The 113,981-nt window shown below is 68.8% G+C and carries 111 protein-coding genes and 6 pseudogenes (1 of these 117 running past the window's edge); 85 read left to right on the plus strand and 32 right to left on the minus strand.

Annotated elements, in window-relative coordinates; genetic code table 11:
- Window positions 1–300, minus strand: a pseudogene (locus AC1DWT_RS03235) (RNA degradosome polyphosphate kinase); the annotation flags it as partial.
- Window positions 301–368: 68 nt separating this feature from the next.
- A complete protein-coding gene (cofC, locus tag AC1DWT_RS03240; RefSeq protein WP_306454235.1) occupies window positions 369–1,070 on the minus strand; it encodes a 2-phospho-L-lactate guanylyltransferase in 702 nt (233 codons plus the stop codon).
- Window positions 1,071–1,240: 170 nt separating this feature from the next.
- On the opposite strand from cofC, the gene AC1DWT_RS03245 reads away from it, so the two are divergent.
- From AC1DWT_RS03245 to AC1DWT_RS03255, 3 genes are all read left to right on the plus strand, one after another.
- Entirely contained in the window at window positions 1,241–2,239 is a 999-nt protein-coding gene (locus AC1DWT_RS03245) for an NAD(P)H-dependent glycerol-3-phosphate dehydrogenase (protein ID WP_072937764.1), read from the plus strand.
- A 4-nt stretch (window positions 2,240–2,243) separates the two neighbouring features.
- Window positions 2,244–3,368, plus strand: coding sequence for a cystathionine gamma-lyase (locus AC1DWT_RS03250; RefSeq protein ID WP_072937765.1), 1,125 nt, complete (start codon window positions 2,244–2,246; stop codon window positions 3,366–3,368).
- Between the two features lie 95 nt (window positions 3,369–3,463).
- Complete coding sequence (locus AC1DWT_RS03255; RefSeq protein WP_072937766.1) at window positions 3,464–4,570, plus strand: D-alanine--D-alanine ligase family protein; 1,107 nt, start codon at window positions 3,464–3,466, stop codon at window positions 4,568–4,570.
- Between the two features lie 19 nt (window positions 4,571–4,589).
- Here the strand turns inward: AC1DWT_RS03255 and AC1DWT_RS03260 are convergent, their stop codons facing one another.
- On the minus strand, window positions 4,590–5,186 hold the full coding sequence (locus AC1DWT_RS03260; RefSeq protein WP_095860783.1) for a DUF3515 domain-containing protein: 597 nt from the start codon (window positions 5,184–5,186) through the stop codon (window positions 4,590–4,592).
- 2 nt (window positions 5,187–5,188) lie between these two features.
- Window positions 5,189–5,422, minus strand: a complete 234-nt coding sequence (locus tag AC1DWT_RS03265; protein WP_072937768.1) for an Lrp/AsnC ligand binding domain-containing protein — start codon at window positions 5,420–5,422, stop codon at window positions 5,189–5,191.
- Window positions 5,423–5,614: 192 nt separating this feature from the next.
- Between AC1DWT_RS03265 and AC1DWT_RS03270 the strand changes: the two genes are divergently transcribed.
- The 3 genes from AC1DWT_RS03270 to AC1DWT_RS03280 are packed head-to-tail and all read left to right on the plus strand — an operon-like array spanning window position 5,615 to window position 7,797.
- Window positions 5,615–6,592: a thiamine-phosphate kinase gene (locus tag AC1DWT_RS03270; RefSeq protein WP_072937769.1), complete on the plus strand. Its 978-nt coding sequence runs from the start codon at window positions 5,615–5,617 to the stop codon at window positions 6,590–6,592.
- A 9-nt stretch (window positions 6,593–6,601) separates the two neighbouring features.
- Complete coding sequence (locus AC1DWT_RS03275) at window positions 6,602–7,123, plus strand: gamma carbonic anhydrase family protein (RefSeq protein WP_072937770.1); 522 nt, start codon at window positions 6,602–6,604, stop codon at window positions 7,121–7,123.
- On the plus strand, window positions 7,120–7,797 hold the full coding sequence (locus AC1DWT_RS03280; protein WP_179377535.1) for a uracil-DNA glycosylase: 678 nt from the start codon (window positions 7,120–7,122) through the stop codon (window positions 7,795–7,797). Before AC1DWT_RS03275 ends, AC1DWT_RS03280 begins: the two co-directional genes overlap by 4 nt.
- Window positions 7,798–7,883: 86 nt before the next feature.
- On the opposite strand, the gene AC1DWT_RS03285 is transcribed toward AC1DWT_RS03280, so the two are convergent.
- Both AC1DWT_RS03285 and rpmB read right to left on the minus strand, forming a co-directional pair.
- Complete coding sequence (locus tag AC1DWT_RS03285) at window positions 7,884–8,672, minus strand: enoyl-CoA hydratase/isomerase family protein (protein ID WP_072937771.1); 789 nt, start codon at window positions 8,670–8,672, stop codon at window positions 7,884–7,886.
- 149 nt (window positions 8,673–8,821) lie between these two features.
- Complete coding sequence (gene rpmB / locus AC1DWT_RS03290; RefSeq protein ID WP_005240429.1) at window positions 8,822–9,013, minus strand: 50S ribosomal protein L28; 192 nt, start codon at window positions 9,011–9,013, stop codon at window positions 8,822–8,824.
- 236 nt (window positions 9,014–9,249) lie between these two features.
- Here rpmB and AC1DWT_RS03295 point away from each other — a divergent pair, with 236 nt between their 5' ends.
- The 10 genes from AC1DWT_RS03295 to mutM all read left to right on the plus strand — a co-directional run bounded on the left by AC1DWT_RS03295 (window position 9,250) and on the right by mutM (window position 21,212).
- Complete coding sequence (locus AC1DWT_RS03295; protein ID WP_072937772.1) at window positions 9,250–10,935, plus strand: DAK2 domain-containing protein; 1,686 nt, start codon at window positions 9,250–9,252, stop codon at window positions 10,933–10,935.
- Between the two features lie 8 nt (window positions 10,936–10,943).
- Window positions 10,944–13,202 carry an ATP-dependent DNA helicase RecG gene (gene recG, locus AC1DWT_RS03300; RefSeq protein ID WP_477919722.1) on the plus strand — a complete coding sequence of 753 codons (2,259 nt, stop codon included), beginning with the start codon at window positions 10,944–10,946 and terminating at the stop codon, window positions 13,200–13,202.
- A 134-nt stretch (window positions 13,203–13,336) separates the two neighbouring features.
- Window positions 13,337–16,741, plus strand: a complete 3,405-nt coding sequence (locus tag AC1DWT_RS03305; RefSeq protein WP_477919724.1) for a pyruvate carboxylase — start codon at window positions 13,337–13,339, stop codon at window positions 16,739–16,741.
- Complete coding sequence (gene rsmD / locus AC1DWT_RS03310; RefSeq protein WP_072937775.1) at window positions 16,738–17,304, plus strand: 16S rRNA (guanine(966)-N(2))-methyltransferase RsmD; 567 nt, start codon at window positions 16,738–16,740, stop codon at window positions 17,302–17,304. Before AC1DWT_RS03305 ends, rsmD begins: the two co-directional genes overlap by 4 nt.
- The gene (gene coaD / locus AC1DWT_RS03315) at window positions 17,301–17,795 is read left to right on the plus strand and encodes a pantetheine-phosphate adenylyltransferase (protein ID WP_015890262.1); all 495 of its coding nucleotides are present in this window, start codon (window positions 17,301–17,303) and stop codon (window positions 17,793–17,795) included. Before rsmD ends, coaD begins: the two co-directional genes overlap by 4 nt.
- Window positions 17,796–17,903: 108 nt before the next feature.
- Window positions 17,904–18,677: a DivIVA domain-containing protein gene (locus AC1DWT_RS03320; protein WP_072937776.1), complete on the plus strand. Its 774-nt coding sequence runs from the start codon at window positions 17,904–17,906 to the stop codon at window positions 18,675–18,677.
- Between the two features lie 149 nt (window positions 18,678–18,826).
- Window positions 18,827–19,387, plus strand: a complete 561-nt coding sequence (locus AC1DWT_RS03325) for a YceD family protein (RefSeq protein WP_072937777.1) — start codon at window positions 18,827–18,829, stop codon at window positions 19,385–19,387.
- A 2-nt stretch (window positions 19,388–19,389) separates the two neighbouring features.
- Entirely contained in the window at window positions 19,390–19,572 is a 183-nt protein-coding gene (rpmF, locus tag AC1DWT_RS03330; protein ID WP_005240446.1) for a 50S ribosomal protein L32, read from the plus strand.
- 19 nt (window positions 19,573–19,591) lie between these two features.
- Window positions 19,592–20,350 (plus strand): ribonuclease III, encoded by a 759-nt coding sequence (rnc, locus tag AC1DWT_RS03335; RefSeq protein WP_072937778.1) that lies wholly within the window; start codon window positions 19,592–19,594, stop codon window positions 20,348–20,350.
- The gene (gene mutM / locus AC1DWT_RS03340) at window positions 20,343–21,212 is read left to right on the plus strand and encodes a bifunctional DNA-formamidopyrimidine glycosylase/DNA-(apurinic or apyrimidinic site) lyase (RefSeq protein ID WP_072937779.1); all 870 of its coding nucleotides are present in this window, start codon (window positions 20,343–20,345) and stop codon (window positions 21,210–21,212) included. Before rnc ends, mutM begins: the two co-directional genes overlap by 8 nt.
- Here the strand turns inward: mutM and AC1DWT_RS03345 are convergent.
- Entirely contained in the window at window positions 21,163–21,867 is a 705-nt protein-coding gene (locus AC1DWT_RS03345) for a pyridoxamine 5'-phosphate oxidase family protein (protein ID WP_477919729.1), read from the minus strand. The genes mutM and AC1DWT_RS03345 overlap by 50 nt on opposite strands.
- 147 nt (window positions 21,868–22,014) lie before the next feature.
- On the opposite strand from AC1DWT_RS03345, the gene AC1DWT_RS03350 reads away from it, so the two are divergent.
- The 14 genes from AC1DWT_RS03350 to trmD all read left to right on the plus strand — a co-directional run bounded on the left by AC1DWT_RS03350 (window position 22,015) and on the right by trmD (window position 38,111).
- Window positions 22,015–22,455 (plus strand): OsmC family protein, encoded by a 441-nt coding sequence (locus tag AC1DWT_RS03350; protein ID WP_072937781.1) that lies wholly within the window; start codon window positions 22,015–22,017, stop codon window positions 22,453–22,455.
- Entirely contained in the window at window positions 22,455–23,384 is a 930-nt protein-coding gene (locus tag AC1DWT_RS03355; protein WP_477919814.1) for an SMP-30/gluconolactonase/LRE family protein, read from the plus strand. Before AC1DWT_RS03350 ends, AC1DWT_RS03355 begins: the two co-directional genes overlap by 1 nt.
- A 5-nt stretch (window positions 23,385–23,389) precedes the next feature.
- Window positions 23,390–23,659, plus strand: coding sequence for an acylphosphatase (locus AC1DWT_RS03360; protein ID WP_255314957.1), 270 nt, complete (start codon window positions 23,390–23,392; stop codon window positions 23,657–23,659).
- A gap of 22 nt (window positions 23,660–23,681) precedes the next feature.
- On the plus strand, window positions 23,682–27,287 hold the full coding sequence (gene smc, locus AC1DWT_RS03365; RefSeq protein ID WP_477919731.1) for a chromosome segregation protein SMC: 3,606 nt from the start codon (window positions 23,682–23,684) through the stop codon (window positions 27,285–27,287).
- A 66-nt stretch (window positions 27,288–27,353) separates the two neighbouring features.
- Entirely contained in the window at window positions 27,354–28,760 is a 1,407-nt protein-coding gene (gene ftsY / locus AC1DWT_RS03370) for a signal recognition particle-docking protein FtsY (protein WP_477919733.1), read from the plus strand.
- A 258-nt stretch (window positions 28,761–29,018) separates the two neighbouring features.
- Window positions 29,019–30,338: an ammonium transporter gene (locus tag AC1DWT_RS03375; protein WP_477919816.1), complete on the plus strand. Its 1,320-nt coding sequence runs from the start codon at window positions 29,019–29,021 to the stop codon at window positions 30,336–30,338.
- 4 nt (window positions 30,339–30,342) lie between these two features.
- Window positions 30,343–30,681: a P-II family nitrogen regulator gene (locus tag AC1DWT_RS03380; protein WP_005240467.1), complete on the plus strand. Its 339-nt coding sequence runs from the start codon at window positions 30,343–30,345 to the stop codon at window positions 30,679–30,681.
- Complete coding sequence (locus tag AC1DWT_RS03385) at window positions 30,671–33,223, plus strand: [protein-PII] uridylyltransferase (RefSeq protein WP_477919735.1); 2,553 nt, start codon at window positions 30,671–30,673, stop codon at window positions 33,221–33,223. Before AC1DWT_RS03380 ends, AC1DWT_RS03385 begins: the two co-directional genes overlap by 11 nt.
- Window positions 33,224–33,299: 76 nt before the next feature.
- Entirely contained in the window at window positions 33,300–34,886 is a 1,587-nt protein-coding gene (gene ffh / locus AC1DWT_RS03390) for a signal recognition particle protein (RefSeq protein WP_072937804.1), read from the plus strand.
- A 3-nt stretch (window positions 34,887–34,889) separates the two neighbouring features.
- Window positions 34,890–35,975: an amidohydrolase family protein gene (locus AC1DWT_RS03395; RefSeq protein ID WP_477919737.1), complete on the plus strand. Its 1,086-nt coding sequence runs from the start codon at window positions 34,890–34,892 to the stop codon at window positions 35,973–35,975.
- 179 nt (window positions 35,976–36,154) lie between these two features.
- Window positions 36,155–36,604 (plus strand): 30S ribosomal protein S16, encoded by a 450-nt coding sequence (gene rpsP / locus AC1DWT_RS03400; RefSeq protein ID WP_072937806.1) that lies wholly within the window; start codon window positions 36,155–36,157, stop codon window positions 36,602–36,604.
- Window positions 36,601–36,843 carry an RNA-binding protein gene (locus AC1DWT_RS03405; RefSeq protein ID WP_005240479.1) on the plus strand — a complete coding sequence of 81 codons (243 nt, stop codon included), beginning with the start codon at window positions 36,601–36,603 and terminating at the stop codon, window positions 36,841–36,843. The genes rpsP and AC1DWT_RS03405 overlap by 4 nt, the downstream gene beginning before the upstream one ends.
- A 13-nt stretch (window positions 36,844–36,856) precedes the next feature.
- Window positions 36,857–37,408: a ribosome maturation factor RimM gene (rimM, locus tag AC1DWT_RS03410; protein ID WP_072937807.1), complete on the plus strand. Its 552-nt coding sequence runs from the start codon at window positions 36,857–36,859 to the stop codon at window positions 37,406–37,408.
- 10 nt (window positions 37,409–37,418) lie between these two features.
- Entirely contained in the window at window positions 37,419–38,111 is a 693-nt protein-coding gene (gene trmD, locus AC1DWT_RS03415) for a tRNA (guanosine(37)-N1)-methyltransferase TrmD (protein ID WP_072937808.1), read from the plus strand.
- A 21-nt stretch (window positions 38,112–38,132) separates the two neighbouring features.
- On the opposite strand, the gene AC1DWT_RS03420 is transcribed toward trmD, so the two are convergent.
- Window positions 38,133–39,167, minus strand: a complete 1,035-nt coding sequence (locus tag AC1DWT_RS03420) for a serine hydrolase (protein WP_378686069.1) — start codon at window positions 39,165–39,167, stop codon at window positions 38,133–38,135.
- 75 nt (window positions 39,168–39,242) lie between these two features.
- Between AC1DWT_RS03420 and AC1DWT_RS03425 the strand changes: the two genes are divergently transcribed.
- The 7 genes from AC1DWT_RS03425 to AC1DWT_RS03455 all read left to right on the plus strand — a co-directional run bounded on the left by AC1DWT_RS03425 (window position 39,243) and on the right by AC1DWT_RS03455 (window position 45,971).
- Complete coding sequence (locus AC1DWT_RS03425; protein ID WP_179377526.1) at window positions 39,243–41,582, plus strand: Tex family protein; 2,340 nt, start codon at window positions 39,243–39,245, stop codon at window positions 41,580–41,582.
- Window positions 41,583–41,655: 73 nt separating this feature from the next.
- Complete coding sequence (locus AC1DWT_RS03430) at window positions 41,656–42,561, plus strand: hypothetical protein (protein ID WP_072937973.1); 906 nt, start codon at window positions 41,656–41,658, stop codon at window positions 42,559–42,561.
- Window positions 42,562–42,655: 94 nt separating this feature from the next.
- Window positions 42,656–42,997: a 50S ribosomal protein L19 gene (gene rplS, locus AC1DWT_RS03435; RefSeq protein WP_005240490.1), complete on the plus strand. Its 342-nt coding sequence runs from the start codon at window positions 42,656–42,658 to the stop codon at window positions 42,995–42,997.
- 81 nt (window positions 42,998–43,078) lie between these two features.
- Entirely contained in the window at window positions 43,079–43,861 is a 783-nt protein-coding gene (gene lepB, locus AC1DWT_RS03440) for a signal peptidase I (RefSeq protein ID WP_072937810.1), read from the plus strand.
- Window positions 43,858–44,538, plus strand: a complete 681-nt coding sequence (locus AC1DWT_RS03445; protein ID WP_072937811.1) for a ribonuclease HII — start codon at window positions 43,858–43,860, stop codon at window positions 44,536–44,538. The genes lepB and AC1DWT_RS03445 overlap by 4 nt, the downstream gene beginning before the upstream one ends.
- 37 nt (window positions 44,539–44,575) lie before the next feature.
- Window positions 44,576–44,893 (plus strand): DUF2469 domain-containing protein, encoded by a 318-nt coding sequence (locus AC1DWT_RS03450; protein ID WP_005240496.1) that lies wholly within the window; start codon window positions 44,576–44,578, stop codon window positions 44,891–44,893.
- 34 nt (window positions 44,894–44,927) lie between these two features.
- The gene (locus AC1DWT_RS03455; protein WP_477919743.1) at window positions 44,928–45,971 is read left to right on the plus strand and encodes a patatin-like phospholipase family protein; all 1,044 of its coding nucleotides are present in this window, start codon (window positions 44,928–44,930) and stop codon (window positions 45,969–45,971) included.
- Between the two features lie 51 nt (window positions 45,972–46,022).
- Here the strand turns inward: AC1DWT_RS03455 and AC1DWT_RS03460 are convergent.
- A pseudogene (locus AC1DWT_RS03460) lies at window positions 46,023–46,232 on the minus strand (MFS transporter); the annotation flags it as partial.
- A gap of 6 nt (window positions 46,233–46,238) precedes the next feature.
- Here AC1DWT_RS03460 and AC1DWT_RS03465 point away from each other — a divergent pair.
- The 5 genes and pseudogenes from AC1DWT_RS03465 to dprA all read left to right on the plus strand — a co-directional run.
- Window positions 46,239–46,490 (plus strand): annotated as a pseudogene (locus AC1DWT_RS03465) (Lrp/AsnC family transcriptional regulator); the annotation flags it as partial.
- A 52-nt stretch (window positions 46,491–46,542) separates the two neighbouring features.
- Window positions 46,543–47,415, plus strand: coding sequence for an LLM class F420-dependent oxidoreductase (locus tag AC1DWT_RS03470; protein WP_072937813.1), 873 nt, complete (start codon window positions 46,543–46,545; stop codon window positions 47,413–47,415).
- A 198-nt stretch (window positions 47,416–47,613) separates the two neighbouring features.
- Window positions 47,614–47,970: a YraN family protein gene (locus tag AC1DWT_RS03475; RefSeq protein ID WP_378690376.1), complete on the plus strand. Its 357-nt coding sequence runs from the start codon at window positions 47,614–47,616 to the stop codon at window positions 47,968–47,970.
- Window positions 47,970–49,478: a YifB family Mg chelatase-like AAA ATPase gene (locus AC1DWT_RS03480; RefSeq protein WP_477919746.1), complete on the plus strand. Its 1,509-nt coding sequence runs from the start codon at window positions 47,970–47,972 to the stop codon at window positions 49,476–49,478. Before AC1DWT_RS03475 ends, AC1DWT_RS03480 begins: the two co-directional genes overlap by 1 nt.
- Window positions 49,475–50,629: a DNA-processing protein DprA gene (dprA, locus tag AC1DWT_RS03485; protein WP_072937816.1), complete on the plus strand. Its 1,155-nt coding sequence runs from the start codon at window positions 49,475–49,477 to the stop codon at window positions 50,627–50,629. The genes AC1DWT_RS03480 and dprA overlap by 4 nt, the downstream gene beginning before the upstream one ends.
- 39 nt (window positions 50,630–50,668) lie before the next feature.
- On the opposite strand, the gene AC1DWT_RS03490 is transcribed toward dprA, so the two are convergent.
- Both AC1DWT_RS03490 and AC1DWT_RS03495 read right to left on the minus strand, forming a co-directional pair.
- Complete coding sequence (locus AC1DWT_RS03490) at window positions 50,669–51,277, minus strand: SRPBCC family protein (protein ID WP_083395555.1); 609 nt, start codon at window positions 51,275–51,277, stop codon at window positions 50,669–50,671.
- Window positions 51,274–51,651, minus strand: coding sequence for an ArsR/SmtB family transcription factor (locus tag AC1DWT_RS03495; RefSeq protein WP_072937817.1), 378 nt, complete (start codon window positions 51,649–51,651; stop codon window positions 51,274–51,276). The genes AC1DWT_RS03490 and AC1DWT_RS03495 overlap by 4 nt, the downstream gene beginning before the upstream one ends.
- Window positions 51,652–52,010: 359 nt before the next feature.
- Here AC1DWT_RS03495 and AC1DWT_RS03500 point away from each other — a divergent pair, with 359 nt between their 5' ends.
- Window positions 52,011–52,790 carry a siderophore-interacting protein gene (locus AC1DWT_RS03500; RefSeq protein WP_477919750.1) on the plus strand — a complete coding sequence of 260 codons (780 nt, stop codon included), beginning with the start codon at window positions 52,011–52,013 and terminating at the stop codon, window positions 52,788–52,790.
- A 21-nt stretch (window positions 52,791–52,811) separates the two neighbouring features.
- Here the strand turns inward: AC1DWT_RS03500 and AC1DWT_RS03505 are convergent, their stop codons facing one another.
- Entirely contained in the window at window positions 52,812–53,981 is a 1,170-nt protein-coding gene (locus tag AC1DWT_RS03505; RefSeq protein WP_095860767.1) for a multidrug effflux MFS transporter, read from the minus strand.
- Between the two features lie 109 nt (window positions 53,982–54,090).
- Here AC1DWT_RS03505 and AC1DWT_RS03510 point away from each other — a divergent pair.
- Both AC1DWT_RS03510 and AC1DWT_RS03515 read left to right on the plus strand, forming a co-directional pair.
- Window positions 54,091–54,712, plus strand: a pseudogene (locus tag AC1DWT_RS03510) (site-specific integrase).
- A gap of 124 nt (window positions 54,713–54,836) precedes the next feature.
- Entirely contained in the window at window positions 54,837–55,862 is a 1,026-nt protein-coding gene (locus tag AC1DWT_RS03515) for a MinD/ParA family ATP-binding protein (protein ID WP_477919819.1), read from the plus strand.
- 54 nt (window positions 55,863–55,916) lie between these two features.
- Here AC1DWT_RS03515 and AC1DWT_RS03520 read toward each other — a convergent pair whose 3' ends face one another.
- Window positions 55,917–56,534, minus strand: coding sequence for a M23 family metallopeptidase (locus AC1DWT_RS03520; RefSeq protein WP_477919752.1), 618 nt, complete (start codon window positions 56,532–56,534; stop codon window positions 55,917–55,919).
- A gap of 242 nt (window positions 56,535–56,776) precedes the next feature.
- Between AC1DWT_RS03520 and rpsB the strand changes: the two genes are divergently transcribed.
- The 6 genes from rpsB (at window position 56,777) to AC1DWT_RS03550 (ending at window position 61,811) form a co-directional block, all read left to right on the plus strand.
- Window positions 56,777–57,661, plus strand: a complete 885-nt coding sequence (gene rpsB / locus AC1DWT_RS03525) for a 30S ribosomal protein S2 (RefSeq protein ID WP_005259344.1) — start codon at window positions 56,777–56,779, stop codon at window positions 57,659–57,661.
- A gap of 112 nt (window positions 57,662–57,773) precedes the next feature.
- Entirely contained in the window at window positions 57,774–58,598 is an 825-nt protein-coding gene (gene tsf / locus AC1DWT_RS03530; RefSeq protein ID WP_477919754.1) for a translation elongation factor Ts, read from the plus strand.
- Window positions 58,599–58,776: 178 nt separating this feature from the next.
- Window positions 58,777–59,505, plus strand: coding sequence for a UMP kinase (pyrH, locus tag AC1DWT_RS03535; RefSeq protein ID WP_015890300.1), 729 nt, complete (start codon window positions 58,777–58,779; stop codon window positions 59,503–59,505).
- Between the two features lie 81 nt (window positions 59,506–59,586).
- Window positions 59,587–60,144 (plus strand): ribosome recycling factor, encoded by a 558-nt coding sequence (gene frr, locus AC1DWT_RS03540; protein ID WP_387486688.1) that lies wholly within the window; start codon window positions 59,587–59,589, stop codon window positions 60,142–60,144.
- Between the two features lie 28 nt (window positions 60,145–60,172).
- Window positions 60,173–61,099: a phosphatidate cytidylyltransferase gene (locus AC1DWT_RS03545; RefSeq protein WP_095860764.1), complete on the plus strand. Its 927-nt coding sequence runs from the start codon at window positions 60,173–60,175 to the stop codon at window positions 61,097–61,099.
- Between the two features lie 10 nt (window positions 61,100–61,109).
- Window positions 61,110–61,811: a class I SAM-dependent methyltransferase gene (locus AC1DWT_RS03550; protein WP_072937823.1), complete on the plus strand. Its 702-nt coding sequence runs from the start codon at window positions 61,110–61,112 to the stop codon at window positions 61,809–61,811.
- Between the two features lie 9 nt (window positions 61,812–61,820).
- Here the strand turns inward: AC1DWT_RS03550 and AC1DWT_RS03555 are convergent, their stop codons facing one another.
- Together AC1DWT_RS03555 and AC1DWT_RS03560 are read right to left on the minus strand one after the other, a co-directional pair.
- A complete protein-coding gene (locus AC1DWT_RS03555) occupies window positions 61,821–62,672 on the minus strand; it encodes an HpcH/HpaI aldolase/citrate lyase family protein (RefSeq protein ID WP_174705456.1) in 852 nt (283 codons plus the stop codon).
- Between the two features lie 83 nt (window positions 62,673–62,755).
- The gene (locus AC1DWT_RS03560) at window positions 62,756–63,169 is read right to left on the minus strand and encodes a LapA family protein (RefSeq protein ID WP_072937824.1); all 414 of its coding nucleotides are present in this window, start codon (window positions 63,167–63,169) and stop codon (window positions 62,756–62,758) included.
- A 114-nt stretch (window positions 63,170–63,283) separates the two neighbouring features.
- On the opposite strand from AC1DWT_RS03560, the gene rlmN reads away from it, so the two are divergent.
- The gene (gene rlmN / locus AC1DWT_RS03565; protein ID WP_095860763.1) at window positions 63,284–64,393 is read left to right on the plus strand and encodes a dual-specificity RNA methyltransferase RlmN; all 1,110 of its coding nucleotides are present in this window, start codon (window positions 63,284–63,286) and stop codon (window positions 64,391–64,393) included.
- An 81-nt stretch (window positions 64,394–64,474) separates the two neighbouring features.
- On the opposite strand, the gene AC1DWT_RS03570 is transcribed toward rlmN, so the two are convergent.
- On the minus strand, window positions 64,475–64,744 hold the full coding sequence (locus tag AC1DWT_RS03570; RefSeq protein WP_072937825.1) for a DUF2631 domain-containing protein: 270 nt from the start codon (window positions 64,742–64,744) through the stop codon (window positions 64,475–64,477).
- Between the two features lie 81 nt (window positions 64,745–64,825).
- Between AC1DWT_RS03570 and dxr the strand changes: the two genes are divergently transcribed.
- The 9 genes from dxr (at window position 64,826) to AC1DWT_RS03615 (ending at window position 73,939) form a co-directional block, all read left to right on the plus strand.
- A complete protein-coding gene (dxr, locus tag AC1DWT_RS03575; RefSeq protein ID WP_371851538.1) occupies window positions 64,826–66,022 on the plus strand; it encodes a 1-deoxy-D-xylulose-5-phosphate reductoisomerase in 1,197 nt (398 codons plus the stop codon).
- 6 nt (window positions 66,023–66,028) lie between these two features.
- A complete protein-coding gene (locus AC1DWT_RS03580; RefSeq protein ID WP_095860762.1) occupies window positions 66,029–67,249 on the plus strand; it encodes a M50 family metallopeptidase in 1,221 nt (406 codons plus the stop codon).
- Window positions 67,250–67,336: 87 nt separating this feature from the next.
- On the plus strand, window positions 67,337–68,479 hold the full coding sequence (locus tag AC1DWT_RS03585) for an RNA-guided endonuclease InsQ/TnpB family protein (protein WP_477919761.1): 1,143 nt from the start codon (window positions 67,337–67,339) through the stop codon (window positions 68,477–68,479).
- A 130-nt stretch (window positions 68,480–68,609) separates the two neighbouring features.
- A complete protein-coding gene (gene ispG / locus AC1DWT_RS03590; protein WP_072937829.1) occupies window positions 68,610–69,767 on the plus strand; it encodes a flavodoxin-dependent (E)-4-hydroxy-3-methylbut-2-enyl-diphosphate synthase in 1,158 nt (385 codons plus the stop codon).
- A 94-nt stretch (window positions 69,768–69,861) separates the two neighbouring features.
- Window positions 69,862–70,698 (plus strand): GNAT family N-acetyltransferase, encoded by an 837-nt coding sequence (locus AC1DWT_RS03595; RefSeq protein WP_015890310.1) that lies wholly within the window; start codon window positions 69,862–69,864, stop codon window positions 70,696–70,698.
- Window positions 70,699–70,752: 54 nt separating this feature from the next.
- On the plus strand, window positions 70,753–72,567 hold the full coding sequence (locus AC1DWT_RS03600; RefSeq protein WP_208613738.1) for a penicillin-binding transpeptidase domain-containing protein: 1,815 nt from the start codon (window positions 70,753–70,755) through the stop codon (window positions 72,565–72,567).
- A 157-nt stretch (window positions 72,568–72,724) separates the two neighbouring features.
- Window positions 72,725–73,030, plus strand: a complete 306-nt coding sequence (locus tag AC1DWT_RS03605) for a hypothetical protein (RefSeq protein WP_072937830.1) — start codon at window positions 72,725–72,727, stop codon at window positions 73,028–73,030.
- Between the two features lies 1 nt (window position 73,031).
- Complete coding sequence (locus tag AC1DWT_RS03610) at window positions 73,032–73,511, plus strand: GyrI-like domain-containing protein (protein WP_477919764.1); 480 nt, start codon at window positions 73,032–73,034, stop codon at window positions 73,509–73,511.
- Entirely contained in the window at window positions 73,511–73,939 is a 429-nt protein-coding gene (locus tag AC1DWT_RS03615) for an AraC family transcriptional regulator (RefSeq protein WP_387486703.1), read from the plus strand. The genes AC1DWT_RS03610 and AC1DWT_RS03615 overlap by 1 nt, the downstream gene beginning before the upstream one ends.
- A 43-nt stretch (window positions 73,940–73,982) precedes the next feature.
- Here AC1DWT_RS03615 and AC1DWT_RS03620 read toward each other — a convergent pair whose 3' ends face one another.
- Both AC1DWT_RS03620 and AC1DWT_RS03625 read right to left on the minus strand, forming a co-directional pair.
- Entirely contained in the window at window positions 73,983–75,404 is a 1,422-nt protein-coding gene (locus AC1DWT_RS03620) for an APC family permease (RefSeq protein WP_387486706.1), read from the minus strand.
- A 53-nt stretch (window positions 75,405–75,457) separates the two neighbouring features.
- Window positions 75,458–76,324 (minus strand): helix-turn-helix transcriptional regulator, encoded by an 867-nt coding sequence (locus AC1DWT_RS03625; protein ID WP_072937834.1) that lies wholly within the window; start codon window positions 76,322–76,324, stop codon window positions 75,458–75,460.
- 116 nt (window positions 76,325–76,440) lie between these two features.
- On the opposite strand from AC1DWT_RS03625, the gene AC1DWT_RS03630 reads away from it, so the two are divergent.
- Window positions 76,441–78,060: an AMP-binding protein gene (locus tag AC1DWT_RS03630; RefSeq protein WP_477919767.1), complete on the plus strand. Its 1,620-nt coding sequence runs from the start codon at window positions 76,441–76,443 to the stop codon at window positions 78,058–78,060.
- Between the two features lie 65 nt (window positions 78,061–78,125).
- Here the strand turns inward: AC1DWT_RS03630 and AC1DWT_RS03635 are convergent, their stop codons facing one another.
- The 4 genes from AC1DWT_RS03635 to AC1DWT_RS03650 are packed head-to-tail and all read right to left on the minus strand — an operon-like array spanning window position 78,126 to window position 81,997.
- Window positions 78,126–78,911 (minus strand): ABC transporter permease, encoded by a 786-nt coding sequence (locus AC1DWT_RS03635; protein WP_387486713.1) that lies wholly within the window; start codon window positions 78,909–78,911, stop codon window positions 78,126–78,128.
- Complete coding sequence (locus AC1DWT_RS03640) at window positions 78,886–79,791, minus strand: 2-aminoethylphosphonate ABC transporter permease subunit (RefSeq protein ID WP_477919770.1); 906 nt, start codon at window positions 79,789–79,791, stop codon at window positions 78,886–78,888. Before AC1DWT_RS03640 ends, AC1DWT_RS03635 begins: the two co-directional genes overlap by 26 nt.
- A complete protein-coding gene (locus AC1DWT_RS03645; protein WP_387486719.1) occupies window positions 79,788–80,957 on the minus strand; it encodes an ABC transporter ATP-binding protein in 1,170 nt (389 codons plus the stop codon). Before AC1DWT_RS03645 ends, AC1DWT_RS03640 begins: the two co-directional genes overlap by 4 nt.
- Before the next feature lie 2 nt (window positions 80,958–80,959).
- On the minus strand, window positions 80,960–81,997 hold the full coding sequence (locus AC1DWT_RS03650) for a 2-aminoethylphosphonate ABC transporter substrate-binding protein (protein ID WP_477919772.1): 1,038 nt from the start codon (window positions 81,995–81,997) through the stop codon (window positions 80,960–80,962).
- A 184-nt stretch (window positions 81,998–82,181) separates the two neighbouring features.
- Between AC1DWT_RS03650 and AC1DWT_RS03655 the strand changes: the two genes are divergently transcribed.
- From AC1DWT_RS03655 to AC1DWT_RS03665, 3 genes are read left to right on the plus strand one after another with little or no spacing between them, the layout of a single operon-like run.
- A complete protein-coding gene (locus tag AC1DWT_RS03655; RefSeq protein ID WP_387486725.1) occupies window positions 82,182–82,889 on the plus strand; it encodes a GntR family transcriptional regulator in 708 nt (235 codons plus the stop codon).
- A gap of 58 nt (window positions 82,890–82,947) precedes the next feature.
- Window positions 82,948–83,805 (plus strand): type I methionyl aminopeptidase, encoded by an 858-nt coding sequence (map, locus tag AC1DWT_RS03660; protein WP_072937841.1) that lies wholly within the window; start codon window positions 82,948–82,950, stop codon window positions 83,803–83,805.
- The gene (locus tag AC1DWT_RS03665) at window positions 83,802–85,340 is read left to right on the plus strand and encodes a cobyric acid synthase (RefSeq protein ID WP_387486728.1); all 1,539 of its coding nucleotides are present in this window, start codon (window positions 83,802–83,804) and stop codon (window positions 85,338–85,340) included. Before map ends, AC1DWT_RS03665 begins: the two co-directional genes overlap by 4 nt.
- A gap of 213 nt (window positions 85,341–85,553) precedes the next feature.
- Here AC1DWT_RS03665 and AC1DWT_RS03670 read toward each other — a convergent pair.
- Together AC1DWT_RS03670 and AC1DWT_RS03675 are read right to left on the minus strand one after the other, a co-directional pair.
- A pseudogene (locus AC1DWT_RS03670) lies at window positions 85,554–85,889 on the minus strand (ATP-binding cassette domain-containing protein); the annotation flags it as partial.
- Window positions 85,886–86,276: pseudogene (locus AC1DWT_RS03675) on the minus strand (GntR family transcriptional regulator). The pseudogenes AC1DWT_RS03670 and AC1DWT_RS03675, both read right to left, overlap by 4 nt.
- A 72-nt stretch (window positions 86,277–86,348) precedes the next feature.
- Between AC1DWT_RS03675 and AC1DWT_RS03680 the strand changes: the two are divergent.
- Window positions 86,349–86,915 (plus strand): alpha/beta fold hydrolase, encoded by a 567-nt coding sequence (locus AC1DWT_RS03680; RefSeq protein WP_095860754.1) that lies wholly within the window; start codon window positions 86,349–86,351, stop codon window positions 86,913–86,915.
- A gap of 31 nt (window positions 86,916–86,946) precedes the next feature.
- Here the strand turns inward: AC1DWT_RS03680 and AC1DWT_RS03685 are convergent, their stop codons facing one another.
- From AC1DWT_RS03685 to AC1DWT_RS03695, 3 genes are read right to left on the minus strand one after another with little or no spacing between them, the layout of a single operon-like run.
- Complete coding sequence (locus AC1DWT_RS03685) at window positions 86,947–87,276, minus strand: YnfA family protein (RefSeq protein WP_015890329.1); 330 nt, start codon at window positions 87,274–87,276, stop codon at window positions 86,947–86,949.
- Window positions 87,273–88,658 (minus strand): mycothione reductase, encoded by a 1,386-nt coding sequence (mtr, locus tag AC1DWT_RS03690; RefSeq protein ID WP_477919776.1) that lies wholly within the window; start codon window positions 88,656–88,658, stop codon window positions 87,273–87,275. Before mtr ends, AC1DWT_RS03685 begins: the two co-directional genes overlap by 4 nt.
- Window positions 88,655–89,665, minus strand: coding sequence for an alpha/beta hydrolase (locus tag AC1DWT_RS03695; protein ID WP_477919777.1), 1,011 nt, complete (start codon window positions 89,663–89,665; stop codon window positions 88,655–88,657). The genes mtr and AC1DWT_RS03695 overlap by 4 nt, the downstream gene beginning before the upstream one ends.
- A gap of 121 nt (window positions 89,666–89,786) precedes the next feature.
- Between AC1DWT_RS03695 and mqo the strand changes: the two genes are divergently transcribed.
- The 10 genes from mqo to AC1DWT_RS03745 all read left to right on the plus strand — a co-directional run bounded on the left by mqo (window position 89,787) and on the right by AC1DWT_RS03745 (window position 100,513).
- The gene (mqo, locus tag AC1DWT_RS03700) at window positions 89,787–91,331 is read left to right on the plus strand and encodes a malate dehydrogenase (quinone) (protein ID WP_072937847.1); all 1,545 of its coding nucleotides are present in this window, start codon (window positions 89,787–89,789) and stop codon (window positions 91,329–91,331) included.
- A 64-nt stretch (window positions 91,332–91,395) separates the two neighbouring features.
- On the plus strand, window positions 91,396–91,923 hold the full coding sequence (locus AC1DWT_RS03705) for a GNAT family N-acetyltransferase (protein ID WP_477919779.1): 528 nt from the start codon (window positions 91,396–91,398) through the stop codon (window positions 91,921–91,923).
- 211 nt (window positions 91,924–92,134) lie between these two features.
- Window positions 92,135–94,048 (plus strand): magnesium chelatase subunit D family protein, encoded by a 1,914-nt coding sequence (locus tag AC1DWT_RS03710; protein ID WP_095860751.1) that lies wholly within the window; start codon window positions 92,135–92,137, stop codon window positions 94,046–94,048.
- A 35-nt stretch (window positions 94,049–94,083) separates the two neighbouring features.
- A complete protein-coding gene (gene cobO / locus AC1DWT_RS03715) occupies window positions 94,084–94,698 on the plus strand; it encodes a cob(I)yrinic acid a,c-diamide adenosyltransferase (RefSeq protein ID WP_072937850.1) in 615 nt (204 codons plus the stop codon).
- The gene (locus AC1DWT_RS03720; RefSeq protein ID WP_378677626.1) at window positions 94,692–96,092 is read left to right on the plus strand and encodes a cobyrinic acid a,c-diamide synthase CobB; all 1,401 of its coding nucleotides are present in this window, start codon (window positions 94,692–94,694) and stop codon (window positions 96,090–96,092) included. The genes cobO and AC1DWT_RS03720 overlap by 7 nt, the downstream gene beginning before the upstream one ends.
- Window positions 96,085–96,465, plus strand: a complete 381-nt coding sequence (locus tag AC1DWT_RS03725; RefSeq protein ID WP_477919782.1) for a cobalamin biosynthesis protein — start codon at window positions 96,085–96,087, stop codon at window positions 96,463–96,465. The genes AC1DWT_RS03720 and AC1DWT_RS03725 overlap by 8 nt, the downstream gene beginning before the upstream one ends.
- 47 nt (window positions 96,466–96,512) lie before the next feature.
- Window positions 96,513–97,739: a uroporphyrinogen-III C-methyltransferase gene (gene cobA, locus AC1DWT_RS03730; RefSeq protein WP_477919784.1), complete on the plus strand. Its 1,227-nt coding sequence runs from the start codon at window positions 96,513–96,515 to the stop codon at window positions 97,737–97,739.
- 101 nt (window positions 97,740–97,840) lie between these two features.
- The gene (locus AC1DWT_RS03735) at window positions 97,841–99,274 is read left to right on the plus strand and encodes an MFS transporter (protein ID WP_072937986.1); all 1,434 of its coding nucleotides are present in this window, start codon (window positions 97,841–97,843) and stop codon (window positions 99,272–99,274) included.
- Window positions 99,275–99,317: 43 nt separating this feature from the next.
- A complete protein-coding gene (locus AC1DWT_RS03740; protein WP_072937853.1) occupies window positions 99,318–99,689 on the plus strand; it encodes a glyoxalase superfamily protein in 372 nt (123 codons plus the stop codon).
- 62 nt (window positions 99,690–99,751) lie between these two features.
- Window positions 99,752–100,513, plus strand: coding sequence for a trypsin-like serine peptidase (locus AC1DWT_RS03745; protein ID WP_477919786.1), 762 nt, complete (start codon window positions 99,752–99,754; stop codon window positions 100,511–100,513).
- Between the two features lie 12 nt (window positions 100,514–100,525).
- Here AC1DWT_RS03745 and AC1DWT_RS03750 read toward each other — a convergent pair whose 3' ends face one another.
- Window positions 100,526–101,200 (minus strand): response regulator, encoded by a 675-nt coding sequence (locus AC1DWT_RS03750; RefSeq protein WP_072937855.1) that lies wholly within the window; start codon window positions 101,198–101,200, stop codon window positions 100,526–100,528.
- Window positions 101,201–101,230: 30 nt separating this feature from the next.
- Complete coding sequence (locus tag AC1DWT_RS03755) at window positions 101,231–102,847, minus strand: sensor histidine kinase (RefSeq protein ID WP_095860748.1); 1,617 nt, start codon at window positions 102,845–102,847, stop codon at window positions 101,231–101,233.
- A gap of 67 nt (window positions 102,848–102,914) precedes the next feature.
- Here AC1DWT_RS03755 and AC1DWT_RS03760 point away from each other — a divergent pair, with 67 nt between their 5' ends.
- The 4 genes from AC1DWT_RS03760 to AC1DWT_RS03775 are packed head-to-tail and all read left to right on the plus strand — an operon-like array spanning window position 102,915 to window position 106,384.
- Complete coding sequence (locus AC1DWT_RS03760) at window positions 102,915–103,904, plus strand: Bug family tripartite tricarboxylate transporter substrate binding protein (protein WP_072937987.1); 990 nt, start codon at window positions 102,915–102,917, stop codon at window positions 103,902–103,904.
- Complete coding sequence (locus AC1DWT_RS03765; protein WP_206015301.1) at window positions 103,901–104,434, plus strand: tripartite tricarboxylate transporter TctB family protein; 534 nt, start codon at window positions 103,901–103,903, stop codon at window positions 104,432–104,434. The genes AC1DWT_RS03760 and AC1DWT_RS03765 overlap by 4 nt, the downstream gene beginning before the upstream one ends.
- A gap of 1 nt (window position 104,435) precedes the next feature.
- Window positions 104,436–105,995, plus strand: coding sequence for a tripartite tricarboxylate transporter permease (locus AC1DWT_RS03770; protein WP_072937858.1), 1,560 nt, complete (start codon window positions 104,436–104,438; stop codon window positions 105,993–105,995).
- Window positions 105,992–106,384, plus strand: coding sequence for a universal stress protein (locus AC1DWT_RS03775; RefSeq protein ID WP_072937859.1), 393 nt, complete (start codon window positions 105,992–105,994; stop codon window positions 106,382–106,384). Before AC1DWT_RS03770 ends, AC1DWT_RS03775 begins: the two co-directional genes overlap by 4 nt.
- A 56-nt stretch (window positions 106,385–106,440) precedes the next feature.
- On the opposite strand, the gene yaaA is transcribed toward AC1DWT_RS03775, so the two are convergent.
- Window positions 106,441–107,184 (minus strand): peroxide stress protein YaaA, encoded by a 744-nt coding sequence (gene yaaA, locus AC1DWT_RS03780; RefSeq protein ID WP_095860747.1) that lies wholly within the window; start codon window positions 107,182–107,184, stop codon window positions 106,441–106,443.
- Between the two features lie 56 nt (window positions 107,185–107,240).
- Between yaaA and AC1DWT_RS03785 the strand changes: the two genes are divergently transcribed.
- The 5 genes from AC1DWT_RS03785 to AC1DWT_RS03805 all read left to right on the plus strand — a co-directional run bounded on the left by AC1DWT_RS03785 (window position 107,241) and on the right by AC1DWT_RS03805 (window position 113,094).
- Window positions 107,241–108,986: a proline--tRNA ligase gene (locus tag AC1DWT_RS03785; protein ID WP_095860746.1), complete on the plus strand. Its 1,746-nt coding sequence runs from the start codon at window positions 107,241–107,243 to the stop codon at window positions 108,984–108,986.
- Window positions 108,987–109,054: 68 nt separating this feature from the next.
- Window positions 109,055–110,785 (plus strand): acyl-CoA dehydrogenase family protein, encoded by a 1,731-nt coding sequence (locus AC1DWT_RS03790; RefSeq protein WP_206015302.1) that lies wholly within the window; start codon window positions 109,055–109,057, stop codon window positions 110,783–110,785.
- Between the two features lie 135 nt (window positions 110,786–110,920).
- Entirely contained in the window at window positions 110,921–111,334 is a 414-nt protein-coding gene (locus tag AC1DWT_RS03795; protein ID WP_174705457.1) for a hypothetical protein, read from the plus strand.
- A 125-nt stretch (window positions 111,335–111,459) separates the two neighbouring features.
- Window positions 111,460–111,759: a hypothetical protein gene (locus AC1DWT_RS03800; RefSeq protein WP_072937864.1), complete on the plus strand. Its 300-nt coding sequence runs from the start codon at window positions 111,460–111,462 to the stop codon at window positions 111,757–111,759.
- Window positions 111,760–112,134: 375 nt separating this feature from the next.
- Window positions 112,135–113,094 (plus strand): alpha/beta fold hydrolase, encoded by a 960-nt coding sequence (locus AC1DWT_RS03805; protein ID WP_095860744.1) that lies wholly within the window; start codon window positions 112,135–112,137, stop codon window positions 113,092–113,094.
- On the opposite strand, the gene AC1DWT_RS03810 is transcribed toward AC1DWT_RS03805, so the two are convergent.
- Both AC1DWT_RS03810 and AC1DWT_RS03815 read right to left on the minus strand, forming a co-directional pair.
- Window positions 113,095–113,742 (minus strand): FHA domain-containing protein, encoded by a 648-nt coding sequence (locus AC1DWT_RS03810; protein WP_072937866.1) that lies wholly within the window; start codon window positions 113,740–113,742, stop codon window positions 113,095–113,097.
- Between the two features lie 57 nt (window positions 113,743–113,799).
- On the minus strand, window positions 113,800–113,981 hold the 3' end of the coding sequence (locus AC1DWT_RS03815) for a TetR/AcrR family transcriptional regulator (protein ID WP_072937867.1). Its footprint extends 418 nt past the window's final position; 182 of the gene's 600 nt are visible here — the last part of the coding sequence; its start codon lies beyond the right edge, outside the window; its stop codon occupies window positions 113,800–113,802.

Below are 113,981 nucleotides of genomic sequence, written 5' to 3' on the forward strand. Positions count from 1 at the left end.
GACCATGAAGAACTCGTCCAGGTTGGAGGCGAAGATGGCGAGGAATTTGGCGCGCTCGAGCAGCGGCAGCGACGTGTCCTCGGCGAGTGCAAGTACTCGTGAATTGAAATCGAGCCAACTGAGTTCACGGTTGAGGTAACGATCTTCGGGGAGCCCGTCCGTCAGCGCGCTCGTGAGGGCACTCGTCGCAGCGGGGGGAGCCATCGGAACGTTCGTGGGGCTGGCCGTCACGATGCCGTCGCGGGTTCCGTTCTTTCCGTCGACGTCGGTCGGGTGATCGAGTGCTTCTCGGTTGCTCACTCCACGATCATCCCTCGAGAATTCGGCGGCGGACAATTGATGGGGCAAATTCACTCGGCGTGCGCGGGCTACTCGTTTCCGCAGCGCGAGGGCGCGGTGTGTTCGAGGGCGTCGAGTGCGGCTCGCGTCGCAGGTCCGACGCCGAGCGCCTGCGCGGCATCGAGATCGTCGGCGGTGTCGACGTCGGTCCGCAGCCCCGGCCAGTGGCCGTCGAGGGGACGTGCCCCGGAGTCGAGATGCCGCTTCGCCGATCCCGGTCCGAACCGGGGATCGAGGGGAATCGCCGGGTCGCAGGAGAACAGTGCGGCCGTTCCGGTGCCGTGATGATCGACGACCACCGACCTGCCGCCGGTTCTCGCCGCGGCGAGTGCTTCGCCGAATTCGCCTCCGCGCAGTGACGGCAGGTCTGCCTGCAGTGCGACGACGTCGACTCCGCTCTCGTTGCGGCGGACGTGCTCGGCCGCGGCGGCCAGGGCCGCGTTGAGTCCGTGCTCGGTGCCGCCCTCGTCCGGCAGATTTTCGGCGTCGACGGGGGTGGGGTCGGCGTAGACGTTCGCGCCGACGCTGCGGGCGAGCCGGGCCACCGCGGGATCCGGCGTGACCACGGTGACGCCGACGACCGTCGCGACGTCGCTGACGACGGCCAGGGTGTCGCGCAGCATCGACAGCACCAGTCCGGTGCGGTCGTCCGTGTCGAAGACACCCGACAGTCGCGTCTTGGCCGCGTGGAGTTCCTTCACCGCGACGAGTACGTGCGCGCGCGGCGCCACGGATCGGGTCGCTGTGCTCATGCGGATATCTTGCCAGCCCGCGCGGGGTGGTGCGCCGGACGCCCGGTCGCGGCTGAGCAGCGGACGAGTTCGGTAGCGGAGCGGCGCACGACCTCGGCATCGGCAATACTGTGGGCGACGCATCGGGTAACGAACGACGAGGGGGCTGTGTGAGCAAGGCTGCGGTACTGGGAGCGGGTTCATGGGGGACTGCATTTGCGAAGGTCCTGGCCGACGCCGGGACCGATGTCACCATGTGGGCGCGACGCGCTGAGGTCGCCGAATCGATCGTGTCGCGGCACGAGAACGAGGATTACCTGCCGGGCATCGCCCTGCCTCCGTCGTTGACCGCCACCGACGACGCGCGGGCCGCGCTCGACGGCGCCGACATCGTCGTCCTCGCGGTGCCGTCGCAGTCCCTGCGCGACAACTTGCAGGTCTGGAGTCCGATGATCCCCGCGAACGCGACCATGCTGAGTCTCGCCAAGGGCATCGAGACCGGCACCCTCATGCGGATGAGTCAGGTGATCATTCAGGTCACCGGCGCGGATCCGGGGCGCGTCGCCGTGCTGTCCGGGCCCAATCTGGCCCGGGAGATCGCGATCGGCCAGCCGGCGGCCACGGTCGTCGCGTGCACGGATTCGACGCGGGCGCTCGAATTGCAGAAGGCCTCGGCCACCGGATACTTCCGGCCGTACACGAATTCGGACGTCATCGGCTGCGAGATCGGCGGCGCCTGCAAGAACGTCATCGCCCTCGCCTGCGGTATGGCATCGGGAATCGGTTTGGGAGAGAACACGATTGCGAGCATCATCACTCGCGGTCTCGCCGAGATCATCCGGCTCGGAGTTGCGCTCGGCGCGAAACCCGCCACCCTCGCGGGTCTCGCCGGGGTGGGCGATCTGGTCGCCACGTGCACGTCGCCCCTGTCCCGGAATCGGTCGTTCGGGGAGCGTCTCGGTCAGGGCGGATCGATCGAGAGCGCTCAGGCGGCCACCCACGGTCAGGTCGCCGAGGGCGTCAAATCGTGCTCGTCGGTGCGTGCTCTGGCCGCCAGTTACGACGTCGAGATGCCGCTGACCGATGCCGTGCACCGGGTGTGCCACGAGGGTCTCGTGGTGCAGGACGCGATCGGTCAGTTGCTCGGCCGCCGTACGAAGCCGGAGTGAACACGTGAGTGGTGATTCGACCCGCTGCGTCAAAGCTGTTGCAGCAGAAAAGATTCCCGGTTCGCCGATGCAGAGGGGTCCGGTCTTCGCGGCGCCCTACCAGCTGAGCGCGGACGAGGGGAGTGAATCCGACACCTACGCGCGGGCCTCCAACCCGGGCTGGCGCGACCTCGAGTCGGCACTGGCGGCGCTCGAGGGCGCCGCGGGCGCGCTCGTCGTCGGCTCCGGGATGTCGGCGATCACCGTCGTGCTGCGGAGTCTGCTCACCGCCGGCGACACCGTCGTCGTGCCGTCCGACGGCTACTACCAGGTGCGCGCGTACGCGCGGGAGCGTCTGGAGCCGATGGGCATCACCGTGCACGAACTGCGGACCGCCGACATGGCCGGCGAGGCGGCCGCAGCACTACTGGCCTCCGCCGAGGGGACGACGGTCGTGGTGGCCGAGACCCCGGCCAACCCGTCCCTGGACGTGGTGGATCTGCGGGCCGTGTCCGAGCAGTGCGCGAACGCGGGCGCCGTTCTCGTGGTGGACAACACGACCGCCACCCCGCTCGGCCAGCAACCACTCGAGCTGGGTGCAGACGTGGTAGTCGCCAGCGGCACAAAGACTTTGAGCGGTCACAGCGATCTGCTCATGGGGTACATCGCCGCGTCCGACGCCGACTTCCTGGCCGGCATGGAACGGGAGAGGGCGCTGTCGGGCACGGTGCTGGGCCCCTTCGAGACGTGGCTCGCCCACCGGAGCCTCGGAACGGCGGGGCTGCGATTCGAGCGGCAATGCGCCAACGCCCTGGCGCTCGCGACCCTGCTGGAGACGCACCCGGCGGCCCGCCACGTCCGGTACCCGGGGCTGCCCGGTGACCCCGCGCATGCCGTCGCCGCCGGGCAGATGCGCCGGTTCGGCGGGCTGGTGACGTTCGAGGTGGACTCCGCCGAACAGTTCCACCGGCTGGTGGCCGGCAGCGACCTCCTCGTACCGGCGACGAGTTTCGGCGGTATCCACACCAGCGCCGACCGCCGGGCCCGATGGGGCGACCCCGTGCCCGACGGGTTCGTGCGGCTCTCGTGCGGAATCGAGGACACCGACGACCTCGTCGCCGATCTCGAGAGTGCACTGTCCGCATTGTGACGTGCGTGCCGCCCGTCGTGTCCTGAGGTCGGCGAAGAAAACGTGAGGAGAGGTGGGTGCGGTGAGTCGGTCACGGCGACGGTACGGTTTGTGTCGTGAGTAAACCGCGTACCCGGGTAGCCGTCATCTTCGGTGGCCGCAGCAACGAGCATTCCGTGTCCTGTGTGTCGGCCGGAAGCGTCCTGAAGAATCTCGACCCGGAACGGTACGAGGTGGTGCCGATCGGCATCACCACCGAGGGTTCATGGGTTCTCGGCTCCACCGACCCCGAGACGCTGTCCATCCGCGGCCGGGCGCTGCCCAGCGTCGATGCCGACGGGTCCGCACTGGCGCTCACCGCCGACCCGACGCGATCCGGCGACCTCGTCGCCCTCGACGACGGCGAAGCGGGCAAGATCCTGGCGTCCGTCGACGTCGTCTTCCCGGTCCTGCACGGCGCCTACGGTGAGGACGGCACCATCCAGGGCCTGCTCGAACTCGCCGGAGTCCCGTACGTCGGTCCCGGCGTGCTCGCGAGCGCGGCAGGCATGGACAAGGAATTCACGAAGAAGCTGCTCGCCGCGGAAGGCCTGCCGATCGGGTTCCAGGTCGTCCTGCGTCCCGGCACTGCGACGCTGACCGACGAACAGAAGTCGCGCCTCCACCTCCCGGTGTTCGTGAAACCGGCCCGCGGCGGGTCGTCCATCGGCATCACCCGGGTGGCCGAGTGGGCCGCACTCGACGACGCCATCGCCCATGCCCGCCGGCACGATCCCAAGGTGATCGTCGAATCGGGGATCGCCGGCCGCGAGGTCGAGTGCGGAGTCCTCGAGTTCCCGGACGGCGAGGTGCGGGCCAGCGTCATCGCCGAGATCCGGATGCCGGAAGGCGCCGACGACGACGAGGCGTTCTACGACTTCGACAGCAAATACCTCGACGACGTGTGCGAGTTCGACGTGCCCGCGAAACTCGAGGACTCGGTCAGCGACGAGATCCGCGAACTCGCGGTGCGCGCATTCTCCGCGCTCGACTGCCAGGGACTCGCACGCGTCGACTTCTTCGTCACCGAGGACGGCCCGGTGATCAACGAGATCAACACGATGCCGGGATTCACGTCTATCTCGATGTACCCGCGCATGTGGGACGCGGTGGGCGTCGACTACGGCACCCTCGTCTCGACGCTGGTCGACACCGCCCTCGCGCGCGGCACCGGCCTTCGATAGCGAAACGGCGGTCCGGCGGTCAGGGATTCGCGACCGGCGCCGGATCGAGGGGCTTCTGCGGCAGTGCCTGCGATACCGCGCCGGAGATGTCCTGGAGCGGAGTCGGGCCCACACCGGTGGGAACGGTGAGTCCGACGTACACGCCGCGGTCGACGGCGAAATAGCTGCTCGCGTCGATTCCGGCGCTCGCACCGGAGATCTCGAACCACTGCACCCCGTCGATCACCTGAAGCGCGGACGCCTGATCGAACTCCGCGGGACGGTCCAGGCCGCACCGCAGCACGAGGGGTTCGCCCTCGGCCGGCTGCCACGCGGCGGTCGCCTCGGGTGCGGGTTCGGTGAGTTCCGCCCGGGTGTAGTCGCCGAGCGCGTCGGGGAGGCCCGCCATCAGGGCGGCGCACTCCGCGGACCCGGACGCCGGCGCCGGCACCGGCCCCAGCGACACGGGTTCCTTCGCAGGGTTGCGGCCGGCGAAGACCGCGGCGACGACGATGCCGATGATCAGGGCAACGGGCAGTGCCACGGCCGTCGCGATGAGCGCCGGATTCCGTCGCTCCGCGGGGGCCGGGCCGGGAGTGCCGTCGGATGCATTCTGTTCGGGTTCGAGATCGGACATGCTCAGTTCTTGTTCGCAGACTTTTCGGGGACGTCGCAGGTGAGGGTGCGGGTGATGCCGGCGACCTGACGGATCTCCTTGACGACGGGAGCGACGTCGTCGGCGGACACCCGCACGATGACGTCGTACGGTCCGACCACGTCCTCGGCGGTCCGCACTCCGGTGATCTTCGCGATCTCGGTCGCGATCGCCGCAGCCTTGCCGACTTCGGTCTGGATCAGGATGAACGCTTGCACTCTCGCTCCGGCCCTTCCCTGCTCCGCCCCGCAGGTATCTCGGTAGAGTCGCGGGTGCTTCGGCGCGCTGATCGGTCACGTGCCGAGTAGTCCCGGCAACAGCTTGAAGGTACCGCAGTCGCACATTCCGTCGACCGGACCCACGGCCGTCGCGCGGGTCACCCGACACTACGGCGCGCCTGGAGGCACACCATCACACCGACGGATTCCCCGGACCCGACTCCGCCCCGCACCGTCGCCGACGTCGGCGAATTCGCCGTCATCGGCCGCGCGGTGCAGGGCCGGGTGCAGCCCCCGACCACCCTGATCGGCCCCGGAGACGACGCCGCTCTCGTTCGGGCGGCCGACGGTCGGGTGGCGGTGTCCGCCGACATGCTGGTGCAGGACAGGCATTTTCGACTCGACTGGTCTTCGCCGCGAGACATCGGTCGCAAGGCGGTGGCCCAGAACGCCGCCGACGTCGCGGCGATGGGTGCGCGACCGACAGCTTTCCTGGTGTCCCTCGGCCTGCCGCCGGACACGCCGATCGACGTGGCGGACGGCATCTCCGCGGCGATCGGGGAGAGCGCCGAGGAACTCGGAGCCGGTGTGGTGGGCGGGGATCTGGTGCAGGCCGCCCAGGTCGTGATTTCCGTCACCGTCCTCGGTGATCTCGGCGGCAGGAGCCCGATCCGGCGGTCGGGCGCGCGGCCGGGTGACGTGGTCGCGGTGGCCGGGGAACTCGGCCGATCGGCGGCCGGTCTCGCGTTGCTGCTCGGCGGATCCACGGATTTCCCGGACCTTCTCGCCGCGCACCGGGTCCCCACCCCGCCGTATGCCGCGGCGTGGGCCGCCGCGGCCGGCGGTGTTCACGCGATGACCGACATCTCCGACGGGCTCCTCGCCGATCTCGGCCACATCTGCGAACAGTCCGGAGTCGGGATGTCGCTCAGCCGATCCGACGTGACCGTGTCGCCGGAACTGGTGTCGGCGGCGAAGGGTCTCGGCGCCGACCACTGGGAATGGGTGCTCACCGGGGGAGAGGACCACGGCTTCGCCGCCACCTTCCCCGGCGACGTCCCGCTCCCGGCGGGGTGGACCCGGATCGGTGTCGTCCACGACGGGTCCGGCATCTCGGTCGACGGCGAGACCTGGCCGGGGGCCGGCGGCTGGCAGAGTTTCGCGGTATAGGTTGCACGCATGGCTATCTACGCGCTCGGGGACCGCGAACCCGACATCCATCCGGACGCCTACGTCCACCCCGACGCCGTGGTGATCGGAAACGTGACCCTGGCGGCGGGAACCTCGGTGTGGCCGCAGGCCGTGCTTCGCGCCGACTACGGCACCATCACCGTCGGCGCCGACACCAACATCCAGGACGGCACCGTGATCCACTGCACGGTGTTCGATCCCACCGTCATCGGCTCGGGCTGCGTCGTCGGCCACGCGGCGCACATCGAGGGGTCGACGATCGGCGACCACTGCCTGATCGCGTCCGGTTCGATCGTGCTCAACGGTTCGGTCATCGGCGCAGGGTCGATCGTCGGAGCAGGTGCCGTCGTCCCGTTCAAGTTCGAGGTTCCGCCGCGGAGCATGGCGCTCGGTGTCCCCGCGAAGATCCGGCAGGGCTACGAGGTCCCCGAGGGGCACCTCGACAGGAACGTGAAGATGTACGCCGCGAACGCGGCCTACTACCGCGAGTCGCTGCGCAGGCTCGACTGATGGCGGCGCCGCTGTCGGACCTCGTCGAGGCAGGATGGGCCGAGGCGCTCGAACCGGTGGCCGGGCGGATCACGGAGATGGGCGCGTTTCTGCGCGCGGAGATCGCCGACGGTCGTGAGTACCTGCCCGCCGGGGAGAACGTCCTGAGGGCGTTCACCCACCCGTTCTCCGAGGTCAAGGTCCTGATCGTGGGCCAGGATCCGTACCCCACACCCGGTCACGCCGTCGGTCTCAGCTTCTCGGTGGCTCCGGAGGTGAAACCGGTGCCGCGCAGTCTCGGCAACATCTTCACCGAGTACAGCAAGGACCTCGGTTACCAGACGCCGACCACCGGCGACCTCACCCCGTGGTCCCGTCAGGGCGTGCTCCTGCTGAACAGGGTTCTCACCGTGCAGCCCGGACTCCCGGCCTCGCACCGGAAGAAGGGCTGGGAGGCGGTCACCGAACAGGCCATTCGCGCCCTCGTGGCGCGCCCCGAACCCCTCGTCGCGATTCTGTGGGGCCGGGACGCGTCCACCCTGAAACCGATGCTCGGCGACGTGCCGACGATCGAGTCGGCGCACCCCTCACCGTTGTCGGCGTCGCGCGGATTCTTCGGTTCGCGGCCGTTCAGCCGCGCGAACGAACTCCTCGACGGCCTGGGCGCGGAACCGGTGAACTGGCAGCTGCCGTAAGCCGCCCGCCCGCGGGACGGCGAGGGCGGCGCGGAGGGACCGTCAGCCCTGCGTTTCCTTCACCGATGCGAAATCCGCACGACGCTTCACTTCACTGATGCGAAATCGGCACGCCTCTTCTCCACGAACGCGTCGACGCCCTCGCGTCCCACCGGGCTGTCGGCCGCGGCGGCGATCGACTCGGCCTCCGCGTCGAGTTGCTCGGCGAGCGTGCGTGACCGCGAATCGCGCACGAGTGTCTTGATCCCCGAGTACGACGACGTCGGGCCGGCGGCGAGGGTGCGGGCGAGCCGGAGTGCCTCGTCCTGGACGACGTCGTCGCCGACGAGGCGGCTGAGGATGCCGAGGCGAACGGCCTCGTCACCGCTGAGAACGGCGTCGGTGATCAGGATCTCACGCGCACGGGCGTCGCCGACGATGCGCGGCAGCGTCCAGGACATTCCGCCGTCCGGCGTGTAGCCGATCGACGGGTAGGCGGGGCGCAGCTTGGTGCCGGGGCCGCCTATCGCGACGTCCGTGAGGCAGACGAGGCTCATGCCGGCGCCCGCCGCCCAGCCGTGGACACCGGCGATCACCGGAACGGTCACGGCGTCGAGCGCCCGAACGAAGTCGTGGAAGACGCCCGCCACCTCGGCGACGCACTCGCTGCGCACCGGTGCGGACGCGAAGGCGCGGACGTTGCCGCCCGCGCAGAAGTTCGGGCCCTCCCCGACGAGGAGGACGCTGCCAATCCGGTCACCGACCGCTTCGAGCGCGCGGGCACCCTGCACCAAACCCTCGCCGTCCAGCGAGGTGCCGTTCTCCGCCGTCGCGATCGTGACGCGCAGGACGCCGTCTTCGAGCTGTACTTTGCTGAATCCATCGAGAGAAGTCACCGTTGCACCCTACGTGGGCCCCCTGGCGGTGCCCGTCGTGCCCCGATGCGCTGCGACGATGCCGAATCGGGCTGCAGTCGCGACAGAAAAGAACTGCGCCCCCGACACCGAAGTGTCGGGGGCGCAGTGACATCGCACGCAGCGTCGGGTCAGCCCCGAGCAACCTTTCCAGCCTTCAGGCAGGACGTGCAGACGTTGACCTTCCGGGTGTTTCCGGGGGCAACCTCGGCACGAACAGTCTGGATGTTCGGGTTCCAGCGACGGTTGGTACGCCGGTGCGAGTGCGAGACCGACTTACCGAAGCCGGGCCCCTTGGCGCATACGTCGCAGACGGCAGCCATAGTCGCGAACTCCTTCAAGATAGTGAACTGTGAAATTTGCTGGCCTCGTGGAAACAGGGCACAGCAAGTGCGCCCTTAACGAGGCAACCGTGCAAGAGTAGCCGCTCGAGTGGGGAATGGCCAAACGCGGTCCCGAACGGCTCGGACCGCGGGCCCGATCACCGTCCCCCGACTAGTCTGGCGGCACCTTCACCATTCCCCGGCCGGAGAGGACGACTGTGGCCCCTGAGCTCCCGATGGACGGTCGAGTCCTCGAGTTGTGGGCGCGGACCGCCGTCGCGGGACTGGAACGGCGGTGCGAGGAGATCAACAGCCTCAACGTCTTTCCGATCCCGGACTCGGACACCGGCACCAACCTGCTGTTCACGATGCGCGCGGCGCTGGGTGCGATCGACGAGTACGCGGGCGCCGACGGCGGCACCAAGGACGTCCGCCAGGTGGCGATCGCCCTGGCGCGGGGTGCGGTCGCCGGCGCCCGCGGGAACTCCGGGGTGATCCTGTCGCAGGTGCTGCGGGGGGTCGCGGAAGCGGCCGTCGCGTCCGCCGTCGACACCCGGACGGTCCGGACCGGACTGCTGATGGCCACCAACCTGGTGACGGACGCGGTGAGCTACCTGGTGGAAGGCACCATCGTCACCGTGCTGCGCTGTGCCGCCGACGCGGCGGCGGAGTTCCCGGACGAGGCTCCGGTCGCGGACACCGCCCGCGCGGCCGCCGACGCGGCGGCGGCCGCGCTCACCAGGACGCCGTCGCAACTCGAGGTGCTGGGCACCGCAGGCGTCGTCGATGCGGGCGGACTCGGACTCGTGGTCATCCTCGACGCGCTCGTCACCGCCGTCACGGGCGCGCCGCCGGACCGCCCTCCGATCGCACTCCACGTCCCGCGACGCACCCCGTCCGCGCGCCGCGCCGAACCCGTCGCCGTCGGCGAGGTGCAGGCAGCGCACGCGCATCCGGGACCCGGACCCGACTGCGGCGAGGGCTCGGACCAGGACTTCGAGGTGATGTACCTGGTCGCGGAGTCCGACGAGGCCCGGATGGCCGGGCTGCGCGGCGCGCTGAACGACCTCGGGGACTCGATCGTGATCGTCGGCGACGGCGACGGCGGCTGGTCGGTGCACGTGCACTGCACGGACGCGGGCGCCGCCGTGGAAGCCGGACTCGCGGCGGGACGCATCCACGGAATCCGGGTCAGCAGCTTCCTCGTGGACGCCCGGGACCAGGGGCTGCTCGTTCCGCCGGTCCGGACACGGCCGGATCAGGGCGAGCGGGGAATCGTCGCCGTCGTGGCCGGAGACGGCGCCGCCGAACTGTTCGCGAGCGAGGGCGCGACGATCCTGCGCTGCGACGACGCCCCCGTCACCCGCGCCCAGCTCCTCGGCGTCATCCGGCAGATGGGACGCACAGAGGTGCTCGTCCTCCCCAACGGCGCGTTGACGGCGCAGGAACTCGTCGCGGTCAGCGCCGCGGCGCGCGACGCCCGGCACGAGGTCCTGTTGCTCGCGACGTCCGCGATGGTGCAGGGACTCGCCTCCCTGGCGGTGCACGATCCCGAGCGCGAGGCGGTGGACGACGCGTTCGCGATGTCCGAGGCCGCCGCCGCCACCCGCTGGGGGTCGCTGCGGATCGCCCGCGAACGTGCCCTCACCTACGTGGGCACGTGCGAGCCGGGAGACGGCATCGGACTGATGGGTCACGAGGTGATCGTCATCGAACCGGACGCGGTCGCCGCCGGACGCCGGCTCGTCGACCTCGTCCTCGGCGCTGGTGGAGAACTGGTGACACTCCTGATGGGCTCGGAAGCGCCGGAGGGGCTCGACACCGAACTGGCCGATCACATCTCGCAGCGGCACCCCGGCGTCGAGGTGATGATCTACCACGGAGGACAACCTGGAGATCTGTTGCAACTCGGGGTGGAATGAGGAATTCGATGGCCACATTGTCCGACCGGCTCGATCATCTGCTGGGGAAGAAGACCGCCGACGCGCTCGAGGAGGCGTTCGACATCAGCACGGTCGAGGACCTGCTGCGGCACTACCCGCACCGGTACGCCTCGCAGGGCCGGGAGCTCGCCGAGAAGGACCCGCCGGAGGGCGAGCACATCACGATCATCGCCCGGGTCACGTCCGCGGCCGTCGTGAAGATGAAGAACCGGCCGGGCAGCATGCTCAAGGTGGTCCTGTCGACCGACACCCAGAACGTGGACGTCACCTTCTTCAGTCCGCAGAAGGTCAAGCACGTGATCAAGCCCGGCGTGCGCGCGATGTTCTCGGGAACGGTGAAGTACTTCCGCAGCAAGTGGAGCCTCACCCACCCGAGCTACCTCGTCCTTCCCGAACCCCGCGCGGGCAGCGAGGACCCCGTCGTCAACGTCGGCCGGATACGCGGCGCCGGCGACCTCGCGGGCATCGCCCGGGCGTCGCAGGAAGCCGGAGCCGGGGTCGACATGTCGGTGTTCGACCGCGCGCTGATCCCGCTCTACCCCGCCACCCGGGACGTCGAGAGCTGGACGATCATGAAATGCGTCCGCCAGATCCTGGACCAGCTCGACCACGTCGACGACCCGCTGCCGGAGAACGTCCGGGCCGAACGGGACCTGATCGGACTCGACGAAGCCCTGCGGTCGGTCCACCTGCCCGACACCCGCGAGGACGTCGAGAACGCCCACGACCGGTTGCGGTTCGACGAGGCGACCGCGCTGCAACTGGTGCTCGCCCGTCGCCGCCACGACAACGCCGAGCGGGTCGCACCGGCGTGCTCGCCCGTGCCCGGCGGGATCGCGGACGTGTTCGAGAGCGTGCTCCCGTTCCAGCTCACCGACGGTCAGCATTCGGTCGCCGACGAGATCTCCGCCGATCTGGCGCAACCACACCCGATGAGCAGGCTGCTGCAGGGTGAGGTCGGTTCGGGCAAGACGATCGTGGCCCTGCGCGCCATGCTCCAGGTGGTCGACGCCGGCTACCAGTGCGCGCTGCTCGCGCCCACCGAGGTGCTCGCCACGCAGCACGCCCGGTCGCTGCGGGCGATGCTCGGCGCCCTCGCGACCGCCGGGGAACTCGGCGCGCACGAGAAGGCGACACGGGTGGCGCTGCTGACGGGGTCGATGGGCGTCGCCGCCAAACGAACGGCCATGAACGAGGCGATCACCGGCGACGCCGGAATCGTCATCGGCACGCACGCCCTGATCCAGGACAACGTCGAATTCTTCAACCTCGGGATGGTGGTCGTCGACGAGCAGCACCGGTTCGGTGTCGAGCAGCGCGACCGGCTGCGGTCGAGGGCGCGGGAGGGCCTGAGCCCGCACCTGCTGGTGATGACGGCGACGCCGATTCCCCGCACCATCGCGATGACCGTGCTCGGCGATCTGGAGGTGTCGACGCTGCGCCAGCTGCCGAAGGGGCGTTCCCCGATCAAGAGCAGTGTGGTACCCGCGTCCCAGAAGCCGCAGTGGGTCGCGCGGGCGTGGGAACGGATCCGCGAGGACGTGGCCGACGGGCGGCAGGCGTACGTCGTGTGCTCACGGATCGGCGACGGCGAGAAGGGCGACGGCGAGGACGCGTTCGACGAGAAGGCGTCCGAGACGAAGTCCGCCGTCGACGTGTTCGAGGAACTGAGCGGCGACATCATGCCCGACCTGCGGGTGGGACTGCTGCACGGCAGGCTGCCCGCGGACGAGAAGGACGCGGTGATGCGCGACTTCACGGCCGGCGACATCGACGTCCTCGTGTGCACCACGGTGGTCGAGGTCGGAGTCGACGTCCCGAACGCGACGATCATGGTGATCGTCGACGCGGACCGTTTCGGCGTCAGCCAGCTGCACCAGCTGCGCGGACGCGTCGGCCGTGGCAAACACCAGGGGCTGTGCATTCTCGTCACGGAAATGAACCCGGGCGGCCCCGCCTACGAGCGACTGTCGAACGTGGCGTCGACCAACGACGGCTTCGAACTCGCGCAGCTCGACCTCGCCACCCGTCGCGAGGGCGACATCCTCGGTGCGGCGCAGTCGGGCACGACGTCGACGCTGCGGCTGTTGTCGCTGCTCGGCCACGAGGACGTCATCGCGGCGGCGTCCGAGTTCGCGCGGTCGGTGATCGCGGACGATCCGCGGCTCGAGAATCACCCGGGGCTGTCGGCGATGGTGACGTCGGCGCTCGACGCCGACCGCATCGAATATTTGGAGAAAACGTGAGAACTTCGCACGTCTGTTTCGGGTCTGTTGCAGAATTCGCACACGTCAGGGGGGTCTTTGTGAAGTTTGTGGAGAATCTTGCAATGTGGGATGCCTGTTCTCCACGGCCGTCTTCGACGGGGTAGTTTGCTCCAATGTTCTCCAAAGTCCTGGTCGCCAACCGTGGCGAAATTGCGATCCGCGCTTTCCGTGCCGCCTACGAACTAGGTGCTGGAACGGTTGCGGTGTTCCCGTACGAGGATCGGAACTCGATCCACCGTCTGAAGGCCGACGAGAGTTATCAGATCGGCGAGGAGGGACACCCGGTTCGGGCGTACCTCTCCGTCGACGAGATCGTCTCCGCGGCCAAGCAGGCAGGCGCCGATGCCATCTACCCCGGCTACGGCTTCCTTTCCGAGAACCCGGATCTCGCCGCCGCGTGCGCCGAGGCGGGCATCACGTTCGTCGGTCCCTCCGCCGAGGTGCTCGAGCTCACCGGAAACAAGGCGCGCGCGATCGCCGCGGCGAAGGCGGCCGGTCTGCCGGTGCTGGCGTCGTCGGAGCCGTCCGCCGATGTGGACGAGTTGCTGGCCGCGGCCGAGACCATGCAGTTCCCGCTGTTCGTGAAGGCCGTCGCAGGCGGCGGTGGCCGCGGCATGCGCCGGGTCGCCGAGCGGGCACAGCTCAAGGAGTCCATCGAGGCGGCCGCCCGCGAGGCCGAGTCGGCGTTCGGTGACCCGACGGTGTTCCTCGAGCAGGCGGTCGTCGACCCGCGGCACATCGAGGTCCAGATCCTGGCCGACGGTCAGGGCAACGTCATCCACCTGTTCGAGCGGGACTGCTCGCTGCAGCGCAGGCACCAGAAGGTCATCGAACTCGCGCCGGCCCCGAACCTTCCGGAAGAGCTGCGGGCGAAGATCTGCGCCGACGCCGTCGCGTTCGCGAAGGAGATCAACTACTCCTGTGCGGGCACCGTCGAATTCCTCCTCGACACCCGCGGCAACCACGTGTTCATCGAAATGAACCCGCGCATCCAGGTCGAGCACACCGTCACCGAAGAGGTCACCGACGTCGACCTCGTGCAGTCCCAGCTGCGGATCGCGTCGGGGGAGACCCTCGCCGATCTGGGCCTGAGTCAGGACAAGATCACGCTGCGCGGTGCGGCGTTGCAGTGCCGCATCACCACCGAGGACCCGGCCAACGGGTTCCGTCCGGACACCGGCCGGATCACCGCGTACCGCACACCGGGCGGCGCCGGCATCCGTCTCGACGGCGGTGCCACCCTCGGCGCCGAGGTGGGCGCGTACTTCGACTCGATGCTCGTCAAGCTCACCTGCCGCGGCCGCGACCTCGAAACCGCGGTCGCCCGGGCCCGCCGCGCGGTCACCGAGTTCCGCATCCGCGGCGTGTCGACGAACATCCCGTTCCTGCAGGCCGTGCTCGACGACCCCGATTTCAAGGCGGGCCGGGTCACCACCTCGTTCATCGAGGAACGCCCCGAGCTGCTCACGCTGCGCAGCTCCGCCGACCGTGGCACCAAGATCCTGTCCTACCTCGCCGACGTGACGGTCAACAAGCCGCACGGCGAGCGGCCGTCGGCGGTGTACCCGCGCGACAAGCTGCCCCAGATCGACCTGTCCGCCCCGCCGCAGGACGGCAGCCGCCAGAAGCTCCTCGCCCTCGGGCCGGAGGGATTCGCCAAGGCACTGCGGGAGCAGAAGGCACTCGCGGTCACCGAGACCACGTTCCGCGACGCCCACCAGTCGCTGCTCGCGACCCGTGTGCGCACCAGCGGTCTGCTCGACGTCGCCGGGCACGTCGCCCGGATGACCCCGGAACTGCTCTCGATCGAGGCGTGGGGCGGTGCCACCTACGATGTGGCGCTGCGGTTCCTGCACGAGGACCCCTGGTACCGGCTGTCGGCGCTGCGTGAGGCCGTGCCCAACATCTGCCTGCAGATGCTGCTGCGCGGCCGGAACACCGTCGGGTACACCCCGTACCCGGAGAAGGTGACGCGGGCGTTCGTCGAGGAGGCCACGAACAGCGGCATCGACATCTTCCGCATCTTCGACGCCCTCAATAACGTCGACCAGATGCGGCCGGCCATCGACGCCGTCCGCGAGACCGGCACCTCGGTCGCCGAGGTCGCCCTGTCCTACACCGGCGACCTGTCGAACCCGAACGAGAAGCTGTACACCCTCGACTACTACCTGCGCCTGGCGGAGGAGATCGTCGAGGCCGGTGCGCACATCATCGCGATCAAGGACATGGCCGGACTGCTCCGCGCCCCGGCCGCCACCACGCTGGTGACCGCGCTGCGGAAGAACTTCGACCTGCCCGTGCACGTGCACACCCACGACACCCCGGGCGGACAGCTCGCGACGTACCTGGCCGCGTGGCAGGCGGGCGCGGACGCCGTCGACGGCGCGTCGGCCGCACTGGCGGGCACCACCAGCCAGCCGGCGTTGTCGGCCATCGTGGCCGCGGCGGCGCACTCGGAGCACGACACCGGCCTGGACCTGCAGGCCGTGTGCGACCTCGAGCCGTACTGGGAGGCGCTCCGCAAGGTCTACAAGCCGTTCGAGTCCGGGCTGCCCGCCCCCACCGGGCGTGTCTACACGCACGAGATCCCGGGCGGTCAGCTGTCGAACCTGCGCACACAGGCAGTGGCCCTCGGGCTCGGCGACAAGTTCGAGGAGGTCGAGGCCAAGTACGCGGCCGCCGACCGGATGCTCGGCCGCCTCGTGAAGGTCACCCCGTCGTCGAAGGTGGTCGGCGACCTCGCCCTGCACCTCGTCGGCTCCGGTGCCTCCACCGAGGAGTTCAGGGAGAACCCCGCGAAGTTCGACATCCCCGACTCGGTGGTCGGGTTCCTGCGCGGCGAACTGGGCACCCCGCCCGGTGGCTGGCCGGAACCGTTCCGCACCCGGGCACTCGAAGGCCGTGGCGACGCCAAGCCCGAGGTGCCGCTGTCCGCGGAGGACGAGAAGGCCCTCGCGGGCACGTCCGCGGAGCGCCGCGCGACGCTGAACCGGCTGCTGTTCCCCGGCCCGACGAAGGAGTTCCTCGAGCACCGGGACAAGTACGGCGACACCTCGCAGCTGTCGGCGAACCAGTTCTTCTACGGACTGCGCCGCGGCGACGAGCACCGGGTCCGCCTCGCGCAGGGTGTCGAGCTGCTCATCGGGCTCGAGGCCATTTCCGAACCCGACGAGCGTGGATACCGCACCGTCATGGCCATCCTCAACGGGCAGTTGCGTCCGGTGTCGGTGCGTGACCGGTCGATCTCCAGTGAGATCCCGGCCGCGGAGAAGGCCGACAAGAACAACCCCGGCCACGTGCCGGCGCCGTTCGCCGGTGTGGTGACCCTCGCCGTCACCGAGGGCCAGCATGTCGCCGCCGGCGACACGATCGCCACCATCGAGGCCATGAAGATGGAAGCGGCCATCACCGCACCCCGCGGTGGCACCGTCTCCCGGCTGGCCATCGGTTCGGTTCAGCAGGTGGAGGGCGGCGACCTCCTCGCCGTCGTGGCGACGGGGGAGTCCGCGAGCGAGTGACTCGGATCATCGCGGGACTCGCAGGCGGTCGACGCCTGCGGGTCCCGCCGAGCGGGACCCGGCCCACCTCGGACCGGGTCCGCGAGGCATTGTTCAGCGCCCTGCACAGCAGGATGGACCTCGAGGGCGCGTCCGTCCTCGATCTCTACGCGGGATCGGGGGCGCTCGGCCTCGAGGCGCTGTCCCGGGGTGCGGATCGCGTCGTCCTCGTCGAGTCCGACTCGAAGGCGACAGGCATCATCAAACACAACGTGACGACGGTCGGCCTGCCCGGCGCGGAAGTCCGCGGCGCCCCGGTGGCCGCGGTGCTCGCGGGCACCGCCGACCGGCCGTACGACCTGGTGATGGCGGATCCGCCGTACGCCGTCGACGATGCGGCGGTGCAGACGGTCCTCGGTCACCTGCGGGTGAACGGCTGGGTCGGCGACGGCTCGATCGTGGTGCTCGAGCGGTCGTCGAGGTCACCCGAGACGGCCTGGCCCGACGGCTTCGCGCCCGTCAAGGCGAAGAAGTACGGTGAGGCGAGAATCGAATTGGCGACCTGCTACGGTCTGGACTCATGACTGGCGCTGTCTGCCCCGGATCCTTCGACCCCGTGACCAATGGCCACCTTGACGTGATCGGCAGAGCTGCCGCGCAGTTCGACGAGGTCATCGTGACGGTCATGGTCAACAAGAACAAGCGTGGCCTTTTCACCGTCGAGGAACGCATCGAGATGCTCGAAGACTCGACCGCCGATCTGCCCAACGTGCGGGTCTCCTCCTGGCACGGCCTGCTGGTGGATTACGCCAAGCAGCAAGGGATCACGGCGATCGTCAAGGGCCTGCGCGGTGCCAACGACTTCGACTACGAGCTGCAGATGGCACAGATGAACCAGAAGCTCAGTGGTGTCGACACCCTCTTCATCCCGACCAACCCCACTTACAGCTACCTGTCGAGTTCGCTCGTGAAGGAAGTGGCCACCTTCGGTGGCGACGTCTCCGACATGCTCCCGGAGAAGGTGCACGCCCGCCTTCTCACGAGGATCGCCGAGCGCGCCGCCGAGAGCAGCTGATACCCGACACACCGGCTGCCAGGACCCGCCCGCGGCGTCCGGTCGTGCAGACTTGCACGAGGAAGGCTGCGCCGACCTGCTGAGGGTCACGGACGATTGGGGTTGCTTGTGTACCGGGTTTTCGAGGCGCTCGACGAACTTGTCGCGATTGTCGAAGAGGCACGCGGCGTACCGATGACCGCCGGCTGCGTGGTTCCCCGCGGCGACGTCCTCGAACTGCTGGACGACGTGCGCGATGCGATTCCCGGTGAACTCGACGACGCCCAGGACGTCCTGGACCACAAGGACAAACTGGTGGGGGACGCCCGCGCCAACGCGGAGAAGACCGTCTCCAGCGCCAACGCCGAAGCGAACTCCACCATCGAGAACGCCCGCGACGACGCCGACCGCATCCTGGCGGACGCGAAGGCGCAGGCCGACCGGATGGTCGCCGAGGCCCGCGCGCACGCCGAGCAGTTGGTCGCCGACGCGCGTGCCGAGGCCGAGTCCTCCGTCGCCGAAGGCCAGCGCGAGTACGACACGCTCACGGGTCGGGCGCGGTCCGAGGCCGATCGCATGATCGAGTCGGGCAAGGCGTCCTACGAGAGGTCCGTCGCGGAGGGCACGGCCGAGCAGGCGCGGCTCGTCTCGCAGACGGAGGTCGTCCAGGCCGCCCACGCCGAGTCGGCCCGGGTGATCGACTCCGCGCACGCCGAATCGGATCGTCTCCGCTCGGACTGCGACCTGTACGTCGACACGAAGCTCGCGGAGTTCGAGGACTTCCTCAACGGCACGGTCCGGTCCGTGGGGCGGGGGCGTCAGCAGTTGCGGACGGGTTCGGGTGTTCCCGACTACGCATCCGACTACGACGTCGACGACCGCCGCGCCGAGCGTCGCCGCTGAGCGGCGGAACCCTCGATCGAATTTGGCTCCACCGCGCTCATTGCGTATCGTGGAGTGGTTGCCCTTTGTCGTTTTCCTTTTCTCGAAAGTGAAGCCTGTTGTCATCCCATCGCCACAGCTCATCGCGTTCCCGTCGGGACGCGGACTTCGTGCTGGACACGGTCAAACTCGGCCGTCGTCCCGGTTCGATGCGCACCGTGGACCGGGTGGTGACGGCGCCACAGCGCATCGGTCTCGACCTGATCGCCATCGAGGAAGGATCGGAGATCGATCTGGATCTCCGGTTGGAGGCCGTATCCGAGGGGGTCCTGGTCACCGGTTCCTTGCGAGCCGACACCGTCGGGGAGTGCTCGAGATGTCTCGAGCCGTTCTCCGGCACGGTGGACCTGACCCTCACGGAACTGTTCGCGTACCCGGACAGCACCACGGAAGAGACCACGGAGGAGGGGGAGGTCTATCACGTCGTCGACGACGAGATCGACCTCGAACCCGTCGTGATCGACGCCGTCGGCCTTGCACTGCCATTGCAGCCGCTCTGCAGTGACGACTGCCAAGGATTGTGCCCAGAATGTGGCGTTCGCCTGGCGATTGCCGAATCTGGCCACGGGCATGACATACTTGATCCTCGCTGGGCTGGTCTTGCAGCCAAATTTGGCGTGGATTCGGAACCCAGCAAGAATCTTGTGAACAACGAAGCCGAGGAGAAGTAGAAGTGGCTGTCCCCAAGCGCAGAATGTCGCGATCCAACACGAGGTCGCGTCGCAGCCAGTGGAAGACCACTGTGCCTACCCTCGTCACCTGCCCCAACCGTGGCTGCGGCGAGAAGACGCTGCCCCACGTCGCGTGCCCGTCGTGTGGCACATACAAGGGCCGCCAGGTCACTGCCGCCGTCTAATTCTCCACGGAGAGGCGTTGTGACGAGCGACATCAGTAATACACCCGCCGGCGGCGAGGAGGATCACGCATCCCTCCTCGCCGCCCTCGGCGTAGAAATCGAGCCTTCACTGCTCACCCTGGCGCTGACGCACCGCTCGTATGCGTACGAGAACGGTGGTCTGCCCACCAACGAGCGTCTCGAGTTTCTCGGTGACTCCGTACTCGGAGTCACCGTCACGGAGAAGCTCTACCTCGCGCACCCCGATAAATCCGAGGGCGACCTCGCGAAGATCCGGGCGAGCATCGTGAACATGCACGCGCTCGCGGAAGTGGCGCGCAGCCTCGGTGAGGGCGGTCTCGGTGCCCATCTCCTACTCGGGAAGGGCGAGGAGATGACCGGCGGCCGCGACAAGCCGAGCATCCTGGCCGACGGCATGGAGTCGATTCTCGGCGCCATCCACCTCGAGCACGGAATCGAGACGGCGCGACGCGTCGTACTCGATCTCTTCAGCGACCTCCTCCAGCGAGCCCCCCGCCTCGGCGCGGGCCTGGACTGGAAGACGAGCCTGCAGGAGCTGACCGCGGAGCGTGGCGTCGGAGTTCCCGCGTACGAGATCACCGCGACGGGTCCGGATCACGACAAGGAGTTCACCGCCACCGTGATCGTCGGCGGCAAGCCCCTCGGCGTCGGTATCGGCCGCTCCAAGAAAGAGGCCGAGCAGAAGGCCGCGAGCACGGCGTGGAACGCGTTGTCCGACGCGGGCCCCGACGTGGCGACCGACGACGTCAGTGCCTGAACTACCCGAAGTCGAGGTGGTCCGGCGCGGACTCGAACGCCACATCGTGGGGGCGTCGATCGATTCCGTGGACATCCTGCACCCGCGGGCGATCCGGCGTCACCTGCCCGGCGCGGCCGACCTCGCCGGACAGCTCACCGGCGAACGTATTGCGGGCGCCGACCGCCGCGGAAAGTATCTGTGGCTGGTCCTCGAACCCAGCACGGTCGCACTCGTGGTCCATCTGGGTATGAGTGGTCAAATGCTCGTGCAGCCACCGGAATTGCCGACCGAGAAGCATCTGCGCATCCGGGCCCGGCTCGATTCCGGTCTCGACCTCCGGTTCGTGGACCAACGGACGTTCGGAGGCTGGGCGCTCGCGCCCCTCGTCGAGGTCGACGGTTCACTCGTGCCGGACTCGGTGGCGCACATCGCCCGCGACCCACTGGATCCGCGTTTCGACCTCGCGGCCACCGTGAAGGTGGTGCGCGGCAAGCACACCGAGATCAAACGTGTGCTGCTGGACCAGACCGTCGTCTCCGGCATCGGCAACATCTACGCGGACGAGGCGTTGTGGCGCGCGCAGATCCACGGAAATCGGCTCACCGACAGGCTGACCGGTCCCCGGATTCGTGCTGTGCTCACCGCCGCCCAGCAGGTCATGCGCGAGGCACTCACCCAGGGCGGCACGTCCTTCGACGCGTTGTACGTGAACGTCAACGGCGAGTCGGGCTACTTCGACCGCTCCCTGTCCGCCTACGGTCAGGAGGATCGCCCGTGCCCTCGCTGCGGCACCGCGATCCGGCGGGAGAAGTTCATGAACCGCTCGTCGTTCAGTTGCCCGAAGTGCCAGCCGGCGCCACGGAGAAGCCCGGCGCGATGACCTGGGTGAGTTCGGCGGGCGCGGGTTCCTCGACGACCTGTCCGTCGGAGTCGTGGCGCGGCGTCGCCTTGGCGTCGAAGTAGTCGCCGCCCTTGCGTTTCACGTCGTCGGTTCCCCATTCGCGGTGGCGGGGAACCGGTGCCATCCTCGGAATGTGCTTGCGGCAGTGGATGTATGCCTCTTCCACGTCCACCACCACCCAGCGTTCGGGGATCCGCCCGCCGGAGTGGTCCACCGGCAGGTCCGCGATCTCGGAGCGAAGGACCTCGTCGTCGACGATCCGGGCCGAACCGTTCACGTGCAGTCCGATGAGGTCCTGCACGAAGTCCACGAGAATGATTCCGACGTGCGGGTTTTCCAGGATGTTGCCGAGGCTCGCCATGACGCCGTTGCCGCGGTACTCCGGGTACGCGAGGGTTTTCGAGTCGATGACGTGCATGAATCCCGGTGTCCCGGCACGCAGGCTGTTGTCGCACTCGCCGGACGCGTCGGCGGTGGCGATGAACGCGATCTCCTGGCGTCCGACGAACTCGATCATCGTCGGATTGAGATGGTCCAGCATCTGATCCGAGTAGAACTTGGCGGCACGATCTTCGGTGCCGTACTCGGATTGGAGTCGGCGTTCTCCCGCACTACCGATCTGGCCCATCTGCATTCCCCGCTACGTCTCGGCGTCATTGGTCGGTTCACCCTACGGCCCACCGGTTCCCACTGCTGAGAATCGGCGTTCACAAATCAGTGGAAACCGGTGCCGCCCACCCGCCTACCTGGCGTTGTGCCCGTCGGTGGCAGGATTGAGCGCATGGCAGAACAGACTTCCGACACGACGGCGCCCACCTCACTGTGGGTCGAGCGAACGGGCACCCGGCTGTACACCGGCCGCAGCTCCCGCGGCGCCGAGGTCCTGATCGGCTCCGAGGGCGTGGAGGGCGTGTTCACTCCCGGGGAACTTCTGAAGATCGCGCTCGCCGCGTGCAGCGGAATGAGTTCGGACTTCCCGCTGTCGCGGCGCCTGGGCGACAACTACGAGGCCACCATCCGGGTGTCCGGCGCCGCCGACCGGGAGAACGAGGTGTACCCGCAGCTCGACGAGGTGCTCGAGCTCGATCTCAGCGAACTCGACGCCGACGCGCAGGAGCGTCTGGTCACGCTCGTGGAGCGGTCGGTCGACAAGGTGTGCACGGTCGGGCGGACACTGAAGGCCGGGACGAAAGTGACGTTGACCGTCGAGAAGGAACAATGATGCGGCGTGAGCTCGCCGCACTCGCGGGCGGGTCGGCGCTCTGCGCCGGTCTGCTCGTGGTCGCGCCGGCCGCGGCCGGGCCCGCGTTCTCGCCCCCCGGCGGCGCCTGCACCCCGTGGTCGGTGTCGGAGGTGACGTCCGGCGCGGGCGTGCTCGAGAACCTGGCCTTCGACGGCGCGGGCACCATGCTGGTGTCGCGGACGGGCCTGGTGGGCGGCGGAGCCCTGGACGGCGTCAGCCCCGACGGCACCGTCACGCCGATCGTGCCCGAGGTCGAGTCGCCGGGCGGGATCGCCGTGGACGGCGCCGACGCGTACTTCGCCACGGGGAATTCCTTCGCCTCCGGGGTCACGGGTTCGGCGGGCGGCACCGTCGACGTCGTGAACATCGACACCGGTGACACGAGCACCGTGGCCGAGGGGCTGGTCATGCCGAACGGGCTCGTCCGGCTGAGCAACGGCGACATCCTCACCGCGCGGAATCTCGGCTCCGGCGCCGGACTGACCCGCGTCCCGGCCGAGGATCCCCACACACCGGAGGTCGTGCGCACCGATCTGGGTACGGTCGACGGACTCGCCGTGCACGACGGCAACGTGTACACGGTCACGACGTTCGACACCACGACCACGCTGCGCATCCTCCGCGAGGACGACCTGCGCGGTCCCGTCGTGTCCGTCGAGTTGCCCGGCTCCGGGCCACTCAACGCGGCCGACGACCTCACCGTCGGACCGGACGGGATCGTGTACGTCGCGTACAACGGCGGCGGCAAGGTGGTCCGCGTCGATCCGGCGACGAGGGAGAGCTGCGCTCTGGCGTCCGGACTGCCCCTCGTGTCCTCGGTGCGCTTCGGCGCCGGACCGGGCTGGGACCCGGACGCGCTCTACGCCACCAGCTTCACCGGGAAAATCTACAAGCTCGAACGGTCGTGACGGACATGGAGAGAATGACCGCATGGGTGCACGGGTACGTGCAGGGCGTCGGATTCCGGTGGTGGACCCGCGCCCGCGCACTCGAACTCGGCCTCGTCGGATACGCGGCCAACCAGAAGGACGGCCGGGTACTCGTCATCGCCGAGGGGCCCCGGGACAAGCTGGACACCCTGCTGACGCTGTTGCGGTCGGGAGACACGCCGGGCGCGGTGGATCTCGTCGTGGAGCAATGGGATTCCCCCCGCGGCGACCTCACCGGGTTCGTCGAACGGTGAACCGAAGGTAAAGTTCTCCGTCATGCATCTGAAGAGTCTGACGCTGAAGGGATTCAAATCCTTTGCGTCCGCAACGACTCTGCGATTCGAGCCGGGAATCACCTGTGTCGTAGGGCCCAACGGGTCGGGTAAGTCCAACGTCGTCGACGCCCTCACCTGGGTCATGGGTGAGCAGGGGGCGAAGGCGCTGCGCGGCGGCAAGATGGAAGACGTCATCTTCGCCGGCACCGCCGGGCGGGCGCCCCTCGGGCGCGCCGAGGTGACGCTGACCATCGACAACTCCGACGGCGCCCTGCCGATCGACTACTCCGAGGTATCGATCACCCGGCGCATGTTCCGTGACGGCGCCGGCGAATACGAGATCAACGGCAGCTCGTGCCGGCTGATGGACGTGCAGGAACTGCTCAGCGACTCCGGTATCGGCCGGGAGATGCACGTGATCGTCGGGCAGGGGCGCCTCGCCGCCATCCTCGAATCGCGCCCGGAAGACCGGCGCGCGTTCATCGAAGAGGCCGCCGGGGTGCTCAAGCACCGCAAACGCAAGGAAAAAGCGGTCCGCAAACTCGACGCGATGCAGGCCAACCTGGCGCGCCTGAACGACCTCACGGCGGAACTGCGGCGCCAGCTCAAACCACTCGGGCGGCAGGCCGAGGTGGCGCGCCGCGCGCAGACCGTGCAGGCCGACCTGCGCGACGCGAAGCTGCGGCTCGCGGCCGACGACCTGGTGACGCGGCGTGAGGAGCTGGCTGACCAGGCGCAGGACGAGAAGGTCGCCCGCGAACAGCACGACCAGGTCACCGAGGCGCTCGACGAGGCCAATCTCGAGCTGGGGCGGCACGAGCAGGAACTGTCGAGGCTCACACCGGGTGCCGAAGCGGCCGCGCAGACGTGGTTCCAGCTGTCGGCGCTCGCGGAGCGCGTCAACGCGACCATCCGCATCGCCCGCGAGCGGGCGCGCCACCTCGACTCCGAGCCGTCCGCGAACCGCGGTCAGGATCCGGACGAGATGGAGGCCCGCGCCGACCGGATCGCCGCGGAGGAAATGGAACTCGTCGAAGCCGTCGAAATGGCCCGCGCGGCGTTGGACGCGGCCAAGGAGCAACTGGCGCTGGGGGAGGAGACCGCTGCCGACGCGGAACGGGCCCACATGGCGGCGGTGCGGGCGATCGCCGACCGCCGGGAAGGCCTGGCCCGGCTGTCCGGGCAGGTCGACACCCTGCGCACCCGCGCCGACTCCGTCGACGCCGAAGTGTCCCGGCTGACCGTCGCGATCGAGGAGGCCCGGCAGCGCGGCGACGCCGCGCAGTCCGAGTTCGAGGTCGTCCAGGACGAGATCGGCGACCTCGACGCCGGTGAACTCGGGCTCGACTCCCACCACGAGCGTGCCGTCGAGGCGCTGCGTCTGATCGCCGAACGCGTCACCGAACTCCAGGCCGAAGAACGCGCCGCCGGGCAGGAAGTGGCGTCGCTGCGCGCCCGGATCGACGCGCTGTCGATGGGCCTCGAACGCAAGGACGGCGCCGGCTGGCTCGTCGAGAACCGGGGCGGGCACGGCATCCGGGGACCGATCGGTGGCCTCATCACCGTCGAGAAGGGGTACGAGGGTGCCGTCGCGGCAGCGATGGGTCCCGCCGCGGACGCCGTCGTCGCCGAATCCCTCGACGCCGCCCGCGGCGCGGTCGGTGCGCTGAAGGAGACGGACAGCGGTCGGGCGTCCCTGGTCATCGGCACCGATCAGGCCGTGGCGAACGGCGGGCACCTGGATTCCGGCGCCCGGTGGGCCGTCGACGTCATCGACTGCCCCGCCGAACTGCGGACCGGGCTCGCGGCTCTTCTGGGCGGAGTGGTCGTGGTCGATTCCCTCGACGACGCCGTCGAACACGTCCGGCGTAGACCCGACGTGCGTGCCGTCACCCGCGACGGTGATCTCCTCGGGGCGGGCTGGATGAGCGGCGGCTCGGACCGCCAGCCGAGCACCCTCGAGGTCCAGGCCGCCATCGACAACTCGGTGCAGGACCTCGCCCGCGCCGAACGTCGCGCCGAGGAATTGTCCGCGGCACTGTCCGGCGCCGTCGCGGAACAGGCCGACCGCCAGGAGAACGCCGAGCAGGCACTGGCCGCGCTGAACGAGTCCGACGCCGCGATGTCGGCCATCTACGAACGCCTCGGCCGCCTCGGCCAGGCCGCCCGCGCCGCGCACGCCGAATCCGATCGACTCATGGCGCAGCGGGACAAGGCCGAGAGCGGTCGCGAGGACACGCTCACCGCGCTGGCCGAACTCGAGGAACGGCTGCGGATGGCGGAACAGGACGCCTCGCCCGCCGGCGCCGACACGGGTGGTTCCGATTCGACGAGCGTCGATCGCGAGACGGCGGCCGCGGCCCTGGCGGAAGTGCGGGCCGTGGAGGTCGAAGCCCGGCTGACCGTGCGCACGGCCGAGGAACGGGCCGAGTCCGTGCGCGGCAAGGCCGATTCGCTGCGCCGCGCCGCCCAGGTGGAACGCGACGCGCGTGCCCGCGCGGAACGCGCGATGAAGGCCCGGCAGAACGCCGCCGCCGTCGCAGCGGCGGTCGCCGAGTCCGGACAGCGGGTTGCCGAGCACCTCGGAGAGGTCGTCGACTCCGCGATGGCGCACCGGGACGAACTCGCCCGGGCCCGCACCGAGCGGACGACCCAACTCGAACAGGTGAAGGAGAGGGTGCGTCAGCTGACCGGACAGCTGGCGTCGCTCACCGACGCCGTGCACCGCGACGAGGTGGCCCGCGCCCAGGCCGCACTGCGCATCGAACAACTCGAGGAGGCGATCCTCGACCAGCACGGGATCGGCCTGGACGATCTGATCGCCGAATACGGTCCCGATGTCGCGCTGCCGCCGTCCGCACTCGAGATGGAGGAGTACGAGCAGGCGAAGGAGCGCGGCGAACAGGTCACGATGCCCGCACCGGTTCCGTACGACCGAACCACGCAGGAACGTCGCGCCAAACGTGCCGAGAAGGACCTGGCGACGCTCGGGAAGGTCAACCCGCTGGCGCTCGAGGAGTTCRCCGCGCTCGAGGAGCGCTACAACTTCCTCTCGACACAGCTCGAGGACGTGAAGACCGCCCGCAAGGACCTCCTCGGTGTCGTCGCCGACGTCGATGCCCGTATTCTGCAGGTGTTCACCGAGGCCTACGCGGACGTCGAACGCGAATTCGTCCAGGTCTTCGCGAAACTGTTCCCCGGCGGCGAGGGCAGGCTGGTGCTCACCGACCCGTCCGACATGCTGACAACCGGCATCGAGGTGGAGGCCCGGCCGCCCGGCAAGAAGGTCAAACGGCTGTCGCTGCTCTCCGGTGGTGAGAAATCGCTCACGGCCGTGGCGATGCTCGTGGCGATCTTCCGCGCCAGGCCGTCTCCGTTCTACGTGATGGACGAGGTGGAAGCCGCGCTGGACGACACCAACCTGCGTCGCCTCATCGGGTTGTTCGAGCAGCTGCGGGAGAAGTCCCAGCTGATCGTCATCACCCACCAGAAGCCGACGATGGAGGTGGCCGACGCGTTGTACGGCGTCAGCATGCGCGGCGACGGCATCACCACTGTCATCTCCCAGCGACTCCGTGGCCAGGACATGGCGGCCGCAGACGCCTGATTCCGGCACCGACGGGGACCGTGCGCCCGGCGAGGCAGTGCGCGACGGAATCCGGAGCCTGAAACAATGGGCGGCGTGACTACCGGAGCTTGGATTGCCATCGCGGCCGCACTGGCCGTACTTCTCGTCGTTCTCGTCGTCGGGTCCCTGCTGTATCGGCGTCGCCGAATCTCTCTCAAGGCGCCGGACACCCCGCAGGTCACCACGGCGGAGAAGGACCGTTCGGGCAGTTATCGCGCCGACGGCGGCTTCAACTTCAGCCAGGGGTCGACGGCGACGGCGCMGCCCCGCGAGGTGGTGCCGAAGCCGGTGCTGCCCGAACCGGTGCCGGAACCCGCGGTCACCCCCGAACCGGAGGTCGTGGCGCCTCCGGAGCCGGAGAAGGCCCCCGCGCCGGAGAAGGCACCCGAAAAGGCACCACAGAAGCCGACTGCCCCGCCGGAGCCGGTCACGTACGAACCGGTGGTCTCCCCGGAGGTCGAACCGGAACCCCAGGTCGCGCCCACTCCCGAGCCCGAACCGGCTCCCGCGGCACCCGCGCTCGACGTCATCGCTCCCACCGAAGGCCGCCTCGACCGTCTGCGTGGGCGTCTGTCCCGTTCGCAGTCTGCGGTGGGTAAGAGCCTCCTGGGACTGCTCGGCGGCGGCGACCTCGACGAGGACTCCTGGGAAGAGGTGGAGGACACGCTCCTCATCGCCGACCTCGGTTCGGCGACCACCACGAAGATCGTCACGTCGCTGCGTGAGCAGATGGCATCGCGCAGTGTCCGGACCGAGGCCGATGCCCGTGCACTGCTGCGTGAAGTCCTGGTCTCCGAACTCCGTCCGGAACTCGACCGCTCCATCCGCGCCCTTCCACACGACGACCACCCGGCGGTCCTGCTCGTCGTCGGCGTGAACGGCACTGGCAAGACCACCACCACGGGCAAGCTCGCACGTGTCCTCGTGGCCGACGGCAGGCGCGTCCTGCTGGGCGCTGCCGACACGTTCCGTGCGGCCGCCGCAGACCAGTTGCAGACGTGGGCCGAACGGGTCGGCGCCGAAGTGGTGCGCGGGAAGGAAGCCGCGGATCCGGCGGCCGTCGCGTTCGACGCGGTGGCCAAGGGGATCGACAACGGCGTCGACGTCGTGTTGATCGACACCGCGGGCAGGCTGCACACCAAGACGGGCCTGATGGACGAGCTCGGCAAGGTCAAGCGGGTCATCGAGAAGAAGGCGTCGGTCGACGACGTCCTCCTGGTCCTCGACGCGACCATCGGCCAGAACGGCCTGGCGCAGGCGCGAGTGTTCGCCGAGGTCGTCGACATCACCGGTGTCGTGCTCACCAAGCTCGACGGCACCGCCAAGGGCGGCATCGTGTTCCAGGTTCAGCACGAACTCGGGGTCCCGGTGAAGCTCGTCGGACTCGGTGAAGGTGCCGACGATCTGGCGCCGTTCGAGCCGGGCGCCTTCGTCGACGCGTTGCTCGGTTAGCGGGGATCCCGCGGTCTTCTCGGGGGCACGGACGGCTCCGGGGACCTGAAACCGACTGCAAATCGCCTGGCGAAACGTGTACGCAACAAAATAGGCCAATGCGTTCACGCGCGCGAAACAGTGCAGTGGCACAGCCGAAACACCAACTGAGCACCCTTCTTCTCAGGTCGTCAGCCGCAACCGGCTGGGCAGAGAAGGAGGAGGCTCAAGGTGGATTTCCCCACTATCGGTGCACCGGACACCGGGGACACAGCGTGGATGCTGACCAGCGCCGCGCTCGTGTTGCTCATGACTCCGGGTCTTGCGTTCTTCTACGGCGGCATGGTGCGGGCCAAGAGCGTGCTGAACATGCTCATGATGAGCATCAGCGCGATGGGTGTCGTCGGCATCCTGTGGGTTCTCTACGGCTACTCCATGGCGTTCGGAGAGGACAAGGGGAACCTTGTCGGTGATCCGTTCCAGTACTTCGGCCTCAAAGGACTGATCGGCGGGTCCTACCTCGCCGAGACCGACGACGCCGGTTCGGTCATCGCCGATTCCGCGATCCCGCTCGTCGGCACCATCCCCGCGACGGTGTTCGTCGCGTTCCAGGCCATGTTCGCGATCATCACAGTCGCCCTCATCTCGGGTGCCGTCGCAGATCGCCTGCGGTTCGGTTCCTGGCTGCTGTTCGCCGGGCTCTGGGCGACGGTCGTGTATTTCCCCGTGGCGCACTGGGTCTTCGCCTTCGACGGCGTCACCGCCGAGACCGGCGGGTGGATCGCCAACAAACTCGCCGCGGTCGACTTCGCGGGTGGTACCGCTGTCCACATCAACGCCGGCGCCGCAGGCCTCGTTCTCGCGATCATCCTCGGCAAGCGCAAGGGATGGCCGGGAACCCCGTTCCGTCCGCACAACCTGCCCTTCGTGATGCTCGGCGCAGGCCTGCTGTGGTTCGGCTGGTTCGGCTTCAACGCTGGTTCGGCCGTCGGTTCCAACGGAATCGCGGGCGCAACCTTCATCACGACGGTGATCGCAACGTGCGCGGCGATGCTCGCCTGGCTCCTGGTCGAGCGTATTCGCGACGGCCACGCCACCACGCTCGGCGCGGCTTCCGGAATCGTGGCCGGCCTGGTCGCCATCACGCCTTCCTGCTCTTCGGTGAACGTCCTCGGCGCACTCGCGATCGGCGTCGTGGCCGGCGCACTCTGCGCGCTCGCCGTCGGACTCAAGTTCCGCTTCGGGTTCGACGACTCGCTCGATGTCGTCGGTGTTCACCTGGTCGGTGGCATCGTCGGAACGCTGATGGTCGGCCTGGTCGCGACGGCCGAGGCGCCCGCGGGTGTTGTCGGACTGTTCTATGGTGGAGGCCTCGACCAACTCTGGCGTCAGGCAGTGGGCGCCGGAGCAGTACTGCTTTACTCGCTCGTCGGTACGGCCGTCGTCGCATTGATCGTGAAGTTCACGATCGGGCTGCGGCTCAGCGACGAGGGTGAATCACTTGGAGTGGACGAGTCGGAACACGCAGAAACCGCCTACGATTTCGCCGCTCTCGGCGGAAACTCGGCAGCCGCTCGTGTATCCGGCAAGGAGGGATGAGGAAATGAAGCTGATCACAGCAATTGTCAAGCCGTTCACTCTGGAGGACGTCAAGACGGGACTCGAGCAGGCGGGCGTCCTCGGCATGACTGTCAGTGAGGTTCAGGGGTACGGCCGGCAGAAGGGCCACACCGAGGTCTACCGAGGCGCCGAGTACTCGGTCGATTTCGTACCGAAGGTCCGGGTCGAGGTCGTCGTGGACGACGCTGCTGTGGACAAGGTCGTCGAGGTGATCGTCGAGGCGGCACGCACCGGCAAGATCGGTGACGGCAAGGTGTGGGTCTCACCGGTCGAGTCGGTCATCCGGGTACGCACCGGGGAACGCGGCGCGGATGCGCTCTGACCCCAACGGGTCCGGTAAGACCGGCCCTGGTCCCGTCGCCAAGGCGACGGAACCAGGGCCGGTTGCGTCAGGCGGATCGGACGAAGCGGCGGACCTGGCCCGCGCACGCAGGCAACTGCTCACCGGCGGCCCCGAGACCGGCCCCGGCACAAGGAATCCGGCAGGTCACGGACGTCGGCTCGACGCGGCGGCGCTGCGTCACGCGCTCGTCGACCTGCACGAGTTCTGGTTGACCACAAAGGGTGCCGAACTCGGCATCAAACCGGACAGCGGGTTCGCGCTCGTCGCGGTCGGAGGGCTCGGCAGGCGGGAGATGCTGCCGTACTCGGATCTCGACCTCCTCCTGCTCCACGACGACATGGATCCGGCGGTGGTCTCGCAGGTGGCCGACCAGCTCTGGTATCCGTTGTGGGACGCGCACATCAAGCTCGACCACAGCGTCCGCACCATCCCTCAGGCACTGCAGGTGGCGGACACGGACATCACCGCAGCCCTGGGAATGCTCGAGGCGCGCCACATCGTCGGCGACGTCGAGCTGACCAATCTGCTCATCAGCGGGGTGCGCAGGCAGTGGCGCACCGACATCCGCAACCGCTTCGACGGCCTCATCGAACAGACGCAGGCCCGCTGGGAACGCAGCGGCCAGATCGCCCACCGCGCCGAGCCCGACCTCAAGAGCGGTCGTGGTGGACTGCGGGACGTGCAGTTGCTCAACGCGCTGTCCATCGCGCAGCTCACCGACGGCATGCCCGGACTCGGTCCGGAGTCGCCCGGCGGGGGACTGGCGCTCGCGCATCGGCGGCTCCTCGACGTCCGCACTGAACTGCACCGGGTGGCGGGACGCTCGCGCGATCAGTTGCGGGCGCAGGACGCCGACGAGATCGGCGCCGCACTCCGGATCGGCGATCGGTTCGACCTCGCGCGCATGCTCAGCGACGCCGCGCGCACCATCAGCTACTCCGTCGACGTCGGGGTGCGGACGGCAGGCCATGCACTGCCGCGGCGCGGACTGGCGCGGTTGCGCCGACCACCGGTGCGGCGGCCCCTCGACGAGGGAGTCGTCGAGCACGCCGGTGAAGTGGTGCTGGCCCGCGACGCCCGGCCCACGAAGGATCCCGGCCTCGTGCTGCGGGTCGCGTCCGCGTCGGCGACGACGGGGATGCCGATGTCGGCGTCCACTCTGAATCGCCTGGCCGACAACGCCCCCGAGCTGCGTGAGCCGTGGCCGAAGGAGGCCCTGAACGACCTGCTGGTGATGCTCGGTTCCGGTAGCCGTGCCGTCGCCGCGATCGAGGCCCTCGATCGCACCGGACTGTGGGGGAGGCTGCTTCCCGAGTGGGGTGCCGTCCGGGACCTGCCGCCGCGGGACGCGGTGCACACGTGGACGGTGGATCGCCACCTCGTCGAGACCGCGGCCTACGCGAGTGGGTTCACCACCCGCGTCGCCCGCCCGGATCTGCTGATGCTCGGCGCGCTGCTGCACGACATCGGCAAGGGCCGCGGCGGCGACCACAGTGTGGTCGGCGCGGAACTGGCCACCCAGATCGGCAAGCGGCTCGGTTTGTGGCCGTCCGACGTCGCGCTGCTGACGGCGATCGTGCGCCATCATCTTCTGCTGCCGCACACCGCGACGCGGCGGGACCTCGACGATCCCGAGACGGTCGAGAGGGTGGTGGAGGCGCTCGGTGGTGACGGCGTTCTGCTGGAATTGCTGCACGCGCTGGCGGAGGCGGATTCACTGGCGACCGGTCCCGGGGTGTGGGGCGACTGGAAGTCCTCGCTCATCGGGGAACTCGTGCGCCGCTGCCGTCTGGTCATGGCGGGGGAGGTGCTTCCCGCACCCGATCCGCTCGATCCGGAGCACGTCGCTCTGGCGGCGACGGGGGGTGTGCACGTCGCACTGGTCCCCGCCGACAGTCCGCATACGTTTGTGGTCACGGTCATCGCGCCCGACCAGCGCGGTCTGCTGTCGAAGGCGGCGGGCGTGCTCGCGCTGCATTCCCTGCGGGTCTACTCCGCCTCGCTGGGCGGTGCCGAGGGTTCGGCGGTCAACTCGTTCGTCGTGTCCCCGCGGTTCGGGGCGCCGCCGCAGGCGGGACTGCTGCGGCAGGAGCTGATCCGCGCACTGGCGGGGGAGCTGAACCTCCTGGAGATGCTGACCGCCAAGGAGGAAGAGGCTCGCGAGAGCCAGCGCGTGGCCGCCGTCGAGGAACGGGGCGAGGCCGCGGTTCCGGTGCAGTACGCGCAGGCGCCGCCGCGGGTCATCTGGTTCGACACGGCGTCGCCCGGCGAGGTGATCCTCGAGCTCAGGGCCGAGGACCGGCTGGGGCTGCTGTGCAGGCTGGCCGACGCGTTCGACACGTGCGGCGCGGACGTCCGGTGGGCGCGGGTGACCACTCTGGGTTCGTCGGTGATCGACTCGTTCTGCCTCGATGTCGGCGGCGGGGACACCCGGGCGAGCCGGGAACAGGTCGAGAGCGCGATCCTCGGCGTCGTCCCGCTCACCAAGCCGAAGAAACGGGAGGGCAGCGGGGGAGAATGAACGACCGGACGTGAGCGGCTAGGCTGGTGCCCGAGAATATCCACCGCACACTCGTATGACTTCAGGAGCGCACTCGGTGTTCGAATCCCTTTCCGACAGGTTGACCGGAGCCCTCAAGGATCTGCGTGGCAAGGGTCGCCTTTCCGGAGCCGACATCGATGCCACCTGCCGTGAGATCCGGTTGGCCCTGCTCGAGGCAGACGTCGCGCTGCCCGTCGTCCGCTCGTTCATCGCCAAGATCAAGGAACGCGCCAAGGGCGTCGAGGTCTCGGCGGCGCTGAACCCGGCGCAGCAGGTCGTCAAGATCGTCAACGAGGAACTCGTCGGGATCCTCGGTGGCGAGACCCGCCGGCTGGTGTTCGCCAAGACACCGCCGACGGTCATCATGCTCGCCGGTCTGCAGGGTTCCGGTAAGACCACCCTCGCGGGCAAGCTCGCGAAGTGGCTGCGCGACCAGGGGCACACCCCGCTGCTCGTCGCCTGCGACCTGCAGCGTCCCGGCGCCGTCACCCAGCTCCAGATCGTCGGTGAGCGCGCGGGCGCCACGGTGTTCGCGCCGCACCCCGGCACGTCCATCGGCGGCGGCGACAACGAGCTGGGCATCACTGCGGCCGACCCGGTCGAGGTGGCCCGGGCCGGTGTCGAGGAAGCCCGCACCAAGCAGTTCGACGTGGTCATCGTCGACACCGCGGGTCGCCTGGGTATCGACGCCGACCTGATGGCGCAGGCCGCGGGGATCCGCGACGCCGTGAACCCCGACGAGACGATCTTCGTTCTCGACGCAATGATCGGTCAGGACGCGGTCAGCACCGCCGAGGCGTTCCGCGAAGGTGTCGGATTCACCGGTGTCGTGCTCACGAAGCTCGACGGCGACGCCCGCGGTGGCGCCGCGCTCAGCGTCCGCGAGGTCACCGGGCAGCCCATCCTGTTCGCGTCCACGGGTGAGAAGCTCGAAGACTTCGACGTCTTCCACCCCGACCGCATGGCCAGCCGCATCCTCGGCATGGGTGACGTGCTCAGCCTCATCGAGCAGGCGGAGCAGGTCTTCGACCAGAAGCAGGCCGAGGCCACCGCGCAGAAGATCGGCTCCGGCCAGCTGACCCTCGAAGACTTCCTCGAGCAGATGATGGCCGTCCGCAAGATGGGTCCCATCGGCAACCTCCTGGGCATGCTCCCGGGTGCGGGGCAGATGAAGGACGCTCTGGCGAACGTCGACGAGAAGCAGCTCGACCGGGTGCAGGCGATCATCCGCGGTATGACTCCCGCCGAGCGCGACGACCCGAAGATCATCAACGCGTCCCGCCGCCTGCGGATCGCCAACGGTTCCGGCGTGAAGGTCTCCGACGTCAATCAGCTCGTGGACCGCTTCTTCGAGGCCCGCAAGATGATGGCCGCGATGGCCGGGCGCATGGGCATGCCGGGTGCCCGCAAGCCGCAGCGCAGCAAGAAGGGCAAGAAGGGCAAGAAGGGCGGCAAGGGGCCGACGCCGCCGAAGGTGCGCGGAGGATTCCCCGGTGGCCTGCCCGGCGGGTTCCCGGGTATGCCGCCCGGAGGTCTCCCCGCGGGGATGCCCGACCTGTCGAACATGCCTAAGGGCCTCGACGAGTTGCCGCCCGGACTGGAGGGCATCGACCTGTCCCAGCTGAAGCTGCCGAAGAAGTAGCCGATGGCTGCACTGCATTTCCGGGGCACCGGTCTGCCCGACGAACAGCCGGTCGAGTTCTGGGTCGACAGCGGTGTGATCTCGACGGAGCCGATTCCCGGCGCCGATACTGTCTGCGAGTCTGGGTGGATCGTTCCCGGTCTCGTCGACGCCCACTGCCACGTCGGCATCCGGTTCGGCGGCGGTGGTGGTGAGAGCGTCGAGGGGTTGATCACGCAGGCGGAGACCGAGCGCGACTGCGGTGTCCTGCTGATTCGCGACGCCGGTTCGCCGGTCGACACCCGCTTCGTCGACGACCGCCCCGACCTGCCGAGGATCGTCCGCGCCGGGCAGCACATCGCCGCCCCCAAGCGATACATCCGCGGACTGCCGGTCGATCTCGAGGACGAGTCGCAGCTGCCGGACGAGGTGGTGCGCCAGGCCCGGGCCGGCGACGGGTGGGTCAAGCTCGTCGGCGACTGGATCGACCGCGCCGCGGGCGACCTGGCGCCGTTGTGGAGCGATGACATCCTGGTCGAGGCGATTGCGGCGGCGCACCGCGAAGGGGCTCGCGTCACCGCGCACGTCTTCGCGGAGGATGCGCTCCCGGGTCTGATCAACGCCGGGATCGACTGCATCGAGCACGGCACCGGGCTGACCGACGAGACGATCGAGCTGATGGTTTCGCACGGGACCGCGCTCGTCCCGACGCTGATCAACATCGCGACGTTCCCGGAGATCGCCGAGTCCGCCTCGCGGTTCCCGGTCTACGCCGCGCACATGCGCGACCTGCACTCACGGGTGAAGGACACGGTCGGCGCCGCGCACGACGCGGGGATCCCGATCTACGCAGGCACCGACGCGGGCGGATCCATCGTCCACGGACGCATCGCCGACGAAGTCGAGGAACTGAAGGCGGTAGGGCTGACCCCGTCCGAAGCGCTCGGCGCCGCGTGCTGGGATGCGCGCGCGTGGTTGGGGCATCCGGGTGTCGAAGCGGGTGCGCCCGCGGATCTGCTGGTCTTCCGGAACGACCCGCGCGCGAGCAGCGACACCCTCGCCGCGCCCGACGTAGTGGTGTTGCGGGGCGTCGTCGTCAAGACCCGGTGACCTGGTTTCCCCCGGACGGGGTTCGTCTGGCAGAATGAACCGCTGTTCGTCGCATCCGGTTACGCACCGCGCGGCGGTCACAGATTAGAGGCAAAACCGGGCGCGCTATTCCTGCGCGTCGCCGAATTGCACGTGACACGTGGGCACATTCGTGTGCGCACTGAAGGAGAAGTACAGCAGTGGCTGTCAAGATCAAGCTCACCCGCCTCGGCAAGATCCGGAACCCGCAGTACCGCATCGTCGTCGCCGACTCCCGCACGCGCCGCAACGGCCGTGCAATCGAGACCATCGGCAAGTACCACCCCAAGGAAGAGCCCTCGCTGATCGAGGTCGATTCCGAGCGCGCGCAGTACTGGCTCGGCGTCGGCGCCCAGCCCACCGAGCCCGTCGAGGCCATCCTCAAGATCACCGGTGACTGGCAGAAGTTCAAGGGCCTGCCGGGCGCCGAGGGCACCCTCCGCGTCAAGGAAGCCAAGCCGTCCAAGCTGGAGCTGTTCCAGGCTGCGCTCGCGCAGGCCGAGAACGAGCCCGTCGGCGAGGCCATCACGCCCAAGAAGAAGAAGGCGAAGGCCGAGGACGCCGACGCTCCCGCCGAGGCAGCTGCAGAGTCCGAGGCTGCTGACAAGTGAGTGCCGTCGTCGCCGATGCCGTGGAGCACCTCGTTCGTGGCATCGTCGCCAACCCCGACGACGTTCGTGTCGAGCTGATCACCGGGCGTCGGGGGCGCACTGTCGAGGTGCACGTCAACCCTGACGATCTCGGCAAGGTCATCGGCCGCGGTGGTCGCACCGCGACCGCTCTGCGCACGCTGGTCTCCGGTATCGGTGGCCGCGGGATCCGTGTCGACGTCGTCGACACCGACCAGTAGAGGCCTTACAACAGTGGAGCTCGTGATCGGCCGTGTCGCCAAGTCGCACGGCATCAAGGGTGAGATCGTGGTCGAGGTTCGCACCGACGAACCCGAGGATCGATTCGCCGTGGGTGCCGTGCTGCGGGGACACAAGCCGCGCGAGCAGACTGTGAACACGTACACGGTGGAAGCCGCCCGGGAGCATTCCGGGCGGCTTCTGCTGCGCCTCGAGGGCGTCCCGGATCGCACCGCCGCGGATGCCCTGCGGGGCACGTTGTTCGTCATCGACAGCGCCGAACTCGTGCCCTCCGACGACCCCGACGAGTTCTACGATCACGAACTCGAGGGACTGTCGGTGCGCCTCGCGGACGGCACCGAGGTGGGTACCGTCATCGAGGTATTGCATTCCGCGGCAGGCGAATTGCTCTCGATCCGTCGATCCGGTGAACAGTCCGGCGAACTTCTGGTCCCGTTCGTGGCCGCGATCGTCACGTCGGTGTCCGTGGCCGACGGCGTCGTCCTGATCGATCCGCCGGAAGGGCTGCTCGATCCCGACTTCGGTGAATCCGCCGACGGGAAGTGAGTCGGTAGGCATGCGCCTCGACGTGGTCACCATCTTTCCCGAATACCTCGAACCGCTTCGCGCGGCGTTGCTCGGCAAGGCCATCGACAAGGGCCTCATCTCGGTCGAGGTGCACGATCTGCGGGATTGGACGCACGACGTCCACAAGGCGGTCGACGATTCGCCGTACGGCGGCGGGCCGGGGATGGTCATGAAACCCACCGTGTGGGGGCCCGCGCTGGACGATGTCCTCACCGCCGGCGGCGAGAACACCGACACGCTGCTCGTCGTCCCCACACCCGCCGGTGTCCCCTTCACGCAGGCCACCGCCGAGCGCTGGGCGGGGGAGAAGCACATCGTCTTCGCCTGCGGGCGTTACGAAGGCATCGATCAGCGGGTGTTCGACGACGCCGCCCGCCGGGTGCGCGTCGAAGAAGTGAGCATCGGCGACTACGTCCTCATCGGCGGGGAGGCGGCCGTGCTGGTGATGACGGAGGCGTTCGTGCGCCTGATTCCCGGAGTCCTCGGCAATCAGCAATCGCACCAAGAGGATTCGTTTTCCGACGGCCTCCTCGAAGGTCCCAGCTACACCCGGCCCGCCACGTGGCGCGGACTCGACGTCCCGCCCGTCCTCCTGTCGGGCGATCATGCGAAGGTGGCGGCGTGGCGACGCGAGCAGTCGCTGCACCGCACCGCCGAGCGTCGTCCGGACCTGTTGCCCTGAAACGTTTTCCGGGACCGGGGGCTAACCCTGGGGCTGCGTCCAGTCGTCGACGACCCCGGTGGGGAACAGGGACTTCACGATCCCGGTCATCGTGTCCCGTGCGTGCTGCGCACTCGAATCCTCGGTGACATCGGTGATCGCGGTGTCCGGATACGACTCCTCGTCGTCCTCGTACCGGATGTCCTCCCGCGACGCGACCGCCACGATGTAGCGGTTGTCCTCCCCGATCACCCCGGTCGACGCGTGGATCCACCGGTCACCCACACAGCACATCCAGCCCTGCTTCACCCCGATGACGTTCTCGCCCGGCAACCCGTCGGGGATGCCGAACCGCTGGTCGTAGCCGTCGATGCCCTCGGGTGTCGACGCGCGCAGGTAGCCCACGAACTCGGCGATGCGCCCGGGGCCGAGGCCGTCACGGTCGTCGAGGAGCCCGGTGTAGAACGTAACGAGGTCAGCGGCCGTCGTCTCGGTGTTCCACCACAACCCGTCCCCGGGCGGTGCGGTGGCGGCGAGTCCGTATCGCCGCGCGATGTCGACGACCAGGTCCGAGCCGCCGAGATCGTCCCAGAGGGTGTTGGCCGCGTCGTCGTCGGAGGATTCGAGCATCCGCTTCAGGAGGAGACGGTCGAAGTCGGACAACGGCCGCTCACCGAGCGCGTCGAGGTGATACATCTGGGCGGCGACGAAGAGCTTGGCCAGCGACGCCGTTTCGACCGGTTCGGTGGCGGCGTCCTCCAGATAGCTGCCGGTGGCACGGTCCAGGACGGCAATCGACACGTCGGCGCCGCGCTCGGCGGCCGCCGTCGCGACTGCCGCCGAGATGCGTTCGGCGAGGGGTGCGGAGACGGGAACCCGCGCGGAGGGGAACGGCTCGGGGCTCACGGTCACGCCGTCACCGGCGGGTTCCTCGGCGGGGAGAACGTCGGGGGTGGCGACCGCCGGTGAGGTCACCGGGATGTCGACCACGGAGTTCGTCTCGGTCGGGATGGTGCAGGCCTGCGTCGCACCCAGCAGGAGGACCATGACCGTCAGGCAGCGGATCAGCCTGGACATGAAATTCTCCCGAGATTTCCGTGACGGCCTCACCGCCGACGATATTGTCCCAGAGTAGCGGTAGGGTCCATTTCCGTGACTCTCAAGACCGTGAACCAGCGCATTGCCGAGGAGCTCGACGTCCGGGAGGGACAGGTCGCGGCCGCCGTGGACCTCCTCGACGGCGGAGCGACCGTGCCCTTCATCGCCCGGTACCGCAAGGAAGTCACCGGAACGCTCGACGACGCTCAGCTCCGCCAGCTCGAGGAACGACTGCGGTACCTGCGGGAACTGGACGAGCGCCGGGACGCCGTGCTCGAGTCGATCGATTCGCAGGGCAAGCTCGACGATCAGCTCCGCGGGCAGATCATGACCGCCGACACGAAGGCGCGCCTCGAGGACATCTACCTGCCGTTCAAGCCGAAGCGGCGCACCAAGGCGCAGATCGCACGCGAAGCCGGTCACGAGCCCGTCGCCGACGCGCTGATCACCGATCCCAGGGCCGATCCGGCGTCCTACACGGCGGAACAGCTCGAGGGTGCGCGCGCGATCCTCGTCGAACGCTTCGCCGAGGACGCCGACCTGGTGGGCGAGCTCCGTGAGCTGATGTGGACCCGCGGGCAACTGGTGTCCGCAGTCCGTAAGGGCAAGGAAACCGAGGGCGCGAAGTTCGCCGACTACTTCGAGTTCTCCGAACCGTTCGGCAAGCTCCCCTCACACCGGATCCTCGCGGTTCTGCGCGGCGAGAAGGAAGAGGTGCTCTCGCTCACCCTGGCACCCGACACGGAAGAAGCCGTCCCGGGCGAGCCCACCGTCTACGAGGGCCGGATCGCCGGACGGTTCGGCATCGCCGACCGCGGCCGACCGGCCGACCGGTGGCTCCTCGACACCGTGCGGTGGGCGTGGCGCACCAAGATGATCGTCACCCTGGGCATCGACACCCGGATGCGGCTGCGGCAGTCGGCGGAGAAGGACGCCGTCGACGTGTTCGCCACCAACCTGCGCGACCTGCTTCTGGCGGCGCCGGCAGGCACCCGCGCCACGATGGGCCTGGACCCCGGTTTCCGGACCGGCACCAAGGTCGCGGTCGTGGACGCCACCGGCAAGGTGGTGGCCCACGAGACGATCTACCCGCATCAGCCGCAGAACAAGTGGGACGCCTCCCTGGCCACACTCGCCGGCCTCGTCGCCAAGCACGGCGTGGAGCTGATCGCCATCGGGAACGGCACCGCCTCCCGGGAGACGGACGCGCTCGCGAGCGAGCTGATCGCCAAGTCCGGCGCCACCAACCTGACGAAGATCGTCGTGTCCGAGGCCGGCGCATCCGTGTATTCGGCGTCCGCGTACGCCTCGGCGGAACTGCCGAACCTCGACGTGTCGATCCGCGGCGCCGTCTCCATCGCCCGGCGTCTGCAGGATCCCCTCGCCGAACTCGTGAAGATCGACCCGAAGTCGATCGGCGTCGGCCAGTACCAGCACGACGTGTCGGAGACACTGCTCGCACGTTCGCTCGGCGCCGTCGTCGAGGACGCGGTGAATGCGGTCGGCGTCGACGTCAACACCGCGTCCGTGCCGCTGCTGTCCCGCGTGTCCGGCATCGCCGGGTCCCTGGCCGAGAGCATCGTCGCGCACCGCGACCAGAACGGCCCGTTCCGCAGCCGCAAGGGTCTCAAGGACGTCGCGCGACTCGGGCCGAAGGCGTTCGAGCAGTGCGCCGGCTTCCTGCGCATCCCCAACGGCGACGACCCACTCGACGCGTCCAGCGTCCACCCCGAGGCCTACCCGGTGGTGCGCAAGATCGTCGAATCCAGCGGCACCGGCGTGCGCGAGATCATCGGCAACACGTCCGCGCTGCGCAGTCTGAACCCTGCCGACTTCGTCGACGACCGGTTCGGACTCCCGACCGTCACCGACATCATCGGTGAACTCGAGAAGCCCGGCCGTGACCCCCGCCCGGAATTCAAGACGGCCACGTTCGCGGCAGGCATCGAGAAGGTGTCGCACCTGAAGCCCGGAATGACCCTCGAGGGCGTCGTCACCAACGTGGCGGCGTTCGGCGCGTTCGTCGACATCGGTGTCCACCAGGACGGCCTCGTCCACGTGTCGGCGATGTCCCACAACTTCGTCAAGGACCCGCGGGACGTCGTGAAGTCCGGTGACGTGGTGACGGTGAAGGTCCTCGAGGTCGACGAGGCGCGTCAGCGCATCGGGTTGACGCTGCGACTCGACGACGAGGTCGGGGCGGGCGGCCGCAAGAACGACGGGCCCCGCGGTGGCGGGCAGCGGCAGGACCGGCGGGGAGGCGGGCAGCCGCAGGACCGGCGCGGCGGAGGCAAGCCGCAGCAGCAGGGTGGACGCGACCGCGGGCGGGACAATCGCCCGGCGCCCGGCGGGTCGATGGCCGACGCGCTGCGAAAGGCGGGGTTCGGCAAGTAGGAGGTCACCATCCCGACACGAGCGACCACTTTCCCGTGGAGTGACCAGTTCTTTACTGGGATAGTGGATGCCGATGTACGAATGGCTGGATAGGGAAATCGTCGGGCACGGGCGCCTGCCTCTGCTCTTTTTCCTGCTCGGGTTTCTCGCGGCATTCCTCTTCATCCGGCTGAGCGTGCGGATGATCCGCGCCGAGGTCTCGTGGTGGCCGGGCAACGTGAAACCCGGCGGGCACCACGTCCACCACGTGGTGTTCGGCGTCGTGACGATGCTCATGTCCGGTGTCGCCCTCATCGCCGTGTACGAGGACGGCACCCAGACCACCGGCGCCGTCCTCGCCACGTTCTTCGGGATCGGCGCCGCGCTGGTGCTGGACGAGTTCGCGCTGATCTTCTACCTGCAGGACGTGTACTGGGCGGACGAGGGCCGGACGTCCGTCGATGCCGTGTTCGTCGCGATCGCCGTCACCGGTCTGCTGCTCCTCGGGCTCCGTCCGCTCGAACTGATCAACGTCACCGACTTCCGGGACTCCCCGGATCCCTGGGTACGGGTAGCGATCGCGCTGTCTTCGGTGATCAACCTGCTCATCGCGGCGGTGGTGCTGCTCAAGGGGAAGATCTGGACCGGACTGCTCGGATTGTTCGTCTTCCCGATCCTGCTGATCGGGGCGCTCCGGCTGAGCAGGCCGAGCGCGCCGTGGGCACGGTGGCGCTACACGTCCAAGCCGAAGCGGATGCTGCGGGCGCTCGAACGGGAGCGCAAGTGGCGGCGTCCGGTCATCAGGGCCAAGATCTTCGTGCAGGACTTCATCGCCGGCACTCCCAGCGCGGTGCACGTGAAGGAAGCCGCGGAGCATGCCAAGGTGGCGGCCGAGGTGGAACTCGACCACGTGGTGCATGCGGCGCCACCGCCGATTTCGCTTCACCCCGTGGCGTCTGGCACAATGGACGGGTTGCCTGGACCAGGCAGCAGTACTTGATCTGGGCACGAACCAGACGAGCACCGGTGTTCTCCGAACGTCCGGGTGCCGCTCGGTTCCTCTGCTCCTGCGAAAACGCAAGGATGGAACACCGATGAACACTCTCGATTTCCTGGACAAGAAGTCCCTCCGCGACGACATTCCCGAGTTCCGTCCCGGCGACACCCTCAACGTGCACGTCAAGGTCATCGAAGGCTCCAAGGAGCGCGTGCAGGTCTTCAAGGGCGTCGTGATCCGCCGTCAGGGCGGCGGCGTCCGCGAGACCTTCACCGTCCGCAAGGTCTCCTTCGGTGTCGGCGTCGAGCGCACCTTCCCGGTTCACAGCCCCAACCTGGCGCAGATCGAGGTCGTCACCCGCGGTGACGTCCGTCGCGCCAAGCTGTACTACCTCCGCGATCTGCGTGGCAAGGCCGCCAAGATCAAGGAAAAGCGCTGACCTTTCCGATGAGCCCGGCACTGCGTACGCGCAGTGCCGGGCTAATCTGATTTCGTGACAGATTCTTCGAAGGAGCGGGCATTGTCGTCGGAATCCGAGACCACCGGCGATTCGGCCGCCACCTCCGCAGCGAACGGCGGTGCGGCGGAGCCCGAGAAGAAGCCCCGCTCCTTCCTCCGCGAGTTGCCGATCCTGATTCTGGTCGCGCTCGTCCTGAGTTTTCTGCTGCAGACGTTCGTCGCGCGGGTCTATCTCATTCCGTCGGAATCGATGGAACCGACGCTGCACGGCTGCGCAGGCTGCACCGGCGACCGCATCGTGGTCGAGAAGATCGGTTACCGCTTCGGTGATCCGAAACCGGGTGACGTTATCGTGTTCCGCGGCCCCGATTCGTGGTCACAGGATTTCGTCTCCACCCGCTCCTCCAACGTGGTGATCCGCGGTGCGCAGGAAGTCGGTTCCCTCGTCGGACTCGTCCCGCCGGACGAAAACGACCTCGTCAAGCGTGTGATCGCCACCGGCGGTCAGACCGTCGAATGCTGCGACGACCAGGGTCGCATCCTGGTGGACGGTCAGCCACTCGACGAGCCCTACGTCGTCATGGACTTCCCGTTCGTCCCCGGCTCCCAGACCTGCGACACCGCGCTGAAGTCGGCGCGCTGCTTCGGTCCCGTCACCGTCCCCGAGGGGCACCTGTGGATGATGGGCGACAACCGCAGCAACTCCGCGGACTCGCGGTACCACGTGGGCGACGACATGCAAGGCACCATCCCGCTCGACAACGTGATCGGAAAAGCGGTCTTCATCGCGTTGCCGCCGTCGCGGATGGGCACGATCAGTTCACCCGATATCCAGGGCAAGTGACTTCCTGGCCTCCACGCATCGTCATTCGCAGGTCGTCCGGTCTGCGGACGATGGAGTCGGCCCTGGTCCGCAGCGGACTCGGGCCGGTGGCCGGTGTCGACGAGGCCGGGCGGGGTGCGTGCGCGGGCCCGCTCGTCGTGGCGGCGTGTGTGCTCGCACCGAAGCCGTATCCGGCGCTGGCGCGGCTCGACGATTCGAAGAAGCTCACCGAACGCACGCGCGAGGAGCTGTTCCCGGCCATCACCCGGCTGGCAGTGGCGTGGAGCGTCGTGTCCTTCCCGGCGGAGGAAGTCGACCGCATGGGCGTCCACGTCGCCAACATCGAGGGCATGCGGCGTGCGGTCGCCGGGCTCTCGATGACCCCCGGTTACGTTCTCACCGACGGTTTCCGCGTCCCGGGGCTCCCGGCCCCGTCGCTGCCGGTGATCGGCGGCGACGCCGCGGCGGCATGCATCGCGGCGGCGAGCGTCCTGGCCAAGGTGTCGCGGGACCGGGTGATGGTCGCGATGGACGAGACGCACCCGGGTTACGGTTTCGCGATCCACAAGGGGTACAACACGCCCGCCCACCTGGCGGCGCTCGAGGAGCTGGGCCCGTGCCCGGAGCACCGCCGCTCGTGGTCGAATGTCGCGGCGCTGCTACACCGAGTGGATAACAGTTCCGGAAGTGCGAGATGATGACAATTCACACCAGAGCAGGAGGACTCCGAGACCGATGAGTGCCGAGGATCTCGAGAAGTACGAAACCGAGATGGAGCTGTCGCTCTACCGCGAGTATCGGGACATCGTCGGTCAGTTCTCCTATGTCGTGGAGACCGAGCGCCGGTTCTATCTGGCCAACTCGGTGGAGTTGCTGCCGCACAACGCAGACGGCGAGATCTACTTCGAGCTGCGCATGTCCGATGCCTGGGTGTGGGACATGTACCGTCCCGCGCGGTTCGTGAAGTACGTCCGCGTCATCACGTTCAAGGACGTGAACATCGAGGAACTCGACAAGCCGGACCTGCGGCTCCCGGACAACGGTCTGTCCTGACGATCCGAAGTTCCCGGCCGCGTACGATCATCCGATGACCGGACCGAGGCGCGTCGCGCTGGCTCTGGGGAGTGGCGGCGCCAGGGGATACGCCCACATCGGCGCGATTCAGGTACTCGAGGAGCGCGGATTCGAGATCGTCGGAGTCGCAGGATCGTCGATGGGCGCCCTCGTGGGTGGCCTCCACGCCGCGGGGAAGCTCGACGACTTCACCCGGTGGGCGATCGGTCTGACCCAGCTGGACGTCGTGCGGCTTCTCGACCTGTCGGTGTCGGCACCTGGCGCCATCCACGCCGAGAAGATCCTGCACCGGGTTCGGGAGATCCTCGGCGAGATCCGTATCGAAGACCTTCCCATTCCGTATACCGCCGTGGCCACCGATCTCGCTGCGGGCCGGTCGGTGTGGTTCCAGCGCGGCCCCGTCGACGCGGCGATCCGCGCGTCGATCGCCATCCCCGGCGTCATCACGCCGTATGTGCTCAACGGCAGGGTCCTCGCGGACGGTGGGGTGCTCGACCCGCTGCCGATGGCGCCGCTGGTCTCGGTGAGCGCCGACCTGACCGTCGGGATCAGCCTGGGCGCGGAGGATCGGGACGGTCGTTCGCTGGCCCCGGAGAACGTCAGCGCGGACTCGCGGCCGGTGGACGAGTGGATGGCCCGCTTCCGTCGCAGCGCCGCGCAGCTGCGTGACCTGGACATCGTGCGGTCGGTGGTCGGACGGTTCGGCGCCGCGCACACCGACCCGGATCCGTCGGAGGAGCCGGACGGCCCCCTGATCGGTGGTCAGCCCGTGGTCGAGGGCGACGCGGTGGCCGTCCCGAAGTTCAGCCGGTTCGCGGTGATGAACCGCTCGCTCGACGTGATGCAGGCGACGTTGGCCCGGTACCAGCTCGCCGCGTACCCACCGGACGTGCAGGTCCGGGTTCCCCGGAACGCGTGCCGCAGCCTCGACTTCCATCGGGCCGCCGAGATGATCGAACTGGGCCGGGTGCTCACCGGGCGCGCGCTCGACGACGCCGGACTCACCTCGACGACGGTCGCCGCGTCTCCGGCCGATTCGGACGGCGAGCCCGGCTGACGGCGGAAGGGCCGGTGCTTCGCAGCACCGACCCTTCCCGTCACGGGGGTGTCAGCTGGTGGCCCGCGCCCGCGCGGCGCCGAGGTCACCCACGGACTCGTCGTCGACGTGATCGACGTGCTGCGGAGCCACGAGCAGGCAGAGGATTCTGACGGCGCACATCCCGATCAGGAGTCCGATCACCGGCCACACGCTGCCGGTGGCCTGGTACATGAGTGTCGAGACCAACGGCGACAGTCCACCGAAGAGCGCGCCGGCACCATTTGCATCGGTGTGAACCCCGGATCGCGGGACCGGGAAGCGTGCGCGCAGATCGAGGCCCTGCCGGGTATCGAATTCCTGACGCGATCGCTCGGCAGATTCGACCTGATCGGCACCGTCGCCGCCGATTCGTCGGGCGATCTCTACTCCCTCGCCGAGCAAATCCGGACGATCGACGGGGTGGTGGCGCTGGAGACCTGGACGCGCCTCGAGGTGTTCAAGGAGCACTACGCCAGGAGCCTCGACGTGCGCGGATAGGTGCGTCCCGGAACCGGGCACGTCGGCCGGGCAACTGTGAGACGATCGGCCGATGCGCCTCGGGTTGCACGCCCTCGGAATCGGCACCGGCGCTCGCCGCGCCGTGATCGACGCGGTCGCGGTAGCCGCCGAGAACAGCGGATTCGCCACGCTGTGGGCCGGCGAACACGTCGTGATGGTGGACCGATCGGCGTCGCGGTACCCGTACGCGGACGACGGAAAGATCGCCGTCCCCGCTGTCGCGGACTGGCTCGACCCGATGATCGGGCTGAGCTTCGCCGCGGCAGCCACCCGGACGATCGGCGTCGCCACCGGGATAGTGCTGCTGCCCGAACACAATCCCGTGCTCATGGCCAAGCAGGCGGCGACTCTGGATCTGATGAGCGGTGGCAGGCTGACGCTCGGCGTCGGCATCGGCTGGTCCAGGGAAGAATTCGCTGCGCTCGGCATTCCGTTCGAGCGCCGCGGCGAGCGCGCCGCCGAATACGTCGCGGCGATGCGCACCCTGTGGAGTGACGACGTTGCGACGTTCGACGGCGAGTTCGTCCACTTCGACTCGATTCGGGTCAACCCGAAACCCGTCCGCGAGCGCCGGATTCCGGTCGTGCTCGGCGGCAACACCGATGCCGCTCTTCGTCGGGTCGCGGCGTGGGGCGACGGCTGGTACGGCTTCAACCTGGACGGCGTCGACGCCGTCGCCGAACGGATCCGCACGATCCACGCACTGTGCCGCGACGCGGGGCGCGATCCCGCCGGCTTGCGCCTGGCCGTTGCCCTGCGCGAAGTGGACCCGTCCGACGTCGGCGCCCTGGCCGGTGCGGGAGTCGACGAACTCGTCCTGGTCGAATCACCACCCGAGGATCCGGGTGAGGCCGCCGAGTGGGTGGCCGGTCTCGCACGCCGCTGGATGCCGGCCGTCGGCTGACCGTCTTGACAGCCCTGGCCTGGCGTTTCCTCGCGCACGGCCGTCGCGGAATGCCGAGTTGTCCACAACGTGTGATCCATCCACAGCCCAAAGTGTTCGCCCAGTTCGAGCACTTCTTCCGGAATACGGGTCGGCCACGGTGGTGCGAGAGGCGCGGTTCGCATCGGTGGGCCGCCGCGGGACGGGGTGGAGGCTGCTGTGGCGCACAATCTCGCGCTTGGTGCACATGGGGAGGATCTGGCCGCCCGGTACCTCACCGAGGCGGGCATGGAGATCGTCGAGCGCAACTGGCGATCCCGGTACGGTGAGGTCGATCTCATTGCGGCGGAGGGGGACTGGCTCGTCTTCGTCGAAGTGAAGACACGGCGCGGTCTGGGATACGGCACTCCGGCCGAGGCGGTGACGTTCTCCAAGCAGCGACGCATCCGTTTGCTGGCGGTGGAATGGTTGCGGGAGTCGAGCCGGCACTGGTCGCGGGTGCGGTTCGACGTCGTCGCGATCATGATCGGGCACGGTCCGCAACCCCAGATCGAGCACGTCCGGGACGCGTTCTGATGGCATTGGGGCGCGCGCATTCGGTGGCGGTGACCGGGGTGGACGGTCAGCTCGTCGAGATCGAGGCCGACATCGGCCGTGGGCTTCCCGCAGTGCATCTGGTCGGGCTGCCGGACACCGCGCTGTCGGAGGCGCGTGACCGGATCAGGGCCGCGGTCGCGAATTCGGGTGAGGAGTGGCCGGATTCGAAGGTGATTCTCGCGTTGTCGCCGGCGACCCTGCCGAAGGTCGGGTCGGTCTACGATCTCGCGCTCGTCGCCGCCGTGCTCGATGCGGCCAAGCAGGTGAAGCGGCAGCGGCTGCGCGAGACCGTTCTGCTCGGCGAACTGGCGCTGGACGGGCGGCTCCGGTCGGTGCGCGGGATCCTGCCCGCGGTGCTGGCAGCGAAGAACGCGGGATGGGCGACGGTGGTGGTCCCGGTGCAGTCCCTGCCCGAGGCGGGGCTGGTCGGTGGTGTCGAGGTGCTCGGCGCGCACGATCTGAGGGCGGCGATCGCGTGGCTGCGAGAGGAGCGTGAACTCGAGTACCCAGAGCCGGCGCAGTGGGTCGCGCAACCGGTGCGTGCCGATCTGAGCGAGGTGGTGGGTCAGACGGAGGCGCGCTGGGCCATCGAGGTCGCGGCGGCCGGAGCGCACCACCTCATGCTCACCGGCCCACCCGGCGTCGGGAAGACGATGCTCGCGCAACGTCTTCCGGGAGTTCTGCCGCCGCTCACCGAGAGTGAATCGCTCGAGGTGACGGCAATCCACTCGGTGGCGGGGCTTCTGCCGCCCGAGCGCCCCCTCATCGACGTGCCGCCGTTCATCGCACCACACCACACCGCGTCGGTGAGTGCACTCGTCGGCGGCGGCAGCGGTGTCGCGAAACCCGGTGCGGTCAGTCGCGCCCACCGCGGGGTGCTGTTCCTCGACGAGTGCGCCGAGATCGGAACCAAGGTGCTCGAGGCTCTGCGGACCCCACTCGAGGACGGGGAGGTGCGGATCGCGCGACGGGATGGGGTCGCCCGCTACCCGGCGCGTTTCCAGCTGATCCTCGCGGCCAATCCGTGCCCGTGCGCGCCGCCGCGGGAGGCGGACTGCGTGTGCGCGCCGACCGCCCGGCGACGCTATCTCGGAAAGTTGTCGGGACCACTGATGGACCGCGTCGACCTGCGTGTGCGAATGCAGGCCGTCGCGACCGGAGCGTTCATCGACGACGTCGGCGAGAGCACCGAGGACGTCCGGCAGCGGGTGGCCGAGGCGCGCGCCGCCGCCGGCGAGCGGTGGAGCGACTACGGGTGGCGCACCAACGCGGAGGTGCCGGGCCCGGCCCTGCGGCAGAAGTTCCGGTTGGCGCGCCCGGCGCTGGCGCCGGTGGAGCGAGCGCTGCGCAAGGGGCTGATCACGGCCCGGGGGGCCGATCGCGCATTACGAGTGACGTGGACGGTGAGCGATCTGGCCGGGCTGGGCATGCCGGGCCCGGAGCAGGTGGTCACCGCGTTGGGTTTTCGTGATCGGAGCTTTCAATGACGGTGGAAATTCGAAGTGACGCAACGGATCCGAGTGGAGTTCACGATCCGCGCCGGTTGGCATGGGCGTATCTGTCGAAGGTGGTGCAGGGGCCGTGTCCGGCGCTGTCCCGTCTCGTGGAGGAGGTGGGGCCGGAGGAGGCTGCGCGGGCCGTGCGGGAAAGGGATCTGTCGGACATGCTGGGGGAGCGGACGGTGGCCCGTGCCCATGTGGACACGGCCGCGGACGATCTCGAACTGGTGGCGGGAATGGGTGGCCGGATCGTGACGCCGGACGACGACGAGTGGCCTCAGTGGCGGCTCCTCGGTTTCGGGAATCTGTCGCGGTCGCGGGACGAGGGTCCGCCGCTCGCTCTGTGGGTGCTCGGTTCGCGCCCGGTGGCCGAACTCACCGATCGGGCAATCTCGATTGTGGGGACACGGGCGGCGAGCGGGTACGGCGAGCACGTGACAGCGGAGATTGCGGGTGATCTCGCCGTCGACGGGTGGACGATCGTGTCGGGCGCAGCATTCGGGGTCGACGGCGCCGCGCATCGTGCGGCGCTGAGTGTCGGGGGCCTGACGGTGGCGGTGCTGGCGTGTGGTGTGGATCGCGCGTACCCGGCGGGGCATGCGCGCTTGCTGCGGCAGATCGCGCAGAACGGTGCGGTGATCAGCGAGTACGCGCCGGGCACGACTCCGGCGAAACATCGGTTCCTGGCGCGGAACCGGTTGGTGGCGAGCCTGTCCGACGGGGTGGTCGTGGTGGAGGCCGGCTGGCGCAGCGGCGCCCGGAACACCGTGAGCTGGGCGCGCAAACTGGGGCGTCCGGTGATGGCGGTGCCCGGTCCGGTGACGTCGGCGTCGTCGACCGGGTGCAATCGGATGATTCGGGAGGGTGAGGCGAGGTTGGTCGCGAACGCCGGTGACGTGGTGGAGGAGGCCGGGCCGATCGGGCTGCGGGACGGCCCCGAGGTGGTCCGCGATCTCGACGCGCTGTCGGGCGACGCCCTGCTGGTGTACGAGGCGTTGCCGGCCGCCGGACCGCGCGGGGTCCGGGAACTGTCCGAACTGTCCGGAGTCGCGGTGGAGCAGGTCCGCGCCGTGCTCCCGCTGCTGGAGATGGAGGGCTTCGTCGGCTCCGACGACACCGGATGGTCGCGGCAGCGGTGAGACGGGGCGGGCCCGGGGGCAGGCGACCTGAATGCGTTCTCAGGCGTGGCCGGTGTTCCGCGCGTGCTGTGCCTCGACTTTCGCCCATTCCGTGCCGCGGTAATTGGCGAGGCGCAGTTCCTCGGCTTCGTCGAAGGTGTACCACTCGGTGCTGGGGCGGTCCGGCAGGACGCCGCGCAGGTACTCGCCGAGATAGTGCAGGGGACCTTCCCAGCCCGTTCCGACGCCGTAGCAGCCCGTGTCCGGGTCGTTGCGGAAGACGTCGGCGACGGAGGCRTGTTCCAACTCCAACCACGTCGCGTCCGGACCGTCGGCGGTCAGCCGGACCTCGACCTGGTCGCTGTAACCAGGGTCGCCGGGCGGAGTCCACTGCAGCCGCAGCAGATGTGGGGCGTCGCAGGCCAGGATCTCTCCACTGGCCTGGCCCTGCAGGGCGAAGGAACCGCCCGCGCGCAGATCGCCGCTGAGCGGGAGGAAGAAGCGGTCGACGCGGTCCGGGGTCGTGATGGCATTCCAGACGTCGTCGATCGGCGCGTCGTAGCGTCGCCTGAGCACCGCCGTTCGCGCTGCACCCTCGGCGATGTCCCGGTTGCCCATCCTCCGCTGCACTGTCGTCAGGCTGGTGTCCTGACCGGCGATCTCGTTCACTGTCGGTCTCCTTCTGTCGATGATTCGGGGTGTGCGGCTCGGCTCGGCCGGGGATCCTGACGACTCCCGCGGGCGAGTTCGGTGGCCAGGGCGTCGAGCGGCTGGCTCCAGAACCGGCGGAACCCGTCGAGCCATCGATCCACTTCCTGCAGCGGTGCAGGCTCGACCGCGTAGAGACGTCTGGTGCCTTCGCGCCGGACCGTAGCGAACCCGTTCTCCCGAAGCACCCGCAGGTGTCCGGACACCGTCGGCTGTGAGATCCCGAACTCGGCGGCTGCGACTTCGGTCACCTGACCGGCCGAGAGTTCGCCCTCGGACAGGAGTTCCATGATCCGCCGCCGAACGGGGTCGCCGAGTACGTCGAACGCATGCACACACCCTTTATATCGGTTGTCGCCAATATAGGCAAGGACCGAAGTGTGGCGCGGTTCGACTCTTCGTCACGCTCCGGCCTGCGCAAAGGGTGAGTCGAACCGACCGATCGGCGACGAGGTGGAGTAGAAACGTCTCTGGAACGCACCTCGCAAACCGCATGCGATACCCACAGGTGGATCAGCGTCACGTCAGGAGTGAGATATGGGGTCAGCCGAGGATTTGTGGCGGAACTTCGTCGCGCACGTGTTGAGCTTGTTGTTCGCTTCCGGCTCGTAAACGACTCCGGCCGTTGCCGGCAGTCTCTCCTGTACCGTAGTTAGGTAACACTAACCAACTTGAGTTCATTGGAGAGATGCCTGTGGCAAAGCCGACCGCAACACTGACCGTGCTCCGGACCGAATGGCTGACCCCGCACATGGTGCGGGTCATCCTCGGCGACCCGGGATTCGACAGCTTCGTTCCCAACGCCTGCACCGACGCGTACGCGAAACTCGAATTCGGAAGCCCCGAAGCGCCGGTCCTGCGCACCTACACCGTCCGGTCGGTGGACCCGTCGGCGCGGGAGATCGCGATCGACTTCGTGGTCCACGGCGACGCCGGCGTCGCCGGACCGTGGGCTGCGGCCGCGGCGGCCGGTGACATCCTGACGCTGCGCGGCCCCGGAGGGGCGTTCGCACCGGACCCGGCGGCCGACTGGTACCTGTTCGCGGGCGACGAGACCGCGATTCCCGCCATCTCGGCGTCCGTCGAGAAACTCGACGCGTCGGCGGTGGGGAGGGTGATCATCGAGGTCGCAGGCTCGGACGACGAGATCGCCTTCGACGCGCCCGCGGGTGTCGACGTCACGTGGATCCACCGCGGCGACACGGCGGACCGGATCGGGGACGAGGCGTCGGGAGACAACGCCCCCCTCGTCGCCGCGGTCCGCGACACCGAATGGCTGCCCGGAGACGCGCAGGTGTTCATTCACGGTGAGGCGCAGGCCGTGATGCACAACCTCCGCTCCTACGTGCGCAACGAGCGGGGCGTCCCCGCTCGTTCCGCGTCGATCTCCGGATACTGGCGCCGCGGTCGCACCGAGGAAGGCTTCCGGGTGTGGAAGTCCGAGCTCGCCGCGAGCGAGGGTGCCTCCCGCTGACACGCTGACCCGGCGGACGCGCTACGACGTGCGCGTCCGCCGCGTCAGCACCAGCAGCGACAGCATGGCCACGGCGCCCGCCGACGGGATCGCGACAGCCATCGGGACGGCACTGTCGGGTCCGGCGATCCCGACCAGCGGCGAGACCACCGCGGCGAGACCGAACTGACCTGCCCCGAGGAGCGCGGACCCGGTGCCGGACGCCTTGGTCACCTCGCCCTGAGCCAGCGCCGTCGCGTTGCCCATCACGAAACCGATGCTCGACACCGAGACGAACAGCGGGATCAGGATCGCCCACCAGGGCGGCGAATCGATCGTTGTCGCGGCGAGCAGCAGTACGGCGCCCGCCGCCAGGAGCAGCGTGACCCCGAAACCGAGCAACTGCCGGGCATGGAACGTGCCGACGAGCCGTGTGTTCACGATCGCGGCGCTCACCATGCCCGCCGCGTTCACGGCGAACACCATCGAGAACTGCCCCGGACTGAGACCGAGGACGTTCTGCACGACGAACGGGGACGCGGAGATGTACGAGAAGAGCGCGACGAACCCGAACATGAACGTGAACGCGTAACCCAGGTACACGCGGTTGCCGACGACGTAGTGCAGGTTCCGGACGAGTGCCGTGAGCCCGCCGCCGTGCCGGTTCTCCTCGGGAAGCGTCTCCGGGACGAGGATCAGCACGCCCGCGAACATCGCCACCCCGGCGGCGGTGAGGACCCAGAAGATCCCTCGCCAGCCGACCGGCCCGAGCAGGGCCCCGCCCAGCAGCGGCGCGACCACCGGTGCGACGCCGCCGATGATCATCATGATGCTGAAGAGCCGGGCGGCGCTGTCGCCGCGGGCCCGGTCGGCGATGCAGGCGCGGGCGAGCACGATCGCCGCGCCGCCGCTCAGTCCCTGGAAAAGTCGTGCGGCGATGAGGGTTTCGACGGTCGGGGCGAGAGCGCAGGCCATCGCGGCGAGCGTCGTCACGACGGTGGCGCCGATCAGCAGGCGACGGCGACCGAGGCCGTCCGACAACGGTCCGACCACGAGCTGGCCGATCCCGAGCCCGGCCATGAATGTGGTCAACGTCAGCTGCACGCTCGGCGCCGACGTGTTCAGGCTCTCCGTCATCAGGGGGAGGCCGGGGAGATACATGTCGGTGGCGAGTGGAGCGATCGCGGACAGTAACGCCAGAACACACAACATCGGGATGGAGATCGTTCGCTGCACAAAAGAACTCTAGCGGCGCGGCTGCTTGATTCATGTCCCGCCCGAGTCGACTGCTGCCTCTGTGAGCAGCGACCTGCCGGCACCGTTGGAGCTGGTACTCGAGGCGTACACCCGGCATCTCGGGCTCGAACGGGGCCGATCGCCGCACACCGTGAAGGCGTACGCCGCGGACGCGAAGTCGCTGCTGCAGCACTGGTTGTCGACAACACCGGACGAACACCTCGGAGAGCTCGACATCCAGGTGCTGCGGTCGTGGCCGGCGCGCCGGTCCGCGGCCGGCATCGCCGGACCACACTCGCCCGGCGGACGTCGTCGGTGCGCAACTTCACAGTCTGGCTGCTGCGGACCCGGCGCATCGCCACCGATCCCGGCGCCCGGCTGGGCGCCGCGAAGGCCCATCGGGCACTGCCCCCGGTGCTGCGGCAGTCGCAGGCGGCCGACGTGATGGACGCCGCCGAATCGGGCGCGCAGCAGAACGATCCGATCACGCTGCGGGACCGCCTCATAGTGTCCCCGGTGCGCCGAACCTTGAGCCCGCACGGGCCGCGTCACACGGCGGCGACGCACCGACTCGAGGGGCAGCGCCGACCTGCGCGTGGTGCAGGAACTGCTCGGGCACGCCGGCCTCGCCACCACCCAGCTCTACTCGCACGTGTCCGTGGCGAGGCTGCGGTGCGGTGCACGATCAGGCGCATCCCCGGGCCTGATCCGGTTTGGTAGCGTCGCCCCACGAATCTGCAGTTGTTTCTGCACTATCCCGGGGGAACAGTGGACCGCGAAGACTTGACTCGATCGCAACCGTCCTGGCTGAACGACGGTGGCGGCACCCCGGTGGGCGATGCCACGGCGGATCCGTGGGGGCAGCAGTCCTGGGACGACCCCGCTCCTGCGCCGAGTCAGCATCAGGTGACCAATCAGGATCTGGTTGCGGATGCGCTCCTCGAGCGAGCGCGCAAGGCGCCGAGCCGGGGATGGCGGCGCGGGCTGCACCGGCTCACCGGGGGAACGGTGAACCTGGGTGAGTCGGCCGGGGAGGCTCGTGACGCCGCACTCCTCGACCGGATCCGGCAGCCGATCCAGGGGGACTATCGAATTGCGTTCCTGTCCTTGAAGGGCGGCGTCGGGAAGACGACGACCACGATCGGGCTCGGATCGACGTTCGCGTCGCTGCGCGGCGACTGCGTGATCGCTGTCGACGCCAACCCCGACTTCGGGACGCTCGCGCAACGGGTTCCAGTGCAGACACATTCGACCGTCCGCGACCTCATCGCGGCCGAGGCGGACATCCGGCGCTATTCGGACGTGCGGGCTCACACGTCGCAGGCGCCGAGCCGCCTCGAGGTGCTCGCGAGCGAGCAGGACCCGGCGATCTCCGAGGCGTTCAGCGAGGACGACTACCGGCGGGCCATCGACATCCTGCAGGTGTACTACAACATCATCCTCACCGACTGCGGCACCGGGATCATGCATTCGGCGATGAACGGCGTTCTGCAACTCGCCAATTCCCTGGTGCTGGTGAGTTCGCCCGCGATCGACGGCGCCCGCAGCGCCGCCGCCACACTGGACTGGCTGCAGCACCACGGTTACGGGCACCTCGTGTCCCGCACCGTCGTCGTGATCAGTGCYGCCCGGCCCGGCTCGAGCATGATCGACATGACGGAACTGACCAACCATTTCCTGCTCCGGTGCCGTGCGGTGAAGGTGGTGCCGTTCGACGAGCACCTCGCCGAGGGCTCGATCGTGGATCTGGATCTGCTGCGTCCCGAGACGCGCAAGGCGTTCGTCGAACTCGCCGCGATGGTCGCGGACGACTTCCCGGAGTCGGCGGGCAGACACGCCGTCGCTGAGTGGCGCTAGCCGCGACGATCTGCGCTGAGTGGCGCTAGCCGCGACGATTTGCGCTGAGTGGCGCTAGCCGCCGCGATCACGGGGCACGACGGGGAGGAGCCGGACCGGCGCCACCCGGACGAGTCCGAGTGGGTCGAGGTATTCGCGGTCGCGGCGCAGACCCCAGTGCAGGCACGCGGCGACGGGGGCGATGCAGCCCGGGTGCCCGGGTTCGAGTGTGCCGAGGACGGTGCCGCGGCCGACGCGCAGCCCGGCGGTGACCCGGGCGGTCACCGGTTCGTACGTGGTGCGCAGACCTCCCGGGTGGTCGACGGAGACGACGGGTTTACCCGCGACCGTGCCTGCGAACACCACCACGCCCGCGCCCGCGGACAGCACCGCCTCGTCGGGCACGCCACCCAGATCCACGCCGCGATGGCCGGGAAGCCAGTCGTGCTCGGGATTGTCGAAGGCCCGCACCACCCGAGGCCGCGGGTGCAGCGGCCAGTCGAAGTCGCCGGTCGGCGCGGCTTCGGCGGCCGGGGAGAGGAGTACCGCGGCGCTCAGGAGGGTCGTCGCCGTGACCGTCGCGGTCAGGACCCGCAGGATCGCCTCGAACTTCGTCATGGCTCGACGATCCCGCACGTCCGGGGCAAATATCGGGCGGCGGGTGACATTGTGGATGGATCCCGATCCGTCCACAGATTCCGCAGAACCCTTGCACGCGTGGACCGGGTGTGGCAGGGGCGGTTAGGGCGTGGAACGTGGAGGCCGTACACTGATTGAGCGGTCTGTGTTCGCACAGTCCGACTTCGCGCGTCCGCGCAGTATACGGATCGTCGGCTGGTCTCGCATTTCGATGTGAGTCCGACGGTTCACGGGCGCCAGGGCAGAACGTCACCGACGTTCGGCATCAACCGGCAATGAAAGAGAGATACACAGCCATGGCTGTCGTAACAATGAAGCAGCTGCTGGACAGCGGCACGCACTTCGGTCACCAGACCCGTCGCTGGAACCCGAAGATGAAGCGATTCATCTTCACCGACCGCAACGGCATCTACATCATCGACTTGCAGCAGACGCTGACGTACATCGACAAGGCGTACGAATTCGTCAAGGAGACCGTTGCCCACGGCGGCACCGTCCTCTTCGTCGGCACCAAGAAGCAGGCCCAGGAGTCCATCGCGGCCGAGGCCACTCGCGTCGGGATGCCCTACGTCAACCAGCGTTGGCTCGGCGGCATGCTCACCAACTTCACCACCGTCCACAAGCGTCTTCTCCGCCTCAAGGAGCTCGAGGCCATGGAGCAGACCGGTGGCTTCGAGGGTCGCACCAAGAAGGAAATCCTCATGCTCACGCGTGAGATGACCAAGCTGGATCGCACTCTCGGTGGTATCCGCGACATGGCCAAGGTCCCCTCCGCGGTGTGGGTCGTCGACACCAACAAGGAGCACCTGGCCGTTGCCGAGGCTCGCAAGCTGAACATCCCGGTCATCGCGATCCTGGACACCAACTGCGACCCCGACCTCGTCGACTACCCGATCCCGGGCAACGACGACGCCATCCGCAGCGCCGCCCTGCTCACCAAGGTCGTCGCTTCCGCAGTGGCCGAGGGCGTGCAGGCCCGTGCCGGACTGAGCGCCGACAAGGACGCGAAGCCCGAGGCCGGCGCCGGCGAACCCCTCGCCGAGTGGGAGCAGGAACTGCTCTCGCAGGCAGCGCCCGCAGCAGAGGCCGCTCCCGCAGCGGAGGCCGCTCCCGCAGCTGAGGCACAGGCGGCTCCGGCTGCCGAGGCCCCCGCAGCAGAGGCTCCCTCCACCGAGGCCTGATCCGATGCACACGGCCCTGACCAAGAGATCTTTGGTCAGGGCCGTTTCACGGTCTGCCCCGAGTACTACCCTGACTTACGTCCCAACAGACATATGAGGAGGCTCGCTCACCATGGCGAACTACACCGCCGCTGACGTCAAGCGGCTCCGCGAGCTCACCGGCTCCGGAATGATGGCCTGCAAGAACGCTCTCGCTGAGGCCGAGGGCGACTTCGACAAGGCTGTCGAGCAGCTGCGCATCAAGGGCGCCAAGGACGTGGGCAAGCGTGCCGAGCGCACCACGGCCGAGGGCCTGGTCGTTTCCAAGGACGGCGTCCTGCTCGAGCTCGACTGCGAGACGGACTTCGTCGCGAAGAACGAGGACTTCCTGAAGCTCGCGGAGTCGATCGTCACGGTCGCCGCAGCAGCGAAGCCCGCCGACGTCGACGCCCTCAAGGCACTCGAACTCGACGGCAAGACGGTCGACACCGTCATCCAGGAGCAGTCCGCGAAGATCGGCGAGAAGCTCGTCCTGAGCAAGATCGCCTCCTTCGACGGACCGGTCGCGGTCTACCTGCACAAGCGCAGTGCCGACCTGCCGCCCGCCGTCGGCGTCCTCGTCGAGTACACCGGTGAGGGCGACGCTGCTGCGGAGGCCGCTCGCGGCGCCGCGATGCAGGTCGCGGCGCTCAAGGCCAAGTACGTCACGCGCGACGAGGTCCCCGAGGACATCGTCGCCAACGAGCGTCACATCGCCGAGGAGACCGCGCGCGCCGAGGGCAAGCCGGAGCAGGCTCTGCCGAAGATCATCGAAGGCCGCGTCAACGGCTACTTCAAGGACGTCGTGCTGACCGAGYAGTCCTCGGTCCAGGACTCCAAGAAGTCCGTCAAGGCGATCCTCGACGAGGCCGGTGTGACCATCAAGCGCTTCGTCCGCTTCGAGGTCGGTGCTTCGTAACTGCTCGTGTGAGTCGTATGGCCCCGTCGGACGAGTGCGCTCGCCCGGCGGGGCCTACGTATACCGCCACCGTCCTGATGAGGCAGGATGAGGATGGCCGTCTGAATGGGCCGGGTAGCCGCGTGGGTGCGCTCGGCCGCTGTCGAAATCGACGAGTGCTGTGGAACTGAGGAGAGCAATGTCCGAACCAGCCAACGAACGTACGGGATTCCATCGAGTCCTTCTCAAACTCGGCGGAGAAATGTTCGGTGGTGGCAAGGTCGGTCTCGACCCCGACGTGGTGACCAAGGTCGCGGAGCAGATCGCCGAGGTCGTGCGATCCGGGGTGCAGGTGGCGGTGGTCATCGGCGGCGGCAACTTCTTCCGTGGTGCGGAACTGCAGCAGCGAGGTTTGGACCGCGCGCGTTCCGACTACATGGGCATGCTCGGCACCGTCATGAATTGCCTTGCTCTGCAAGACTTCCTGGAGAAAGAGGGCATCGACAGCCGCGTGCAGACGGCGATCACCATGGGTCAGGTGGCGGAACCGTACATTCCGCTGCGCGCCCAGCGTCACCTCGAGAAGGGACGCGTCGTGATCTTCGGTGCCGGCATGGGCATGCCGTACTTCTCGACCGACACGACCGCGGCGCAGCGGGCCCTCGAGATCGGCGCCGAGGTGGTGCTGATGGCCAAGGCCGTCGACGGTGTGTTCACCGCGGACCCGAACCTCGACCCGAACGCCACGATGTACACGCAGATCACGCACCGTGAGGTCATCGAACAGGAGCTGAAGGTGGCCGACGCGACGGCCTTCAGCCTGTGTATGGACAACCAGATGCCGATCATGGTGTTCAATCTGCTGACCGAGGGGAATATCGCTCGGGCGGTGTCCGGTGAGAAGATCGGAACGCTCGTCAAGTCATGACGCGCGTGCCACGCTCGACACAGGGTTTTCTCGAAACAGAGGCAGTGACGAATCGATGCAGAACGACATGGAGGAACAGCCGTGATTGATGAAGCTCTCTTCGAAGCCGAGGAGAAGATGGAGAAGGCTGTCACGGTGGCCAAGGACGATCTCGGATCGATCCGTACGGGCCGCGCGAATCCTGGCATGTTCAACCGCATCGGAATCGACTACTACGGCGCGTTCACCCCGATCACGCAGCTCGCCAGCATCAACGTGCCGGAAGCGCGTCTCGTCGTCGTCAAGCCGTACGAGGCCTCGCAGCTGAATGCCATTGAGACCGCGATCCGGAACTCCGACCTGGGCGTGAACCCGTCCAACGACGGAAACCTGATCCGCATCTCTGTTCCCCAGCTCACCGAGGAACGCCGCCGCGAACTGGTGAAGCAGGCCAAGTCCAAGGGTGAGGACGCGAAGGTGTCCGTGCGCAACGTGCGCCGCAAGGCGATGGACGAGCTGTCCCGGATCCAGAAGGACGGCGAGGCCGGCGAGGACGAGGTGGGGCGGGCCGAGAAGGAACTCGACAAGACGACCGCCCGGTATGTCGCGCACGTGGACGAACTGGTGAAGCACAAGGAAGCCGAGTTACTGGAAGTTTAGTCACGAGACGAGGAGTGGATCGGGGACAGTGACCGTGCCAGCAGAACACGGGACCCCAGGGGGACCCATCTCCGAGGGCGACCCCTCGGGACCGGTCTCCGAGGGGAAGCCCGCGCCGGAACCGGCCACGGCCGCGAAGTCCAAGGCCGGGCGTAACCTCCCCGCGGCGATCGGCGTCGGCGTCGGGCTCGGCGTCGCGCTCATCCTGATCCTCGTCTACGTGCCCCTCGTGTGGATCGGGGTGGTCGCGGTCGCGATGGCCGTCGCCACGTGGGAGGTCACGAAGCGGCTCCGCGAGGCCGGCATCAGCGCCCCCCGGATCCCGCTGATCGCCGGAGGGCAGGCGATCCTGTGGCTCGGGTGGCCGTTCGGCCCGGTCGGAGTGCTCAGCGCCTTCGCGGGCACGGTGCTGGTCTGCATGGTCTGGCGCCTGTTCGACCACGGGTTGAAGGCGACACCGCAGAACTTCCTCCGGGACACCGCGATCACCGTGTTCGTGGCGTCCTGGATTCCGTTGCTGGCGTCGTTCGCCGTGCTGATGGTGCTGCAGGACGACGGCGCCGGGCGAGTGTTGTGCCTGATGATCGGCGTGGTCTGCTCCGACGTCGGTGGTTATGCGGCGGGTGTGCTGTTCGGCAAGCATCCGATGGTGCCGGCGATCAGCCCCAAGAAGTCGTGGGAAGGGTTCTTCGGCTCGCTGCTGTTCTGCGTGATCGGAAGCCTGCTGACGGTCACGCTGATCCTCGACGAGAACTCGATGATCGGTGTGCTCCTCGGTGTCGTGCTGGTGGTCACCGCCACGCTCGGCGATCTCATCGAATCCCAGGTCAAGCGCGAGCTGCAGATCAAGGACATGGGCACTCTGCTTCCCGGGCACGGTGGGATCATGGACCGTCTCGATTCCCTGCTGCCGTCGGCGTTCGTGACGTGGCTGGTGCTCACGGTCCTCGTGTGACCGCGCTGTCGTGACCATTCCCAGCCCGAACATCTGGCACTGGCCGGAGTGGTACGAGGTGGAGAACCGTGCCCAGGACGTGGACGGTGCGATCTTCCGGCACCTGCGCGGGGCCGTAGACTGGACGGGCGGCGTCGTCGCCGACGTGGGCTGCGGCTCCGGTTTCCATCTCCCGGTCTTCGCGGAGTCCGCGGCCACGGTCTACGGCATCGAACCCCATCCGCCGCTGCTGGAACGGGCCCGCGCCCGCGTGGGGCACCTGCCGAACGTCCGCGTGCTCGACGGCTCCGCGGAGGGCATACCCCTGTGCGATGCGTCCGTCGACGTCGTGCACGCGCGGACCGCGTATTTCTTCGGACCGGGCTGCGGCCGTGGAATTCGTGAGGCGATGCGGGTGCTGCGCCCGGGCGGCGCACTGGTCGTCGTCGATCTCGACGCGACGGCCCATCCCTACGGGGAATGGATGCGAGCCGACCTGCCGCACTACCACCCGGCGGCCGTGGAGGCCTTCTTCGCAGCGCAGGGGTTCGACCTGGCCCGAGTGGAGACACGATGGCGCTTCCCGAACCGGGAAGCGCTGCGCGCAGTCCTCGGCATCGAGTTCACCAAGAAGACGGCGTCCACGGCATTCGCGCAGACCCCCGGCGTGGCTCTCGACGTGCGCTACCGCGTGCACGTCCGCCGAAAGCCCGCCGGGCTGGAATTGCTCTGACCGGTGTCGTTACCGCGGTGCGATGTGGAAGAGCTTGGCGAGCGCGTTGATCTTCTTGGCCTTCGCCAGCCTGGGGAGGTCGCTGCCGTCCCGCACCCGGGAACCGTCCTCGCCGAGGTCCGCGATCACGTCGCGTGCCCATTCGGCCTCGGCCGGGGACGGACTCAGTGCGTCGTTGACCGGAGCCGTCTGCGCGATGGTCATGCACAGCTTCCCGGTCATCCCCATCGACAGGGTGAGCGCCGACGCGCGGATCAGCGCGTCGATGTCGGTGCCGAGGGTGGGGCCGTCGATCGGCGGTGCGATCCGGGCGGCCCGGCTGGCGACCGTCAGCCGGGAGCGGGGATACGCCATCGCCAGCGGTGAGTCGTCCATGCCGGTGTCGCGACGGAAGTCGCCGCTGCCGAACGCCAGGCGGAAGGTGGCCTCCGTCCGGGCGATCTCGGGTGCGGCCTCGAGCCCCATCGCGGATTCGACGAGAGCGAGCACCTTCGTGCCCTCGGGGAGTCGCTCGGCGGTCGCGTCGACCTGCATCCCGCTCTCGGTCTTGGCGAGCATGACGCCCTCGAGTCCGGGCACACCGTGCAAGGCTGCCAGGTCGTCCGCCCAGTAGGGCGTGGTGGCGTCGTTGATCCGCACCCACGCGCGGCGGTTCTCGCCGAGCCAGGCGACCACGTCGGCCCGGGCCCGGGGTTTGCGGTCGGGAGTGACGGCGTCCTCGAGGTCGAGGATCACCGCGTCGGCGGCGCTGGTGTGTGCCGCCTCGAAACCCTCGGGTTTGCCGGCGGGAACCAGCAGCCAGGATCGTGCTTGTTCAGCCGCGATGCGCGGTGCCACAGTCGTCTCCATGTCGGCCTTCACAGTCGTGCCGTTCCGGTGATATCCACGACAGTAATTCTGCTCGCAAGGCGGCGGCGCAATCCACTTGCGTAACTATTGTTCAGTTAGAAATTACTGTTCAGACGCCGCTGCCTATTCGCGGCCCGCCGGATCTGGATGATGCGGACACCGCCCGCGAGGGCCATGATCACCGCGCCCGCAATCGCCGCGAACAGCAGAGTGACGCCCAGCGGGAGCGTGAAATCCCAGCCGAACAGTTCGAGGGTCACGCTGTCGAGGTTCTGCAGAATGAACACGAGAAGCAGTACCAGAACGACGATTCCGATCACCAGGCCGGTCCAGGTGGCACCCACCCGCGTGTGCTTGATGCCCTTGCGGCGGGCGACGTCGGGATGCTCGGTGCCTGCCGGTGACGTGTCGGGCTGTGTCGGGTCCGTGGGCGCCGCTCCGGTACCGGGACCACGACCGGCCGGGACGTCCGGTGGGAAGTTCGAAGGGTCGTCCGGTGTTGTCGACATGAGTTGATCTTCACCCACCTGGGCGGGTTCCGCATGCGCATCGGGCGGCGAAACAACGTCGATCAGGCATCCGCACGACAACGACCCCCGAATCAATGGGACAATGGAGAAACTATGGCTGTCTCGCTTCCCCTCGTTTTCACCGCGCCCCGGCGTGGGATGCCCCCCAAGCATCTCGCGGACCTCGACTCCACCGAGCGGCGGGAGGCCGTCAAGGAGCTGGGACTGCCCGGGTTCCGGGCCGACCAGCTGGCCCGGCAGTACTACGCGCGGCTCGAGGCGGATCCGGAGAAGATGACCGACCTCCCGGCCGCCGTGCGCGAACAGGTGGGCGCGGCGCTGTTCCCGACGCTGCTCACCCCCGTCAAGCACCTGGCCTGCGACGGGGGCGACACCCGCAAGACGCTCTGGAAGGCGAACGACGGGACGCTGCTGGAAAGCGTCCTCATGCGCTACCCCGACCGCGCGACGCTGTGCATCTCCAGTCAGGCCGGGTGCGGAATGGCGTGCCCGTTCTGCGCGACCGGTCAGGGCGGGCTGCAACGCAACCTGTCGACCGCCGAGATCGTCGACCAGGTGCGTGCCGCCGCGGCCGCCCTGCGCGACGGTGACGTCCACGGCGGTCCGGGCCGGCTGTCGAACGTCGTGTTCATGGGCATGGGGGAGCCGCTCGCCAACTACAAGCGCGTGGTCGCCGCCGTCCGCCGCATCACCTCGCCCGCCCCCGACGGCCTCGGGTTGTCGCAACGCTCGGTGACGGTGTCGACGGTGGGGTTGGCGCCCGCGATCCGCAAGCTCGCGGACGAGGACCTCAGCGTGACGCTCGCCGTGTCCCTGCACACCCCGGACGACGAACTGCGCGACACCCTGGTCCCCGTGAACAACCGCTGGTCGGTGGCGGAGGTCCTCGACGCCGCCCGCTACTACGCGGACAAGTCCGGTCGCCGGGTCTCCATCGAGTACGCGCTGATCCGGGACGTGAACGATCAGCCGTGGCGCGCCGACCTGCTGGGCAAGAAACTGCGCAAGGCGCTCGGACCGCTGGTGCACGTGAATCTGATCCCGCTGAACCCCACACCGGGCAGTGAGTGGGACGCGAGCCCGAAGCCGGTGGAGAAGGAATTCGTCCGGCGCGTGCTGGCACAGGGTGTGTCCTGCACGGTGCGGGACACCCGCGGCCAGGAGATCGCCGCCGCCTGCGGCCAGCTCGCCGCCGAGAACTGAGTATTTCGTCACGCAGGCCCATACGACGAAACCCCTCGTCCCCGAGTGATCGGGGCGAGGGGTTTCGTTCGTGGTTCGGTATTACCGGGGCTTGCGCCGCAGGACGATGTCACGAATGAGGATGAAGAACATCACGGCCGCGCAGCCGATCAGCCACAGGTCCTCGACGAAACCCCTGTGGTTTCCGATGATCATGAGCAGCAGGAACACGGCGAAGAACCATCCGAAGAACCGGAACGTCTTCGGCGCCTCACCGCTCCAGCCCCATGCCGCCGACGGGACCTCCGCGGTGTCGATGTGTGCGGCCACGATGGGGTCGCTGGACGAGGGCTCCAACTGGGTACCGGCCACGATCGATCCTCCTGCAGATTCGGTTGCGCTACTCGACATATCGTGACATACGACTGCCCGTCGTATGTAGTGGGGCCATCCATGGCGGGCGGTCCGCATTCGATCAGGAACAATGGGCAGGTGGATGAAAACAGGCCCACTCGCGTCCTGCTGCTCGGCAGCACAGGTTCGATCGGCACCCAGGCGTTGGAGGTGGTGGCCGCCAACCCGGACAAGTTCACGGTGGTGGGGCTCGCAGCCGGTGGCGGAAACGTCGAACTGCTGGCCCGGCAGATTCGCGAGACGGGTGTGTCGTCCGTCGCAGTCGCGGATCCGGGCGCGGCCGCAGCGCTGGATCTGCCCGGGGTGCTGAGCGGATCCGGCGCCGTCACCGAACTCGTGCGCACCACGGAAGCGGACGTCGTGCTCAACGCACTGGTCGGTTCGCTGGGCCTGGAGCCGACACTGGCCGCGCTCGAGTCCGGTGCGCGGCTCGCCCTGGCCAACAAGGAGTCGCTCGTCGCAGGCGGGCCACTCGTGACGGCGGCCGCGGCGCCGGGACAGATCGTGCCGGTCGACTCCGAGCATTCGGCGCTGGCCCAGTGCCTGCGCGGCGGCAGCGCGGACGAGGTGGACCGCCTGGTCCTCACCGCCTCCGGCGGACCGTTCCGCGGCTGGACGGCCGACCGGCTGGAATCGGTGACACCCGAGCAGGCCGGCGCCCACCCCACGTGGTCGATGGGGCCGATGAACACGCTGAACTCGGCGACCCTCGTCAACAAGGGGCTCGAACTGATCGAGACCCACCTGCTGTTCGGCGTCGACTACGACCGGATCGACGTCACCGTGCACCCGCAGTCCATCGTGCACTCGATGGTCACGTTCACCGACGGCTCGACGCTCGCGCAGGCCAGCCCACCGGACATGAAGCTCCCGATCGCGCTGGCCCTCGGCTGGCCGCACCGGGTGGCGGGCGCCGCCGCGGCCTGCGACTTCAGCACCGCGTCCACCTGGGAGTTCGAGCCACTCGACTCGCAGGTTTTCCCCGCCGTCGACCTCGCCCGCGAGGCGGGCAAGGGTGGGGGATGCCTCACCGCCGTCTACAACGCTGCGAACGAGGTCGCCGCTCAGGCATTCTTGGACGGGATCATCCGGTTCCCGCGCATCGTCCGCACCGTCGCCTCCGTGCTGTCCGAGGCGGACGAGTGGTCGGCGCCACCGGCTACCGTGGAAGACGTACTGGCCGCCGACGGCTGGGCACGTGAGCGAGCACGTCAGCTCGTGAAGCAGGAAGGCTAGAACTGCATGGTGTTCGCAGTGGGCGTTGTTCTCTTCGCCCTCGGGATCGCGTTGTCGATCGCACTTCACGAAGCGGGGCACATGTGGGTGGCGCAGGCCACCGGCATGAAGGTCCGCCGGTACTTCATCGGCTTCGGACCCAAGGTCTTCTCCTTCCGCCGCGGTGAGACCGAGTACGGGCTCAAGGCGCTCCCGCTCGGCGGGTTCTGCGACATCGCCGGGATGACGGCGCTGGACGAACTCGAACCGGACGAAGAAGACCGGGCCATGTACAAGAAGCCCACCTGGAAGCGCCTCGCGGTGATGTCCGGCGGCATCGGCATGAACTTCGTCCTCGGCCTCGTGCTGGTGTACGTCCTCGCCGTCGGCTGGGGCCTGCCCGATCTGAACCGGTCCACCGACGCGGTCGTCGGGTCGGTCGGGTGTGCGGCGCCGACCCAGGGGCCCGGCCCCGACTTCGCCCTGTCCGAGTGCACCGGCCCGGGCCCCGCCGAGCAGGCGGGCATCAGGACCGGCGACGTCATCACCGCGGTCGACGGCAAGGACACGCCGACGTTCGCCGACGTGGCCGCCGCGACCCGTTCGCTGTCCGGTCCGGTCGACTTCACGGTCGAGCGGGACGGCGAGGAACAGACGATCGTCGTCCCGGTCCAGCAGGTGCAGCGCTGGGTCCAGGAGAAGGGCGAGACCGAACCGCACGAGGCGACGGTCGGTGCGATCGGCATCGGCGCGACCCCGAGCGTCGTCGAGCACTCGGCCCTCTCCGCGGTTCCTGCCTCGTTCGAGTTCACCGGCGACATGTTCGTGATGACCGCCGAGCGGATGGTGCAGATGCCGAGCAAGGCCGTCGACCTGTGGCACGCGGTCACCGGCGGCGAACGCGACCCGGAGACCCCGATCTCGGTGTACGGCGCGAGCGTCATCGGCGGTCAGATCGCCGAACAGGGCATCTGGGAAGCATTCGTGCTGCTGCTGGCGAGCCTGAACTTCTTCCTCGGAATGTTCAACCTGCTTCCGCTGCTGCCGCTCGACGGCGGGCACATGGCGGTCACCGTCTACGAACGGGTCCGGGACTGGTTCCGCAGCAGGCGCGGGCTTCCGCGCGGCGGACCCGTCGACTACATGAAGCTCCTGCCCGTCACCTATGTGGTGATCGTCATAGGCGGCGCATACATGCTCCTCACGCTGACCGCCGACATCGTCAACCCGATCAAGCTCTTCCAGTGATCGCTGGGCCTTTCGGCGCTATCCCGGTCCTTGTGGTCCGGGATGGCCGATCTGGTTTTGTCGGACCGTGTGGCTAGTGTCTGGGTTATGGCGGGGAGGGTGGTGAGGCGGGCGTTCAAGTACCGTTTCTATCCGACTGCGGTGCAGGCGGAACAGCTTGCTCGGACGTTCGGGTGCACCCGGTATGTCTACAACCGGGCGTTGGCCGAGCGGACGCGTGCCTGGTCGCAGGATCGGCGTCGGGTCACCTATGCGGATACCTCGAAGATGCTCACCGGATGGAAGCGGGACGCGGGGACCGCGTGGTTGGCGGAGCCGTCGAAGGGGCCGTTGCAGGAGTCGCTGCGGCAGTTGCAGGGTGCGTTCGAGAGGTTCTGGCGCACGCAGGCCCGCTACCCGCAGTTCAAGAGGAAGGGGCGGTCGAAGGATTCGGCGACCTACTTCTCGAACTGCTTCACCTACCGCGGCGGGCAGATCCGGTTGGCCAAGCAGTCCGAACCGCTGGATATTCGGTGGTCGAGGCCCTTACCGGAGGGGGCGGTGCCGTCGCAGGTGACGGTGTCGCGCAATGCCCGCGGTCAGTACCACATCTCGATCCTCGTCGAGGACACGATCACCGAGCCCCCGTCGACCGATCGGGTGGTCGGGCTCGACGCCGGGATCACCAGCCTCTACACGCTCTCGACGGGGGAGAAGATCACCAACCCGCGCCACGAGCGCACGGACCGTGCGCGGTTGGCGAAGGCGCAACGGGTGCTGGCCAAGAAGCAGAAGGGATCCCGGAACCGGGCCAAGGCCCGACTGAAGGTCGCGAAGATTCATGGTCGGATCGCCGATCGGCGGCGCGATTATCTGCACAAACTCTCCACTCGGCTGGTGCGCGAAAACCAAGTGATCGCCATCGAGGATCTGAGTGCGCGGAACATGGTCAAGAATCGGTCGTTGTCTCGGGCGATCTCGGATGCGGGGTGGTCCGCGTTCCGGTCGATGCTCGAGTACAAGGCCGACTGGTACGGGCGGCGGGTGGTGGCGATCGACCGGTTCTATCCGTCGTCGAAGACCTGCTCGGTGTGCGGGGAGATCGCCGGGGCGATGCCGCTGAACGTGCGGGAGTGGACATGCCGATGCGGCGTCGTCCACGATCGGGATGTGAACGCGGCAAGGAACATTTTGGCCGTCGGACTGGCGGTGGCAGCCTGCGGAGACGGTGTGAGACCACCCCGCACCTAAGGTGTGGGGAGGCGACTGTCGGTGAAACAGGAACCTCGGGACGCGAGTCCCGAGGAGAATCTCGGTCGTTCACGGCCGAGAGGACGTCAACGCTAAACTCGGACTTGAAGCTACGAAAGAAGGCACCCACGTGACCAGCCCTGTCGGATTGGGTATGCCCGAAGGCCCGGCCGCCGTTCTCGCACCTCGCCGCAAGACTCGCCAGCTCCAGGTCGGATCTGTCGGTGTCGGCAGCGACTTCCCGGTATCCGTGCAGTCGATGTGCACCACCAAGACGCACGACGTCAACGCCACGCTGCAGCAGATCGCCGAACTCACGGCATCCGGTTGCGACATCGTGCGCGTCGCCTGCCCGCGGCAGGAGGACGCCGACGCGCTCGCGACCATCGCGAAGAAGAGCCAGATCCCGGTCATCGCCGACATCCACTTCCAGCCGCGGTACATCTTCGCCGCGATCGAGGCCGGCTGTGCGGCCGTCCGCGTGAACCCCGGCAACATCAAGGAGTTCGACGGACGAGTCAAGGAGGTCGCGAAGGCGGCAGGCGACGCCGGCATCCCGATCCGGATCGGCGTCAACGCCGGATCCCTCGACCCGCGGCTGATGCAGAAGTACGGCAAGGCCACGCCGGAGGCGCTCGTCGAGTCCGCGCTGTGGGAGGCGGGACTGTTCGAGGAACACGGGTTCGGCGACATCAAGATCTCGGTGAAGCACAACGACCCGGTGATCATGGTCGAGGCCTACCGGCAGCTGGCGGCGCAGTGCGACTACCCGCTGCACCTGGGTGTGACCGAGGCCGGTCCCGCGTTCCAGGGCACGATCAAGTCGGCGGTGGCGTTCGGCGCGCTGCTGGCCGACGGCATCGGCGACACCATCCGGGTGTCGCTGTCCGCCCCGCCCGCCGAGGAGATCAAGGTCGGCACGCAGATCCTGCAGTCGCTGAACCTGCGGCCCAGGAAGCTCGAGATCGTGTCCTGCCCGTCGTGCGGGCGCGCCCAGGTCGACGTGTACACGTTGGCCGACGAGGTGACCGCCGGACTGGAGGGCATGGAGATCCCGCTGCGCGTGGCCGTCATGGGGTGCGTCGTCAACGGTCCCGGTGAGGCCCGCGAGGCCGATCTGGGCGTCGCCTCCGGCAACGGCAAGGGCCAGATCTTCGTCAAGGGCAAGGTCATCAAGACGGTGCCGGAGGCGCAGATCGTCGAAACGTTGATCGAGGAAGCGATGCGGATCGCCGAGGAGATGGAGGGCGACGCGACGTCCGGATCTCCCGTCGTGACGGTCAGCTGACCCGGCGCCCGCAGCGGGCGACGAAACGTCTCCCGTTTCCGGCGAGTTCGTGGCAATCTGGTGGGCAGGTCCACTAGCTGACAAGGTTGGGTAGATGCTCAAGCTCCTCGGTGCCAAACAGTTGAGCAGTCGGGACGCAGCACACGTGCTCCGCGTTCTCGACGCCGATCCTGTCGCCGCCTGCATGGTTGCCGCTCGCGTGGAAGAGGGCGGTATCGATCCCCGGATGATCCACGGAGAGTTGTGGAGTCGGGGCGGGCCGCTCGAATCGTTGTGCTTCTCCGGCGCGAATTTCGTGCCGTTGCGGGGCAGCATCGACGACATGCGGGCGTTCGCCGACCGCGCCTGTCGCACGCCGCGCATGTGCTCGTCGCTGGTCGGGCGGGCCGAGTTGACGTTGCCGTTGTGGGAGATGCTCGAGCTGGATTGGGGGCCCGCCCGCGAGGTCCGGCCCGATCAGCCGCTGCTGGCGCTGGCGAGTACGCCGCAATGCCGCCCGGATCCGTTGGTCCGGCAGGTGCGGATGCACGAACTCGAGCAGTACCTGCCTGCCGCGGTCGCGATGTTCATCGAGGAGGTCGGCATCGACCCCCGCGCCAACGACGGCGGTCGAGGGTACCGGCGCCGCGTCGCCAATCTCATCGCCGCAGGCCGGGCGTGGGCGAGATTCGAGGACGATCAGGTGGTGTTCAAGGCCGAGGTCGGTTCGGTGTCCGCGCGGGTCGGGCAGATCCAGGGCGTCTGGGTGCACCCGATGTACCGCGGGCACGGGTTCGGCGCGGCGGGCACCGCGACGGTCGCGGAGGCCGTCATCGCGGAGGGCCGCATCGCCAGTCTCTATGTCAACAGTTTCAACACGGTGGCCCGCAGCGCGTACGCACGCATCGGCTTCAGGCAGGTCGCGACGTTCGCCACAATTCTCCTGGACTGACGCGCTGGCCCGCCTACCGTGTCGGCGGTGTCCGCCGACATAGCATGGGCGGCGATGAATCTGCGGCCACACTCTCGCTCCCGCGTCGTCCAGTCGATCGCCCTCTGCGGCGCCGCTGTGCTGACGGCGGGTCTCGCCGCGTGCACGCCGAGACCGGACGGTCCGGAACCGGCGGCGCAGGCCTTTCTGACGGCGTTCGCCGAGCAGGATTCGGAGCAGGCCGCCGACCTGTCGGATCGCCCGGACGTGGCCCGCCAGGCCCTCGAGTCCGCGTGGACGTCGCTGCAGGCCGAGTCGCTCGACGCCCGGACGACGGACGTCGACGTCAGCGGTGACACGGCCACCGTCGGGTACACGTACGAATGGCATCTGCCGAAGAACCGGGTCTGGACGTATTCGGGTGAACTGCAGATGGGGCGGCGCGGCGGCGACTGGGCCGTGCGGTGGAGTTCCACGAACGTCCATCCCCGGCTGGGGGACCGGCAGACGATGTCGCTGCGGTCCACCGCAGCCCCCCGGGCGCGGGTCAACGAGCATTCCGGTTCGGATGTCCTCGTCCCGGGCGTGGTGTACCGCGTGAAGTTCGATGCGGCGCAGTCGGGCAACGTAATCGGCAGCGCCCAGTCCCTCGCGTCGACGCTCGTCACGTTCGACAACACGCTCACCGCGCAGTCGATCGCCGAATCGGCGACGGCGGTCAAGGGCGACTACCTCGTCACCCGGTTGCGGTCGGACGATTACGAACAGGTCGCCGGTGTGCTCGGCGCCATTCCCGGGGTGAGCGTGTCCGACGAGGCGGACCTCGTCGCCACCGACCGGAACTTCGCACCGGATCTGGTCGGCCAGGTCAAGAAGACCGTGATCGACGAAGTCGACGGCAAGGCCGGCTGGAGCGTGGTCACCGTCAACCAGAACGGGGTGGACACGGACGTGCTCACCGAGACGGCGCCGCAGACCTCCCCGTCGTTCTCGATCAGCCTGGACCGTCCCATCCAGATCGCCGCGCAGAACGCCGTCAATGCCCGCACCGACCAGACCATGATGGTCGTCATCCAGCCGTCGACCGGCGACGTGCTGGCCGTCGCGCAGAACAAGGCGGCGGACAAGGACGGACCGGTTGCGCTCACCGGCCTCTATCCGCCCGGTTCGACGTTCAAGATCATCACCGCCGGCGCCGCGATCTCCTCGGGCATCGCGACACCCGACACGATGGTGCCGTGTCCCGGACGCATCGAGATCGGTGAACGCAGCGTCCCGAACTACAACGAATTCGCGCTCGGCACCGTGCCCATGGCAACGGCGTTCGCCCGTTCGTGCAACACGTCGTTCGCGAAACTTGCCAGCGAGATGCGGCCCGACGCACTGACGGTCGCGGCATCGCAGTACGGAATCGGGCCCGACTACGACGTGGTCGGCCTGCCCACCGACTCGGGTTCGGTGCCGCCCGCCGACGACCTGGTGCAGCGGACCGAGGACGGGTTCGGTCAGGGCAAGGTGGTGGTCAGTCCGTTCGGGATGGCGTTGGCCGCGGCGACCATCGCGCACGGTACGACGCCGGTGCCGCGGTTGATCGCGGGTCGGGAAACCAAGATCGATGGGGAGCATCCGCCGATCAGCCCGGAGATGGTCGACGGGCTGCGCGGAATGATGCGCCTCGTGGTGACGAGCGGTACCGCCGAGCGGATCGAAGATCAGGGCGAGGTGTACGGCAAGACCGGTGAGGCCGAGGTCGAGGGCGGCTCGCACGCCTGGTTCGTCGGATACCGCGGCGACCTGGCGTTCGCGACACTGGTGGTGCGCGGCGGCAGTTCCGACAACGCCGTCGCCGTCACCCGCGACATGTTCGCCGCCCTGCCCGAGGGGTACTGACCCGGCGGCTGTCCACCGATCGGGGGACGCGGAATTCATCCTGTTCGGGGGCTGATCGGTGGACAGACTTCACCGTCGGCGCCGTCCATAGTTGGTTGCAGAAGGAAGAACCCGCACAGCGGGGATCGAAAAGCCAACGTGGACAGGAAGTCGGACCATGACCATCAGTGCAGAAGTGAATTGCGTGGAGACAGCGAACCGCACCCGGCGGGTGTTGTTCGTCGGGCGCCCGGGCGCCGGCACTGAGCTGACGCGGTGGGTTGCGTTGCGGCAGTGGGCTTCCGACCGTGGAGTCGAATCGATCACCGAATGTGAGGGTGACGTCGTCTGCGCGATCGCGACCGAGGACGTTCTGGACGGACTCTGTTCGCCATCCGATGCGATGGCGATGCAGCTGGCGCGGGCTCGAGGGGTGCCCTGCGTCGGCGTTCGCGACGCACACGTGCTCGAGGACGCGATCTGACATGTCATTCGAGATCATCGAGCGCGGCGAAACCCTCGTAGCCGGGCTGCCCGTGCGCAGCCCCCGGCGGGCGTTGGGACAGCTGAGCGACCCTCGTCTCGACCGCGCCTGGACGAGGGTGCTCCACCACAAGGTCGGCGGGCCGCTCGCGTCCACTTACATCGACTTCGCGCCCGACGTCGAGTCGTATTACACCCAGATCGTCGGGTACGAGTGCGCGACGGTGGACGACGCCACGCGGGGCCACGTCATTTCGCGGATCCCGCCCGGCACGTACGCGAAGTTCTCCTCGCGAGGCATGTTCCCGGACGTCATGTTGCGGCTGTGGGCGCAGGTCAGCGAGGCGGAGGCGCACGGCGACATCGAGCGGACGTACACCGGCGACCTCGAGGCGTATCCGCACGCCTACGCCGTCGACCTGTACATCCCTATCCGCGTGGACGAGTCCGCCGGACCGTCGAATGCAACAGGTGAGAAGTGATGATCGAGATCGTCAAGAGGCAGGCCGAATCGTTCGTGGGCCTGACCATCCCCGAAGGAAAACCAGGACGTCCCGGGCAGGGCCGGGAACTCGTCGACTTCACCGTGGAGCGGATCAGGGATCGGGGGATCTCCGAGATCTTCGTCGTCTACGCGGCATCCCCGCCGCCGCGCACGTTCACGGTCGTCGTCGGGTACCCGTGCGATTCGACCGACAAGATGGAGCCCGGCGACGTCCTGGTCGGCGTTCGTTCCGGATATTTCGCCCGATTCCGGTGCGAGGACGAATCGGAACCGGACGCGCTCGCCGAGACGTGGAGCGTCGCGGACTACGCGTCGGCGCGCGGCCGGATCGAACGCGCTTTCACCGAGGATCTGGAGGTGCATCATCCGGACGGGTCGGTCGAACTGTTCCTCTCGCTGCACTGAGCGGCGAACGGCCGGTCGCGGAAGCGAAACCAGTACTGCCGTTTCACTCGTGCTCGGCGAGTTTCTCGGGGTCGATCTCGGGCCCGCCCTTGCCGAGCCTCTTGTTCACGACGACGGTCCCGGCCCACAGCACGACACCGATTCCGAGGAGGATGCCCGCGATCTGGTACTGCACCGCGGGGCGGTCGGCGAAAGGAGTGACGAGGAAGCCGCACGTGAGGGCGCCGATGATCGGCAGGATGGTCGGTACCCGGAAATACTTGTGCTCCACCGGTTGCCTGCGCAGGACGAGCACGGTGATATTGACGATGGTGAACACGCCCAGCAGCAGCAGCGCCGTCGTGCCGCCCAGTTCGGGGACCTCACCGACGAACGTGATGAGGCCGAACGCGAGGAGCGTCGTGAAGACGATCGCCACGTACGGGGTGCGCCTCGTGGAGTGCACGCGGCCGAGCGGGGGTGGCAGGACGCCCTCCCGGCTCATGCCGTACAGCAGCCGGCTCGCCATCAGCATGTTGATCAGCGCCGTGTTGGCGACGGCGAACATGGTGATGAACGCGAAGATCCCGATCGGGAAGGCGGGCGCCCCGGCCTGAACGACCTTCAGCAGCGGAGTGTCGCCCTCGCCGAGTTCGCTCACCGGCACCAGTGCGATCGCGGTGACCGACACGAACACGTAGATGCAGCCGGTGATGATGAGACCGGTCAGCAGGACCTTCGGGAAGATGCGGCTAGGTTCCTTGCATTCCTCGGCCATGTTGACCGAGTCCTCGAACCCGACCATCGCGAAGAACGCGAGGGCGGTCCCTGCGACGACCGCGCCGAGCGCGGATCGGTCGCCCGTGTCGAACGTGGTGACCCGCGAGAAGTCGCCGTCGCCGACGCCGAGGGCCCACAGCCCGATCATGATGATGATCAGGAGTCCGGACAGTTCGACGCAGGTGAGCACGACGTTGGTCTTGACGCTCTCGCTGACCCCGCGGAAGTTGACGAGACCCACCACCGTCATGAATCCGAGACCGAGCAGGGTGATGCCGATCCCGGTGGAGAAGTCGAGGTGGAACGCCTCGACGAAATTGGCTGCGAACGCCCGCGACGCCGTCGACGCGGACGTGATTCCCGAGCACATCACGGCGAACGCGACCATGTACGTGAGGAAGTGCACCCCGAACGCCTTGTGCGTGTACAGCGCGGCGCCGGCGGCCTTCGGGTACTTCGTGACCAACTCCAGGTAACTGAACGCGGTGATGATCGCGACGACGAACGCCACCAGGAACGGCAACCACACCGCGCCCCCGACCTGATTGGCCACCTTGCCGGTGAGCGCGTAGATGCCGGTGCCGAGGATGTCGCCGACGATGAACAACAGGAGCAGACCCGGGCCCATGACCCGTTTGAGGCTTGGTTGTTCGGGCGAGTTCGAACCCGGGGTGTTCGAATTCGTGGCGTCCGTTGTCGATCCCATCACCCACCGCCTTTCGCTACCGCCTGCGTCCCTCGTTCGAGGAGACGCGTTCGCTAGGGGAGCAGCCCGAGCCTGCGCGCGGTGACCACCGCCTCGTGCCGCGACCGTGCGTCGAGCTTGCTCATGGCGCTGCGCAGATAACTTTTCACCGTCTCGGGCCCGACCGAGAGTCGCTGGGCCGCTTCACTGTTGGTACAACCCAGGGCGACGTGGGACAGGACGTCGATCTCACGTGGAGTGAGGTGGACGCCGGGGTCCTCGTCGGCGCCACCGGCGTCCGGCCGCAGGATCCCGGCCAGCCTCTGCGACAGCCCGCGGAGTCGGGCCTGCAGCGAGGTGTCGGTGACGGTCTGCGCGACACTCCGCAGTTCCGCGTGGATGTCCCGGAGTTCCTCGGTGGTGGCGCCACCTGCGCCGTTGCCCTCGAGCGTCTTCATCATCTCGAGGCGGCGATCGACCTCGTCCCGGATGGCGATCTCGGTACCGAGGCGTCGCGACGCCGCGACGACGATGTCCGCGGTGCGGTCGCCGATCGGCGCGCAATCGCGGATGGCGGCGTACAGCACCGCGCGCGAACTGCCGTGCACCATGACGGGCACTGCCAGGATGGACCGGAGTCCCTCACTGAGGACGGGCCGGTCGTAGTGGTGCGTGATGGTCGAGGCTCTGCCGTAGTCGTTGACCGACGCGGGTGTGCGCTGGGCGACCACGCGCCCGCCCAGTCCGGACCGCGCCGGGATGGCGAGCCCCTTGAGGTTGTTGGTGCGGGTGCCGACGAACTCGCTGAGGTGGAGTGTGTCGTCCTGGACCTCGCCGGCGAACAGGACCGGCGCAACGCCGTGAGCTGCGATGGCGCGCAGCTCACCACGTAGTGCGTCCCCGTCCCGAGGGCGCAGCAGCGACGGTGCACGAGCAACCAAGTCGTCACCCCTTTCCGGGGGTAGTCACAGCGGTCTGTGAGCTAGATCATAACCGTAGTGGGTTCGGGCGACGGCCCGACCTCTTTACCTGGCCATGAGAACACGAGGAGTACCGCATGACCACCGATCCCGCCGCACGCGTGCGTGAACTGCTGGACCAGTACGACACGCCGACGGCGTCCGCCGCGGAACTGCTGTGTGATCGACACCCCGCCGACGACGTGGCGTTCACCGTCGTCGAAGCCGACCTGTCGTCGACGGACCTCACCTACGGCTACCTGCGCGAGCAGTCGTCACGCTTCGCCGCCGCACTGGCGGACCTCGGGGTGGAGCCGGGTGACCACGTCGCGACGCTGATGGGCAAGTCGGCGGAACTGGTGGTCGCACTGCTCGGGATCTGGCGCCGGGGCGCCGTCCACGTCCCCCTGTTCACCGCGTTCGCGCCGCCGGCGATCGCGTTCCGGCTCGGTGCCAGCGGCGCGAAGGTCGTCGTCTCCGACGCCAATCAGGTCGAGAAGCTGGCCCCCGGGGAAGACATTCCCGCGGACGCGTCGTGGCAGGTCGTCGTCGTGGGTGGCGGCTCCGGCGCTCTCGATTTCGCGACGCTCGTGGAGTCGCGCGACGCGGCGGACGGGAAGGGCGCGGCCGTCACGGTCGGCGGCGCGGGACCCCTCGTCCAGTTGTTCACCAGTGGCACGACCGGGACCCCGAAGGGCGTTCCGGTGCCCCTGCGCGCACTCGCGTCGTTCCACGCCTACCAGGAGTTCGGCCTCGACGTCCGCAAGGACGACGTGTTCTGGAACGCCGCCGACCCCGGCTGGGCGTACGGCCTGTACTACGCGCTGCTCGGGCCCCTTGCCGCGGGCACCCGCAGCATCTTGCTGCACGCCGGGTTCTCCGCACCCCTCACCTGGCAGGTGATGGAGCGGTTCGGCGTCACCAACTTCGCCGCTGCGCCCACGGTCTACCGCAGCCTGCGGGCCGATCCCACTCCGATCCCCGAGACGGTGAAACTGCGGCGCGCGTCGTCGGCGGGTGAACCCCTCACCCCCGACGTGATCTCGTGGGCCGAGGCCAACCTGAACGTGTTCGTCCGCGACCACTACGGCCAGACCGAACACGGCATGTTCATCGCCAACGCCTGGGCCGACGAGCTCCGGGACGAGGTGCGCGAGGGCTCCATGGGCAAACCCTTGCCGGGGTGGGCGTGTGCCGTCCTCGAGGACGATTCCGACGCCGTCGCCCCGCCGCGCACCCCGGGGCGGGTCGCCATCGACACCCTGGGCAGCCCGCTGATGTGGTTCACCGGCTACGTAGACGCACCGGAGAAGACCGCGCAGCGGTTCACCGCCGACGGGCGCTGGTACCTCACCGGCGACGCCGGCCAGACCGACGAGGACGGCTTCTACTTCTTCTCCGCCCGCGACGACGACGTGATCATCATGGCCGGCTACCGGATCGGGCCGTTCGACGTCGAGAGCGTGCTCGTCATGCACGACCACGTCGTCGAGGCGGCCGTCGTCGGGATGCCCGACGAACTGCGCGGTGAGGTGCTCGAGGCGTTCGTCGTCCTGCGCGACGGCATCGACGGGACCGGCGAACTCGAGGTCGAACTGCAGACGCTGGTGAAGAAGAAGTTCGCCGCGCACGCCTACCCGCGCACCGTGCACTTCGTCCCGAGCCTGCCGAAGACCCCCAGCGGCAAGGTGCAGCGGTACCTGCTCCGCCAGAAGTAGTAGGCGGCTCCGCCGCCCGTGCGCGGTTGAGGAGTGTCAGGACTCGTTAACCACGCACGGGTGCGTCAGCGCCTGCGGAGGCGGCCGACGACCAGCAGGGCGAGCAGGGTGACCGCCAGGAGCAGGGTGGTGTCGGCCGCGGCGAGGAACACCCGGCCGCGGTCGGTGAGACCGAAGATGCTCACCGGCAACGTCTTCCAGGTCGCCGGGTACACCATCACGGTCGCGCCCAGTTCGCCCATCGACAGTGCGATCGACAGGCCGGCCGCGGCACCGAGGGCCGGGAGCAGCAGCGGCAGGGTGATCCGCAGCAGGACGCGGGCAGGGCCGGCGCCGAGGGACTCGGCGGCCTGCCGGTACGCGGGATCGAGCCGGTCCAGTGCCGCCGAGACAGCGCTGAACGTGAACGCCAGCACGAGGATGGTGTGCGCCAGGATCACGATCCACTTGGTTCCGCCGAGCAGCAGCGGCCGCGAGTTGAACGCGATCAGCAGACCGAGACCGATCGCGACGGACGGGATCGCGATCGGCAGGTGGAAGACGGCGTCGGTGACGCGGCGCAACCACGCCGGCGCCTCCCGCGCCGCCAGTGCCGCCCACGTCCCGACCGCGAGTGCCAGTGCACCCGCGATGAACGCCGTCTGCAGGCTGACGGTCAGGCTGGCGAGATTCTCGTCGGACAGTGCCGCCGCGAAGTTCCGGCCACCGAGGTCCGAGGGCAGTGGGCCCGTCCAGGATCCGGCGAGGCCGGCGGCGACCACGGTGGCGATCGGTGCCGCGAAGACGACGGTCACCACGAGGCCGAACAGGCTCAGGGCCAGCGCCCTAGATCTTGTCGTCCACAGCAGCACGGCTGCCTCCCGTCAGTGTCGCGAACAGAAATCGGTACGTGCAGTACAGGGCCAGCGACAACGCCACCTGGACCGTGGCGATCACGGCCGCGCCCGGCAGGTCGAACGTGACGATGCCGCGTGTGTAGATCAGGACGGGCAGTGTCACCACGTCCTTGGCGCCCGTGAACAGGACGATGCCGAACTCGTTGAGGGTGAGCAGCAGCACCAGCGAGCCACCTGTCAGCAGCGCGGGCCAAGCCTCCGGCATCACGACGGTCCGCAGCACCCGCAGCGGCGACGCCCCGAGACTGGCGGCGACGTCGAGTTGTTCGCGGGGGATCTGGGTGAACGCGGCGAGCAGGGGGCGGACGACGAACGGGGTGAAGAACGTGATCTCGGCGGCGATCACTCCGAGTGGGGTGCCGACGAAGTTCAGCGGCCCGTCGGCGTCGCCGGTGATCTGCGTGATCAGTGCGTTGACCGCCCCGGCGGTGCCGTAGAGGAACGTGAACGCCAGGGTGATCAGGAACGACGGCAGCGACAGCACCGCGTCGATCAGCCGGCCCACGACGGTCGATCCCGCGAACGGGACGAACGCCAGTACCAGCGCGAGGAATGTGCCGAGGACCAGGCAGCCGAGCGTCGAGAGGGCGGCGATCTGCACTGTCCGCCACAGCGCCGTGCGGAACAGTTCAGAGCCGAGGACGCCGGACCAGGTGTCCAGACCGGAACCGGTGCCGGAGTCGAGGGATTCGGTGAGCACCCGCGCCATCGGGTAGACGGCGAATCCGAGGACGAGCAGCAGGGGTGGGAGCGTCCAGGCCATGGCGCGCCACCGGACCGGTTCGGGCCGGGGCGGGGCCGCCTCGGTGGGCGGACGTTCGAGTGTCGCGGTCATGCCGCCGGCACCAGGACGCTGCCGTCGGAGGGGAACTGGACGCCGACGACGGCGCCCGGTGTGCGCTGGTCGTGGCCGGCGACGTCCGCGTCCACCTGCACGCCCTCGAGTTCGTCGACGGCGAGGGTGATCCGTGTGGTCGACCCGCGCCACACCGTCGAGACGATCCGCGCCGCGAACGATCCCTTCGCGCCGGGCGCCGTCAGCGTGACCGCGTGCGGGCGGACGCACAGGAATGCGGGCAGGTCCGACTCCCACGCGACGTGCCCGATGTCGGGTTGCGGGGCCGTCGCGGTGACGGGGACGCCGCCGATGGACACGAGCGCCGACGTTCCGATCACCCGGGTGACGGTGCACGGCAACAGGTTGGCGCCGCCGAGGAATTCTGCGGTGAAACTGCTGGGCGGCCGCTTCCACAGGTTCTCGGCGGTGTCGACGTCCGCGAGCCGGGAGTTGCGCATGACGGCGATCCGGTCGGCCAGCGCCAGCGCCTCGCCCTGGTCGTGGGTGACGTACAGCATCGCCGTGTCGGGCAGGGCCGCCCGCAACCGGGTGAGCTCGCCGAGCATGCTCTCGCGCAACTGCGCGTCGAGGGCGGCGAGTGGTTCGTCGAGCAGCAGGACCGCGGGCCGGATCGCCAGAGCCCGGGCGATCGCGATCCGCTGCTGCTGTCCGCCGGACAGTTCGCGGGGCAGGCGCTTGCCGTAGGCGGCCATGCCGACCATCTCGAGGGCCTCGGTCACCCGCGCGCCGATCTCCGCGCGCGGTACCCGCCGGGCGCGGAGCCCGAACGCGACGTTGTCGGCGACCGTCATGTGCGGGAACAGCGCGTAGGACTGCACGACGACACCGATTCCCCGTTTCGCAGGCGGAAGCCCGGTGACGTCGCGTGATCCGAGCCGCACCGAACCCGAAGTGGGACGGACGAATCCGGCGAGGGCCTTCAGCGCGGTCGACTTTCCGGAACCGCTCGGCCCGAGGAGGGCGACGGTTTCACCGCGGGCGACGCGGAGGGTGAAGTCGACGAGGGCGTGGGTGACACCCCTGCCGCGTCCGTAGGCGACGGTGACCCGGTCGAACGTAATGGCGGGTGCGGAGTAGTCGGTGGCCCCGCGGACCGCGGGGGTGTGCGACGGGTGCGTCCGCCCGGTGGGAATTCCCGACACGATCAGCTCCCGGTGGCCTTCTGGTACGCGGCGACGTCTGAATCGAGTTCGGTGAGTACGTCGTTCCAGTTCGGCGACCACACCTGGACGCCCTGCAGGGCGCGCGCCGGGGCGCTGTCGCTCGCGGCGGCGCGCACGTCCTCGCGGACCGACACGCCGCGCGCCTCGTCGGCGACCGTCTTCTGTGACTCCTCGGACAGCAGGAACTCCATCAACTGCCTGCCCTGCTCGCTGCGCGGCGCGCCCTTCGCCAGGCCCATCACGTACGGCAGGGCGACGGTGGTGCGGGTGCCGTCGGCGGCAGCGGGGAAGAAGAGGTCGAACGTCGAGCCGTCGTCGGCGATGGAGGTGAGGTTCATCTGGACGTCGCCGTTGGCCACGAGCAGTTCGCCGTTGCTGACCTTCGGCTGCAGTTTGCCCGTCGAGGACGACGGTCCCACGTTGTTGGCCTGGAGCTTCGCGAGGTAGTCGAGCGCGCCATCCTTGCCCATCAGGTGCTGCAGGAGCAGCAGCACCGCGGTGCCGTCGCCGGCCTGACCGGGGGTGGAGTACTGGATCCTGCCCTCGAGTCGGTCGGACAGCAGGTCGTCCCAGGTGCGGGGAGCGGGCGACGCCGCAGGGTTGGCGATGAAGGACAGGTAGTTCCCCACGACGGGAACGTAGCGGCCGGCCGGGTCGGTCTCGGCAGCGGGGACGGCGGAGGTGTCGACGCCACTGGGGACGAGCAATCCCTGGGCGTCCGCCTTCTGGATGAACGGCGGCAGCGTGACGACGACGTCGGCCTGCGGGTTCGACTGCTCCTTGTCGAGGCGGGAGACGACTTCGCCGGATCCGGCTTCCACGAGGTTCACCGCGATCCCGGTCCGTTCGGTGAAGGCGTCGAAACGCGACTGGTACCACCCGGAGAGTCCGTCGGCGCTGTACACGGTGACGGTGTCGGTGCCCGAGCTGGCGGCGGTACCGGTTCCGCCGCAAGCGGTTCCGAGGGTGAGGACGGTCGCGGCCAGGGCGGCGGCGGCGATCCGTAGGCGAAGACGCATGGCGTGTTCCTAACGATGAGGGGGTCGGTGCCGAGGAGCCTGCCGTTTGGTCTAGACCATTGGGCCACCGTTGGGGGAACGGCAGGTGAACAATTGGTATAGACCATTTTTCGGGTACGCTCGGCCGCATGAACGACGACGGCGACGCGTCCGGTGAGTCCGTGCTGATCGGCACCGTCACGCGATGACCCAGACGCCGAACGTCCCCAAGTACTACCGCGTCCGCACCGAACTCGAGTCGATCCTCGCCGAACTCGAGGTGGGGGACGCGGTGCCCGCGGAGCGGGAACTGGCCCTGCGGTTCACGGTGTCCCGCGAGACGGTGCGGCAGGCCATCCACGAGTTGCTGGTCGAGGGACGCGTCGAGCGTCGAGGCCGCGGCACCGTCGTCGCCAGCCCCAAGCTCGTGCAGCCGCTGTCGCTGCGGTCCTACACCGAGGGTGCCGTCAGCCAGGGGCGGGTGCCCGGGCGTGAACTGGTCACGTTCGAGGAACTCGGCGCCGACGCCGACCTCGCCGAGGCGCTCGGTCTCGCGATCGGCGCGCCGGTGATCCACCTCGAACGGGTCCTGCTCGCGGACGACGAGAAGATCGGGCTCGAGAGCACCCATCTGCCCGCAGGCCGCTTCGGGGAGATGGCGCGCGCATTCGACCCGGGCACCTCGCTGTACGCGGCGATCCGCGAGACGGGAGTGGTGTTCGCGTCCGCCACCGAGCGGATCGAGACCGTGCTGGCCTCCCCGCGGGAGGCCGCGCTGCTCGACTCGACCACCGCCATGCCGATGCTGCTGCTCCACCGGCTCTCGCTCGACACTGCGGGTGTTCCGATCGAACGGGTGCGTTCTCTCTACCGCGGCGACCGGATCGCATTCCTCACGACCCTGCGGGACTGAGAACCCGCGCGGCGGGTCCCGAGGCGCCCCGGCCAGGTGCGGGTCTAACCTGGTACCCATGTCTGTCCGCACAGCACTGAGCCCCGGAACCGTGTCTCCCGTCCTCGCCGTACCGGCGGGGATCGAGCGTCCCGAGTACGCGTGGAAGCCCACGGCCAAGGAAGGCAACGAGCCGTGGGTCCAGACCCCGGAGACCATCGAGGCCATGCGGGTGGCGAGCAAGATCGCCGCGCAGGCCCTGCAGGAGGCCGGTAAGGCGGTGGCGCCGGGCGTCACCACCGACGAACTCGACCGCATTGCGCACGAGTACATGATCGATCACGGCGCCTATCCGTCGACGCTCGGCTACAAGGGATTCCCCAAGTCGTGCTGCACCTCGCTGAACGAGGTGATCTGCCACGGGATCCCCGACTCGACGGTGATCCAGGACGGTGACATCGTCAACATCGACGTCACCGCCTACATCGGCGGCGTGCACGGAGACACCAACGCCACGTTCCTCGCGGGCGACGTCGCCGAGGAGAACCGGTTGCTGGTGGAGCGGACCCACGAGGCGACGATGCGCGCCATCAAGGCCGTCAAGCCGGGCCGGGCGCTCAACGTCGTCGGCCGTGTCATCGAGTCGTACGCGCACCGCTTCGGATACGGCGTGGTCCGCGACTTCACCGGACACGGCATCGGCACCACGTTCCACAACGGCCTCGTCATCCTCCACTACGACGAGCCTTCCGTGGACACGGTCATCGAACCCGGCATGGTGTTCACGATCGAACCGATGATCAACCTCGGTGACATCGGCTGGGACATGTGGGACGACGACTGGACCGTGGTCACCAAGGATCGCAAGTGGACGGCCCAGTTCGAGCACACCATCGTGGTCACCGAGACCGGCAACGAGATCCTCACCCTGCCTTGATCGAGAGCAGGTGGAGGGGTGCCCTGCTCGTCGCCGGCACCACGTCCGACGCGGGCAAGAGTGTGCTCGTCGCCGGACTGTGCCGGATGCTCGCGCGGCGGGGTGTCCGGGTGGCGCCGTTCAAGGCGCAGAACATGTCGAACAATTCCGTCGTCACGCTGGACGGCGGCGAGATCGGCCGGGCGCAGGCCCTGCAGGCCGCGGCCTGCGGACTCGAGCCGAGCGTCCGCTTCAACCCGGTGCTGCTGAAACCGGGCAGCGACCGCACGTCACAATTGGTTGTGCGGGGGCGCGCCGTCACGTCCGTCGGGGCCCGCGACTACATCGAGCACCGGCAGCACCTGCGCGCGGTCGTGGCCGAGGAACTAGAATCGCTGCGCGCCGAATACGACGTCGTGCTGTGTGAGGGCGCGGGGTCTCCCGCCGAGATCAATCTGCGGGCCACGGACCTCGCGAACATGGGGCTCGCCCGCGCGGCGGACCTCCCGGTGCTCGTCGTCGGCGACATCGACCGCGGTGGGGTGCTGGCGCACCTGTTCGGCACGGTGGCGGTCCTCGCGCCGGAGGACCAGGCGTTGATCGCGGGTTTCGTGATCAACAAGTTCCGCGGCGACGTGTCGTTGCTGGCGCCGGGCCTGGAGCAGTTGACGGCGATGACGGGTCGCCCGACGCTCGGCGTGATTCCCTTCGCCGAGGACCTGTGGCTCGACGCGGAGGATTCGCTGGGTGTGGTGGGGGACGCCCCGGTCGGACGTCCGGCACCACCGGTCGGCGACGACTGGCTACGCGTGGCCGCGATCCGCCTGCCCCGCATCTCCAATTCGACGGACGTCGAGGCGCTCGCGTGCGAACCTGGGGTGTCGGTGCGCTGGGTCGGCGATCCGTCGCGGCTCGAGGACGCAGACCTGATCGTGCTGCCCGGCAGCAAGTCGACCGTGTCGGATCTGGAGTGGTTGCGCCGCACCGGCATCGCGGACGCGATCGCCGTGCATGCGAAACGCGGCGGCCCGGTTCTCGGTGTGTGCGGCGGCTACCAGATGCTCGGGTCCGTCATCGTCGACGACATCGAATCCGGCCGGGGTGCGGTGCCCGGGCTGGGACTGCTCGACCTCGAGGTGGAGTTCGCCCCGGACAAGGTGCTCGCACAGGTTCGCGGCGACGCCCACGGAGTTCCGGTGTCCGGGTACGAGATCCATCACGGGAGGGTGCGCCGCAACGGCGATCCGCCGCTGCTCCACGCGAGCAGCGGCGCCGCGGAGGGCAGTATCCGCGGCGCCGTGTACGGCACGCACTGGCACGGTCTGCTCGAGACGGACCGGTTCCGCCGGCTTCTGCTGGACGACGTGGCCGAGCACGCGGCGAGAACCGGGTTCGTCACCGCCCCGGACACGGACGTCGCCGCGATCCGGACCGCTCAACTCGATCTGCTGGCGGACCTGGTGGAGCAGAATCTCGATCTGCACGCCCTCGAGGCGCTGCTCGGGGCGGGCGCCCCGACCGGGCTGCCTGCCATCGCGTCGACCCTGCTGCGCTAGGCACGCGCGGCGGACGACCGTCCACGCGGCCGGCGCGGGCAGCCACACGATCGGCACCGATCGGGGCGCGTCCGGCCACCACTTCTGCCACGTGATCACGAATGCGGCGGTGCCTGCGGCGAGGAGAGTGCCGACGCCGAGCGTGAACAGGCCCACCACTCGCCACCGGTGATGCAGTGCGCCCAGGAACAGTCCCGCCGCCGCGGTCAGCGAGGGGAGCAGGTGCCGCGCGCTCGCGAGGACGTGCCGGACCGTCAAGTCGTCCGGGTACTTCTGGCTCTCCTTGACGAAGCAGACGTCGGTGAGCACCCGGGCATTCTCGTGCGGCGCCTGCCCGAAGACCCCGACCGCGCCCGAGGTCGGGAACTTCTGGCCGGTGAGGATCTGCATGAGCGTGGTCTTGCCTGCGCCGTTGCGGTCGAGGAGGCCGTAGATCTTGTTCTCCTGCAACGAGAAATCGATATCGTCGAATGCGGTGACGTTGCCGGATCGCTTGCCGAGGCCCCGCGCCGAGGCGATGGTCTTCGTGTCGGATACCGTGCCGATCATCGTGCTCCCTCCCGTTGGTCGAGCATGGTCTCGAGTTCGGCGATGCTGACGCCGAGTTTGTCCGCCTCGGTGACGAGCGGATCGATGAACTGTTGCGCGAACCGCTCGCGTCGCCTGAAGCGCAGCGCGTTCCGGGCGCCGGAGGTGACGAACATCCCGATTCGCCGCTTTTTGTAGAGGATCCCGTCGGCGGCGAGCTGATTCAGGCCCTGGCTGCGGTCGCCGGTTGATCCGGTGGAATGCGGCGAGTTCGTTGGTGGACGGCACCTGGCCTTCCTCGGGAAGGGTTCCGTCGATGATCGAGTTCTCGATGAGTTCCGCGATGTGCCGGAACAGCGGTCTGCCGAGTCGATCATCGACGCCCGCCTCGTCGGTTGATCGGTTCATTACTCATGTAATGAACCAGAGAACTAGGGCGGTCCGAGCGCAAGAGGTCCCCGATCGCGTAGTTTTTAGCCCATGGAACTGACGCACGTGGCGGTGGGAAATGGAAATTGCACGGTCCGGATCGACGGACCGGAGAGCAAACACACCGTTCTCCTGCTACCGGGGGCCGGCGACGGGCCGGATGTCTACGACGGCGTCTGCGAGCGCCTGCACAATTCGGACCTGCGCACGATCGTGCCCGAGGACATCACCGGTCTCGACGAAGCGGCGGTCATGGGCCTGCTCGACGAGCTGAAGGTCGGGTGGGTCAACCTGGTCGGCAGCCGGGAAGGGGCCGAACTGGCCTGGTCGCTGGCGGCGCGCCAGTTCGGGCGCTTCGCGAGCCTCGTCGTCGCCGACCGGGGGCATCCGGCGGCGCCCGACGCCGCGGGTGCGGTGCGCGGATCCGACTGTCCGGCGGTCGAACTCCCCACCACCGTGATGGTCGGGGACCCTGACCGGCGCGCCGAGGCGGACGCCAGCGGACGCTTCGTCTACTCCGACTTCCGCGTCGTCCAACTCGACGGCGTCAGCAACGTCCCGGCGGCCGCGGCCGCGGAGTTGGCCACCGAGATCGTGCTCCGCACCAGCCCCTGGTAGACCTGAGGCCCCACGCCGAGCCCGGCCGGGCTCAGCGTGGGGCGTACATGATGACCGCCATGCCCAGCAGGCAGATGAGGGCGCCCGAGACATCCCAGCGGTCCGGGCGGAAACCGTCGGCCACCATGCCCCAGATCAGCGAGCCCGCGACGAACACCCCGCCGTAGGCGGCGAGGATGCGGCCGAAGTTGGCGTCCGGCTGCATCGTCGCGACGAACCCGTACGCTCCGAGCGCCGCGACACCGGCGCCGATCCAGATCCAGCCCCGGTGTTCGCGGACGCCCTGCCACACCAGCCACGCGCCGCCGATCTCGAACAGCGCCGCGACGGCGAATAGCGCGACGGATTTGGCGACCGTCACTCGAACGGCAGGTCGAGGCCGAGGAGAGCGTTCTCGACCACCTCGGGCATCGCCGGGTGGATCCAGTACTGTCCCCGCGCCACCTGCTGCGCCGTCAACCCGAAGCTCATCGCCTGGATCAGCGGCTGGATCACCGTCGGCGCCTGGGCGCCGATCACGTGCGCCCCCAGCAGGCGCCCGGTGCCCCGTTCCGCGACGACCTTGCAGAGACCCTCGTCGTCCTCCATCGCCCACCCGTACGCGACGTCGCCGTACGCCTGCACCTTCACCGTGACGTCCCAGCCGGCCTCCCGGGCCTCGGCCTCGGTCAGCCCGACGTGCGCGATCTGCGGGTCGGTGAACACGGCGGCGGGAACGAACCGGTGGTCCGAGGCGCGCAGCCCCGACGTGTCCTTCCACGCGTCCTGCAGCAGATTGTGCTGAACGACCCGGGCCTCGTGGTTGGCGACGTGCTTGAGCTGGTACGGCGAGGAGACGTCGCCGAGCGCGTAAACGCCTTCGGCACTGGTCCGTTGGAAGTCGTCGACCACGACGCGTCCCTCGTCGTCGAGATCGATGCCGCCGGCGGCGGCCCCGACGGCGTCGCCGTTCGACTGCCGCCCGGTGGCCACCAGGAGAACGTCGCCCGAGACGACGGTGCCGTCCGCGAGTTCGACGGCGACGCCGTCACCGTCCCGGCGCACGGCCTGCACGGCGTGCCCGCGGTGCACGTCCCACTTCTGCTCGGCGAGATCCGTGAATCGGCGGGAGACGTCCTCGTCGAGGTGGCGCAGCAAGCGTGTGCTGCGCGCGATCAGCGACACCCGGGTGCCCAGCGCGGAGAACACGTGCGCGAACTCGGCGGCGATGAATCCCGCGCCGATGATCACCATCCGCTGGGGCAGTTCCGGCAGCCGCATGATGTCGTTGTTCGTGTAGAACGGCACGCCCGACTCCCGGACGACGTCGGGAATGATCGGCCGCGATCCCGCAGCGATGACCACCTGGTCGGCCGTGATCACCTCCCCGGTCCCGGTGTCGAGGGTCCGCGGGCCTGTGAACGTCGCGTGCCCGCGGAACAGCGTCGTGTTCGGGCTGTCCTCGGCGCGGTAGCGTTCCCCGCCGGCCGAGATCGGGTCGATGCGGCCGAAGACCCGTTTGACGATGTCGGGCCAGCGCACACCCTCGAGTTGGGCGTCGACGCCGTACTTGGCGGAACCCGTGACCGTGCGGGCCACCTCCGCGGCGTACACGAACATCTTCGTCGGGATGCAGCCCACGTTCAGGCACGTCCCGCCGTACGTGCCCTCCTCCAGGATCGCGATCTTCCTGTCCGCGAACCGTTCGTCGGGCAGCGAGTTGCCGGACCCCGACCCGATGATCGCCAGATCGAAATGTGTCACCGGTTCGCCTCCGCCGCGTTGTGGCCGTGCAGCCACTCGAGCCACAGGTCCACCTCGGCGAACGCCTCGGCGCGGGGCTGGTCGGCGGACAGGAACACGTCGTGCCGGGCGCCCGCGATCGGCACGATCGTGGTGCGGTCGCCGAGACACCCCGCCCAGCGCGCGATCTGCCGGACGTCGAGGACGGCGTCCGCCGTGTCGACCCGGGGGTCGTACCGCGGCGCGAAGTACGACGCCTTGGAACGCAAGACCAGGGCGGGAACCCCGATGTCGAGTCCCCGGTGCAACTGCGCGTGCCCGCGGCGCACCGCGCGCAGCCACCCGAATGTCACGGGGAAACCGCTCAGCGGCTTCCAGTCGAGGTTGTAGTTCCAGATGCCGTTGCCCTCGACATGCAGGCTCACGCCGTACGTGTCGAGCCCGGTCTTCGGGACGATCGACTTGCGCTTGACCCGCCCGACCGCGTCGACAGCCACCGTCCCGACGTTCCGCAGGTACGACGGACCCTGCAGGTCGAACCACGGGCTGTTGAGGATGACTCCGCTGATGCCGAGGGCTGCGGTGCCGCCCGCCCTGCGCTGCAGGCGGTGCAGCCACAGCGGCAGCACCAGGCCGCCCGTCGAATGCGCGACCAGCAGGACCTCGCCGTCGGCGGTCTGCTCCCGGACCTGGCGCAACGCCTCGTCCAGTTCGGCGTCGTACAGGCTCAGATCGGAGACGAAGTGCGGCGTCTGCCCCGGTTCGAGCGAGCGCCCGCACTTGCGCAGATCGAGTGCGAAGAACGCGTAACCCTGTTCGGCGAAGTGCTCGGCCAGGTGTTTCTGGAAGAAGTAATCGGTGAATCCGTGGACGTAGAGCACGGCGCGGCCGGTCTTCTTCGTCTCCTGCGGAGGCTGGTAGCGGATCAGCGTCGCCTTCACCTCGCCCTCGCCGTCGGGGTCGGTGCCGAGAGGGATGGTCAGCTGTTGATAACCGTCGCCGAGAACGTCGGGAACCCAAGTAGTCACAGATCACAATCTAATGTGCGTTTCGGGGGTGCGGGGAGGCGCACAATTGGGGCAGGTGATTTTCGCTCATACGCGCGGGTAACCTATCCGGCGAACACGGCAGGCGTATGCGCGTACGGCTATGGACAAGGAAGTCGATACTCCAGTGTCAGATCAGAATGCGGTAGAGACGAAAACGGATGTAGTGCTGGTTGGCGCGGGCATCATGAGCGCGACGCTGGGAGCGATCCTGCGTCAGGTGCAGCCCGATTGGTCGATCACCACATTCGAGCGGCTCGACGCAGTAGCCGCCGAGAGCAGCGACCCGTGGAACAACGCGGGCACCGGCCACTCCGCACTGTGTGAGCTCAATTACACCCCGCAGAACGCCGACGGCACCGTGGACATCACGAAGGCCGTCAACGTGAACGAACAGTTCCAGGTGTCGCGGCAGTTCTGGGCGCACGGCGTCGAGAGCGGTGTGCTGACGCAGCCCAAGGAGTTCATCAACCCCATCCCGCACGTGAGCTTCGTGCACGGCGAGGCCAACGCGAAGTACCTGCGGGCCCGCTACGACGCCCTCGCCGGTCACCCCCTGTTCGCGGGCATGGAGTACATCGACGCCCCCGACGAGTTCACCCGCCGGCTGCCGTTGATGGCGAAGGGCCGCGACTTCAGCGATCCGATCGCCCTCAACTGGACCCAGGACGGCACCGACGTCGACTTCGGCGCCCTCACCAAGCAGCTCCTCGGCTACGTCGGCGCGTCCGGCGGCGTCGTCCACTTCGGGCACGAGGTCACCGACCTCACCAAGCAGTCCGACGGCAGCTGGGTGGTCAAGGTCACCAACCGCCGCAACGGTGCCAAGAAGGTCGTGCGCGCCAAGTTCGTGTTCGTCGGCGCCGGCGGCGGTGCACTGCACCTGCTGCAGAAGTCCGGGATCGCGGAGGCCAAGGGATTCGGCGGGTTCCCCGTCAGCGGCGCGTTCCTGCGCTGCACCAACCCGGAGCTCATCGACCAGCACCGCGCCAAGGTCTACGGCAAGGCCGCTGTCGGCGCGCCCCCCATGTCGGTGCCGCACCTCGACACCCGCGTGATCGGCAGCAAGCCCGGACTGCTGTTCGGTCCGTACGCCGGCTGGTCGCCCAAGTTCCTCAAGCAGGGCCGGGTCACCGACCTGCCCAGCTCGGTCAAGCCGAACAACCTGCTATCGATGCTCGGCGTCGGCGTCAGCGAACTGGGTCTCGTCAAGTACCTGATCAGTGAGCTCGCGATGTCCGAGGCCGGCCGCATCGACACCCTCCGGGAGTTCGTCCCGAAGGCGCTCGGCAAGGACTGGGAGCTGATCACCGCAGGCCAGCGCGTCCAGGTCATCCGCCGCGCCAAGGGCAAGGGCGGCGTCCTCGAATTCGGCACCGCCGTCGTCAACGCCGGCGACGGCAGCATCGCAGGCCTCCTCGGCGCGTCGCCGGGTGCGTCCACCGCGGTGCCCGCCATGCTCGACGTGCTGCAGCGCTGCTTCCCGACGCAGTACGAGTCGTGGAAGCCGAAGCTCCAGGAAATGGTGCCCTCGCTCGGCGTCAAGCTCTCCGACGACACCGGCCTGTTCTCGCAGGTGTGGGACTGGACGTCGAAGGTGCTCCAGCTCGACACCAGCAAGGTCGAGGACGCGTCGGTCGCGGTCTGACGGACCGCTCGGCCCGGGTCCACGGGCGCGCGCACTCACGGGTGCTGTGCGATAGTTGCCTGTCATGACGGCAACTGCAGCACTCAAGCGTTCGTGGGCACTCGATCTCGACAACAAGACGCTCTACGAGTTGCTCCAGCTCCGCGTAGAGGTCTTCGTCGTCGAGCAGGCGTGCCCGTACCCGGAACTCGACGGCCGGGACCTGCTGGCCGAGACGCGCCACTTCTGGTTGGAGCAGGACGGTCAGGTGGTCTGCACGCTCCGCCTCCTCGAGGAGCACGCCGACGGCAACAAGTCGTTCCGCATCGGCCGGCTGTGCACGGCGCGGCCGGCGCGCGGTCAGGGGCACACGACGCGTCTGCTGCGCGCCGCGCTCGCCGAGGTCGGTGACGCGCCGTGCCGGATCAACGCGCAGACGTACCTGGTGGACATGTACGCCAAGCACGGTTTCCGGCCGGACGGCGAAGAGTTCGTCGAGGACGGCATCCCGCACGTCCCGATGCGGCGCGGCGGCGGTGCCGCCCATGATGCCGGCGGCGGTGCCGCGGCGTCGGAGGTGGCGGAGGCGGCCCCGTCGAGCGCCGGGCAGTGAGCGCCGACTAGGGTCGTCAGGTGAATGTCCGCGGGGAAGTCCTGTTCGAATCAGGCGCGGTCCCGCCACTGTGACGGATCTCTGACCGGCTGCCACCACCCYGGTTGCCGATCCGGTCTCCCAGCCAGATTGCCGCGGCGTTCGTACCGGCCAAAGCTCTCGGCGAGGAAACCGGGACGTGAAGGGATGCAGCGTGCGTACGGATCGTGAAGTGGATCAGGTTCGACCCGACTTTTCGTGGGGATTTCCGTTCAGTGCGGTGGTCGGTCAGGACCGGTTGCGGCTGGCCCTCGTCCTCTGCGCGGTCCATCCCGGTATCGGCGGCGTCCTCGTCCGCGGTGAGAAGGGGACGGCCAAGTCGACGGTCGTTCGCGCTCTCACCGCCCTGCTGCCTGCGGTGCAGGACGAGAACGGCACCCGCCCGGCGCGGCTGATCGAATTGCCGGTCGGAGCCACGGAAGACCGCGTCGTCGGTTCCCTCGATCTCGAGAAGGTGCTGCGCGACGGTGAGCGCGCGTTCCAACCCGGACTGCTGTCGGCTGCTCATCAGGGTGTGCTCTACGTCGACGAGGTCAACCTCCTGCACGACCATCTGGTCGACGTGCTCCTCGACGCCGCGGCGATGGGCCGCGTCCACGTCGAACGGGACGGCATCTCGCATTCGCACGCCGCCCGGTTCGTCATGGTCGGCACGATGAATCCGGAGGAGGGCGAGCTCCGGCCGCAGCTTCTCGACCGGTTCGGGCTGGCCGTCGACGTCGCGGCGTCGCGGGAGGTGGACGTGCGCATGGAGGTGGTCCGGCGGCGGCTGGACTTCGAGCGTGATCCCGCAGGGTTCGTCGAGCGCTACGCCGCGCAGGACGCCGCCCTCGCCGCCGCCATCCTCGAGGCCCGCGACCGGCTCGACTCCGTCGTGCTCGACGACGTCGAGTTGCGCCGAATCGCTTCTCTCTGTGCGTCGTTCGACGTGGACGGCATGCGCGCCGATCTCGTCCTCGCCCGCACCGCGACCGCGCACGCCGCATGGCGGGGCGCCGGGGCCGTCGAGGCGGAGGACGTGCGGGTGGCCGCTGAACTGACCCTGCCGCACCGTCGCCGCCGGGATCCGTTCGACGAACCCGGTCTCGACGAACAGCAACTCGACGACGCGCTCCGGCAGGCCGACGAGGACGCGCGGTCCGGTGCCGGGGAACCGCCGGAGCAGGAACCCGGATCTTCGCCCGGCGCACCGCCCGCGGCGGACGGCACGGATACCGACCCGGAGGGACCCGACGATCCCGACGGGCCCGGAGGCGGTGCACCCGCGCCGCCGGAGCGCCCGGCCGGGCCGACCGGCACCCAGTTCACCACCAAACTTCTCGAGGTACCCGGGGTCGGCGAGGGCGCGCCGGGCCGGCGTTCCCGTTCCCGTTCGTCGCGCGGTCGCGCGGTGCGCTCCACCGCCGAGTCGGGGCACGGACTCCACCTGGTCGGCACGCTCTTCGCCGCAGCCGGGCAGCAGGTTGCCCGCGGCCGGACCGCCGGACGGATGATCCTCGATTCCGTCGATCTGCGTGGAGCGATCCGCGAAGGCCGCGAGGGCAATCTCGTGGTGTTCGTCGTCGATGCATCCGGGTCGATGGCGGCCCGTGACCGGTTGTCGGCCGTGACCGGCGCCGTCGTCTCGTTGCTCCGCGACGCCTACCAGCGCCGCGACAAGGTGGCGGTGATCACGGTCCGCGGTCGGGCCGCGGAACTCGTCCTGCCGCCCACCTCGTCGGTCGACATCGCCGTCCGTCGTCTGCAGGGAATGAAGACGGGTGGCAAATCGCCACTGGCAGAGGGATTTCTGCGCGCGCGCGAGGTCGTGCTGCGGGAACGGCTCCGCGACCCGCAGCGCCGCGCTCTCGTCGTCGCGCTGACCGACGGACGGGCGACCGGCGGCAAGGACGCACTGCACCGGGCGAAGGTGGCCGCGGGCCTGCTCGCGGACAGCGCGGTCGCGTCGGTGGTCGTCGACTGCGAGACCGGGATGGTCCGGCTCGGGCTTGCCGCGGAGCTGTCCCGCCGGCTGCGGGGTGGTTACGTCCGGCTCGGCGAATTGTCCGCGCAGCAGGTTGCGGGCGTCGTCCGCGCCGCGGCGTGACCCGGACGCGGATTCGGTAGGGAGAGAGAAGGCACATGCCCAAGGGTGTTCCCGAGAACGTTCCGAACGACGGCCTCACCACGCGTCAACGGCGCAACGCTCCCGTGCTCGCGGTCCACACCGGACCGGGTAAGGGGAAGTCGACGGCCGCGTTCGGCATGGCGCTGCGCGCCTGGAATCAGGGATTTGACGTCGGAGTGTTCCAGTTCGTCAAGAGCGCCAAGTGGAAGGTGGGGGAGGAAGCGGCCTTCCGTGCCCTCGGCCAACTGCACGACGACACCGGTGTCGGCGGGGCGGTGCAGTGGCACAAGATGGGCGAGGGCTGGTCGTGGACGCGTAAGCACGGCAGCGAGGAGGACCACGCCGCCGCGGCCGCTGAGGGGTGGGCTGAGATCGCGCGCCGGCTGGGCGCCGAGGAGCACCGCTTCTACGTGCTCGACGAATTCACATACCCCCTGAAGTGGGGATGGGTCGACGTCGACGAGGTGGTCGAGGTCCTGCGGAACCGGCCGGGCAACCAGCACGTGGTGATCACGGGCCGCGACGCCCCGCAGGCGCTGATCGACGCCGCGGATCTGGTGACGGAGATGACCAAGATCAAGCATCCGATGGACGCGGGCCGGAAGGGCCAGCGGGGAATCGAGTGGTGACCACCCTCGCCGCTGTGCCCGCGGTGGTCATCGCCGCCCCCGCATCGGGTAGTGGAAAGACCACCGTCGCAACCGGTTTGGTGGGGGCGCTGCGTGAGTCCGGCTACGCGGTGGCACCGTTCAAAGTCGGCCCCGACTACATCGACCCCGGGTACCACGGGCTCGCGGCCGGACGTCCGGGACGCAATCTCGACCCGGTCATGGTCGGCGCGGAGCGGATCGCCCCGCTGTACCGGCACGGGAGTTCGGGGTGCGACGTCGCGGTCGTCGAGGGTGTCATGGGCCTGTTCGACGGCAAGATCGACGCCGCGTCCCACGAGCCGTCGGCGGAGGGGTCGACGGCCCAGGTGGCAGCGCTGCTCGGCGCCCCCGTGGTGCTCGTGGTGGACGCTCGCGGCCACAGTCAGAGCCTGGCCGCCGTCCTGCACGGCTTCTCGACGTACGACTCCGGGGTTCGCATCGGCGGGGTGATCCTCAACCGGGTGGGCAGCCCGCGGCACGAACAGGTGCTGCGGCAGGCGTGCGAGCGCGTCGGGCTCCCCGTGCTCGGCGCCGTGCCGCGGATGGCCGAACTGGAGGTCCCGTCCCGCCATCTCGGGCTGATCCCGGCCGCGGAGCACGGAGCCGACGCGGTGGACGCCGTCGACGCCATGACCCGATTGGCCGCCCGCCACCTCGACCTCCCCGCCATCCGCGCACTCGCGTCCTCGGCGGTCGACGGGCCGGCGTGGGACCCCGCCGACGAGGTCGGACCGATTCCGCCCGGCCCGCGCCCGACCGTGGCGATCGCCGGGGGCCGCGCGTTCACGTTCGGGTACGCCGAGCACCGCGAACTCCTGGACGCCGCCGGTGCGGACGTGATCACGTTCGACCCCCTGCACGACGCGTTGCCGACCGGCACGAGCGGCGTGGTGCTGCCCGGTGGTTTCCCCGAGGAGCACGCCGTCGCGCTCGCGGAAAACTCTGCGCTCCTGTCTCAGATACGCGCACTCGCCACATCGGGGGCACCGATCCATGCGGAGTGCGCCGGTCTGCTCTACCTCGCCCGCAGCCTCGACGGGCACGCGATGGCCTCCGTGGTCGGGGTCGACGCCTCGTTCGGGTCTCGTCTCACGCTCGGGTACCGCGAGGCGGTGGCGGTCACGGACTCCACGCTCTTCGCGGCCGGTGAGCGGGTGGTCGGCCACGAGTTCCATCGCACGTCGCTCACCGCGGCGGAGGCGGACGGCTTCGCGCCGGCCTGGGGCTGGCGGCCCTGGGACGGTGACCCTGCGCGCGAGGGTTTCGTGCGCGGCGGCGTGCACGCCTCGTACCTGCACACGCACCCCGCGGGTCACCCGGCGGCGATCACCCGTTTCGTGGCCGCGGCCCGCACCTTCGCCGCGCATGGGTGACGTCTGCGTCGGCGTCGGGTTCCGCGCGGCCGCGGGCAGCGCGGACATCCTCGCCGCCGTCCGGCACGTGCTGACGTCCGCGGGCCCGGATTCGGACGGGACTCTGGACTGCCTGTGCACCCTCGACCGTAAGTCCGTGGACCCGGCTGTCCGGGATGCGGCGGCGGCGTTGGGTGTCCCCGTCCGCGGATTCGCGGCGGCGGAACTCGCCGCCGTCGAGGTGGCGAACCCGTCGGACCGGGTTCACTCGGYGACGGGATCGCCGAGCGTCGCGGAAGCGGCGGCCGTGCTCGGCGCGGGCGGCGGGCCCCTGATCGTGACCAAGTGGTCCGCGAATGGCGTCGTCGTCGCGGCAGCCCGTAAAGTTTCGTAGGTTCGAGACAAGACGTGCAGGATTTTCTGGAGAAACGGGGAGAGCGCGTGACTGCTGCCACCGGAGACGAGACCAACTACCTGGTCGGACTCAATTTGGCCGATCGTCGTGTGGTCGTGGTCGGTGGCGGAACAGTCGCACAGCGCAGGCTCGGGCTCCTGATCGCATCGGGTGCACGGGTCCACCTGATCAGCCGCGCGGTCACGCCGGCGGTTGAAGGAATGGCCACTGCGGGACAGATCACAGTGGAACTTCGCGAGTACCGGGACGGCGACCTCGCCGACGCCTGGTACGCCATCGCGTGCACGGACGAACCGGACACCAACGCGGCGATCGTCGCGGAGGCCGAGCGGAACCGTGTCTTCTGCGTCCGCGCCGACAACGCCCGCTACGGCACCGCCGTCACTCCGGCGAGCGCGAGCTACGACGGGATGAGCATCGGCGTGCTGGCCGGCGGCGACCACCGTCGGTCCGCCGCCGTGCGCACTGCCCTCGTCGAGGGCCTGCAATCGGGTGCGGTCGCCGACACCGCCGACCATCCGGCAGCCGGTGTCGCGCTGGTGGGCGGCGGTCCGGGCGACCCCGACCTCATCACCGTGCGCGGCCGTCGACTGCTGGCCCGGGCCGACGTGGTGGTCGCCGACCGCCTCGCCCCGCCCGAACTGCTCGCCGAACTGGGCTCGGACGTCGAGGTCATCGACGCCGCGAAGATTCCGTACGGCCGCGCGATGGCGCAGGAGGCGATCAACGCCGCCCTCATCGACGGCGCGAAGGCCGGCAAGTTCGTGGTGCGGCTCAAGGGCGGCGACCCGTACGTGTTCGGGCGCGGCTACGAGGAACTGGAGGCGTGCGCCGCGGCGGGTGTGCCCGTCACGGTCGTCCCCGGGATCACCAGCGCCATCTCGGTGCCGTCGGCCGCCGGCATCCCGGTCACCCACCGGGGCGTCACCCACGAGTTCGTCGTCGTCAGCGGTCACGTCGCCCCCGACCACCCGGATTCCCTCGTCGACTGGTCGGCGCTGGCCCGGTTGAAGGGCACGATCGTGTTGCTGATGGCCGTCGAACGCATCGAGGCGTTCGCGACCGTCCTGATGGACGGCGGGCGTCCCGTGGACACCCCGGTCACGGTGATCCAGGAGGGCACGCTGCGGACGCAGCGCACCCTGYGGGCCGATCTCCAGACCGTGGCCGCGCGGGTCAAGGAAGAGCAGATCCGTCCCCCCGCCATCGTGGTCATCGGGCCCGTGGCCGGGTTTTCTGTGGACGCTGGGTAACGTGAACCCCCGTGTCTGAATCCCGAGTACCCGAAGGCGCGCCGGCGTCGAACCAGTCTGCGGCGAGAGCCACGGTGAATCCGCCCGCCGCCACCCGCGTGATGGGGCTGGCGATCGTCGTGCTGAGCGGGCTGCAGATGATGGTGGTCCTCGACGGCACCGTCGCGAATCTGGCGCTCGCGCCGCTGCAGGCCGACCTGGGTCTGAGCGACAGCGGCCGCAACTGGGTGCTGACATCGTACGCGCTTGCGTTCGGTGGCCTCATGCTGCTGGGCGGACGGCTCGGTGACGCGTTCGGCCGGAAGAAGATGTTCGTCGGCGGTGTCGCCCTGTTCACGATCGCCTCGCTGCTGTGCGGTCTGGCGGTGGGCGAGTTCATGCTGATCGCGGCCCGGTTCCTGCAGGGCGTCGGCGCCGCGGTGGCCTCGCCGACGGCACTGGCCCTGGTGGCGACCACATTCGCGGCCGGACCCGCGCGCAACCAGGCCATCGCGATCTTCGCGGCCATGACGGGCATCGGGTCGATCGCGGGCCTGATCATCGGCGGCGCGCTCACCGAGGTGTCGTGGCGCCTGATCTTCCTCATCAACGTGCCCATCGGCGTCGTCATCGTGGGGTGCGCGTTCGTGGCGCTGAAGGAGACGGCGGGCGAGCGCCTGGCCCTCGACGTTCCCGGCGCGGTCCTCGCGACGGTCGCGGCGACGGGCGTGGTGTTCGCGCTCACCGAGGGCCCGGAACTCGGCTGGGGGAGTCCGTACGTGATCGGCGCGCTCGTCGCCGGGCTGCTGCTGTTCGGCGCGTTCCTGTACGTCGAACGGACCGCCGACAACCCGCTGCTGCCGTTCTCGCTGTTCCACGACAAGAACCGGGTGGCGACGCTCGTCGCGATCTTCTTCGCCGGTGCCGTCATGTTCACGGTCGCCGCGTTCGTGGCGTTGTTCGTCCAGGACATCCTCGGCTACAGCCCGCTGGAGGCGGGCCTCGCGTTCATTCCGTTCGCGTTCGGCCTCGGCAGCGCGGCCGCGGTGGCGTCCAAGCTCGCCGTGCGGATCCAGCCGCGGTGGCTCGTGGTCGCCGGCGCCACGATCATGGTGGTCGGGCTGCTCTACGGGTCGACCCTCGACAGTTCCGCCACCTATCTGGCCAACCTGTTCGTACCGGTCATCGGCATCGGGTTCGGCGTCGGACTCGCCGTGGTCCCGCTCCCGCTGTGCGCCATCGCCGGGGTGTCGGAAACGGAGATCGGGCCGCTCGCCGCCATCGCGCAGGTGGCGCAGACCCTGGGCGGACCTCTCGCCCTCGCCGTCATCGGGGCGATGGCCACGTCGCGCACCCTCTCGCTCGGCGGCATCTCCGGCAAGGTCGCGGACATGAATCCGGCGCAACTCGAGGCACTGGGCAACGGCTACACCTTCGCCCTCGTCGGCAGCGCCGGCTGCGCCCTCATCGCCGGATTCGCCGCGCTGTTCATCCGCTTCACCCCGCAACAGGTCGCGCAGGCGCAGGCCGCCGAGAAGGCCGCGCAGCAGGCGTGAGCGTTTCGGCCCGGTGGCCGGAGACCGTCGCTAGCATCCGGTCATGGACTACAAAATCGAGCTGATCATTCTGCCGGTGTCCGACGTGGACCGGGCCAAGGCGTTCTACGCCGACCAGGTCGGCTTCGTCGTCGACCACGATCACCGCGTGGACGAGAATGTGCGGTTCGTCCAGCTCACTCCGCCCGGGTCGGCCTGCTCGATCGCCGTCGGCGAGGGCCTGGTCGACACCCCGCCCGGCTCGGTGCACGGGTTGCAGATCGTCATCGACGACGCCGATGCCGCCCACGCGGAACTGTCCGCCCGCGGTGTGCCCGTCAGCGAGGTGCAGGATCTGGCATGGGGGCGCTTCGTGTATTTCGCCGATCCCGACGGCAACCAGTGGGCGCTGCAGCAGCTTCCGCAACGCGGCTGACTCCGGCGGCGGGTGGCAGAAATCGGCCCGCCCGCGCACGTCGGGCGGAGCATGATGGTCCTGTGCTCACGCCCACCCGCACGTCCGTCATGGGGGCAGTCGCAGTAGGCATGCTGCTGGCTGCCTGGGTGGCCGGGGTTCCGGCCACCGCCGCGCCCGCCGCACCGGACCCACGCGTCGGTCCGCTGTTCCTGGCCGGGACGCCGATCCACGTCTGCACCGGATCGGTCCTGGACAGCACGGACGGCGACCTCGTGCTCACCGCCGCGCACTGCATCGCAGGGTCCGGCGGTGCCCTGTCGTTCGCGCCCGGATACGACCGCGGCGTGGCCCCGTTCGGACTGTGGACGGTGYCCCAGATCTACGTCGACCCCGCCTGGCTGGAGTCGCAGGACCCCCAGCACGACTTTGCCGTCCTCCGGGTGGCGCCGAGTGGAACCACCGTGCCCGCCTCCGTCGAATCGGTGGTCGGTGGCGGCTTCGAACTGGCGCCCGCCCCGGCAGCCGAGACCACCGTGGCGGTTACCGGCTACCCGACGCTGGGTGACAGTCCGGTGTCGTGCACAGCCGCGACCACGTCGACGGACAGCTATCCGACGGTGGTCTGCGACGGTCTCGGCGACGGGACGAGTGGTGGCCCGTGGGTGGCGGGTCCGCGGGTCGTCGCCCTCGTCGGGGGCCTCGACCACGGCGGGTGCACCGACTCGGTGTCCTACTCGCCGGCCTTCGGCGCCGCCACACTCGACCTGTTGCAGCGCGCGGAGAACCGCGGCGCGGGCGACTCGACACCGTTCGCACTGCCCGGTACCTGCACCCGATCCTGACGGAGCCTGTGGTCAGCGGGGGGCGGGCCGGTACCGGCGCACGGGTCTGCCCGCACCCCCGTACTCCAGCCGGACCTCCAGCAGTCCCTCGGACAGGTAGTGCTCGAGGTAGCGGCGGACACTGACCCGGGACAGTCCGGCGAGTTCGGCGCACTCGGTCGACGACAGCTCGCCCTTCGACCGCAGGATGTCGAGCACCAGGCGGCCGGTTTCGGCGCTGAGCCCCTTCGGTAGCCGGCTCGGGTCCGGATTCTTGCCCTTGCCCCCGAACAGGGAGTCGATCAGGGATTGGTCGGCGCCGGACTGTGATTCGAGCGCGCGGGCGCGGCGCCGGAAGTTCTCGAGTTTCTCCTGCAGCTGCGTGTAGTCGAACGGCTTGACCAGATAGTCGGAGGCGCCGCCGTGCAGTGCGCGGCTGACGGTGTCGATCTCCCGGGCGGCGGTGATCATGATGACGCCCACGGCGTTGCCCTCGGCGCGCAGTCGCTGCAGGACGTCGAGGCCGGACATGTCCGGCAGGTACACGTCCAGGAGCACGAGGTCGGGGTTGCCGGTGCGCACCGATTCGAGGGCGTCCGCGGCGGTCCGCGCCACCCCGACGGTGGTGAACCCCGGTGTCTTGTCGACGAATCGGCGGTGGATCTCCGCGACCATGAAGTCGTCGTCGACGACCAGGACCTCATACATCGCCGCGCCGTCCCGTCATGATCGGAGAGTCTAGCTACGCGGCACGTGGACGGTGAACAAGGCACCACCGGTGCCGGGTGCGTCCGAGACGGCCGCGGACCCGCCGTGCTGGGAGCTGACGAGACGGACCAGGGCGAGCCCGATTCCGCGGCCGCCGGGCGTGCCGGGCTTCGAGGTGACCCCGCGGGAGAAGATCTCCTCCCGCATCGTCTCGGGAACTCCGGGGCCGGAATCGGCGACCTCGATGAGAATGCCGTCGTCGTCGGTGATCCGGATCGAGATCCGCGCGTCCCGGCCGCCCTCGGAGACGTCGACGGCGTTGTCGATGAGGTTGCCGAGCACGGTGATCACGTCGGTGGCGAGTTCGGGGTCGAGGGCGTGCAGGTGCGAGTCCGGTTCCAGCGTCAGCGACACCCCGGTCTCGGCGGCGAGCGACGTCTTCGCGATCAGCAGCGCGGCCACGGCGGGATCCGAGATACGTTGCGTGACAGCATCACTGATCTCCGCCCGACGGCGGGTGAGGGTGCCGACGAACTCGGTGACCGCGTCGTAGTCGCCGAGCTGTGTCAGCCCCGAGATCGTGTGCAGCTGGTTGGCGAACTCGTGCGTCTGCGCCCGCAGGGTGTCGGTGACACTCTTGTGCGAAGACAGCTGGCTCTGCATCGACGCCAGTTCGGTGCTGTCGCGCATCGTGGTGACGGTGCCGATCTCGTGGCCCTGGCTGGTCGCGGCGCGGCGGCTCAAGGCGAGCATCCGCGACGACGTCGACAGCACCACGTCGCGGCCGTCCTCCCCGGTGAGGAGGTACTGCCGGACGGCCGGGTCGAGCGCGATGTCGTCGACGTGCCTGCCGACGGCGTCGCCGGTGAGGTCGAGCAGTTCCTGGGCGCTGTCGTTGAGCACGGTGATCACCCCGTCGGGGTTCACCGCGACCACCCCCTCGCGGATGCTGTGCAGCAGGGCCTCGCGATGGTCGGCGAGACTTGCGATCTCGGCGATTTCGAGTCCGCGGGTGTGGGTCTTGATCCGGCGGGACAGCAGCCACGAGCCGAGAAGCCCCAGACCGGCGCCGATCCCGAGATACAGCAGCAGGCGCGCCCCCGCGCTGCTGAGCAGGTCCCAGATGGACGGGTAGTCGTCGCTGACGGAGACGACCGCCAGGACGTCCCCGGTCGCGGACAGGATCGGGACGTGCCCGACGATGGCGCGGCGCCCGTCGACGTCCACGTCGCCCGACCAGGCGCGTCCGGTCATCACGTCGCTGGCCCCGAGTTCCGCGGGAACCCCGAGCCGGGTCGGATCCGACGACACGGTGACCGCCCCGTTCGGCGCGACGATCTCGGCGAGCGTGGCGCCCGACAGGTTGACGGCGCGATCGACCTCCGGTGCCAGCACCCGCTCGACCGAGCGGTCCGACAGCTGGTCGCGCACCACCGGCGTCGACGCCACGTTCTCGGCCACCGCGATCATGCGCTGTCCCTGGAGGTCGCGGAACTCCACGGTCGACTGGTGGACCGACACCGCGGCCACCGCGAGCAGCACGACGGCGACGACGACGAGCTGGAGGAGCAGGACCTGGCCCGCGAGGCTACGAACGCGGGGATGAAGTGGTGACCACAATGAACTTAAGTTCCGTTTCGTTCGCATAGGTGACGTGCATCACGCCGGAGGTTCAGTATTGCGGAAGATCACATTCATGGCGAAATGGGGAACGATGTCGAGAACAGGTAGCGGGAGCAGGGTACGCGCGCTGCTCCTGCTCGCGCTCGTGGGCCTCCTCGTGGCCGGCTGCGGGGTCACCCGCGGCGAGGACGAGGGCCTGCACAGGGTGCGGATGATGGTTCCGAACAGTCCGGGCGGCGGCTACGACCTCACGGCGCGGACCGCGGTGAAGATCATGGAAGACGAGGACATCACCGGCCGCGTCGAGGTCTTCAACGTGATCGGCGCAGGTGGAACGGTGGCGATGGCCCGGCTGATGAACGAGGCCGGCAACGACGACCTCATGATGATGATGGGCCTCGGCGTCGTCGGCGCCGGATACACCAACGGCTCCACCGCACGCGTCTCCGACGCCACCGCCCTGGCCAAGATGGTCGAGGAGCAGGAGGGCATTCTGGTGCCCGCGGATTCGCCACTGCAGACCATCGACGACTTCGTGGCGGCCTGGCGTGCGGACCCGGCGTCGATCACCATCGGCGGCGGTTCCTCGCCCGGCGGCCCCGACCACCTGTTCCCGATGGAGACGGCACGCGCGGTGGGAGTGGACCCGAACGCGGTGAACTACGTGTCCTACGACGGCGGAGGCGACCTGCTGACTGCCCTTCTCGGTAAGAAGATCACCGCGGGCACGTCGGGCCTCGGCGAGTACGTGGACCAGATCGAGGCCGGCCAGGTCCGGGTCCTCGCGGTGTCGGGAAACGAGCGGGTCGAAGGTGTCGACGCGCCGACGCTCACCGAGGCCGGAGTGGACCTGACCTTCACCAACTGGCGGGGCGTCCTGGCGCCGCCCGGGCTGTCCGACGGCGCCAAGGCCGACATGGTCGAGGCGCTTCAGAAGTTGCACGACACACCGGAATGGAAGGAGGCCCTGGTGAAGAACGGTTGGAGTGACGCCTTCATGACGGGACCGGAGTTCGAGCAGTTCCTCCGGGACCAGGACGAGCGGGTCTCGTCCACGCTGGCCGAATTGGGGCTGGCATGACCGCGCCCGCAGAACCGTCCGCCGTCTCCGTGGACACGGCGCCGAAGCGGAGGGACCACGCGCAGTTCGTCGTGTGCGCGGTGCTGGCCGTGATCGGGGTGTTCCTCGTCGTCGACGCGCTGTCGCTCAGCGAGGGCTTCGCGAAGGTGGACCCGGTGGGCCCGCGACTGTTCCCGCTCGTCATCGGTGGGGGACTGCTGGTGTTGTCGGTGGTGTTCGCCGTCGCGATCCTGCGTGGCTCCACCGGGGATGCGGACAGCGGAGAGGACGTCGATCCGGACTCTCCGGGCGACTGGAAGACAGTCGGTCTGCTCGTCGGGTTGTTCGTGGTGACCATCGCGCTCGTCGACTTCCTGGGCTGGGCGATCATCGGCACCGTCCTGTTCGCCGGGGCCGCAACAATTCTGGGCAGCAGGCACTGGGTGCGCAACATCGCGATCGGGGCCGTACTCGGATTCGGCAGCTTCTACGCGTTCTACGTCGGGCTCGGAATACCGCTGCCCGCAGGCATTCTGGACGGAATTCTCTGACATGGACAATCTGAACTGGCTGCTGCAGGGGTTCGAGCAGGCGGCCACCCCCATGAACCTGCTCTACGCCTGCATCGGCGTCCTGCTCGGCACGGCGGTCGGTGTGCTCCCGGGCATCGGACCGGCCATGACCGTCGCCCTCCTGCTTCCCGTCACCTACAACGTCAGCCCGAGCGCCGCGTTCATCATGTTCGCCGGCATCTACTACGGCGGCATGTACGGCGGGTCGACGACGTCGATCCTGCTGAACACGCCGGGCGAGTCCTCCTCGGTGATCACGGCGATCGAGGGCAACAAGATGGCGAGAGCAGGCAGGGCCGCGCAGGCCCTGGCGACCGCCGCGATCGGGTCGTTCGTCGCCGGGTCCATCGGCACGATGCTCCTGGTGCTCTTCGCGCCTGCCGTCTCGAGTTTCGCGGTCACCCTCGGTGCGCCGTCGTACCTCGCGATCATGCTGCTCGCTCTCGTCGCCGTCACCGCGGTCCTCGGAACCTCCAAGCTCCGCGGCTGCATCTCCCTGCTCCTCGGTCTCGCGATCGGGTTGGTCGGCATCGACTTCCTCACCGGCCAGCCGCGTGCCACGTTCGGCATCCCGCAGCTGTCGGACGGGATCGACATCGTCGTCGTCGCGGTCGCCGTGTTCGCGCTCGGCGAGGCCCTCTGGGTCGCCGCGCACCTCCGTCGCAAACCGGCCGAGGTCATCCCCGTCGGCAGGCCCTGGATGGGCAAGAGCGACTGGAAGCGTTCCTGGAAGCCGTGGCTGCGGGGCACCGCCTACGGGTTCCCGTTCGGTGCGCTGCCCGCCGGCGGCGCCGAACTGCCCACGTTCCTCTCCTACATCACCGAGAAGAAGCTGTCGAAGCACAAGGACGAATTCGGCAAGGGCGCCATCGAGGGTGTCGCAGGCCCCGAGGCCGCCAACAACGCGTCGGCGGCAGGCACGCTCGTGCCGATGCTCTCGCTGGGTCTGCCGACCAACGCCACGGCCGCGGTCATGCTGACGGCCTTCGTGTCGTACGGAATCCAGCCGGGCCCGACCCTGTTCGAGAAGGAACCGCTGCTGATCTGGACACTGATCGCCAGTCTGTTCATCGGCAATTTCCTGCTGCTGGTGCTCAACCTTCCGCTCGCGCCGCTGTGGGCGAAGCTGCTTCGCACCCCGCGCCCCTACCTGTACGCGGGCATCCTGTTTTTCGCCGCCCTGGGCGCGTTCGCCGTCAACCTCCAATGGCTCGACCTGGCGCTGCTGCTGACGTTCGGGTTGCTGGGTCTGATGATGCGGAGGTTCGGGCTGCCGGTGCTGCCGTTGATCATCGGCGTCATCCTCGGGCCGCGCATCGAACGGCAACTGCGGCAGAGCCTGCAACTCGGCGGCGGCGACTGGGGCAGCCTGTTCACCGAGCCCGTCGCGATCATCGTCTACATCGTGATCGCCGTGCTCCTCATCGCACCCCTCGTCGCCAAGGTCGTCCGCGCGCACTACCCCGTCGCGGCCCCCGATTTCCCCGACGGACCGGCCGGCGGCGACTCCACCGACACAAGAGAGAAGGCACACGCATGATCGTCGTCGGATACACCCCCGACCAGTTCGGAGGGGCGGCCCTCGAACACGGCGTCGCGGAGGCGCAGCTGCGCGGAACGTCGCTGCTCGTGATCAACTCGTCGAAGGGCGACTCCCTCGCCGATCAGTCGTTCGCCGACAACGCGCACCTGCAGGAACTCGAAGGCAAACTGGCCGCGAGCGGAATCGACCACGAGGTCCGGCAGATCGTCGGGGACGAAACCGTCGACGTGATCCTCGAGGCGATGACGGCGCCGAACGCGGAACTGCTCGTGATCGGCATCCGCGACCGCACCCCCGTCGGGAAGCTGCTGATGGGAAGCACCGCCCAGCGGCTGCTGCTGTCCTGCCGCAAACCGGTCCTCGCCGTCAAGCCCGCCGAGCGCTGACGCACCCGTGAGTACTTGTTAACCGCCCGCGGTTAACAAGTACTCACGGGTGGCGGTCAGTCGGTGAGGATGATCAGCTCGCGGTCTGACGCCACCTCGACGCGCAGTCCGGCCTTCGACGCCACCCGCGCCACCCCGCGAACGTCCTGGGGTTCGGCACGGGACACGGTGAGCGCACGGGCCAGCAGACCCTTGTGGTGCTTGTTGAAATGGCTGACGACGGTGCGGGTGCCGTCCGGCTTCTCCGTGAGAACCGTGGCGATCACCGCCTCGGGGATCGGTCCGAGCTGCTGGTACGTCCCCGAGCGCAGGTCGACGACGAGACCGTCCGCCTCGGCCGTGATCGCCCGGGACAGTTCCGGCTTCCACAACGCGCGGAGGGTGCTCAGCCCGGGCAGCTTCGACCCGCCCGACAGCCGGTAGGCGGGGATCAGGTCACCGGCGCGCACCGCGCCGAACAGTGCGGACCCCATCGCGAGCCGCGACAGCGCCTTGGACTTCTGCGCCCTGGTGAACGACTTCGCGTCGAGCGCGTCGAACAGCACACCCGTGTAGCGCTCGAGTGCGGGCCGGGTGGGGGAGACCCACAGTTTGGCGTTGCGCTCGATCTCGTCGGCCTGCGTGGGGCCGAGGCCGAGCGCGAGCTGCGACGCCTCCCCGTCCGCGGCGAGCGTCACCAGCGCCTGGACCAGCATTTCACGGGTTTCGGTGAGCTGCGGCATGGACAGCTCGGCCAGGTCGAGGGGCGCGTCGGCGCCGCCGTCGGACTTGGTTTCGGAGGGAGGAAGTAGCACCAGCACGCACGAAACCCTACCGACGCGCCCGGCCTCGTCCCAGCCGACTATTCTGGTATCCCGTGATTACCCGCCTGTCCCACCTGTTCCTCCGCACGCTGCGCGACGACCCCGCCGACGCCGAGGTCGCCAGCCACAAGCTGCTGGTCCGCGCCGGTTACGTGCGTCGAATCGCGCCCGGTGTCTACTCGTGGCTGCCGCTGGGTCTGCGCGTGCTGCGCGAGGTCGAGCGGGTGGTGCGGGAAGAGATGAACGGCATCGGTGCGCAGGAGATCTCCCTGCCCGCGCTGCTGCCGCGGGAACCGTACGAGGCGTCCAACCGCTGGACCGAGTACGGCGACGGACTGTTCCGCCTGAAGGACCGCAAGGGCGGCGACTACCTGCTCGGACCCACCCACGAGGAACTGTTCGCGCTCACCGTCAAGGGCGAGTACAACTCGTACAAGGATTTCCCGGTCACCCTGTACCAGGTGCAGACCAAGTACCGCGACGAGGAGCGCCCGCGGGCCGGCATTCTGCGCGGCCGCGAGTTCGTCATGAAGGATTCGTACTCCTTCGACCTCACCGACGAGGGGCTCACCGAGTCGTATCAGGCGCACCGCGACGCGTACGAGCGGATCTTCGCCCGGCTCGGCGTCAAGTACGTGATCGTGTCGGCGACGTCCGGGGCGATGGGCGGCAGCGCGTCGGAGGAGTTCCTCGCGGAGAGCGAGATCGGTGAGGACACGTACGTCCGCTGCCTGGAGTCCGGCTACGCCGCCAACGTGGAGGCCGTCAAGACGCTCGCTCCCGAGCCGATTCCGTTCGACGGACTGCCCGCCGCGAAGGTGTACGACACGCCGGACACTCCCACGATCGCGACGCTCGTCGCGTGGGCGAACGACGCCGACCTGGGCCGGACCGTCACTGCCGCGGACACGCTGAAGAACCTCCTCGTCAAGACCCGGCAGCCCGGCGGGAAGTGGGAACTGCTCGCCATCGGTGTCCCCGGCGACCGCGAGGTCGACGACAAGCGTCTCGGCGCCTCGCTCGAGCCCGCGGAGTTCGCACTGCTCACCGAGGCGGACTTCGAGGCCAACCCGTTCCTGGTGAAGGGGTACGTCGGACCGAAGGCGCTGCAGGCCAACGGTGTCCGGTACCTCGTCGATCCCCGCATCGTCGACGGCACCAGCTGGATCACCGGTGCCGACGAGAAGGGCAAGCACGTGGTCGGGCTCGTCGCGGGCCGCGATTTCGTCCCGGACGGCACCATCGAGGCCGCCGAGGTCCGCGGAGGCGACCCGTCACCCGACGGCGCCGGTGAACTCGTCGCGGCGCGGGGCATCGAGATCGGTCACGTCTTCCAGCTGGGTCGCAAGTACACCGACGTGTTCTCCGTGGACGTGCTCGGCGAGAACGGCAAGCCTGTCCGGCCCACCATGGGGTCCTACGGCGTCGGCGTCTCCCGTCTCGTCGCCGTGATCGCGGAACAGCACCACGACGAGAAGGGCCTGCGCTGGCCGGCCGAGGTGTCGCCCGCCGACGTGCACGTGGTGATCGCCAACAAGGACGACACCGCCCGGGAAGGCGCCGAGGGACTCGCCGCCGACCTCGACAAGGCCGGTCTCGAGGTCATCCTCGACGATCGCAAGGCGTCGCCGGGCGTGAAGTTCAAGGACTCCGAACTGCTCGGTGTCCCGCTGGTCGTGGTCGTCGGCCGCGGCTGGGGCGAGGGCAAGGTGGAGGTGCGGGACCGCTTCACCGGCGAGAGCCGCGAGGTGGCCGCCGAGTCCGCGCTGAGCGAGATCGTCAAGACCGTCAGGGGCTGATCAAACCGCCCCACGCCTTTCGTCCGGACTGTTAGCTTGGCCTGACACGTCCGGACGAAAGGCCTGCTGTGACGAACTCCCTGCTGTTCGATCCGAACTCCTACGATCCCGAGCATTTCGATCCGGAGACGCGCAGACTGCTGCGGGCGCTGATCGAGTGGTTCGAGTCGCGGGGCAAGAAGCGGCTCCTCGAGGATGATCTCGAGGCGGTCTGGCCCGAGGACTTCCTGGAGTTCGTGAAACGGGAGAAGCTGTTCGCCACGTTCCTCACGCCTGCCGAGTCGGCGGGCGGCGATCCGGGTAAACGCTGGGATGCCGCACGCAACGCCGCGCTCAGTGAGATCTTCGGGTTCTACGGGCTGGCGTACTGGTACGCGTGGCAGGTGACGGTTCTGGGTCTCGGCCCCATCTGGATGAGCGGGAACCGGGCGGCGAAGGATCGCGCTGCGAGGCTCCTCGACGATGGCGGGGTGCTGGCGTTCGGTCTGTCGGAGCGGGAACACGGTGCGGACGTCTACTCGACGGATATGCTGCTGACTCCCGCCGAGGGTGACCCGGATCTCGCGTTCACCGCGAGCGGCGACAAGTACTACATCGGCAACGGCAACGTCGCGGGCATGGTGTCGGTGTTCGGCAGGCGCACCGATGTCGAGGGCAGCGACGGCTACGTCTTCTTCGTCGCGGACAGCCGCCACCCGGCGTACCACCTGCAGGGCAACGTGGTGCACGGCCAGATGTATGTCAGCACGTTCCGGCTCGAGGACTACCCGGTGCGGGAAGAGGACATCCTGCACACCGGGGTCGCCGCGTTCGAGGCCGCGCTGAACACGGTCAACGTCGGCAAGTTCAACCTGTGCACGGGTTCCATCGGTATCTCCGAGCACGCGTTGTACGAGTCGATCACCCACGCGCACAACAGGATTCTGTACGGAAACCCCGTCACCGATTTCCCGCACGTGCGCGGCAACTTCGTCGACGCGTACAGCAGGCTGGTCGCGATGAAGTTGTTCAGCGCCCGCTCCGTCGACTACTTCCGCAGCGCCAGTCTCGACGACCGCCGGTACCTGCTGTTCAACCCGATGACGAAGGCGAAGGTCACCTCCGAGGGGGAGAAGGTGATCGCGCTCCTGCACGACGTGATCGCGGCGAAGGGCTACGAGAAGAACACCTACTTCCGGGAGGCCGCCCAGCTGATCGGCACCCTGCCGAAGCTCGAGGGCACGGTGCACGTCAACGTCGGTCTGATCCTGAAGTTCATGCCGAACTACCTGCTCAATCCCGCGGAGTACCCGGAGATCGGCACCAGGATCGACGCCGCCGACGACGCCTTCTTCTGGGCCCAAGGCCCGACCCGAGGTGCGGGCAAGATCCAGTTCCACGACTGGACGACGGTGTACGAGGCGCATTCGGACGTCCCCAACGTGGCCCGGTTCCACGAGCAGGCGACGGCGCTGCGGGAACTGCTCACCACCGCCCCGCCCGACGCCGACCAGCAGAAGGACCTCGACTTCCTGCTCGACCTCGGGCACCTGTTCTCGCTCGTGGTCTACGGGCACCTGATTCTCGAGCAGGCCGGCATCGCCGGCGTCGACCGCGACTTGATCGACCAGATCTTCGACTTCCAGATTCGCGACTTCTCCGGTTATGCCGTTGCGCTGCACGGTAAATCGTCCGCCACCGAGGCTCAGCAGGAGTGGGCGCTCGGCGCGATCCGCCGGCCCGTCGTGGACGCGGAACGATTCTCGCGGGTGTGGGCGCAGGTGGAAGGGTACGACGGGGCGTACGAAATGCGGCCGTAGGCACGGCTCCACGGGGTGGGGCGGCGTCATCCCTCGGGGTGCCGCTTGCGCCCCCTGGGGTATCTGTCCGGGTGGGCGCTCTCAGCGCATTCTTATGTGGCAAGCAAAACCCCACCCCCACAGAAAGATCCACACATGGCACACACCTTCAAGCGCACCCTTTCCGCTCTCGCGATCGCGGGCTTCGCCCTCACGGCCGGAGCGGGAATCGCCTCCGCCGATCCGGGTGGTAACGGCGGCACGGCACCGGGCGGCACCTCGCAGGGTGGCAACGGCGGCACTTCTCAGGGCGGTGCCGGCGGCAACGGCGGCAACGGCTCCGGTGGAAACGTCGTGCTGGGCGGTCCGGTCATCGGCAGCCCGGGTACCACGACCGGTCCCCAGAACGCCGGCAACGGTGGCAACGGAGGAAACGGCGGGAACGCCGGGGACGCCAATGGAGGCAATGCCGGGGATGCGAACGGTGGCTCCGCGAACGGAGGCGCGGGCGCCGGTGACACGACCACGACGGACAACACCCAGAACTGCGGGTTCGTCTTCTGCTTCTGACCGAGTCGTGATCGCTCGATCTCGCTGAACACCCGAGGGGTCGACACCGCCAGGTGCCGGCCCCTCGGCGCCATGCCATACCGACTACTCCCGCCCCCTGCCACGCACTGCGAAAGGTTCTTCCCATGTCGACTTCCTTCGGCTTCTCCACTGTCCTCACACGCACGGGTGCCGCCGTCGCGGCCGCGTTCTTCGTCCTCGCGGCGGGCGCGGGCATCGCGTCGGCGGCACCGGACGCACCCTCCGACGATCCCTCCGTGAGCACCCTTGCTCCCGGACCGAACGCGCAGGGCGGCAACGTCGACATCGGCGGCCCCCATGTCGGGCCGATCGCGGTGGACGGGATCAAGGCCGGGCCCGGCGGAACGAGCGTCGGCGGCCACGACTTCGGCGGACAGGGCGGCGCGGGCCTTCCCTGGGGGTGACGGGTTCCCCACCCCGGGGTGCCTGGTGGTGCCCGTCCGGACACCGCATCCTGAATCGGCAGCAGAGAACACCCCTCCAGTCGCGAGCGACCCGGACCGGTTGCTTCGTCGCGGTGAGGACCCCGGAATCGGAACTCACGAGGGGAAGAGTCCGGGGTTCTTCCGCGCCGGCACTCGTTGCCGGATGCCCCCTCGCCGAGGGGGATCTCCGGCATGCCCGTGTCCACCCACCCCAGGGGTGGAATGCGCGACACCTCCGGGTGCGGTGGCCACCACTGGGGGTCCTGGTTGGTGCCGACGGTGCGCGGCAAAGTAGGGGACAAGCAAGAACGTAACGCTTCACCAGCCGCGAGCGAAGAAACCGAGGAGGCCATCATGACGAACACCCCGGTTGCACATGAGCACGAAGGTCGTCGCCTCACGGTCAGGACCGACGACGGGGTCCCGCTCGCGGTTCGCGAGTTCGGTTCGCCCGACGCGGCCACCACGGTGGTGTTCGTCCACGGTCACTGCCTGCGCACCGAATCCTGGTGGGCACTGCGCGAACAGCTGGTCCGCTTCTGGCGCAACGATGTTCGCATGGTCTTCTACGATCACCGGGGGCACGGTGAGTCGGGGGAGGCGCCGGCCGCCACCTACACGATCGATCAGCTCGGCCGCGACCTCGGTTCCGTCCTCGACGCCGTCGCACCGCACGGTCCGGTCGTCCTCGTCGGGCACTCGATGGGCGGGATGACGGCGCTGTCCTACACGCGGCAGAACCCGCACACCATCGGTTCGCGGGTCGTGGGCATGGCCCTGATCTCCACCGCGGCGTGCGATCTCGCCGAGGCCGGTCTCGGTCGGCACCTGCGCAGCCCGGCAGTGTCGCTGTTCCGCACCGCGGTGCGACGGGTACCGCGGGTCGTGCACGGATCGAAGCGGGTGGGTCGCACCGTCTGCACGGCGATCGCCCGCGCGGCAGGCGCCCGCAACCGGGTCGTCGACCCTCGCCTGGCCGCACTGGTCGCGGCGATGGCCAACACCACGTCCGTCGTCACCATGTCGAGCTTCCTCGAATCCCTGCTCGGGTTCGACGAGCGGCACTCCCTCGCCGCGCTAGCTCACATCCCGTCGCTGATCCTGTGCGGTTCGGTGGACATGCTCACCCCGCTCCAGCATTCGGTCGCGATGGCCTCGAAGCTCCCCGCTTCGGAGCTCGTGAGCGTCGACGGGGCCGGTCACTCGGTGATCCTCGAACGTGCGGCCGACGTCGCGCTCGCCATCATCGGCCTCGTCGAGCGGATCGCCCACGGTGAGACGGCCGCGCACCGCGAGCTGATGGCCGCGTGCTGATCAGAGATCGCGCTCGTTGATGATGCCGCTGCGCATGGCCCGCTCGGCCAGGCTGACCCGCTTTTGATTCTGCGGGAGATCGCCGACGCCGAACTTCGCGAACAATGCGCGCAGATGTGTCTTGATCGCGTCGACGCTGAGGAACAACTCCTGCGCGATCTGCTGGTTCGACGCGGGATTCGCGAACGCGGCGCCGTGCTTGTACGGCCGGCACAGCGCCGTGAGGACCGCCCGCTGGGTGTCGGTCAGGGACCGGACGTCGGGCATGTCGGTCCCCATCCGGGTGGCCTCGTCGAGAGCGCCGCCGAATTCCAGGTACCGGATCTTGGTTCCGCCGATGCGGATGCTGTCGCCCTGCCGGAGCCGGCGCCTGCCCGCGAGTCGCTCGCCGTTGACGAACGTGCCGTTACGGGAGAGTCCGTCGTCGAGGATGGTCCAGTGCGAGCCGACGCATTCGAGCACGGCGTGGAGTCGCGAGACCTCGTCGTCCTCCGTGAGGAGTAGATCGGAGCCGGGCGACCGTCCGATCGTGACGCGCGCGGAAGTGGGGGAGAGGTCCACGGTGTGGTGGTGACCCTCCCTGTCGGAATAGCTCAGTCGAGACTCAACGGCTCGGTCCACGGCTACACCCCTTCCGCACGCTTCCATCGTGCCCCGCCGTGTGTCCGATGAGCAAGATCAAGAGCGGAAATCGCCGATCACGGATCAGTTCTCGGAGCTTGCGGCGTCCAGGGTGTTGCCGAATGCGCACACGGCGAGTTCCTCGAGCGCCGGATCCTGCCCGGCATGTTCGGGTACCTGCATGGCGAGCAGGGTGTTGAGCAGCATTCCGTTGGCGATGAAGGTGCGGGCCCGTTCGGGGCTGCAGCCGGTGCGTGTGCGGATCT

Source organism: Rhodococcus sp. P4_B6, from assembly GCF_056402215.1.

Excerpts from the sequence above, each read along its gene's own strand:
- AC1DWT_RS03305 (WP_477919724.1), top strand. The coding sequence starts at position 13,337 with ATGTTCTCCAAAGTCCTGGTCGCCAACCGTGGCGAAATTGCGATCCGC.
- AC1DWT_RS03375 (WP_477919816.1), top strand. The coding sequence starts at position 29,019 with ATGCTGACCAGCGCCGCGCTCGTGTTGCTCATGACTCCGGGTCTTGCG.
- AC1DWT_RS03470 (WP_072937813.1), top strand. The coding sequence starts at position 46,543 with ATGCGCCTCGGGTTGCACGCCCTCGGAATCGGCACCGGCGCTCGCCGC.
- mqo (WP_072937847.1), top strand. The coding sequence starts at position 89,787 with ATGGACAAGGAAGTCGATACTCCAGTGTCAGATCAGAATGCGGTAGAG.
- AC1DWT_RS03560 (WP_072937824.1), bottom strand. The coding sequence starts at position 63,169 with ATGTCGACAACACCGGACGACCCTTCGAACTTCCCACCGGACGTCCCG.
- dxr (WP_371851538.1), top strand. The coding sequence starts at position 64,826 with ATGGCGGGCGGTCCGCATTCGATCAGGAACAATGGGCAGGTGGATGAA.
- AC1DWT_RS03755 (WP_095860748.1), bottom strand. The coding sequence starts at position 102,847 with ATGCGAACGAAACGGAACTTAAGTTCATTGTGGTCACCACTTCATCCC.
- AC1DWT_RS03760 (WP_072937987.1), top strand. The coding sequence starts at position 102,915 with ATGTCGAGAACAGGTAGCGGGAGCAGGGTACGCGCGCTGCTCCTGCTC.
- dprA (WP_072937816.1), top strand. The coding sequence starts at position 49,475 with ATGACGGTGGAAATTCGAAGTGACGCAACGGATCCGAGTGGAGTTCAC.
- AC1DWT_RS03770 (WP_072937858.1), top strand. The coding sequence starts at position 104,436 with ATGGACAATCTGAACTGGCTGCTGCAGGGGTTCGAGCAGGCGGCCACC.
- rpsB (WP_005259344.1), top strand. The coding sequence starts at position 56,777 with ATGGCTGTCGTAACAATGAAGCAGCTGCTGGACAGCGGCACGCACTTC.
- recG (WP_477919722.1), top strand. The coding sequence starts at position 10,944 with ATGGCCACATTGTCCGACCGGCTCGATCATCTGCTGGGGAAGAAGACC.
- AC1DWT_RS03605 (WP_072937830.1), top strand. The coding sequence starts at position 72,725 with ATGACCATCAGTGCAGAAGTGAATTGCGTGGAGACAGCGAACCGCACC.
- AC1DWT_RS03765 (WP_206015301.1), top strand. The coding sequence starts at position 103,901 with ATGACCGCGCCCGCAGAACCGTCCGCCGTCTCCGTGGACACGGCGCCG.
- AC1DWT_RS03740 (WP_072937853.1), top strand. The coding sequence starts at position 99,318 with ATGGACTACAAAATCGAGCTGATCATTCTGCCGGTGTCCGACGTGGAC.
- AC1DWT_RS03680 (WP_095860754.1), top strand. The coding sequence starts at position 86,349 with ATGGAACTGACGCACGTGGCGGTGGGAAATGGAAATTGCACGGTCCGG.
- AC1DWT_RS03810 (WP_072937866.1), bottom strand. The coding sequence starts at position 113,742 with ATGGAAGCGTGCGGAAGGGGTGTAGCCGTGGACCGAGCCGTTGAGTCT.
- AC1DWT_RS03355 (WP_477919814.1), top strand. The coding sequence starts at position 22,455 with ATGCGGCGTGAGCTCGCCGCACTCGCGGGCGGGTCGGCGCTCTGCGCC.
- rlmN (WP_095860763.1), top strand. The coding sequence starts at position 63,284 with ATGGCTGTCTCGCTTCCCCTCGTTTTCACCGCGCCCCGGCGTGGGATG.
- AC1DWT_RS03585 (WP_477919761.1), top strand. The coding sequence starts at position 67,337 with ATGGCGGGGAGGGTGGTGAGGCGGGCGTTCAAGTACCGTTTCTATCCG.
- AC1DWT_RS03360 (WP_255314957.1), top strand. The coding sequence starts at position 23,390 with ATGGAGAGAATGACCGCATGGGTGCACGGGTACGTGCAGGGCGTCGGA.
- AC1DWT_RS03395 (WP_477919737.1), top strand. The coding sequence starts at position 34,890 with ATGGCTGCACTGCATTTCCGGGGCACCGGTCTGCCCGACGAACAGCCG.
- trmD (WP_072937808.1), top strand. The coding sequence starts at position 37,419 with ATGCGCCTCGACGTGGTCACCATCTTTCCCGAATACCTCGAACCGCTT.
- AC1DWT_RS03345 (WP_477919729.1), bottom strand. The coding sequence starts at position 21,867 with ATGCAGATGGGCCAGATCGGTAGTGCGGGAGAACGCCGACTCCAATCC.
- AC1DWT_RS03610 (WP_477919764.1), top strand. The coding sequence starts at position 73,032 with ATGTCATTCGAGATCATCGAGCGCGGCGAAACCCTCGTAGCCGGGCTG.
- AC1DWT_RS03655 (WP_387486725.1), top strand. The coding sequence starts at position 82,182 with ATGACCCAGACGCCGAACGTCCCCAAGTACTACCGCGTCCGCACCGAA.
- rpmB (WP_005240429.1), bottom strand. The coding sequence starts at position 9,013 with ATGGCTGCCGTCTGCGACGTATGCGCCAAGGGGCCCGGCTTCGGTAAG.
- AC1DWT_RS03640 (WP_477919770.1), bottom strand. The coding sequence starts at position 79,791 with ATGACCGCGACACTCGAACGTCCGCCCACCGAGGCGGCCCCGCCCCGG.
- coaD (WP_015890262.1), top strand. The coding sequence starts at position 17,301 with ATGACTGGCGCTGTCTGCCCCGGATCCTTCGACCCCGTGACCAATGGC.
- AC1DWT_RS03275 (WP_072937770.1), top strand. The coding sequence starts at position 6,602 with ATGGCTATCTACGCGCTCGGGGACCGCGAACCCGACATCCATCCGGAC.
- AC1DWT_RS03795 (WP_174705457.1), top strand. The coding sequence starts at position 110,921 with ATGGCACACACCTTCAAGCGCACCCTTTCCGCTCTCGCGATCGCGGGC.
- AC1DWT_RS03595 (WP_015890310.1), top strand. The coding sequence starts at position 69,862 with ATGCTCAAGCTCCTCGGTGCCAAACAGTTGAGCAGTCGGGACGCAGCA.
- AC1DWT_RS03650 (WP_477919772.1), bottom strand. The coding sequence starts at position 81,997 with ATGCGTCTTCGCCTACGGATCGCCGCCGCCGCCCTGGCCGCGACCGTC.
- cobO (WP_072937850.1), top strand. The coding sequence starts at position 94,084 with ATGCCCAAGGGTGTTCCCGAGAACGTTCCGAACGACGGCCTCACCACG.
- AC1DWT_RS03580 (WP_095860762.1), top strand. The coding sequence starts at position 66,029 with ATGGTGTTCGCAGTGGGCGTTGTTCTCTTCGCCCTCGGGATCGCGTTG.
- AC1DWT_RS03735 (WP_072937986.1), top strand. The coding sequence starts at position 97,841 with ATGGGGCTGGCGATCGTCGTGCTGAGCGGGCTGCAGATGATGGTGGTC.
- AC1DWT_RS03620 (WP_387486706.1), bottom strand. The coding sequence starts at position 75,404 with ATGGGATCGACAACGGACGCCACGAATTCGAACACCCCGGGTTCGAAC.
- AC1DWT_RS03615 (WP_387486703.1), top strand. The coding sequence starts at position 73,511 with ATGATCGAGATCGTCAAGAGGCAGGCCGAATCGTTCGTGGGCCTGACC.
- AC1DWT_RS03775 (WP_072937859.1), top strand. The coding sequence starts at position 105,992 with ATGATCGTCGTCGGATACACCCCCGACCAGTTCGGAGGGGCGGCCCTC.
- AC1DWT_RS03600 (WP_208613738.1), top strand. The coding sequence starts at position 70,753 with ATGAATCTGCGGCCACACTCTCGCTCCCGCGTCGTCCAGTCGATCGCC.
- AC1DWT_RS03450 (WP_005240496.1), top strand. The coding sequence starts at position 44,576 with ATGAGTGCCGAGGATCTCGAGAAGTACGAAACCGAGATGGAGCTGTCG.
- AC1DWT_RS03295 (WP_072937772.1), top strand. The coding sequence starts at position 9,250 with ATGGACGGTCGAGTCCTCGAGTTGTGGGCGCGGACCGCCGTCGCGGGA.
- AC1DWT_RS03420 (WP_378686069.1), bottom strand. The coding sequence starts at position 39,167 with ATGTCCAGGCTGATCCGCTGCCTGACGGTCATGGTCCTCCTGCTGGGT.
- AC1DWT_RS03705 (WP_477919779.1), top strand. The coding sequence starts at position 91,396 with ATGACGGCAACTGCAGCACTCAAGCGTTCGTGGGCACTCGATCTCGAC.
- AC1DWT_RS03350 (WP_072937781.1), top strand. The coding sequence starts at position 22,015 with ATGGCAGAACAGACTTCCGACACGACGGCGCCCACCTCACTGTGGGTC.
- AC1DWT_RS03505 (WP_095860767.1), bottom strand. The coding sequence starts at position 53,981 with ATGTTGTGTGTTCTGGCGTTACTGTCCGCGATCGCTCCACTCGCCACC.
- AC1DWT_RS03480 (WP_477919746.1), top strand. The coding sequence starts at position 47,970 with ATGGCATTGGGGCGCGCGCATTCGGTGGCGGTGACCGGGGTGGACGGT.
- AC1DWT_RS03630 (WP_477919767.1), top strand. The coding sequence starts at position 76,441 with ATGACCACCGATCCCGCCGCACGCGTGCGTGAACTGCTGGACCAGTAC.
- AC1DWT_RS03380 (WP_005240467.1), top strand. The coding sequence starts at position 30,343 with ATGAAGCTGATCACAGCAATTGTCAAGCCGTTCACTCTGGAGGACGTC.
- AC1DWT_RS03750 (WP_072937855.1), bottom strand. The coding sequence starts at position 101,200 with ATGTATGAGGTCCTGGTCGTCGACGACGACTTCATGGTCGCGGAGATC.
- AC1DWT_RS03800 (WP_072937864.1), top strand. The coding sequence starts at position 111,460 with ATGTCGACTTCCTTCGGCTTCTCCACTGTCCTCACACGCACGGGTGCC.
- AC1DWT_RS03385 (WP_477919735.1), top strand. The coding sequence starts at position 30,671 with ATGCGCTCTGACCCCAACGGGTCCGGTAAGACCGGCCCTGGTCCCGTC.
- pyrH (WP_015890300.1), top strand. The coding sequence starts at position 58,777 with ATGTCCGAACCAGCCAACGAACGTACGGGATTCCATCGAGTCCTTCTC.
- AC1DWT_RS03260 (WP_095860783.1), bottom strand. The coding sequence starts at position 5,186 with ATGTCCGATCTCGAACCCGAACAGAATGCATCCGACGGCACTCCCGGC.
- AC1DWT_RS03430 (WP_072937973.1), top strand. The coding sequence starts at position 41,656 with ATGTACGAATGGCTGGATAGGGAAATCGTCGGGCACGGGCGCCTGCCT.
- AC1DWT_RS03805 (WP_095860744.1), top strand. The coding sequence starts at position 112,135 with ATGACGAACACCCCGGTTGCACATGAGCACGAAGGTCGTCGCCTCACG.
- AC1DWT_RS03455 (WP_477919743.1), top strand. The coding sequence starts at position 44,928 with ATGACCGGACCGAGGCGCGTCGCGCTGGCTCTGGGGAGTGGCGGCGCC.
- map (WP_072937841.1), top strand. The coding sequence starts at position 82,948 with ATGTCTGTCCGCACAGCACTGAGCCCCGGAACCGTGTCTCCCGTCCTC.
- rplS (WP_005240490.1), top strand. The coding sequence starts at position 42,656 with ATGAACACTCTCGATTTCCTGGACAAGAAGTCCCTCCGCGACGACATT.